The 92,548-nt window shown below is 64.3% G+C and carries 91 protein-coding genes, 4 tRNA genes and 2 pseudogenes (1 of these 97 only partly in view); 27 read left to right on the top strand and 70 right to left on the bottom strand.

Annotated features, from left to right (window positions below; all coding sequences use genetic code 11):
- The 15 genes from nuoL to tpiA form a co-directional block, all read right to left on the bottom strand.
- Positions 1-347, bottom strand: partial view of an NADH-quinone oxidoreductase subunit L gene (gene nuoL, locus CR105_RS14610; protein ID WP_099789254.1) — the start only. Its footprint begins 1,729 nt before the window's first position; the window shows 347 of its 2,076 coding nt (coding positions 1-347); it begins with the start codon at positions 345-347; its stop codon lies off the left edge, out of view.
- Between the two features lie 51 nt (positions 348-398).
- Positions 399-707, bottom strand: coding sequence for an NADH-quinone oxidoreductase subunit NuoK (gene nuoK / locus CR105_RS14615; RefSeq protein ID WP_099789256.1), 309 nt, complete (start codon positions 705-707; stop codon positions 399-401).
- A complete protein-coding gene (locus CR105_RS14620; RefSeq protein ID WP_099789258.1) occupies positions 704-1,390 on the bottom strand; it encodes an NADH-quinone oxidoreductase subunit J in 687 nt (228 codons plus the stop codon). Before CR105_RS14620 ends, nuoK begins: the two co-directional genes overlap by 4 nt.
- Positions 1,391-1,414: 24 nt before the next feature.
- Entirely contained in the window at positions 1,415-1,903 is a 489-nt protein-coding gene (gene nuoI, locus CR105_RS14625) for an NADH-quinone oxidoreductase subunit NuoI (RefSeq protein ID WP_099789260.1), read from the bottom strand.
- Positions 1,904-1,913: 10 nt separating this feature from the next.
- Positions 1,914-2,990: an NADH-quinone oxidoreductase subunit NuoH gene (gene nuoH / locus CR105_RS14630; RefSeq protein WP_099789262.1), complete on the bottom strand. Its 1,077-nt coding sequence runs from the start codon at positions 2,988-2,990 to the stop codon at positions 1,914-1,916.
- Positions 2,990-5,326 (bottom strand): NADH-quinone oxidoreductase subunit NuoG, encoded by a 2,337-nt coding sequence (nuoG, locus tag CR105_RS14635; RefSeq protein WP_099789264.1) that lies wholly within the window; start codon positions 5,324-5,326, stop codon positions 2,990-2,992. Before nuoG ends, nuoH begins: the two co-directional genes overlap by 1 nt.
- A 15-nt stretch (positions 5,327-5,341) precedes the next feature.
- Complete coding sequence (gene nuoF, locus CR105_RS14640; RefSeq protein WP_099789266.1) at positions 5,342-6,637, bottom strand: NADH-quinone oxidoreductase subunit NuoF; 1,296 nt, start codon at positions 6,635-6,637, stop codon at positions 5,342-5,344.
- The gene (nuoE, locus tag CR105_RS14645) at positions 6,634-7,113 is read right to left on the bottom strand and encodes an NADH-quinone oxidoreductase subunit NuoE (RefSeq protein WP_099789268.1); all 480 of its coding nucleotides are present in this window, start codon (positions 7,111-7,113) and stop codon (positions 6,634-6,636) included. The genes nuoF and nuoE overlap by 4 nt, the downstream gene beginning before the upstream one ends.
- Positions 7,114-7,138: 25 nt before the next feature.
- Positions 7,139-8,395, bottom strand: a complete 1,257-nt coding sequence (locus CR105_RS14650; protein WP_099789270.1) for an NADH-quinone oxidoreductase subunit D — start codon at positions 8,393-8,395, stop codon at positions 7,139-7,141.
- Positions 8,395-8,988, bottom strand: a complete 594-nt coding sequence (locus tag CR105_RS14655) for an NADH-quinone oxidoreductase subunit C (RefSeq protein ID WP_099789272.1) — start codon at positions 8,986-8,988, stop codon at positions 8,395-8,397. The genes CR105_RS14650 and CR105_RS14655 overlap by 1 nt, the downstream gene beginning before the upstream one ends.
- A 3-nt stretch (positions 8,989-8,991) precedes the next feature.
- Complete coding sequence (locus tag CR105_RS28355; protein ID WP_131021719.1) at positions 8,992-9,468, bottom strand: NuoB/complex I 20 kDa subunit family protein; 477 nt, start codon at positions 9,466-9,468, stop codon at positions 8,992-8,994.
- Between the two features lie 3 nt (positions 9,469-9,471).
- Positions 9,472-9,831 (bottom strand): NADH-quinone oxidoreductase subunit A, encoded by a 360-nt coding sequence (locus tag CR105_RS28360; protein ID WP_131021724.1) that lies wholly within the window; start codon positions 9,829-9,831, stop codon positions 9,472-9,474.
- 160 nt (positions 9,832-9,991) lie between these two features.
- Positions 9,992-10,078, bottom strand: a tRNA-Leu gene (locus CR105_RS14665).
- Between the two features lie 143 nt (positions 10,079-10,221).
- The gene (gene secG / locus CR105_RS14670) at positions 10,222-10,647 is read right to left on the bottom strand and encodes a preprotein translocase subunit SecG (RefSeq protein ID WP_099789274.1); all 426 of its coding nucleotides are present in this window, start codon (positions 10,645-10,647) and stop codon (positions 10,222-10,224) included.
- A 52-nt stretch (positions 10,648-10,699) separates the two neighbouring features.
- A complete protein-coding gene (gene tpiA, locus CR105_RS14675) occupies positions 10,700-11,449 on the bottom strand; it encodes a triose-phosphate isomerase (protein ID WP_099789276.1) in 750 nt (249 codons plus the stop codon).
- Between the two features lie 242 nt (positions 11,450-11,691).
- On the opposite strand from tpiA, the gene CR105_RS14680 reads away from it, so the two are divergent.
- Positions 11,692-13,035: an SGNH/GDSL hydrolase family protein gene (locus CR105_RS14680; RefSeq protein ID WP_099789278.1), complete on the top strand. Its 1,344-nt coding sequence runs from the start codon at positions 11,692-11,694 to the stop codon at positions 13,033-13,035.
- Positions 13,036-13,047: 12 nt separating this feature from the next.
- Here the strand turns inward: CR105_RS14680 and CR105_RS14685 are convergent, their stop codons facing one another.
- Complete coding sequence (locus CR105_RS14685) at positions 13,048-13,662, bottom strand: tetratricopeptide repeat protein (RefSeq protein ID WP_099789280.1); 615 nt, start codon at positions 13,660-13,662, stop codon at positions 13,048-13,050.
- A gap of 84 nt (positions 13,663-13,746) precedes the next feature.
- The gene (locus CR105_RS14690; RefSeq protein ID WP_099789282.1) at positions 13,747-14,514 is read right to left on the bottom strand and encodes a GIN domain-containing protein; all 768 of its coding nucleotides are present in this window, start codon (positions 14,512-14,514) and stop codon (positions 13,747-13,749) included.
- A gap of 324 nt (positions 14,515-14,838) precedes the next feature.
- On the opposite strand from CR105_RS14690, the gene CR105_RS14695 reads away from it, so the two are divergent.
- Positions 14,839-15,303: a GyrI-like domain-containing protein gene (locus CR105_RS14695; protein WP_099789284.1), complete on the top strand. Its 465-nt coding sequence runs from the start codon at positions 14,839-14,841 to the stop codon at positions 15,301-15,303.
- Between the two features lie 19 nt (positions 15,304-15,322).
- Here CR105_RS14695 and CR105_RS14700 read toward each other — a convergent pair whose 3' ends face one another.
- Positions 15,323-16,012: a methyl-accepting chemotaxis protein gene (locus tag CR105_RS14700; RefSeq protein WP_099789286.1), complete on the bottom strand. Its 690-nt coding sequence runs from the start codon at positions 16,010-16,012 to the stop codon at positions 15,323-15,325.
- Between the two features lie 42 nt (positions 16,013-16,054).
- Between CR105_RS14700 and CR105_RS27820 the strand changes: the two genes are divergently transcribed.
- On the top strand, positions 16,055-16,243 hold the full coding sequence (locus CR105_RS27820; protein WP_131021718.1) for a hypothetical protein: 189 nt from the start codon (positions 16,055-16,057) through the stop codon (positions 16,241-16,243).
- Between the two features lie 55 nt (positions 16,244-16,298).
- On the top strand, positions 16,299-17,588 hold the full coding sequence (locus CR105_RS14705) for a GMC family oxidoreductase N-terminal domain-containing protein (RefSeq protein ID WP_099789288.1): 1,290 nt from the start codon (positions 16,299-16,301) through the stop codon (positions 17,586-17,588).
- 631 nt (positions 17,589-18,219) lie between these two features.
- Here the strand turns inward: CR105_RS14705 and pnp are convergent.
- Positions 18,220-20,346 carry a polyribonucleotide nucleotidyltransferase gene (gene pnp / locus CR105_RS14720; protein WP_099789290.1) on the bottom strand — a complete coding sequence of 709 codons (2,127 nt, stop codon included), beginning with the start codon at positions 20,344-20,346 and terminating at the stop codon, positions 18,220-18,222.
- 177 nt (positions 20,347-20,523) lie between these two features.
- Positions 20,524-20,793, bottom strand: coding sequence for a 30S ribosomal protein S15 (gene rpsO / locus CR105_RS14725; protein WP_099789292.1), 270 nt, complete (start codon positions 20,791-20,793; stop codon positions 20,524-20,526).
- Between the two features lie 179 nt (positions 20,794-20,972).
- On the opposite strand from rpsO, the gene CR105_RS14730 reads away from it, so the two are divergent.
- Complete coding sequence (locus CR105_RS14730; RefSeq protein WP_099789294.1) at positions 20,973-21,464, top strand: hypothetical protein; 492 nt, start codon at positions 20,973-20,975, stop codon at positions 21,462-21,464.
- A gap of 54 nt (positions 21,465-21,518) precedes the next feature.
- On the opposite strand, the gene pssA is transcribed toward CR105_RS14730, so the two are convergent.
- From pssA to CR105_RS14760, 6 genes are all read right to left on the bottom strand, one after another.
- Positions 21,519-22,373: a CDP-diacylglycerol--serine O-phosphatidyltransferase gene (gene pssA, locus CR105_RS14735; RefSeq protein ID WP_099789296.1), complete on the bottom strand. Its 855-nt coding sequence runs from the start codon at positions 22,371-22,373 to the stop codon at positions 21,519-21,521.
- A 79-nt stretch (positions 22,374-22,452) separates the two neighbouring features.
- Complete coding sequence (locus CR105_RS14740; RefSeq protein ID WP_099789298.1) at positions 22,453-23,196, bottom strand: SIMPL domain-containing protein; 744 nt, start codon at positions 23,194-23,196, stop codon at positions 22,453-22,455.
- 78 nt (positions 23,197-23,274) lie between these two features.
- Positions 23,275-24,003: an SIMPL domain-containing protein gene (locus CR105_RS14745; protein WP_099789300.1), complete on the bottom strand. Its 729-nt coding sequence runs from the start codon at positions 24,001-24,003 to the stop codon at positions 23,275-23,277.
- Between the two features lie 176 nt (positions 24,004-24,179).
- Complete coding sequence (ilvC, locus tag CR105_RS14750; protein WP_099789302.1) at positions 24,180-25,196, bottom strand: ketol-acid reductoisomerase; 1,017 nt, start codon at positions 25,194-25,196, stop codon at positions 24,180-24,182.
- 37 nt (positions 25,197-25,233) lie between these two features.
- Complete coding sequence (ilvN, locus tag CR105_RS14755; RefSeq protein ID WP_099789304.1) at positions 25,234-25,725, bottom strand: acetolactate synthase small subunit; 492 nt, start codon at positions 25,723-25,725, stop codon at positions 25,234-25,236.
- Between the two features lies 1 nt (position 25,726).
- Positions 25,727-27,454, bottom strand: a complete 1,728-nt coding sequence (locus CR105_RS14760) for an acetolactate synthase 3 catalytic subunit (protein ID WP_099789306.1) — start codon at positions 27,452-27,454, stop codon at positions 25,727-25,729.
- A gap of 479 nt (positions 27,455-27,933) precedes the next feature.
- On the opposite strand from CR105_RS14760, the gene CR105_RS14765 reads away from it, so the two are divergent.
- The 5 genes from CR105_RS14765 to CR105_RS14785 are packed head-to-tail and all read left to right on the top strand — an operon-like array spanning position 27,934 to position 30,404.
- Positions 27,934-28,503 carry an RNA polymerase sigma factor gene (locus CR105_RS14765; protein ID WP_099789308.1) on the top strand — a complete coding sequence of 190 codons (570 nt, stop codon included), beginning with the start codon at positions 27,934-27,936 and terminating at the stop codon, positions 28,501-28,503.
- Positions 28,500-28,892, top strand: coding sequence for a DUF3619 family protein (locus tag CR105_RS14770; RefSeq protein WP_099789310.1), 393 nt, complete (start codon positions 28,500-28,502; stop codon positions 28,890-28,892). The genes CR105_RS14765 and CR105_RS14770 overlap by 4 nt, the downstream gene beginning before the upstream one ends.
- Positions 28,864-29,601, top strand: a complete 738-nt coding sequence (locus tag CR105_RS14775) for a DUF3106 domain-containing protein (RefSeq protein WP_229413949.1) — start codon at positions 28,864-28,866, stop codon at positions 29,599-29,601. Before CR105_RS14770 ends, CR105_RS14775 begins: the two co-directional genes overlap by 29 nt.
- Before the next feature lie 7 nt (positions 29,602-29,608).
- Complete coding sequence (locus tag CR105_RS14780) at positions 29,609-30,121, top strand: RDD family protein (protein ID WP_229413950.1); 513 nt, start codon at positions 29,609-29,611, stop codon at positions 30,119-30,121.
- 31 nt (positions 30,122-30,152) lie between these two features.
- Positions 30,153-30,404: a hypothetical protein gene (locus CR105_RS14785; RefSeq protein ID WP_099789316.1), complete on the top strand. Its 252-nt coding sequence runs from the start codon at positions 30,153-30,155 to the stop codon at positions 30,402-30,404.
- On the opposite strand, the gene CR105_RS14790 is transcribed toward CR105_RS14785, so the two are convergent.
- From CR105_RS14790 to CR105_RS14845, 12 genes are all read right to left on the bottom strand, one after another.
- Positions 30,401-31,135: an rRNA pseudouridine synthase gene (locus tag CR105_RS14790; RefSeq protein ID WP_099789318.1), complete on the bottom strand. Its 735-nt coding sequence runs from the start codon at positions 31,133-31,135 to the stop codon at positions 30,401-30,403. The two genes, CR105_RS14785 and CR105_RS14790, sit on opposite strands and share 4 nt — an antisense overlap.
- The gene (gene ltaE / locus CR105_RS14795) at positions 31,125-32,153 is read right to left on the bottom strand and encodes a low-specificity L-threonine aldolase (protein WP_099789320.1); all 1,029 of its coding nucleotides are present in this window, start codon (positions 32,151-32,153) and stop codon (positions 31,125-31,127) included. Before ltaE ends, CR105_RS14790 begins: the two co-directional genes overlap by 11 nt.
- The gene (locus CR105_RS14800; RefSeq protein WP_099789323.1) at positions 32,150-33,037 is read right to left on the bottom strand and encodes a class I SAM-dependent methyltransferase; all 888 of its coding nucleotides are present in this window, start codon (positions 33,035-33,037) and stop codon (positions 32,150-32,152) included. Before CR105_RS14800 ends, ltaE begins: the two co-directional genes overlap by 4 nt.
- Positions 33,024-33,218 carry a Fe-S cluster assembly protein IscX gene (gene iscX / locus CR105_RS14805; RefSeq protein WP_099789326.1) on the bottom strand — a complete coding sequence of 65 codons (195 nt, stop codon included), beginning with the start codon at positions 33,216-33,218 and terminating at the stop codon, positions 33,024-33,026. The genes CR105_RS14800 and iscX overlap by 14 nt, the downstream gene beginning before the upstream one ends.
- 11 nt (positions 33,219-33,229) lie before the next feature.
- Positions 33,230-33,571 (bottom strand): ISC system 2Fe-2S type ferredoxin, encoded by a 342-nt coding sequence (gene fdx, locus CR105_RS14810; RefSeq protein WP_099789328.1) that lies wholly within the window; start codon positions 33,569-33,571, stop codon positions 33,230-33,232.
- A gap of 27 nt (positions 33,572-33,598) precedes the next feature.
- A complete protein-coding gene (gene hscA, locus CR105_RS14815) occupies positions 33,599-35,488 on the bottom strand; it encodes a Fe-S protein assembly chaperone HscA (protein ID WP_099789330.1) in 1,890 nt (629 codons plus the stop codon).
- A gap of 88 nt (positions 35,489-35,576) precedes the next feature.
- On the bottom strand, positions 35,577-36,092 hold the full coding sequence (gene hscB / locus CR105_RS14820; RefSeq protein ID WP_099789332.1) for a Fe-S protein assembly co-chaperone HscB: 516 nt from the start codon (positions 36,090-36,092) through the stop codon (positions 35,577-35,579).
- Between the two features lie 3 nt (positions 36,093-36,095).
- Entirely contained in the window at positions 36,096-36,419 is a 324-nt protein-coding gene (gene iscA / locus CR105_RS14825) for an iron-sulfur cluster assembly protein IscA (protein WP_099789334.1), read from the bottom strand.
- Positions 36,420-36,437: 18 nt separating this feature from the next.
- On the bottom strand, positions 36,438-36,827 hold the full coding sequence (gene iscU / locus CR105_RS14830) for a Fe-S cluster assembly scaffold IscU (RefSeq protein WP_099789337.1): 390 nt from the start codon (positions 36,825-36,827) through the stop codon (positions 36,438-36,440).
- A gap of 21 nt (positions 36,828-36,848) precedes the next feature.
- On the bottom strand, positions 36,849-38,105 hold the full coding sequence (locus CR105_RS14835; RefSeq protein ID WP_099789340.1) for an IscS subfamily cysteine desulfurase: 1,257 nt from the start codon (positions 38,103-38,105) through the stop codon (positions 36,849-36,851).
- Positions 38,106-38,124: 19 nt separating this feature from the next.
- A complete protein-coding gene (iscR, locus tag CR105_RS14840; protein ID WP_099789343.1) occupies positions 38,125-38,607 on the bottom strand; it encodes a Fe-S cluster assembly transcriptional regulator IscR in 483 nt (160 codons plus the stop codon).
- 162 nt (positions 38,608-38,769) lie between these two features.
- Positions 38,770-39,534: a uracil-DNA glycosylase family protein gene (locus tag CR105_RS14845; protein WP_099789484.1), complete on the bottom strand. Its 765-nt coding sequence runs from the start codon at positions 39,532-39,534 to the stop codon at positions 38,770-38,772.
- 157 nt (positions 39,535-39,691) lie between these two features.
- Between CR105_RS14845 and CR105_RS14850 the strand changes: the two genes are divergently transcribed.
- The gene (locus CR105_RS14850) at positions 39,692-40,123 is read left to right on the top strand and encodes a CBS domain-containing protein (RefSeq protein ID WP_180288201.1); all 432 of its coding nucleotides are present in this window, start codon (positions 39,692-39,694) and stop codon (positions 40,121-40,123) included.
- A 108-nt stretch (positions 40,124-40,231) separates the two neighbouring features.
- Here the strand turns inward: CR105_RS14850 and CR105_RS14855 are convergent, their stop codons facing one another.
- From CR105_RS14855 to CR105_RS14870, 4 genes are all read right to left on the bottom strand, one after another.
- Entirely contained in the window at positions 40,232-41,023 is a 792-nt protein-coding gene (locus CR105_RS14855; RefSeq protein WP_099789348.1) for a hypothetical protein, read from the bottom strand.
- A gap of 29 nt (positions 41,024-41,052) precedes the next feature.
- On the bottom strand, positions 41,053-41,712 hold the full coding sequence (locus tag CR105_RS14860) for a hypothetical protein (protein WP_099789351.1): 660 nt from the start codon (positions 41,710-41,712) through the stop codon (positions 41,053-41,055).
- A 79-nt stretch (positions 41,713-41,791) separates the two neighbouring features.
- On the bottom strand, positions 41,792-42,436 hold the full coding sequence (gene maiA / locus CR105_RS14865; protein WP_099789353.1) for a maleylacetoacetate isomerase: 645 nt from the start codon (positions 42,434-42,436) through the stop codon (positions 41,792-41,794).
- The gene (locus CR105_RS14870; RefSeq protein ID WP_099789355.1) at positions 42,433-43,458 is read right to left on the bottom strand and encodes a fumarylacetoacetate hydrolase family protein; all 1,026 of its coding nucleotides are present in this window, start codon (positions 43,456-43,458) and stop codon (positions 42,433-42,435) included. The genes maiA and CR105_RS14870 overlap by 4 nt, the downstream gene beginning before the upstream one ends.
- Before the next feature lie 213 nt (positions 43,459-43,671).
- Here CR105_RS14870 and CR105_RS14875 point away from each other — a divergent pair, with 213 nt between their 5' ends.
- On the top strand, positions 43,672-44,232 hold the full coding sequence (locus CR105_RS14875) for a gamma-glutamylcyclotransferase (protein ID WP_099789358.1): 561 nt from the start codon (positions 43,672-43,674) through the stop codon (positions 44,230-44,232).
- 10 nt (positions 44,233-44,242) lie between these two features.
- Here the strand turns inward: CR105_RS14875 and CR105_RS14880 are convergent, their stop codons facing one another.
- From CR105_RS14880 to CR105_RS14895, 4 genes are all read right to left on the bottom strand, one after another.
- The gene (locus CR105_RS14880) at positions 44,243-45,373 is read right to left on the bottom strand and encodes a PA0069 family radical SAM protein (protein WP_099789486.1); all 1,131 of its coding nucleotides are present in this window, start codon (positions 45,371-45,373) and stop codon (positions 44,243-44,245) included.
- Between the two features lie 153 nt (positions 45,374-45,526).
- Positions 45,527-46,687 (bottom strand): trypsin-like serine protease, encoded by a 1,161-nt coding sequence (locus tag CR105_RS14885; protein WP_099789361.1) that lies wholly within the window; start codon positions 46,685-46,687, stop codon positions 45,527-45,529.
- 63 nt (positions 46,688-46,750) lie between these two features.
- Positions 46,751-47,362, bottom strand: coding sequence for a tRNA-uridine aminocarboxypropyltransferase (locus tag CR105_RS14890; protein ID WP_099789489.1), 612 nt, complete (start codon positions 47,360-47,362; stop codon positions 46,751-46,753).
- 177 nt (positions 47,363-47,539) lie between these two features.
- Complete coding sequence (locus tag CR105_RS14895) at positions 47,540-49,228, bottom strand: methyl-accepting chemotaxis protein (protein ID WP_099789364.1); 1,689 nt, start codon at positions 49,226-49,228, stop codon at positions 47,540-47,542.
- A 322-nt stretch (positions 49,229-49,550) separates the two neighbouring features.
- Between CR105_RS14895 and CR105_RS14900 the strand changes: the two genes are divergently transcribed.
- Positions 49,551-50,792 (top strand): dienelactone hydrolase family protein, encoded by a 1,242-nt coding sequence (locus tag CR105_RS14900; RefSeq protein ID WP_099789367.1) that lies wholly within the window; start codon positions 49,551-49,553, stop codon positions 50,790-50,792.
- 80 nt (positions 50,793-50,872) lie between these two features.
- Positions 50,873-52,156 (top strand): esterase/lipase family protein, encoded by a 1,284-nt coding sequence (locus tag CR105_RS14905; protein WP_099789370.1) that lies wholly within the window; start codon positions 50,873-50,875, stop codon positions 52,154-52,156.
- Here CR105_RS14905 and CR105_RS14910 read toward each other — a convergent pair.
- On the bottom strand, positions 52,140-53,054 hold the full coding sequence (locus CR105_RS14910; protein WP_099789372.1) for a pyridoxal-phosphate dependent enzyme: 915 nt from the start codon (positions 53,052-53,054) through the stop codon (positions 52,140-52,142). The two genes, CR105_RS14905 and CR105_RS14910, sit on opposite strands and share 17 nt — an antisense overlap.
- Before the next feature lie 15 nt (positions 53,055-53,069).
- Positions 53,070-53,501, bottom strand: a complete 432-nt coding sequence (locus CR105_RS14915; RefSeq protein ID WP_180288202.1) for a hypothetical protein — start codon at positions 53,499-53,501, stop codon at positions 53,070-53,072.
- Between the two features lie 153 nt (positions 53,502-53,654).
- Between CR105_RS14915 and CR105_RS14920 the strand changes: the two genes are divergently transcribed.
- Positions 53,655-55,004 carry a phenylacetate--CoA ligase family protein gene (locus tag CR105_RS14920; RefSeq protein WP_099789374.1) on the top strand — a complete coding sequence of 450 codons (1,350 nt, stop codon included), beginning with the start codon at positions 53,655-53,657 and terminating at the stop codon, positions 55,002-55,004.
- A 2-nt stretch (positions 55,005-55,006) separates the two neighbouring features.
- On the opposite strand, the gene CR105_RS14925 is transcribed toward CR105_RS14920, so the two are convergent.
- Positions 55,007-55,543: a CHRD domain-containing protein gene (locus CR105_RS14925; RefSeq protein ID WP_180288203.1), complete on the bottom strand. Its 537-nt coding sequence runs from the start codon at positions 55,541-55,543 to the stop codon at positions 55,007-55,009.
- A 183-nt stretch (positions 55,544-55,726) separates the two neighbouring features.
- Here CR105_RS14925 and CR105_RS14930 point away from each other — a divergent pair.
- The 3 genes and pseudogenes from CR105_RS14930 to CR105_RS14940 all read left to right on the top strand — a co-directional run bounded on the left by CR105_RS14930 (position 55,727) and on the right by CR105_RS14940 (position 59,766).
- Positions 55,727-57,188, top strand: a pseudogene (locus tag CR105_RS14930) (ABC transporter ATP-binding protein).
- 188 nt (positions 57,189-57,376) lie between these two features.
- On the top strand, positions 57,377-58,570 hold the full coding sequence (locus tag CR105_RS14935) for a glycosyltransferase family 2 protein (protein ID WP_180288204.1): 1,194 nt from the start codon (positions 57,377-57,379) through the stop codon (positions 58,568-58,570).
- Positions 58,571-58,656: 86 nt separating this feature from the next.
- On the top strand, positions 58,657-59,766 hold the full coding sequence (locus tag CR105_RS14940) for a GNAT family N-acetyltransferase (RefSeq protein ID WP_099789382.1): 1,110 nt from the start codon (positions 58,657-58,659) through the stop codon (positions 59,764-59,766).
- Between the two features lie 22 nt (positions 59,767-59,788).
- Here CR105_RS14940 and CR105_RS14945 read toward each other — a convergent pair whose 3' ends face one another.
- From CR105_RS14945 to CR105_RS14955, 3 genes are all read right to left on the bottom strand, one after another.
- Positions 59,789-62,059: a polysaccharide biosynthesis tyrosine autokinase gene (locus CR105_RS14945; RefSeq protein WP_180288205.1), complete on the bottom strand. Its 2,271-nt coding sequence runs from the start codon at positions 62,057-62,059 to the stop codon at positions 59,789-59,791.
- Positions 62,060-62,208: 149 nt separating this feature from the next.
- Positions 62,209-62,946, bottom strand: coding sequence for an SDR family oxidoreductase (locus CR105_RS14950; protein WP_099789388.1), 738 nt, complete (start codon positions 62,944-62,946; stop codon positions 62,209-62,211).
- A 54-nt stretch (positions 62,947-63,000) separates the two neighbouring features.
- Positions 63,001-63,396 (bottom strand): YybH family protein, encoded by a 396-nt coding sequence (locus CR105_RS14955; protein ID WP_099789391.1) that lies wholly within the window; start codon positions 63,394-63,396, stop codon positions 63,001-63,003.
- 164 nt (positions 63,397-63,560) lie between these two features.
- Here CR105_RS14955 and CR105_RS14960 point away from each other — a divergent pair, with 164 nt between their 5' ends.
- Positions 63,561-63,944 carry a DUF5335 domain-containing protein gene (locus CR105_RS14960; RefSeq protein WP_099789494.1) on the top strand — a complete coding sequence of 128 codons (384 nt, stop codon included), beginning with the start codon at positions 63,561-63,563 and terminating at the stop codon, positions 63,942-63,944.
- A gap of 11 nt (positions 63,945-63,955) precedes the next feature.
- On the opposite strand, the gene CR105_RS14965 is transcribed toward CR105_RS14960, so the two are convergent.
- The gene (locus CR105_RS14965) at positions 63,956-64,789 is read right to left on the bottom strand and encodes a metallophosphoesterase (RefSeq protein ID WP_099789393.1); all 834 of its coding nucleotides are present in this window, start codon (positions 64,787-64,789) and stop codon (positions 63,956-63,958) included.
- Between the two features lie 231 nt (positions 64,790-65,020).
- Here CR105_RS14965 and purT point away from each other — a divergent pair, with 231 nt between their 5' ends.
- Positions 65,021-66,235 (top strand): formate-dependent phosphoribosylglycinamide formyltransferase, encoded by a 1,215-nt coding sequence (gene purT / locus CR105_RS14970; protein WP_099789396.1) that lies wholly within the window; start codon positions 65,021-65,023, stop codon positions 66,233-66,235.
- Positions 66,236-66,238: 3 nt separating this feature from the next.
- On the opposite strand, the gene CR105_RS14975 is transcribed toward purT, so the two are convergent.
- The 4 genes and pseudogenes from CR105_RS14975 to CR105_RS14990 form a co-directional block, all read right to left on the bottom strand.
- The gene (locus tag CR105_RS14975) at positions 66,239-66,943 is read right to left on the bottom strand and encodes a toll/interleukin-1 receptor domain-containing protein (protein WP_099789399.1); all 705 of its coding nucleotides are present in this window, start codon (positions 66,941-66,943) and stop codon (positions 66,239-66,241) included.
- 200 nt (positions 66,944-67,143) lie between these two features.
- On the bottom strand, positions 67,144-68,505 hold the full coding sequence (locus CR105_RS14980; RefSeq protein ID WP_099789402.1) for a hypothetical protein: 1,362 nt from the start codon (positions 68,503-68,505) through the stop codon (positions 67,144-67,146).
- 39 nt (positions 68,506-68,544) lie between these two features.
- Positions 68,545-70,573 (bottom strand): annotated as a pseudogene (locus CR105_RS14985) (copper-transporting P-type ATPase).
- 143 nt (positions 70,574-70,716) lie between these two features.
- Positions 70,717-71,067 (bottom strand): DUF5710 domain-containing protein, encoded by a 351-nt coding sequence (locus CR105_RS14990; protein ID WP_099789405.1) that lies wholly within the window; start codon positions 71,065-71,067, stop codon positions 70,717-70,719.
- Positions 71,068-71,522: 455 nt separating this feature from the next.
- On the opposite strand from CR105_RS14990, the gene CR105_RS14995 reads away from it, so the two are divergent.
- Both CR105_RS14995 and CR105_RS15000 read left to right on the top strand, forming a co-directional pair.
- The gene (locus CR105_RS14995; protein WP_229413953.1) at positions 71,523-72,545 is read left to right on the top strand and encodes a metallophosphoesterase; all 1,023 of its coding nucleotides are present in this window, start codon (positions 71,523-71,525) and stop codon (positions 72,543-72,545) included.
- A gap of 121 nt (positions 72,546-72,666) precedes the next feature.
- Positions 72,667-73,152, top strand: a complete 486-nt coding sequence (locus tag CR105_RS15000; protein ID WP_099789411.1) for a Dps family protein — start codon at positions 72,667-72,669, stop codon at positions 73,150-73,152.
- Between the two features lie 56 nt (positions 73,153-73,208).
- On the opposite strand, the gene CR105_RS28365 is transcribed toward CR105_RS15000, so the two are convergent.
- The 7 genes from CR105_RS28365 to CR105_RS15030 form a co-directional block, all read right to left on the bottom strand.
- Positions 73,209-73,294: transfer RNA gene (locus tag CR105_RS28365), tRNA-OTHER, on the bottom strand.
- A complete protein-coding gene (locus tag CR105_RS15005) occupies positions 73,262-73,549 on the bottom strand; it encodes a hypothetical protein (protein ID WP_099789413.1) in 288 nt (95 codons plus the stop codon). The genes CR105_RS28365 and CR105_RS15005 overlap by 33 nt, the downstream gene beginning before the upstream one ends.
- 66 nt (positions 73,550-73,615) lie before the next feature.
- Positions 73,616-73,691 (bottom strand) — tRNA-Asn (locus tag CR105_RS15010).
- Positions 73,692-73,744: 53 nt separating this feature from the next.
- Positions 73,745-74,629: a hypothetical protein gene (locus CR105_RS15015; protein ID WP_099789416.1), complete on the bottom strand. Its 885-nt coding sequence runs from the start codon at positions 74,627-74,629 to the stop codon at positions 73,745-73,747.
- Between the two features lie 190 nt (positions 74,630-74,819).
- On the bottom strand, positions 74,820-75,182 hold the full coding sequence (locus CR105_RS15020) for a hypothetical protein (RefSeq protein WP_131021717.1): 363 nt from the start codon (positions 75,180-75,182) through the stop codon (positions 74,820-74,822).
- Between the two features lie 118 nt (positions 75,183-75,300).
- Positions 75,301-75,376: transfer RNA gene (locus tag CR105_RS15025), tRNA-Asn, on the bottom strand.
- Between the two features lie 127 nt (positions 75,377-75,503).
- A complete protein-coding gene (locus tag CR105_RS15030; RefSeq protein ID WP_180288206.1) occupies positions 75,504-76,718 on the bottom strand; it encodes an amino acid aminotransferase in 1,215 nt (404 codons plus the stop codon).
- Between the two features lie 110 nt (positions 76,719-76,828).
- Between CR105_RS15030 and uvrB the strand changes: the two genes are divergently transcribed.
- Positions 76,829-78,916 carry an excinuclease ABC subunit UvrB gene (uvrB, locus tag CR105_RS15035; protein ID WP_099789422.1) on the top strand — a complete coding sequence of 696 codons (2,088 nt, stop codon included), beginning with the start codon at positions 76,829-76,831 and terminating at the stop codon, positions 78,914-78,916.
- Between the two features lie 33 nt (positions 78,917-78,949).
- Here the strand turns inward: uvrB and CR105_RS15040 are convergent, their stop codons facing one another.
- The 3 genes from CR105_RS15040 to CR105_RS15050 form a co-directional block, all read right to left on the bottom strand.
- Entirely contained in the window at positions 78,950-81,106 is a 2,157-nt protein-coding gene (locus CR105_RS15040) for a PEP-CTERM sorting domain-containing protein (protein WP_180288207.1), read from the bottom strand.
- 142 nt (positions 81,107-81,248) lie between these two features.
- On the bottom strand, positions 81,249-84,536 hold the full coding sequence (locus CR105_RS15045; protein ID WP_099789428.1) for an efflux RND transporter permease subunit: 3,288 nt from the start codon (positions 84,534-84,536) through the stop codon (positions 81,249-81,251).
- Between the two features lie 6 nt (positions 84,537-84,542).
- Complete coding sequence (locus CR105_RS15050; RefSeq protein ID WP_099789431.1) at positions 84,543-85,742, bottom strand: efflux RND transporter periplasmic adaptor subunit; 1,200 nt, start codon at positions 85,740-85,742, stop codon at positions 84,543-84,545.
- A gap of 154 nt (positions 85,743-85,896) precedes the next feature.
- Here CR105_RS15050 and CR105_RS15055 point away from each other — a divergent pair, with 154 nt between their 5' ends.
- From CR105_RS15055 to CR105_RS15070, 4 genes are all read left to right on the top strand, one after another.
- Entirely contained in the window at positions 85,897-86,532 is a 636-nt protein-coding gene (locus CR105_RS15055) for a dioxygenase family protein (RefSeq protein ID WP_218968702.1), read from the top strand.
- 283 nt (positions 86,533-86,815) lie between these two features.
- A complete protein-coding gene (locus CR105_RS15060; protein ID WP_099789434.1) occupies positions 86,816-87,253 on the top strand; it encodes a hypothetical protein in 438 nt (145 codons plus the stop codon).
- Positions 87,254-87,423: 170 nt separating this feature from the next.
- Complete coding sequence (locus CR105_RS15065; protein ID WP_099789437.1) at positions 87,424-89,490, top strand: S9 family peptidase; 2,067 nt, start codon at positions 87,424-87,426, stop codon at positions 89,488-89,490.
- A 167-nt stretch (positions 89,491-89,657) separates the two neighbouring features.
- Positions 89,658-90,134 (top strand): hypothetical protein, encoded by a 477-nt coding sequence (locus CR105_RS15070; RefSeq protein ID WP_131021716.1) that lies wholly within the window; start codon positions 89,658-89,660, stop codon positions 90,132-90,134.
- Between the two features lie 92 nt (positions 90,135-90,226).
- Here CR105_RS15070 and CR105_RS15075 read toward each other — a convergent pair whose 3' ends face one another.
- The 3 genes from CR105_RS15075 to CR105_RS15085 form a co-directional block, all read right to left on the bottom strand.
- Positions 90,227-90,514 (bottom strand): type II toxin-antitoxin system Phd/YefM family antitoxin, encoded by a 288-nt coding sequence (locus CR105_RS15075; RefSeq protein WP_099789443.1) that lies wholly within the window; start codon positions 90,512-90,514, stop codon positions 90,227-90,229.
- A 15-nt stretch (positions 90,515-90,529) separates the two neighbouring features.
- On the bottom strand, positions 90,530-91,597 hold the full coding sequence (locus CR105_RS15080; RefSeq protein WP_099789445.1) for an SDR family oxidoreductase: 1,068 nt from the start codon (positions 91,595-91,597) through the stop codon (positions 90,530-90,532).
- 170 nt (positions 91,598-91,767) lie between these two features.
- Complete coding sequence (locus tag CR105_RS15085; RefSeq protein WP_099789448.1) at positions 91,768-92,364, bottom strand: MarC family protein; 597 nt, start codon at positions 92,362-92,364, stop codon at positions 91,768-91,770.
- Between the last annotated feature and the right edge of the window lie 184 nt (positions 92,365-92,548).

The following is a 92,548-nucleotide window of genomic DNA, read 5'->3' on the forward strand; positions in this document are numbered from 1 at the left end:
TAGCCGATCGTGTAGATGTGCACCATCAGCGACACGAACGTGACCACGCACATCATCATCGCCGACAGCGAGTCGATCTGGAAGCCGACTTCCATCTTCAAGCTGCCGACCGTCATCCAGTTGTAGATGGTGCCGTTGAAGCTGGCGCCGTCCAACACCGCCAGCAAGGTCTGCACCGACAGGATCAGCGCGACCAGCACGCCAAGGATGCAGGCCGCGGTCGAAATCTTGCGGCCGACCACGTTGCCGAGAAATTTGGTGCCGAGCAAACCGGCGATCGCCGCGCCGGCCAGCGGTGCGAGAGGAACCGCCAGAAGGAGGTTAGGGTTGAGAATTTGCCCCGCCATGTTGAACCTTAATCGTTATTTATTTAAGTGTTGAATCTGAACCTGAAAGGCTTAGCCCTTCAGGCTGTCCAGGTCTTCCACATTGATCGTATCTACATTTCGGAACAGAACCACCAGGATCGCGAGGCCGATTGCCGATTCGGCGGCCGCCACGGTCAGGATGAAGAACACGAAGATCTGCCCTGCCGCGTCGCCCAGGTAATGCGAGAAGGCGATGAAGTTCAGGTTCACCGCCAGCAGCATCAGTTCGATGGCCATCAGCAGGATGATGATGTTCTTGCGGTTCAGGAAGATGCCGACGATCGAGATCGCGAACAGGATCGCGCCCAGGACCAGGTAGTGTGCGAGCGATAAAGTCATTTTGTCTCCTTGGCGGCGTCAGGGGCGACGACAGCGGCGGCTTCGGCAGCCTTCAGTGCGGCCGCGGTCGATGCGGCGTCCAGCGCCGGCTGGTCGATCGATGCCATCTTGACGATGCGCAGGCGGTCGTTACGCTTGACGCGCACGGCGTCGCCCGGGTCGAACGCCTTGGTGTCCTTGCGCTTGCGCAGGGTCAGGGCAACGGCGGCGATGATCGCCACCAGCAGGATCACGGCGGCAATCTCGAAGCCGTAGATGTACCTGGTGTAGATCAACAGACCCAGTTCCTTGGTGCCGCCGATGTTGGCCCCAAGCGCGGCAGGCTGCTGCTCGAACGTCAGGAAACCGCGCCACAGCACGGCGGCCATCTCGAGCACGATCAGCGCGCCGATGCCGGACGCCAGCGGCAGATAGCCCCAGAATCCTTCGCGCATGCGGTCGACGTTAATGTCGAGCATCATGACGACGAACAGGAACAGCACCATCACGGCGCCGACATAGACGAGCACCAGCACGATGGCGAGGAACTCGGCCTTGAGCAACATCCAGATGCCGGCGGCGTTGAAGAACGCCAGCACCAGGAACAGCGCCGCGTGCACCGGATTGCGGGCGGTAATGACGCGTGTGGCGGCGATGATCATGATCACCGAGAACGCGTAGAACAAGAAAGTTTTAAAATCCATGGCTAACCCAAAGTCCTACGGTTATCAGCGGTACGGCGCATCGGCGGCGCGAGCGGCGGCGATGTCGTTTTCATAGCGGTCGCCGACCGCCAGCAGCATTTCTTTCGTGTAGTACAAGTCGCCGCGCTTTTCGCCGTGGTATTCCAGCACGTGGGTCTCGACGATCGAATCGACCGGGCACGACTCTTCGCAGAAACCGCAGAAGATGCACTTGGTCAGGTCGATATCGTAGCGCGTCGTGCGGCGCGAACCGTCGTCGCGCATTTCCGACTCGATCGTGATCGCCATCGCCGGGCACACCGCTTCGCACAGCTTGCAGGCGATGCAGCGCTCTTCGCCGTTCGGGTAGCGGCGCAGTGCGTGCAGGCCGCGAAAACGCGGCGACATCGGCGTCTTCTCTTCCGGATACTGCACCGTGATCTTACGAGAAAACATGTACTTGCCGGTCAGGGCCATGCCCTTGATCAGCTCGGTCAGCATCATGCTGCCAAAAAAATCTTTAACGCGATCCATTACTTTTTCCTTACTTCCAAATGTTCCAGGACGTCTGCATCCAGCCTGCGACCAGGACCAGCCAGACCAGGGTCAGCGGAATGAAAATCTTCCAGCCGAGGCGCATGATCTGGTCATACCGGTAACGCGGGAATGTGCCGCGCACCCAGACGAACAGGGAAACGATGAAGAACGTCTTGGCGAACAGCCAGAAAAAGCCGCCAAACGCGCCCCAGAATTCGAGGAACCTGAATGGCGCCGCCCAGCCGCCGAGGAACATGATCGCTGCCAGGCAGCCGATCAGGATCATGTTGGCGTATTCGGCCAGCATGAACATGGCGTACGACATGCCCGAGTATTCGACCATGTGGCCGGCAACGATTTCCGATTCGCCTTCGACGACGTCGAACGGGTGGCGGTTGCACTCGGCAAGACCGGACGTCAGGTAGACCACCAGCAGCGGCAGCAGCGGCAGCCAGTTCCACGACATGAAGTTGACGCCATGCTCGACAAACATGCCGCGGCTCTGGCCGGCAACGATGTCGGAGAAATTCAGGCTGCCCGACACCATCAGCACGACGACCAGCACGAAGCCCATCGGGATTTCGTAGGAAATCATCTGGGCCGAGGCGCGCATCGCGCCCATGAACGAGTACTTCGAGTTCGACGCCCAGCCGGCGATGATGATGCCGTACACTTCCAGCGACGTGATCGCCATCAGCAGCAACAGGCCGGCGTTGACGTTGGCCAGCGCGATCTCGGGACCGAACGGGATCACCGACCAGGCCGCCAGCGCCGGCATGATCGTCATGATCGGGCCGATGATGAACAGGCTGGTGGTGGCCTTGGTCGGCACGACGATTTCCTTGAACAGCAGTTTCAAGGCGTCGGCGATCGGCTGCAAGAGGCCCATCGGACCGACCCGGTTCGGGCCGATACGGATCTGGATCCAGCCGATCAGCTTGCGCTCCCACAAGGTCGCGTAGGCAACCAGGCCCATCAATGGCAGCAGCACGCACATGATCTTGATCATGGTCCATGCCAGCGGCCATACGCCGCCGAGGTAGTTGACGCCGTACGTATTGAGGCTAACGATAAAGTCGTTCATTACGCGCCCTTCCCTGCTTTTTCAACCTGGATTGCACCGAACATCGCGCCCAGCATGCTGGTGCTCGGGTGCGCCGCGGCGACCCGCACGGCATTCGCCGGCAAGGTCTTGTCGATGGCGGCAACCAGCAGCGCCGAACCGGTGCCCTGCGTGACCTTGACGGTATCGCCGGCAACCACGCCCAGCTGCGCGGCCAGCGCGGCCGGCAGGTGCGCCAGCGGCGCTTGCGCGTCGGCGGTGCGTTGCAGCGGCTCGGAGCGGCGCGCGATGGCGTCGGCAAAATAGATCGGCACGTCGGTGACGCGCTCGAGCGCGCTGCCGTCGCCGAACGTTGCGGCGGTGGCGGCAATGGTCGACACGTTCGACAGCTTCGCCGAAAGATCGGTCACGCCCTTGCCGAGCACTTCGTCGCGGATCGCTTCGGACGTGTCGTAGTCGAAACCGGTCAGGCCGAGCAGGTTGCCCAGCACGCGCAGCACCTTCCAGGCCGGACGGGCTTCGCCGAGCGGCTTGACGGTGCCGTTGAAACTTTGCGCGCGGCCTTCGCAGTTGACGAAGGTGCCGGCGGTCTCGCTGAACGGCGCGATCGGCAGCAGCACGTCGGCGTAGTCCATGCCGTGCTTGAAAGCGCTCATGACGACGACCATCTCGGCGGCGTCGAGCGCGGCGCGGGCTTGCTGCGGGTTGGCGCAGTCGAGCTCCGGCTCGGCGTTGAGCAGCACGTAGGCTTTCTTCGGCTCGGCAAACACCGGCTTGGCATTCTTGGCCGCCGCGCCGGCGAGATAACCGCCGACGGTGTTGGCGGCGTCGACCAGGTAGCCGAGCTTGGCGCCGGTCAGTTCAGCGATCAGCTGGGCGGCGGCGTGGATGGCGGACGCCTGCGGATGCTGCACGGCGGCGTTGCCGAGCAGGATCACGGACGGCAGCTTGGCCTCGCCGGTGAACAGGCTGGCGGCCATTTTGGTGGCGGACTCGGACGGCTTGACCTGGTCGTACGCCGGCACGGACGCGCCGGCCGCCTTGGCCACCGCGGCGGCCAGGTCGCTCAATGCGGCCAGCCAGTCGGACGGCGCGGCGATCATCTTGTTCGCCACCGGCATCAACAGCTCTTCATCGGCGCCGTGCAGCACCGACAGCTTGGCGCCGCTCTTGACCGCGGCGCGCAGGCGCGTGGCGACCAGCGGATGGTCCTTGCGCAGGAACGAGCCGATGACCAGCGCGCGCTTGACGTTCGACAGGTCGGCAATCGGCATGCCGAGCCAAGGCGTGACCTGGCCGTCGTTGGCGAAGTCGGTCTGGCGCAGGCGGAATTCGACGTTCTCGGAACCGAGGCCGCGCATGGCTTTCGCCAGCAGGTGCAGTTCTTCGGTCGTCGAGTGCGGCGTGGCGACGGCGGCGATCGCGTCGGCGCCGTGTTCATGCTTGATGTTGCGCAGGCCATGGGCGATGTATTCGAGCGCGGTCTGCCAGTCGGTCTGGGCCCACTGGCCGCCCTGCTTGATCATCGGCGACGTCAGGCGGTCGGCGTTGTCGAGGCCTTCGTACGAAAAGCGGTCCTTGTCGGACAGCCAGCATTCGTTGATCGCGTCGTTTTCCAGCGGCAGCACGCGCATGACCTTGCCGGCCTTGACCTGAACGATCAGGTTCGAGCCGAGCGAATCGTGCGGGCTGACCGACTTGCGGCGCGACAGTTCCCAGGTACGGGCCTGGTAGCGGAACGGCTTGCTGGTCAGCGCGCCGACCGGGCACAGGTCGATCATGTTGCCCGAAACTTCCGAGTCGACGGTCTTGCCGACGAACGAGGTGATTTCGGCGTGTTCGCCGCGGCCAAGCATGCCAAGTTCCATCTGGCCGGCTACTTCCTGGCCGAAACGCACGCAGCGGGTGCAGTGGATGCAGCGGGTCATCTCGGCCATCGAGATCAGCGGGCCGGCGTCTTTCGGCGGCACGACGCGTTTTTCTTCGGCGTAGCGCGAATCGGACTTGCCGTAACCGACCGCCAGGTCCTGGAGCTGGCATTCGCCGCCCTGGTCGCAGATCGGGCAATCGAGCGGGTGGTTAATGAGCAGGAATTCCATCACGGACTTCTGCGCCTGCACCGCTTTTTCGCTGTTCGAGCGCACGATCATGCCGGCCGAGACCGGCGTGGCGCAAGCCGGCAAAGGCTTCGGCGCCTTCTCGACTTCGACCAGGCACATGCGGCAGTTGGCCGCAATCGACAATTTCTTGTGATAGCAGAAGTGCGGGATGTAGGTCCCGAGCTTGTTGGCAGCATCCATCACCATGGAACCTGGTGGGACTTCTACCTTCTTACCGTCAATTTCAATTTCAACCATGAGATTTCTCTGGCCTTAAATATATGCGGGCACGAGGCAATGCTTGTGCTCGATGTGGTATTCGAATTCTTCGCGGAAGTTCTTGATCATCGCCTGCACCGGCATCGCGGCCGCATCGCCGAGCGCGCAGATGGTGCGGCCCTTGATGTTGTCGGCGATCTGGTTCAGCAAATCCATGTCTTCCGGACGGCCCTGGCCGTGCTCGATGCGGTGCACCATGCGGTACATCCAGCCGGTGCCTTCGCGGCACGGCGTGCACTGGCCGCACGATTCCTCGTAGTAGAAGTACGACAGGCGCAGCAGCGACTTGACCATGCAGCGCGTCTCGTCCATGACGATCACGGCGCCCGAGCCGAGCATCGAGCCGGCCTTGGCGATCGAATCGTAGTCGAGATCGGTCTCCATCATGAGCTCGCCGCGCACCACCGGCGCGGACGAGCCGCCAGGAATGACAGCCTTGATCTTTTTGCCGCCGCGCATGCCGCCGGCCAGCTCCATCAGGGTCGCGAACGGCGTGCCCATCGGAACTTCGTAATTGCCCGGCAGGTTGACGTCGCCGGAGATCGAGAAGATCTTCGAGCCGCCATTGTTCGGCTTGCCCAGCGCCAGGTAGTTCTCCGCGCCCATGTTCAGCAGAAACGGTACCGCGGCGAAGGTCTCGGTGTTGTTGATCGTCGTCGGCTTGCCGTACAGGCCGAACGAGGCCGGGAACGGCGGCTTGAAGCGCGGCTGGCCCTTCTTGCCTTCGAGCGACTCGAGCAGCGCGGTTTCTTCGCCGCAGATGTAGGCGCCGTAACCGTGCGCGGCGTGCAGCTGGAAGTTGAACTCGCTGCCCATGATCTTGTCGCCGAGGAAACCGGCGGCGCGCGCCTCTTCCAGCGCTTCTTCGAACAACTCGTACTCGGCCCAGATTTCACCGTGGATGTAGTTGTAGCCGACCGTGATGCCCATCGCGTAGGCGCCGATGGCCATGCCTTCGATCAGCGCATGCGGATTGTAGCGAATGATGTCGCGGTCCTTGAACGTGCCCGGCTCGCCTTCGTCGGTATTGCAGACGAGGTATTTCTGGCCCGGGAACTGGCGCGGCATGAAGCTCCACTTCAGGCCGGTCGGGAAACCGGCGCCGCCGCGCCCGCGCAGGCCCGACGCCTTCAGGTCGGCGATGATCTGTTCCGGCGTGATCTTTTCGTCGAGGATGCGGCGCAGCGCGCTGTAGCCGCCGCGCTTGACGTAGTCGTTCAGGTGCCAGTTGGCGCCGTCCAGGTCTTTCAGGATCAGCGGCTTGATGTGTCGGTCGTGCAGGCTGGTCATTTGTTCAGTTCCTCTACCAGGGCGTCGATCTTGTCGTCGCTCATGAACGAATGCATGTGGTGATTGTTGACGATCATGACCGGCGCGTCGCCGCAGGCGCCCATGCACTCGCCTTCGACCAGGGTGAATTTGCCGTCGGCGGTGGTTTCGCGGAAACCGATGCCGAGCTTGGCCTGCAGGCGCTTGGCGGCGTCGACGCCACCCGACAGCGCGCATGGCAGGTTGGTGCAGACGGAAATCTTGTGCTTGCCGACCGGCTTGACGTTGTACATGTTGTAGAACGTGGCCACTTCCTGCACGGCGATGGCCGGCATGCCGATGTAGTCGGCAATTTCCTGCATGGTGTCCGGCGCCAGCCAGCCCAGTTCGACCTGGGCGTGGGCCAGCGCGGCCATCACGGCCGACTGCCGCTGGTCGGCCGGGTACTTGGCCAGCTCGCGGTCAATTTTTTTGTAGCAATGCTCAGATAACAACATGGTTCTGCCCTAAATGTGCAACCGCTTAGCGATCGATACTGCCGAATACGATGTCTTGCGTTCCGATGATGGTGACGGCGTCGGCGATCATGTGGCCGCGCGCCATCTCGTCCAGGCTCTGCAGGTGCGCGTAGTCCGGGGCGCGGATCTTCAGGCGGTACGGCTTGTTGGCGCCGTCCGAGACGATGTAGATGCCGAACTCGCCCTTCGGGTGCTCGACCGCGGCGTAGGCTTCGCCGGACGGCACGTGCATGCCTTCGGTAAACAGCTTGAAGTGGTGAATCAGCGATTCCATGTTCGACTTCATGTCGACGCGCGACGGCGGCGCGATCTTGTGGTTGTCGATCATCACCGGCAGGCCCGGGTTGGCGCGCAGCCAGGCCGACGCTTGCTTGATGATGCGGTTCGACTGGCGCATCTCTTCCACGCGCACCAGGTAGCGGTCATAGCAGTCGCCGTTGGTGCCGACCGGGATGTCGAATTCCATCTTGTCGTACACCGCGTACGGCTGGGTCTTGCGCAGATCCCACTCGACGCCGGAGCCGCGCAGCATGGCGCCGGTAAAGCCCATGGCCTTGGCCGCTTCGGGCGACACCACGCCAATGCCGACGGTGCGCTGCTTCCAGATGCGGTTGTCGGTCAGCAGGGTTTCGTATTCGTCGACGTAAGTGACAAAACGCTTCGAGAAATCGTCGATGAAGTCGAGCAGCGAGCCCTGGCGCGCTTCGTTGAGCGCGTCGATGGCCTTGGCGCTGCGGATGATCGAGGCCTTGTGCTTCGGCATCGCGTCCGGCAGGTCGCGGTAGACGCCGCCAGGGCGGTAGTAGGCCGCGTGCATGCGCGCGCCCGACACCGCTTCGTAGACGTCGAACAAGTCTTCGCGGTCGCGGAAGGCGTACAGGAACGGGCCCATGGCGCCGACGTCGAGCGCGTGCGCCCCTAACCACATCAGGTGGTTCAGCAAGCGCGTGATCTCGTCGAACATGACGCGGATGTACTGGGCGCGGATCGGCGCTTCGACGCCGAGCAACTTTTCGATCGCCAGCACGTAGGCGTGCTCGTTGGCCATCATCGACACATAGTCGAGGCGGTCCATGTACGGCACCGACTGCAGGTAGGTGCGCGTCTCGGCCAGCTTCTCGGTGGCGCGGTGCAGCAGGCCAATGTGCGGGTCGGCGCGCTGGATCACTTCGCCGTCGAGTTCGAGCACCAGGCGCAGCACGCCGTGCGCTGCCGGGTGCTGGGGTCCGAAGTTCAGCGTGTAATTTTTAAGTTCAGCCATTATTTCATCCCGTAGGAGTCTTCGCGGATCACGCGCGGAATGATTTCGCGCGGCTCGATCGTCACGGGTTGGTAGATCACACGTTTCTGCTCGGGGTCGTAACGCATCTCGACGTAGCCGGTGACCGGGAAGTCCTTGCGGAACGGATGGCCGATGAAACCGTAGTCGGTGAGGATGCGGCGCAGGTCGTTGTGGCCTTCGAACAGGATGCCGAACAGGTCGAACGCTTCGCGCTCGTACCAGTTGGCGGCGCGCCAGATGCCGACCACCGAGGCCAGCACCGGCATGTCGTCGTCTTGAGCGAACACGCGCACGCGCACGCGCCAGTTGTGCTCGAGCGACAGCAGGTGCGACGTCGCGGCAAAACGCAGGCCGTCCCACGCGCCTTCGCCATAGGTCGAATAGTCGACGCCGCACAGGTCGAGCAGCTGCTCGAACCTGAGCGCGGGATCGTCGCGCAGCGCCAGCATCGTTTCGAGGTAGTCGGCAGCCTTGACCACCAGCGTCACTTCGCCGAGCGCGGTCGTCAGGCTGACGCGCTCGCCCAGCACGGAGGCCAGGGTCGAGGCGAGTTTTTCAAGTTTGGTCGTCATGTTTTAGCGGGCGATGGTGTTGGTGCGCTTGATCTTGTTCTGCAGCTGCAGGATCCCGTACAGCAGCGCCTCGGCGGTCGGCGGGCAGCCCGGGACGTAGACGTCGACCGGGACGATGCGGTCGCATCCGCGCACCACCGAGTAGGAGTAGTGATAGTAGCCGCCGCCGTTGGCGCAGGAACCCATCGAGATGACCCAGCGCGGCTCGGGCATCTGGTCGTAGACCTTGCGCAGCGCCGGCGCCATCTTGTTGCACAGCGTGCCAGCAACGATCATGACGTCGGACTGGCGCGGCGACGGCCGGAACACGACGCCGAAGCGGTCCATGTCGTAGCGGGCGGCGCCGGTGTGCATCATTTCGACGGCGCAGCAAGCCAGGCCGAACGTCATCGGAAACATCGATCCGGTGCGGGCCCAGTTGATCAGCTTGTCGGCTGTGGTGGTAATGAAACCTTCGTTAAAAACGCCTTCAATAGACATGGCTCACTCCCAATCAAGGGCACCTTTCTTCCAGATATACCAAAACCCGACCACGAATTCGGCGATGAAGACCATCATCGTGACAAACCCGGACCAGCCGAGCTCCTTCATCGAGACGCCCCATGGAAAGAAGAATGCCGTTTCCAGGTCAAATAAAATGAACAGAATCGCGACCAGATAGTACCGGACGTCGAATTTCATGCGTGCGTCTTCGAACGCTTCGAAGCCGCACTCGTACGGCGACAATTTGGCCGCGTCAGGCTTGTTCGGACCAAGCAGGTAGCCGAGCACCTGCGGCACCACGCCGACGGCGATGCCGACCAGGATGAACATCAATACGGGGAAATAATTTTCGAGGTTCACGGTTGATGAGCCTATGTTGAATGATCGGTTAATGAACCACTGCTGCTGCAGCGCCCTATCGCGCGACCCTGGCTTGAAGCCTACCACCAGGATCGTCGACGACTGATCCTCGTAAAAAAGCCAGCTCAGGCGCACAGCCCTTGCTGGCTTCTAAATTTCTTGGTGCCGACGGCGAGACTCGAACTCGCACAGGATTGCTCCCACTACCCCCTCAAGATAGCGTGTCTACCAATTTCACCACGTCGGCATCTCTGAGACCGCTATTCTAACCCGCCGTAGCACTATTTTTCAATGCTAAAGTTGCGCTTGAACAGGGAAACACGGGTAAATCTGTAAATCTTTTATTACACGGCCAAACATTGCGCCGCTACTGCTGAAACTATGTGCAGATTACTTCGGAATCTGGTTCACCGGCGCCGCTGGTGCCGGCGCAGCCGCAGGCACACCGGTGCTAGCTGGCGCTGGCGCCTGCGCTGCCGGGGCAGGCGCGGTGGTCACCGGCACGCCCGAGCTGGTCACTGGGGCTTTGGCAGGAACGGTGGCGCGCTCCATCACGCCGCCGCCGGTATCGACGACGCGGTTGGAGCCGAAGTACGCCAGCGCCAGGGTCGAGGCAAAAAAGATCGCCGCAGCCACGCCGGTCGACTTCGACATGAAGTTCGACGAGCCGGTGGCGCCGAACAGGCTGCCCGACGCGCCCGAGCCGAAGGCGGCGCCCATGTCGGCGCCCTTACCGTGCTGCAGCAGCACCAGGGCGATGATGATCAGGGCTGACAGAACCTGTACGACGACGACCAGATTGAACAAGGTGTTCATTGCTATTCCATTCCAAGTTTGATTTACGGACTAAAGACTACTATTTGCTAATTCAGTTGGCGGCGTTGACGATGGCCAGGAAATCGGCCGCCTTCAGTGCTGCCCCGCCGATCAGGCCGCCGTCGATATCTGGCTGGGCCATCAATTCGCTGGCGTTGTCGGGCTTCATGCTGCCGCCGTACAAGATCTGTACTGTGACGGCGGCCACTTCATTCTTTTGCTTCAGTTGCGCACGCAGCTGCGCGTGCACTTCCTGGGCCATTGCCGGCGTTGCCGTCTTGCCGGTGCCGATCGCCCATACCGGCTCGTAGGCCAGCACGATGCGCGCGATGTCGGCGTCGCCCAGCAAGGCCAGCACGGCGCCGAGCTGGCCCGACACGACGGCGGCAGTCTGGCCGGCTTCGCGTTCGGCCAGCGTTTCGCCAACGCAAACGATCGGCGTCAGGCCTGCCACCAGTGCTGCGACAGCCTTCTGGGCCACAAGTTCACTGGTCTCGGCGTGATAGGCGCGGCGCTCGGAGTGGCCGACGATGACGTAGCTGCAGGCAAAATCGGCCAGCATTGCCGCCGACACTTCGCCGGTGTAGGCGCCGCCGGCATGCGCCGACACGTCCTGCGCGCCCCACGCTAGCGCGCCGCCGGCCAGGGCTGCTTCGCACTGCGCCAGGTACGGCGCCGGCGCGCACACCGCGCAGGCCGCTTGTGCGCCCGTGACGCCCGCGGAAATACCGGAGAGCAGCGCGGCGTTCGACGCCTTGCTGCCATTCATTTTCCAATTGCCGACGACGAGTTTGCGACGCATAGTAGCCCAGATTTGATTAACCCGCTATTTTAACCGTCGTTCCCATACTGGTCAAACAATGGCAGGGCCTGCCCGGAAAACTGCGCGAATATTACGCCCGCACATCTATATGTCCGGCCGGCAGCCGATTCCCGCCCATCCTTAGACCTACCGCAAGCTCCCCGGCGGTGCCATCTTGATCGGCCTACATCAGCGACGTAAATTCGACCCAGGAGTGACGATTCAACCAACGGGGGCTGATCATGACGGGGCTTTTGCGGTGGACGCGCGGCAGCGCGCTGGTAGCGGCGGCGGCCATCGCGGCCATGCTTTGCTTGGTACAGGCGCCGGCCGGCGCGCAGGACGCGCAGGAGGCGGGGGCGTGGCGTGGCGAACGGTGGGTGGGCACCTTCGGCAAGGCGCCGGCCGGCCCGCCGCAGGACGTCGACACCCAGGTGCTGACCAACCAGACGGTGCGGCTGGTGGCGCACACCAGCGTCGGCGGCAACCGCGTGCGGATCCGGCTGTCCAACGAAATGGGCACGACCGCGCTGCAGATCGGCGCGGCCAGTGTGGCGCTGCGCCAAGGCAGCACCGGCTACCAGATCGTCGCCGGCAGCAACCGCGCGCTGACGTTCGGCGGCGCCGCCTCCGTGACAATTCCGCCCGGCGCGCCAGTGCTCAGCGACCCGGTCAACCTCAGCTTTTCGGCGCTGGCGGACCTGGCCATCAGCATCCACCTGCCGGCGTCGACGCGCCTGACCACGGTGCACCCGAACGCCCTGCAGACGGTCTACATCTCGACGGCGGGCAACTACACCGGCGGCGGCGCTTTTCCGCTGTCGCGCGCGACGTGGTGGTGGCCGTTCCTGACCGAGGTGCAGGTGGCGGGGACCGGCGCGGCCATCGTCGCCCTCGGCGACTCGATCACCGACGGCAGCCGCGGCACCAACGACAGCAACAACCGCTGGCCCGACTGGCTGGCGCGGCGGCTGCAGGGCACGCCCGACAGCGGCGGCATCAACGCCACGCTTGGCGTCGTCAACCGCGGCATTTCCGGCAACCGCCTGTTTACCAGCACGACGCTCGGTTCGCTGGCCGGGCGCAGCGGCCTCGAGCGTTTCGACCGCGATGTGCTGGCGACCGGCGGCGTGCGCTACCTGATCATGGCGCTCGGCATCAACGACATCGGCTACGCGTCGTCGTCGTCGCCGATGACGGCGGCCACCTTCATCAGCGGCTACCGCCAGGTGATCGCGCGCGCGCATGCGCGCGGCATCGCGGTGATCGGCGCCACGCTGGGGCCGTTCCAGGGGTCGGGCTATTATTCGGCGTCGAAGGATACGGTGCGCCAGGCCATCAACAACTGGATTCGCACCACGACCGAGCTCGACGGCGTGATCGACTTCGACCGTGCGTTGCAGAATCCGTCCAATCCGCTCGCGCTGCGCCCCGGCTACGACAGCGGCGACCGGCTCCATCCGAACAATTACGGCTACCAGGCGATGGGCAATGCGATTTCACTGGAGTTGTTCCGCTCGCACCTGAACGTGACGGCGGCGGCGAACGACGCGGCCCCTGCCCCGGCCGCGGCGCTGGCGCAGTAGCGCTTGACCGGCTCAGGAGGTGCTGGCGCCGGTACGCGACCTGGTCGGCAGCGGCGTGCCGACGCGCCAGGCGCGCGCCATCGCCTGCGCTTCTTCGATCTGCTCCTGGGTCATGCGGCGGGCGATGGCGGCGCGCTGCTCGGCGGCGTTGGTGTTGCCGCTGGCCGAGGCGAGGTTCCACAGCATGTAGGCCAGCACCACGTCCTGCGGCATGCCGGCCTGGTGGTAGCGGTACATCAGGCCGATGGCGTACTGGGCGTCGGCGTGGCCCTGCTCGGCCGCCTTGCGAAACCACGACACCGCCAGCTTATGGTCGAGCGGTACCGAGTTGCCGGTGTAGTACATCGCGCCGACCACGTACTGCGCGTCGGCCTTGCCCTGCATGGCCGCCTTGCGGTGCCACTGCATCGCCTGCTTGTAGTCGCGTTCGACGCCCTGGCCCATGTAATACATCAGCCCGAGCAAGTGCTGGGCGTCCCGGTGGCCGGCCTTGGCGAGCGGCGTGACTTCGTTCAACGCCTGCGCATAATTGCGCGCGTTGTACGCGTTCGCCCCTTCGGCAAAGCCGGCCATCGCGCTGGCGTGCACGCCGAGCGCGAATGAAATCGCAACAAATATTTTTTTCATGTCTCTTGGTGAAACCCAGGTTCCCAATTTCTTATTATTCGACGCTTCTGTGTATTTTCCGTGTGCTTTGTGCTCGTCGGCCGACTATTTCCAGCTCACCTTGCCAAGGCCGTCGACGCTGACGCTGCGGTGCTGCGGCTTGCCGTACACCGTCACCGAACCGAGGCCAGACACGCTCAGTGTCGCGCTCTGGCGCGCGGTGATTTTCGCGTTGCCAAGCCCGCTTAGCTCCAGCGTCACCGCCTCGACCTCGAACTGCCTGGCGTCGAGCCCACCCAGTCCGCCCATGTTCGCCTTCATCCACTTGCTGCGCCCTGCCAATGTGACGTAGCCGGCGCCGCGCAAGTTCAAGTCAAGGCCGTCGCTGTTGACGCCCTGAATGTTCATGCTGCCGACGCCGCCGAGCGTGGCGTTGACGACCTTGAAGTCGCCCACCACCTTCATCGAGCCGGCGCCGTCGAGCGTGAGGTCCAGTTCGTCGCCGGTGAAGCCAGCCACCTCGGTCGAGCCGACGCTTTCGGACGACACTTCGCGCAGCTTCGGCAAGGTCAGTTCGGCGCGCAGGCGCGAGCGGCTGAACTTGAAGTCGTGGCTTTCGGTATCGATGACGAGGGTGTCGCCGCTTTGGATAGTGGTCGTCCTGGCCAGGTGGCGGCTGTCGCCGCTGAGCACCAGCAGCGCCACCGGGCCTTGCTTGAGCCTGACGTCGATGACGCCGTCGATCTTGACGCGCACCACGCGCGCATCGATGGCGCGCGTCTCGCTGACGTGTTCGTCCGCCGCCAGCGCCGTCGTCGAGACCAGCGCGCAAAACGCCGCGCCGCACATGCCCAAGTTGAGAATCCGGTTCATTACACTCTACAATATGTTGTTATTATTTGATTCTCAGCCTGCTGGCGAGTCGCCGTAACACTACCAGCAACTTGCTCGTTAATCCAGATATTGCCATGGTGTGACTATAACTACAGCGCCCTGTCCGCTCCAGCAAATTGCGATGAAATGCATATTTGGCTACCTGGGCTACACAAAAGCAGGAATAGCGGGCCAATCGCGCTGTAAGTGAATTGCCCGTTACATTTCGCGTATATTCGCGCCCAGCTCGTGCTGTACGCTGAGGCATAGCATGACCAGAGATCCCAGACGCGATCCGCGCCCAACACCAATAGGAGAGCAAGCATGATCGACACCCCGCAGATCGTCCAATGGGACCGGCAGCTTACCGCCGCGGTCCACCTCACCATTCCGCGCAACGGGATCCAGCAAGCGTTCGGGCCGGCCGTCGCCGAACTGCTCGGCGTGCTGGGCGCGCAAGGGCAGGCGCCGGCCGGCCCTTTGCTCAGCTACCACGTCAACATGCCACGCGAGGTGTTCGACTTCGACATCGCGTTTCCAGTCGCGCAGGAAATTGAGCCGAGCGGGCGCGTCGTCGGCAGCGAAGTGCCTGCGTTCAAGGTTGCGCGCGCGGTGTATCGCGGCCCGATGGAGGGCCTCGGTTCGGCATGGGGTGAGTTGCGCGAATGGGTAGCGGCGAACGGCCACGCGGCGCAACACCAGATGTTCGAACGCTACCTGGTCGGACCGGGCGACACGCCCGACCCGGCGGCTTGGCAGACCGAGCTGAACTGGCCTGTTGAAGACTAGCTTCTGACAGCCCGGCGCCTCAGTGCGCCAGCGAGCTGCTCAGCGCCTCTTGCACCAGCTTGTCGATTTCGGACGTGACGTTGGTCATCGTGCTGGCGACCACGGCGAATTCGCGGCCGGCCGTGCCGGCGCGCGCGGCGACGATCTGCGCGTTGAAGGCGACCATGCGGGCATGCCTGGCGATGGTTTTAATATCGCCCATCAACTCCTGCAGCTGGCGCTTCTGGGCGTGGGCATGGCGCTTCGATTGCTCTTCGTAGACCAGCGTCAATCCGTTGAGAACGCTCAGCAGCGGCGTCGCGCCGCGCACCAGTTCGTCGAGCAGGCCCGGCGCGCCGCGGCCGTTGCCGACGATCGCATCGAGCGTGGCCTCGGCCAGTGCAATGAAGTCGCGGATCACCTTGTCGCCTTGCAAGGTGCCGAAATAGGCGTCGCGCAGCTGGCTGCAGAACACGCCAGGCAAGGCGCCCCTGCCTTCGATCAGCACGGTGTGGGCATCGCTGAACAAGGCCAGCGTCTCGCGCGCAGTGGCGACCGCGCCGTGATGGCCCATCGAGGCGAGCACGGCGTACAGCACCACGCGCTGCGACGTGAAGCGGCGCCGGCCGGACAGGTTGATCAGGGCGCCGAACACATCCCCTGACAAATGCACGTCGGCGGTTGCTGTCTCGGCGTTCGGTGCAATGGAAATACTAAGCTGGGCTGTCATGGTGGGCTCCGTCCGGGGATGCAGGGATACAAGAGTTAACGCATGTTCCGTGCCAGCAAATACAGCCGCTTTAGCGGCGCCGCCTCACCAAGTTGGCGCACGATCTACCGGCGCGGCACCGAATCGGACCGGGCGTGCCCGAAAACGGCGGTGTTGCATGATCACTTCAACACTTCGCGTATTTCCAGTTGCGTCGCTTCGGTCTTCACGTCTTCCAGCTTGATTTTTTGACGGCGCCGACGGCAGCGCGGATACTGTCGGACATTGCCGCCCTCTCCCCTTTTCCATGACTGCAGCGCTTTTCCCTTCGTACGACGCGATCATTGTCGGCAGCGGCCCCGGCGGCGCTAGCGTTGCGCGCCAGCTCGCGCGCGGGGGCTGGCGCGTGCTGGTGCTCGAACAAGGCAGCGCCGCGCCGCTGGCCGGCACGCTGGGCCAGATGGCGAAGATGGCGGCGGTGCCCGGCAAAGGCGTGTTCATACAGCGCGACGCGTCGCTGCTGGTGCAGGGCGTCACCGCCGGCGGCAGTTCGGCCATCAATTTCGCCACCGCCGCCGATCCGCCGCTGGCGATGTTCGCCGACTACGGCATCGACCTGGCGCCGGCGCTGCGCCGCCTGCGCGCCGAGCTGCCGATCGGGCCGCTTCCGGACAAGCTGGTCGGTCCGATGGCGTCGCGCATCATGACGGGCGCGCGCGCGATCGGGCTCAACTGGCAAAAGCTCGACAAAATGATCCGGCCGCAGATTTGCCGGGCCGGCTGCTGGCGTTGCGCGTATGGCTGCCCGTTCGGCGCCAAATGGAGCGCGCGCGATTTTCTCGACGAAGCCGGCCAGCACGGCGCACAGTTGCTCGACCGCGCCAGGGTGCTGAAGGTGCTGATCAAAGAAGGCCGCGCCACCGGCGTCGAGTTCGTGCGCGGCGGCGAAGTGCAACAGGTCAAGGCGCCGGTCGTCGTGCTGGCTGGCGGCGGCGTCGGCAGTGCGCGGCTGCTGCACAGTTCAGGATTGCGATCGCGCGAGAGCAGCTTCTTCAACGATCCGGTCATCGCCGTGATGGGCACGGTCGACGACATCGACGGCGGTGCCGAAGTGCCGATGGCGGCCGGCGCGCGCTGGGATGACGACGGCATCACGCTGGCCGACATGACCTTGCCGGCGCCGATGTACCAGGGCTTCACGGCCCAGGTCGGCCGGCTCGACCGGCTGCTGGCGCATCGCCGCACGCTCAGCATCATGGTCAAGATCCGCGACGAGATCGGCGGCGCGGTCGGCCCGCGCTGGGCCAGCAAGGGTCTGCAGCCATCGGACCGCAAGAAGTTCGATACCGGCGTGGGCCTGGCGCGCGACGTGCTGGCCGCCGCCGGCGCGACGCATGTATTCCAGAGCCACCACTTCGCCGCACACCCGGGCGGCAGCGTGCGAATCGGCGACGGCGTCGACGCCAATCTGGAAGCCGGCGCGGCGAATCTGTTTGTCTGCGACGCGTCCGTCATTCCGCGCGCCTGGGGACTTCCGCCAACACTGACGCTCTTGTCACTCGGCGTGCGGCTCGGCGATCACCTACTCGCTCGGTGAACGCTCACCGGGCAGCTGCGCGCTCGCCAGATGATTCAGACTGATCCCATGCTCAGCGGGTTGAAACAGCCGGCGGCTGCAGCACCTCTTCGCCACTTGCCTGCATATCCGCGACTGCTTCCGAGACGATCCGCCGGATCCCGCTGAAAGCCTCCTCCTGTGTCGGCGCGAGCCAAGACAAAGATGGGAATTCTACGCACAACCCAACATGCTCGCCGTCCTCGTCTGACCAGGCCAACGGTATGTGTAATGATCATTTTCCATTGTATGCCCCTTCAGCTTTCGATCGCGAGTAGCACTTGCTTTACCTGGTAAGCCTTGGCTCGCCCTCGATTGCTCTGAATATTCACGCGGATCACCAGGCCACGGTGTCTTGAAAAAGAGCGTGACTGGTGCCAGACTGGCGCGGTGGCCCAAAATATTCTACGCAGATTCTTAACAAGTCGGAAAAGCGTACATTCGCCGGCGCGCGAGACATTTGTTCAAGAATTTTTGCAGAGCGCGCCATCGGAAGATCGTACGTAATAATGGTAGCAACAGCGGCACTACCGGTCAAATTCGCGTCGAAAAAAAACCGCCAGGGCTTGCGCGCTGGCGGTTTTTCATTCGGCCGAAGCCGAAGCGATGCGAATTACGCTGCAGGTGCTGCGGCGCCTTCGGCACCTTCAGCTGCCTTCATCGACAGCTTCAAACGGCCGCGGTCATCGGTCTCGAGGACCTTGACGCGCACTGCCTGGCCTTCTTTCAGGTAGTCGGCAACGGCGTTGACACGCTCGTTGGCGATCTGCGAGATGTGCAGCAGGCCGTCCTTGCCTGGCATGACCTGGACGATCGCGCCGAAGTCGAGCAGCTTGAGCACGACGCCGTCGTAGGTCTTGCCCACTTCGACCGATGCGGTCAGCTCTTCGATGCGGCGCTTGGCTTCCTGGCCGGCAGCAGCGTCGACCGAAGCGATGGTGACTACGCCTTCGTCGCTGATGTCGATCTGTGTGCCGGTCTCTTCGGTCAGCGCGCGGATGACGGCGCCGCCCTTGCCGATGACGTCACGGATCTTCTCCGGGTTGATCTTGATGGTGATCAGGCGCGGTGCGAAGTCCGACAGTTCGGTCTTCACGTGCGGCATCGCCTTCTGCATCTCGCCGAGGATGTGGTGGCGCGCTTCCTTGGCTTGCGCCAGTGCCACTTGCATGATCTCTTTGGTGATGCCCATGATCTTGATGTCCATCTGCAGCGCGGTAATGCCTTCAGGCGTACCGGCTACCTTGAAGTCCATGTCGCCGAGGTGGTCTTCGTCGCCGAGGATGTCGGTCAGCACGGCGAACTTGCCGCCTTCCTTGATCAGGCCCATCGCGATGCCGGCGACGTGCGCCTTCATCGGCACGCCGGCGTCCATCAGTGCCAGGCAACCGCCGCACACCGATGCCATCGACGAGGAACCGTTCGATTCGGTAATTTCCGATACCAGACGCACCGAGTAGCTGAAGTCTTCCGGGTTAGGCAACGCTGCCAGCAGCGCGCGTTTGGCCAGGCGGCCGTGGCCGATCTCGCGGCGCTTCGGCGTACCGACGCGGCCGGTTTCGCCGGTGGCGAACGGAGGCATGTTGTAATGCAGCATGAAGGAGTCGGTGTACTCGCCCATCAGCGCATCGATCTTCTGGCTGTCGCGCGCGGTGCCGAGCGTGGCAACGACGAGCGCCTGCGTTTCGCCGCGGGTGAACAGGGCCGAACCGTGGGTGCGTGGCAGCACGCTGGTACGGATCTCGATCGGACGCACGGTGCGGGTGTCGCGGCCGTCGATGCGTGGCTCGCCGTTCAGGATCTGCGAACGCACGACCGACGCTTCGATGTCGAACAGGATATTGCCGACTTCCGAGCTGTCGATGTCGCCCAGGTTGTTGGCGGCCGATTCAGCCGTCAGGGCGGCGACCACTTCCGAGAACGCCGACTTCAGCTTGGCGGTACGCGCCTGCTTGTCCTTGGTCTGGTAGGCATCGTTGATCTTGGCGTCGGCGAAGCCCTTGACGCGGGCGATCAGCGCTTCGTTCTTGGCAGGCGGAGTCCACTCGACTTCCGGCTTGCCGCCGTCGCGCACCAGTTCATGGATCGCGTCGATGACCGCTTTCATCTGGTCGTGGCCGAAGACGACGGCGCCGAGCATGATTTCTTCGGACAGCTGCTGCGCTTCGGACTCGACCATCAGGACGGCCGTTTCGGTACCGGCGACGACCAGATCCATCTGGCTCGTCTTGAGCTGGGTGGTGGTCGGGTTCAGGATGTACTGGCCATTGGCGTAACCGACGCGGGCGGCGCCGATCGGGCCGGAGAACGGCACGCCGGAGACGCACAGCGCGGCCGATGCGCCGATCATGGCGGCGATGTCCGGGTCGATCTCAGGATTGACCGACAGCACGTGGATGATGATCTGGACTTCGTTCAGGTAGCCTTCCGGGAACAGCGGACGGATCGGACGGTCGATCAGGCGCGACGTCAGCGTTTCCTTTTCCGAAGGACGGCCTTCGCGCTTGAAGAAGCCGCCCGGGATCTTGCCGGCAGCGTAGGTCTTCTCGACGTAGTCAACGGTCAGCGGGAAAAAGTCCTGGCCTGGCTTGGCGTCCTTGCGCGCGACGACAGTCGCCAGCACGACGGTGTCGTCGATCGACACCAGCACCGCGCCGGATGCCTGGCGAGCGATCTCGCCGGTCTCCAGGGTGACCGTGTGCTGACCGTACTGGAACGTTTTCGTAACTTTGTTAAACATGGGTAATCCCTTTCTATTTGCCGACAGATTTTCAGGGGCTGTCGTTCACCTCACCACAGGCAAGTGCAACCTTGCCTTTACTGCTTTAATGCAACTTTAATACTATTCAGAAATGCAAAATGCCCGCGACAGTCAGACTGACGCAGGCATTTTCGTTTAAATCGGGAGCGGCAAAAATTACTTGCGCAGGCCGAGTTTAGCGATCAGATCGCGATAACGGGCAGCGTCTTTGCTTTTCAGGTAGGACAGCAGGCTCTTACGACGGTTGACCATCATGATCAGGCCGCGGCGCGAGTGGTGATCTTTCGCGTGGGCTTTGAAGTGGCCGTTCAGTTCGTTGATGCGCGCGGTCAGCAGTGCGACCTGGACTTCTGGCGAACCGGTGTCGTTTTGAGCACGGGCGTTGTCCGCGATAATCGCGGCTTTGTTGATGTTTTCTACGGTCATGATATTACCTTTCACATGCGGTGCAAGAGTCGCAACCCAGCGCACCGTGAACTTCGATTGACAAGCTGGTCCAAACGACCAGACCCGCTAGTATATGCGAAAACTGTTCGTGCAGCCAGTGCTCAATGCGCCTGAGTCGGGCATGATAGGATTTTTGCAGCTTTTTGGGGTAAGTCACCATGCGAAACCTGATACAAGCATCCATTTTGACCGCGCTGCTCGCCGGCTGCGCCAGCCTGTCCGGCCCGCCCTTGCTGCCGGGCGACTCGATCGACACCGTCAAGCTCAAGCTGGGCGAACCGACGTCGTCGTATTCGGCCGGCCCTGAGCAGCTGCTCGAATACGCCAAGGGGCCGATGGGCCAGACCACGTGGATGGCGCACATCGGCGCCGACGGCCGGCTCACGCGCCTGGAACAGGTGCTGACGGGTGAAAAATTCGCCACCATCAAAGTCGGTTCGGCAAGGCACGAGGACGTGCTGCGCGCCGTCGGCCGGCCGGCCGAGAAATCGTACCTGGCGCTGCGCGACTTCGAGGTCTGGTCGTACCGCTACAAGGAGGCCGGCGTGTGGAATTCGATGATGCACGTGCACTTCGACCGCGCCGGCGTGGTGCAGATGATGCAAAACGGCCCGGATCCGATGTACGAGGAAAGGCGCTTTTTCCGCTAGCGGTGCGTCGAGCGTCAACGTCAGTACACGTCACCGCACCCCGACGTAGCGTCCTTAGCTGCGATCGCTCGGGTCGATCGGCTCGGCGTCGGTCTGCACGATGCTTACCGGCTTGCCCTTTGCCAGGCGCCACAGGTACACCGCGTAGCCGGATAAACCGTAGGCGACGAAAATCGGCCACAGCACTTTCGGCGGATCGATCGACACCAGCGCGAACGCCAGCGCAATCAGGAACACCGCGATGAACGGCACCGATTTGCGGAAATTGACGTCCTTGAAGCTGTAGAAAGGCACGTTGGTGACCATCGTCAGGCCGGCGAACAGCGCGATGCCGAACGAGATCCACGACATCTGCATGCCGCTTACTTCGAGGTCCGTCATCATCAAGATGAAGCCGGCGACGATGGCCGCCGCGGCAGGGCTTGGCAAGCCCTGGAAGTAGCGCTTGTCGACCACTTCGATGTTGGTGTTGAAGCGCGCCAGCCGGCACGCGGCGCCGGCGCAATAGACAAAGGCGGCGATCCAGCCGAGCTTGCCGAGCCCGCGCAGCGACCACTCGTAGATCACCAGCGCCGGCGCGGCGCCGAACGACACCATGTCGGACAGGCTGTCGTACTGGGCGCCGAATTCGGACTGGGTGTTGGTCAGGCGCGCGACGCGACCGTCGAGGGCGTCGAGCACCATGGCCACAAAAATGGCCCAGGTGGCATGCTCGAAACGCTGGTTCATCGCCATCACGATGGCGTAGAAGCCGCAGAACAGCGCCGCGGTGGTGAACGCGTTGGGCAACAGGTAAATCCCGCGCCGGCGCACCGGATTGCCGCTGGCGTCAAATTTTTGCCGGCCGATTTTGCCGAAGCGCGACAGTTTTTTGGCGCCGGGTTTCCGGCGGCGGGGGAATGTGGGCATAAGTTTCCGTTTCTAGTGTAGGCGCGTCGTTACCACCCTATTATAGTAGGCTAACGAAATACATAGCGAACCGTTACTATTACCTGAACTTAAGCTTGCCGACGAGGCGCATCTGCAGCGTCGTTTCGCCCGGCTCGAACGTCGGTTCGGCCACTTCCGCCGCGTCCATCTTTGCCATCGCACGCGAGCCCATCACGCTCACTTCCTGCTGGGCATAGCGCCCGGAGCCTTCGAAGTCGATCGTGTCGATGACGGCGTCGGCCGGCCGCCGGCCCATTGCCGCGGCAATCGAGGCGATGCGCTCATTCAGGTTCAGGTAGGTGGCGGCAATGCGGCGGTCGTCGAGCTGCTTGAGCGTGGCAGGCGCCAGGCCGAAGCGCAGGTTATTGAGCGACATGACTTTTTGCGCTGCGGCGGTGGTTTTCGGCAAGGCGGCCAGGTTCGTCGTCTTGACCTCGAGGTACTGGCCGACGCGCCAGCCGACCGGCACCGCTTTCGGCATGCCAGCGCCCTGCACTGGCCGCGGCTCCGGATAAATCGGATATGTGTAGTAACCCTGCGTTTTCAGGCTGGCCTGCGGATCTTCGCGGCGGATGATCTCGGTGCCCTGCTTCATCTTCTGATTGACGCGCGAGGCAGCCGCCGCCTTGTCCTTGTCGTGCTCCTCGACCGCGAACGTCGCGGTGGCCTGGTCGTTGGCGTGCGTGACTTCGCCGAACGCCGGCACGATGACCAGCGCACCGGAAGTCGAGGACGCAGTTTGGGCGTTGGCCTGCGCGGCGATGACCAGCGCGGCGGCAATGAACAGTTTTGGTAGCGACATGTCTTTCTCTCCGGGTTGACTTGATCAACTGACAAGATACCCGGAAAGCGAAAACTAATGCGCTACGGACACAAAGAGTTACTTGAACTTGACCTTGCCCACCAGGCGCATCTGCAAGGTGGTTTCGCCTGGTTCGAAGGTCGGCTCGCTGACCTCGCCGGAATCCTTGGCCATGCGTGACATTGCCATCGGCGCCGCGGCAGCTTCGCCCTGCGCCGCATAGTTGCCGGAGCCTTCGAAGTCGACCGTGTCGAGCACGGCGTCAGTGGTGTTGCGGCCCATCGCCTTGGCGATCGAGGCGATGCGTTCGGTCAGGTTGCGGTAAGTCGCGCCGATGCGCTGGTCGTCCAGCTTCTTCAGGGTGGCAGGGGTCAGGCCGAAACTGAGGTTGTTCAGGCCCAGCACCTTCTGGGCGGCGGCCGTTGTTTTCGCCAGGCCGGCAAGGCTGGTGGTTTTCATTTCGACGTAGTTACCGACGCGCCATCCCGTCGCGACTGGTTTCGGCATGGTGCCGTTCGGCAGCGGGCGTTGCTCCGGGTAGATCGGATAGGTGTAGTAGCCCTGCGTCTTCAAGACCGCTTGCGGGTCTTCCTTGCGCAGGATGTCGAGGCCCTGCTTCATTTTCTGGTTGACGCGCGAGGCGGCGGCCGCTTTGTCCTTGTCCTGTTCTTCGACGAGGAAGGTGGCGGTAGCCTGGTCATTCGGATGCGTCACTTCGCCAAAAGCGGGGACGATGACGAGAGTTTGGGCATGGACTTGCGATGCCAGCACGAGCGTGGCGGCGATGAGGAGTTTGGGTAACGACATGTGGCTCTTTCAGGTTGTTGTTCTTAGCCTGAACGATAACCGGAAATCGAGGCGCAGCGGGGGCCGGACACCATTCGTTGCAATTCATTACTGTTTACATACAAAGTTCACGGGCAAATAAAAACCGTCACTCCCGCGAAAAGCAGGAATGACGGTCTTGAGAGTTGCGGTGCTGCTTAGTTCTTCGACTGGTCGACCAGCTTGTTCTTCGCGATCCACGGCATCATCGCGCGCAGCTTCTCGCCGACGACTTCGATCTGGTGCTCCGAATTGAGGCGGCGGCGCGAGATCAGGGTCGGTGCGCCGGCCTTGTTCTCAAGGATGAAGCTCTTGGCGTACTCGCCGGTCTGGATGTCCTTCAGGCACTGGCGCATTGCATCCTTGGTTGCCGACGTGACGATCTTCGGGCCGGTGACGTATTCGCCGTACTCTGCATTGTTCGAGATCGAGTAGTTCATGTTGGCGATGCCGCCTTCATAGATCAGGTCGACGATCAGCTTGAGTTCGTGCAGGCACTCGAAGTACGCCATTTCCGGCGCGTAGCCGGCTTCGGTCAGCGTTTCGAAGCCAGCCTTGATCAGCTCGACGGCGCCACCACACAGCACTGCCTGCTCGCCGAACAGGTCGGTTTCGGTTTCTTCGCGGAAGTTCGTTTCGATGATGCCGGCGCGGCCGCCGCCGTTGGCCATCGCGTACGACAAGGCGATGTCGCGCGCCGAGCCGGACTTGTCCTGGTAGACGGCGATCAGGTGCGGCACGCCGCCGCCTTGGGCGTAGGTGCCGCGCACGGTGTGGCCTGGCGCCTTAGGCGCGATCATGATGACGTCGAGGTCGGCGCGCGGCACGACCTGGCCGTAGTGCACGTTGAAGCCGTGGGCGAAGGCCAGCACGGCGCCCTGCTTGGCGTGCGGCGCGACGTTTTCGTTGTAGACCTGGGCGATGTTCTCGTCCGGCAGCAGGATCATGATGATGTCGGCGGCCTTGATGGCGTCGTTGACTTCAGCTACTTTCAGGCCGGCCTGTTCGACCTTGTTCCACGAGGCGCCGCCCTTGCGCAGGCCAACGGTGACGTTGACGCCCGAATCGTTCAGGTTCTGTGCGTGGGCGTGGCCCTGCGAGCCATAGCCGATGATGGCAACGTTCTTGCCTTTGACGAGGGAGAGGTCGCAATCTTTGTCGTAGAAAACGTTCATGATATTTTTCCTGTAATTTTAAGTTGTGGGGAAATGCTTAGACTTTGAGGATGCGTTCGCCGCGGCCGATGCCCGAGCCGCCGGTGCGGACCGTTTCGAGGATCGAGGCGCGGTCGATCGAATCGATGAACGCGTCGAGCTTGCTCTTGGCGCCGGTCAGTTCGATCGTGTAGGTCTTCTCGGTGACGTCGATGACGCGGCCGCGGAAGATGTCGGCGGTGCGCTTCATCTCTTCGCGCTCCTTGCCGACCGCGCGCACCTTGATGAGCATCAGCTCACGCTCGATGTGCGAGCCTTCGGTCAGGTCGACCACCTTGACCACCTCGATCAGGCGGTTCAGGTGCTTGGTGATCTGCTCGATAATGTCGTCCGAGCCGCTGGTGACGATCGTCATCCGCGACAAGGTGGCGTCTTCGGTCGGCGCCACGGTCAGGGTCTCGATGTTGTAACCGCGGGCCGAGAACAGGCCGACCACGCGCGACAAGGCGCCGGCTTCGTTTTCCAGCAGGACAGAAATAATATGGCGCATGTTAGAGGTCCTCCGAGCCAAGCAGCATTTCGGACAGGCCCTTGCCGGCTTTCACCATCGGCCACACGTTTTCCGACTGGTCGGTAATGAAGTTCATGAACACCAGGCGGTCCTTCATGCCGAACGCTTCTTTCAAGGCGCCGTCGACGTCGCCCGGCTTTTCGATCTTCATGGCGACGTGGCCGAACGATTCGGCCAGCATCGAGAAGTCCGGCAGCGAATCCATGTACGACTCCGAATAGCGCCCGCCGTAGTCGATCTGCTGCCACTGGCGCACCATGCCGAGGGCGCGGTTGTTGAGCAGGATGATCTTCGGCGTCAGGTGGTATTGCTTGCAGGTAGCCAGTTCCTGGATGTTCATCTGGATCGAGCCTTCGCCGGTGATGCAGGCAACGGTCGAGCCGGGATTGGCCATCTGCACGCCCATCGCATACGGCAAGCCGACGCCCATCGTGCCAAGACCGCCGGAGTTGATCCAGCGGCGCGGCTTGTCGAACGGATAGTACTGGGCCGCCCACATCTGGTGCTGGCCGACGTCCGAGGTGATGAAGGCGTCGCCGCCGGTCACTTCCCACACTTTTTGCACGACCGACTGCGGCTTGATGATGGTATCCGAATCCTGGAACTTCAGGCAGTCGCGGCCGCGCCATTCGCCGATCTGCTTCCACCAGTCCTTCAGCGGCGCCGCATTGACTTTCGCGTCGGCCGCGTCGAGCTGCGACAGCAACTCGACCAGCACGTCCTTGACGTTGCCGACGATCGGAATGTCGACCTTGACGCGCTTCGAGATGGACGACGGGTCAATGTCGATGTGAATGATCTTGCGCGGGTGCGAGGCAAAATGCTTCGGGTTGCCGATCACGCGGTCGTCGAAACGGGCGCCGATGGCGATCAGGACGTCGCAGTGCTGCATCGCCATGTTCGCTTCGTAGGTGCCGTGCATGCCCGGCATGCCGACCCACTTGTCGGACGACGAGCGGTAGCCGCCCAGGCCCATCAGCGTGTTGGTGCACGGGAAGCCGAGGCGGTCGACCAGCTTGTTCAGCTCGGGCGCGGCATTGGCCAGGATGACGCCGCCGCCGGCATAGATCATCGGCCGCTCGGCCTGCAACAGCAGTTGCACCGCCTTGCGGATCTGGCCCGAGTGACCCTTGTCGACCGGCTTGTACGAGCGCATTTCGATTTCCTTCGGATAATCGAAATGGCAGGTGTGCATGCTGATGTCTTTGGGGATATCGACCAGCACCGGACCGGGACGACCGGTGCGGGCGATGAAGAATGCTTTCTTGATCGTTGCCGCCAGGTCGCGCACGTCCTTGACGAGGAAATTGTGCTTGACGACGGGGCGGGTGATGCCGACCGTGTCGCACTCCTGGAACGCGTCCTGGCCGATGGCGTGGCTCGGCACCTGGCCGGAGATGACGACCATCGGCACCGAGTCCATGTAGGCGGTCGACAAGCCGGTGACGGCATTGGTGACGCCCGGACCGGACGTGACGAGGGCGACCCCGACCGTATTCGAACTGCGCGAATAGGCGTCGGCGGCGTGGATGGCGGCCTGTTCATGGCGCACCAGTACGTGCTGGAATTTGTCCTGCTTGAAGATGGCGTCGTAGATATACAGCACCGCGCCGCCAGGATAACCAAAGACGTGCTTGACGCCCTCTTCGGCCAGACAGCGGACGACAATCTCAGCGCCCGTGATGGGAGCCGTTGTTTCGTTGTTCATGATACATTCCTTTCAAGACCCATTGGGAGGTGATCGGATGCTCTTTCCTAACGAAATTCGTGTGGCGCGACAGTGCTCAGGCTTCCCTTCTTTCTGCGGTCACGGCGATCTTTCACGTACCCATAGATACGTTACGAACCGGCGCTAAGCGCAACTCGTTTGGCGTGAGTTTCTGTAGCGGTTACGCGAACCTCTCGTGCTTGTGGCACGGGTTAGAGCAAACTGCCTACATATGAAAGCGCGTCATGTCGATGTTGGCCTTGTGTGCCGGTCACGACCTGACCATACAGCTTCGGGGTTGCAAAGCGTGGCTTACCTTACTGCGTTGCACCATTTTGGTCAAGGTAAAAGATGGTCGCATGATCCGCAGCGGTGCGTTTCGCGTAAAAATCGCGCAAAATGGCCCGTTTTTTGCTAGGATGCGTCAATTTTGCAGTTCAGCACTATTGGCGTAATGACGTCCCCCTCTCCTTCCGCGCATGGCCACAGACAAAGAATTATCCGATTTCCTCGAGCATGTCGAGCGGCGCGCCTTCAAGCAGGCGGTGTACGCCGTGCGCAAGGACGAGTCCGCTCTTGATATCGTGCAGGACGCGATGATCAAGCTTGCCGAAAAATACGGTGACAAGCCGGCTGCCGAACTGCCGATGCTGTTTCAGCGTATCCTGCAAAACACCATCCTCGATTACTTCCGACGCGAAAAAGTGCGAAATACGTGGGTCAGCCTGTTCTCTTCGATGGGCAAACGCGATGGCGGCGACGACGACTTTGATATACTCGACTCGTACGAAGCGGAAGAAGGTTCCGCCCGGGCTGAATCAAGTGCCGACCAGGTCGAGCGGATGCAGACCCTGGCGGTGATCGAAGCGGAGGTACAAAAACTGCCGTCGCGTCAACGGGAAGCGTTCCTGATGCGTTATTGGCAGGATATGGACGTGGCTGAAACAGCGGAAGCAATGGGGTGTTCAGAAGGTAGCGTCAAGACACACTGTTCACGGGCGACCCATACCCTCGCCGAAGCGCTGAAAGCCAAGGGATTAAAATTATGAACACCGAAGACATCAACCTGGCGTACAAAGTGCGTCACGCGCTCGACGCGAACCTCGACAATTTGCCGGTTTCAACCGTCGAACGGCTCGCTTCGGCGCGCAAGATGGCCGTATCGCGCAAGAAGGCGCACGCCCCCGCCCAGGTCGCGCAGCGCGCCCTCGCCGGCAACTTCGGCAGCTTCTTTTCATTCTCTTCGCTCGGGCGCGCCGGCGCCATCATCCCGCTGCTGGCCCTGGTTGCCGGCCTGGCCGGTGTTTACCAGTACGAGCAGCAGCAACGCATCGCCGAACTCGCCGAGCTCGACGCGGCGGTCCTGTCCGACGAACTCCCCCTGACCGCCTACCTCGATCATGGTTTTAATGCCTACCTGGCGCAGCGCGGTCAATAAGGTGACCGGCGCGCATTTGTCGTTCTTGTTCAACGCGGTCGTAACGGCGCTGGCGTTCGCTGGCCTGGCCGGCGCCGCCGGCGCGCAGGCGCCAGTTGTGGCAGCAACCAGGCCGCACGTCCAGAATGCCGCGGAAAAGCCGCTGTGGAGCACGCTGACGCGCACGCAGCAGATCGCGCTCGAGCCGCTGGCCGGCGAGTGGGATCGCATGGATGCGATGCGCAAGCAGAAATGGCTCGAGATCGCCAACCGCTATTCGTCGATGAAGCCCGACGAGCAGGTGCGGGTGCACGAACGCATGCGCGACTGGCTCAAATTGACGCCGGAAGAGCGCCGCGTGGTCCGTGAAAACTACACGCGCACCAAGAAAATCGACCCAGGCCATAAATCCGAGGAATGGGAAAAGTACCAGCAGTTGCCGGAAGAGCAAAAGAAGAAGCTTGCCGCCGATGCCGCCGCACGCGGCAAGAAGCAAGTGGCCAACCTGCCGTCGGCCGCGCAATCGAGCGTCAAGACGGTCGAGCCCCTCAAGCGCACGCCGCCGCGGGTGGCAGCCTGCCCTGCCGGCACCGTGAAAAATGCCGCGGCGCCGACGCCGGCCTGCGTGATGGTGCCTGCCGCCGCGCCCGCCGCCGTCGCTCCCGTTGTTCCTACTACAGTCACGCCAACACCGGTCGCCCCGGCAGCTCCCGTCCCAAATGCAAAATAGTAAGTCTGTGATCGCAACGCCCACCGTCAAACGCCGCCTGATCAGCATGGTTTATGAAGCCTTCCTGTTCATCTCGGTCGAGGCGCTGGCAATGTTCCTCTACCTGTTTCTCACCCAGAACCTGCATTCGCCGCTGATTGAACACGGCCGCAACGCCGTATTCTTCCTCGTCGGCGCCTTGTATTTCATTCATGCCTGGGGCGGCAGCGGGCATACGCTGGCGATGAAGACGTGGCGGATCAAGGTCGTCAAGCTGGGCTGCAAGACGGTGCCGCACCGCGCCGCCGCCGTGCGCTACCTGATGGCGTGGGGCTGGTTCCTGCCGGCGATCGTGGCGTGCTATGCGTTTGGATGGAGAAGCGCCGGCCAGGTCAGCGCCGCGGTGGCGGTGGGGATTGCGGCGTGGGCGGCGACCGCGCTGCTCGACAAGGACAGGCAGTTCCTGCATGACCGGATTGCCGGCACGCGGTTGATATCGCTGCCGAAGCCGGAGAAGAAGGTTAAAGCGGCTAAAGTTTGAGTCGTCACTACCATGCCTGCAAAGACACGCGATGATCGAATGTAACCGCACGATGGAACAGGCGAAGCGCGACTTCGCGGCCGGCCGGCTGACCGGCGCCATGCTGATCCGCGTGCCGATGACCGCGTCCGACTGGGCCATCCGCCTGTCCGGCGTCAAGGGCGACGCCGGCATGCTGCTCGACGTGCAAACGCTCGAACCCCACTGCTTCGCCAGCGTCGACAAAGCCGTCACGGCGCTCGACCAGATCGGCTTCTCGTTCTCGCAGCTGAAGGTAGCCTAGAAGCGCTCGTACTCGTGCAGGTAGCGCCACTGCCCCACCGGCAGGCTGGCCATCGGCACGCGGCCGACGCGAATGCGCTTGGTCGACACCGGCGTCAGCCCCACCATCCGCAGCATGTGCACCAGCTGCCCCGGCTTCGGGTTCTTGACCGCGAAACGCAGGCGTGTTTCGTTCTGCCAGCTGACCTTCATCGGCGGGATCTCCTTGCCGTTGAACGGCAGGCCATGATTGAGCAGCGCCAGGCCGCCTTCGCGGATCGTGCCGGCCACTTCGATGATGAACTCCTGCTCGACCCGCTGGCCTTCGTCGACCAGCTTGCGGGCAACGCGGAAGTCCTGCGTGTAGACCAGCAGCCCGCTCGCCTTGGTCTCCAGCGGCGAGGCCAGCGTGAGGTTCGACAGGTGGCGCTTGAGGAAGCGCTGGTTGCCGTGATCGGGCAGCACCAGCGTCTCCTGCGTCAGGCAGCTGGTGGCAGCCTCGCCGTCGATGTCGAAGCCGGCGTTCAAGCCGGCCGGCTTGTGCAGCAGGATCGTCACCGGCGCCAGGTCGACCAGCGTGGCGTCGGGATGGAGCGTCACTTCCTGGTCGTCGGCCACGCGGGCGCCGGCCTCCTCGACCCCCTGGCCGTCGACGCTGACCCAGCCGCCGGCGATGTACTTGTCGGCCTCGGCGCGCGAGCATGGCATCATTTCGGCCACGCGCTTGGCGAGCCGGATGGTGTTATCGGTCATTGTGCTCTTTGAAAAATGCGGTGAAGACGGCGATGACGCGCTCGACGTCGGCCGTGCTGACGTCGAGGTGCGTTACGAGCCGCGTATGCGGGCCGACGGTGGCGCGGATGCGCTCGCGCGCCAGCGTGGCACGCAGCGCGTCGCACGCGGCCGGCGGCACGTCGACGTAGAAGATGTTGGTCTGCGGCGTGGCGACCTGCAGGCCCTCTATGGCGCGCAGGCCGGCCGACAGCCTCGCTGCGTTGGCATGGTCGTCGGCGAGGCGCTCGACGTTGTGTTCGAGCGCGTACAGGCCGGCCGCGGCCAGCACGCCGGCCTGGCGCATGCCGCCGCCGAGCATCTTGCGCCAGCGCTTGCCCTGTTCGATGAACGCCTTCGGCCCGCACAGCACCGAGCCGACCGGCGCGCCCAGCCCTTTCGACAGGCATACCGACACCGAGTCGAAGCCGGCCACCGCGGCGCGCAGGCTGATGCCCTGCTTGACGGCGGCGTTGCAGATGCGGGCGCCGTCAAGGTGCGTGGCCAGGCCACGCGACTTCGCCAGCGCCGTTGCCTGCGCCATGTAATCGGCGCCGAGCACCTTGCCGCCGATGGTGTTCTCCAGCGCCAGCAGGCGCGTGCGTGCGAAGTGCATGTCGTCCGGCTTGATGTAGTGCTCGATGTCGGCCAGCGCCAGGCTGCCGTCGGGCTGGTTGGCGATCGGCTGCGGCTGGATGCTGCCCAGTACCGCTGCGCCGCCGCCTTCGTACTTGTAGGTGTGCGCGTCCTGGCCGACCAGGTACTCGTCGCCGCGGCCGCAATGGAGCATCAGCGCGATCAAGTTGCTCTGGGTGCCGGACGGCGCAAACAACGCCGCCTCGTAGCCGAACAAGTCGGCCGTCACTTCCTGCAGGCGGTTGACGGTCGGGTCGTCGCCGTAGACGTCGTCGCCGACGGGGGCTGCCGCCATTGCGGCGCGCATCGCCTCAGACGGTTGGGTGACGGTGTCGCTGCGCAGGTCAATCCAGTGTTCGCTCATGATTGTGCGGTGCTTAATTGTTCAGTGTAGAAGCGCTGGCCCATTTCTTCGAGGCCCAGCGTGGTCAGTACTTCCTGCAGCCGCTCGCTCGGGCGCTTGCGCGGCAGGTTCTTGTAGCTGGCGATGATCAGCTCATTTTTCATCGAGTGCTCCCAGCCTACCAGCTCGGTGACGTTGACCTGGTAGCCGTGCGCTTCCAACTGCAGGCAGCGCAGCACGTTGGTGACCTGGCTGCCGAATTCGCGCGTGTGCAGCGGGTGGCGCCAGATCTCGGTCAGCGCGCTCTTACCCAGGTCCTTGCCCTTGTTCTTCTTCAGGACAGTGGCCACTTCGGCCTGGCAGCAAGGCACCAGCACCATGAACTTGGCCTTCTTCTTCAGCGCGAAATCGATGGCGTCGTCGGTGGCGGTGTTGCAGGCGTGGAGCGCGGTGACGATGTCGATTTGCGCCGGCAGCTTGTTCGACGTGGTCGATTCGGCCACCGACAGCGGTAAGAACGACATGCCGGGGAACTCGAGGCGCTTGGCCAGCTCGGTCGACTTCTGCACGAGTTCCTCGCGCGTTTCGATGCCGTAGATGTGCGAGCCGTCGTCCTTGTTCTTGAAGAACAGGTCGTACAGGATGAAGCCGAGGTAGGACTTGCCGGCGCCGTGGTCGACCAGCGAAATGGCCGGATGGTCCTGCTGGATTTCGTTCAGCAGCGGCTCAATGAACTGCACCAGGTGGTACACCTGCTTGAGTTTGCGGCGGCTGTCCTGATTGAGCTTGCCGTCGCGCGTGAGAATGTGCAGTTCCTGCAGCAGCGCGACCGACTGGCCGGGGCGGATTTCAGGGGCGAGCTCCCGGGGTGCGGCAACCTTGCCGCCGGCGTCAGCGCGCTTCATCGATCCACGCTGCCTGGATCGCTTCCAGTACCTTTTCGCCGCCGCGGGTGCGGTCGTCGTTGAAGCCGTCAAGCGCGACGACCCAGTTGTGCAGGTCGACGAAGCGCACCGCGGCCGGGTCGGCGTCAGGGAATTTTTCGTACAGGGCTTCGGCAATGGCCGTAATGTCGCTCCACTTCATGACTTTCCCGTTCAATGATTTTTTTCGGCGGCGTGGTTGATCGTGTACTTCGGAATCTCCACCACCAGGTCGGTGTCGTCGACGATCGCCTGGCACGACAGGCGCGACACCGCTTCCAGGCCCCACGCCTTGTCGAGCATGTCTTCTTCTTTTTCTTCCGGCTCGTTGAGGCTGTCGTAACCTTCGCGCACCAGCACGTGGCAGGTGGTGCAGGCGCACACGCGGTCGCATGCGTGTTCGATGTCGATGTCGTTGTCGAGCATGACGTCGCAGACGGATTTGCCTTTCGGCGCCTCCAGCACAGCGCCTTCAGGACAGAACACGGGATGGGGCAGGATGACAATTTGCGGCACTGGGATTACCTCTTCAATTTTGTAAGTTCAGACTTCGTCGAGCGTTTTGCCGGCCAGCGCGCTGCGAACGCTCTGGTCCATGCGGCGCGAGGCGAATTCCTCGGTGCCTTGCGCCAGCGCTTCGACGGCGGCGTGCAGCGCCGCCTGCGCGGCCGGCACGTCGGCCGGCTCGCCTGCGGTGGCGGCAACCGCGTCGCGCACCTTCGCCATCAGGGCGTCGATGGCGCTGCGCTCGTCAGGCGACAGCAAGGCGGCGTCGCCGTCGAGCGCGGACTGGGTGGCCAGCAGGATGCGCTCGGCCTCGACCTGTTCTTCGCGCAGCGCGCGCAGCACCATGTCGACCTGGGCCGAGGTGTAGGAGTCCTGCAGCATGCGCGCCACGTCGTCGTCGGCCAGGCCATACGACGGCTTGACGGTGATGTGCGCTTCGACGCCGGAGCGCGTTTCGCGCGCCGACACCGACAGCAGGCCGTCGGCGTCGACCTGGTAGGTAATGCGGATGCGCGCGGCGCCGGCGACCATCGGCGGAATGCCGCGCAGCTCGAAGCGCGCCAGCGAACGGCAATCCGACACCAGTTCGCGCTCGCCCTGCAGCACGTGCACCGCCAGCGCGGTCTGGCCGTCCTTGAAGGTGGTGAACTCCTGGGCGCGGGCGCACGGGATGGTCGAATTGCGCGGGATGATCTTCTCGACCAGGCCGCCCATCGTCTCGATGCCGAGCGAGAGCGGAATGACGTCGAGCAGCAGCCAGTCGTCGCCGGCGGCGCGGTTACCGGCCAGCAGGTTGGCCTGGATGGCGGCGCCGAGGGCGACCACCTTGTCCGGGTCGATGTTCGCGTGCGGGATCGTCTTGAAAAACTCGGTGACCGCGCGCCGCACGTGCGGCATTCGAGTGGCGCCGCCGACCATCACCACGCCGTCGACGTCGTCGACCGACACGGACGCGTCGCGCATGGCTTTTTTAATCGCCGTCATGGTCTTGGCCACCAGGTGTTTCGTCATCTCGCAGAACTCTTCGGCGGTGACGCGCAGGTGCACGATTTCGCCCGAGTTGAGGATGGCGTCGATGGTGGTGACGGCGTTGTTGGACAGCTGCTCCTTGGCCTGGCGCGCCTTGACCATCAAGGTGGCGGTGTCTTCGTCCGACAGCGGCGCCAGCTTGGCGTGTTCCGAGATGTAGCAGAACAGGCGGTGGTCGAAGTCGTCGCCGCCGAGCGCCGAATCGCCGCCGGTGGAGAGCACTTCGAACACGCCCTTGGACAACTTGAGGATCGAGATGTCGAAGGTGCCGCCGCCGAGGTCATAGACGGCGTAGACGCCTTCGGAGCCGTGATCGAGGCCGTAGGCGATCGCCGCGGCGGTTGGCTCCGACAGCAGGCGCAGCACGTTTAGACCCGCCAGCTGGGCGGCGTCCTTGGTGGCCTGGCGCTGGGCGTCGTCGAAGTAGGCCGGCACGGTGATGACGGCGCCGACCAGGTCGTCGCCGAGCGAATCTTCGGCGCGCTGGCGCAAGGTGGCGAGGATCTGCGCCGAGATCTCGACCGGGCTCTTGACGCCGGCGACGGTGCGAATCTGCACCATCCCGGGAGAATCCTGGAAATCGTAGGGCAGGTTTTCGGCGTGGGCGATGTCGGCCAGGCCGCGGCCCATGAAGCGCTTGACCGACACCACGGTGTTTTTCGGGTCGGTGGTCTGGTGCGCCTGCGCCTTGTAGCCGATGTGGGCATGGCCGTTGGGCAGGTAGCGCACGATCGACGGCAGCAGCAGGCGGCCGTCTTCGTCGCTGAGCACTTCGGGAATGCCGCTGCGCACGGTGGCGACCAGCGAGTTGGTGGTGCCAAGGTCGATGCCCACCGCCAGCCGGTGCTGGTGCGGGGCGGTCGACATGCCGGGTTCGGAGATTTGGAGTAAGGCCATGGTTGTTTGATCTGTCTTGTTTTTATTTGGTGGTGCGGCGGCCAGGTCTGGGGTCTGACCCGATGGGGTCAGACCCCGGTTGTTCACCTCAAGCCTCGGCGGCCTCGAAGGCGTGGTGGACTTCTTCACCGAATTTGTCGAGGAACATCAAGGCGCGCACGCCCTGCGCCGCCGCTTCAAAGTCGCCGGCGTCGAGCTCCCGTCCCACCTGCTCGAGCCGCGACTTGCGCTCGCCCTTGACCTGCTCGTCGAGCGCTTCGAGCGCGGCGACGTCCTTGTCGGCCCTTGCCTCGCCGAGCGCCTCGCGCCATTCCATCTGCTGCATCAGGAAGTCCATCGGCATGGCCGTGTTCGATTCCGTCTGCAAATCCACGCCATTCAGCTCGCACAGGTAGCGCGCGCGCTTCTGCGGATTTTTCAGCGTCTGGTAGGCCTCGTTGGCGCGCGTCGCCCATTGCATCGCGACACGCTTTTCAGCGTCGGTTGCGTTGACGAAACGGTCGGGGTGCACCTGCCCCTGCACGTCGCGATAGGCCGCGTCGAGCGCGGCCGGGTCGATCGTGTAGCGGGCCGGCAGCTGGAACAGGTCGAAGTGATTCTGCATGAGCTAGATGCGGAAGCTTTCTCCACAACCGCACTCATCCTTGACGTGCGGATTGTTGAAGCGGAAGCCCTCGTTGAGGCCTTCGCGCGTGAAGTCGAGCTCGGTACCGTCGATGTACGGCAGGCTTTTCGGATCAACGAAGACCTTGACGCCGTGCGACTCGAAGATCTGGTCTTCGGCGGCGGCCTCGTCGACATACTCGAGCTTGTAGGCAAGCCCGGAGCAGCCCGTCGTGCGCACCCCAAAACGCAAGCCGACACCCTTGCCGCGACGTTCGATGTAGCGGTTGATGTGCTTGGCTGCTTTTTCGGTCAGTGTGATTGCCATGTGGTTCTCCGCAAACTTTTAAGCGGCCGCCGGATGCTTGGTCTTGTAGTCCAGCACGGCTGCCTTGATGGCGTCTTCGGCCAGGATCGAGCAGTGAATCTTGACCGGCGGCAGCGCCAGCTCTTCCGCGATCTGGGTGTTCTTGATCGACAGCGCCTGGTCGAGCGTCTTGCCCTTGACCCATTCGGTCACCAGCGAACTCGACGCGATGGCCGAACCGCAGCCGTAGGTCTTGAATTTTGCGTCTTCGATCAGGCCATCGGCGCCGACCTTGATCTGCAGTTTCATGACGTCGCCGCAGGCCGGCGCGCCGACCATGCCGGTGCCGATCGTCTCGTCGCCCTTGTCGAAGGCGCCGACGTTACGCGGGTTTTCGTAATGGTCCAACACTTTGTCCGAATATGCCATGGTGATACTCCTTGAAAACGATTAGTGGGCTGCCCATTGGATCGACGCGATGTCGATGCCGTCTTTGAACATATCCCACAGGGGCGACAGTTCGCGTAATTTGTGAACCTTCGATTTCAGCAGGTCAACCGCGAAATCGATGTCGGCTTCGGTCGTGAAGCGGCCGATGGTAAAGCGGATCGAGCTGTGCGCCAGTTCGTCGCTGCGGCCCAAGGCGCGCAGCACGTAGGACGGCTCCAGGCTGGCCGAGGTGCAGGCCGAACCGGACGACACCGCCAGGCCCTTGATCGCCATGATCAAGGATTCGCCTTCGACGTAGTTGAAACTGACGTTCAGGTTGTGCGGCACGCGGTGCTCCATGTCGCCGTTGATGTAGGTCTCTTCGATTTCCTGCAGGCCTTTGGCGAGGCGGTCGCGCAGCGCCTTGACGCGGACGATTTCGCTGTCCATCTCTTCGCGTGCGATGCGGAATGCTTCGCCCATGCCGACGATCTGGTGGGTCGGCAAGGTGCCCGAGCGCAGGCCGCGCTCGTGGCCGCCGCCGTGCATCTGCGCTTCGAGGCGCACGCGCGGCTTGCGGCGAACGTACAAGGCGCCGATGCCTTTCGGGCCGTAGGTCTTGTGCGCGGTGAAGGTCATCAGGTCGACCTTGCTGTTGGCCAGGTCGATGACGACCTTGCCGGTTGCCTGGGCGGCGTCGCAATGGAAGATGATGCCCTTCGAGCGGCACAGCGCGGCAAGTTCTTCGACCGGCTGGATGACGCCGATCTCGTTGTTGACGAGCATGACCGACACCAGGATCGTGTCTGGCTGGATGGCGTCGTTGAGCTGCTCGACCGTGATCAAGCCATTGTCTTGCGGTTCGAGGTAGGTCGCGGTGAAGCCGACGCGCTCGAGTTCGCGGACCGTGTCGAGCACGGCCTTGTGTTCGGTCTTGACGGTGATGATGTGCTTGCCCTTGGTCTTGTAGAACTGGGCAGCGCCCTTCAGCGCGAGGTTGTTGCTTTCGGTGGCGCCCGACGTCCAGATGATTTCACGCGGGTCGGCGCCGACCAGCTTGGCCACTTCGGCGCGCGCTTCTTCGACGGCCGCTTCAGCCGTCCAGCCGTACATGTGGCTGCGCGAGGCGGGATTGCCGAACTGCTCGCGCAGGTACGGAATCATCTTGTCGGCGACGCGCGGGTCGATCGGCGTGGTCGCCGAATAATCCATGTAAATCGGAAAATGCGGGGCGGTCACGAAAGTGTGCTCGAGGTTCTTGTCCAAAGGCGCGTTCATCAAATCACTCCAATATGCTTTAATTTTGTCCGACGGCGGCGTGGTTGCGGTGCATCACGACGACGGCTTGTTCCGAATTCTTTTGCTTCTGCTGATCGACCAGGTCTTGCAGGGAGACCGAATCGAGGTAATCGACCATCTTCTCGTTGAGCGTGGCCCACAGCTCGTGCGTCATGCAGCGCGTGCCGGTGGCGGCGTCGGCGCCGTGGCAATTTTCCTTGCTGCCGCACTGGGTGGCGTCGATCGGCTCGTCGACGGCGATGATGATGTCGGCCACCGTCACCTTGTCGGCCTTGCGCGCCAGGCTGTAGCCGCCGCCCGGTCCGCGGATCGATTCGACGATCTCGTGGCGGCGCAGCTTGCCAAAGAGCTGCTCGAGGTAAGACAGCGAGATGGCCTGGCGCTGGCTGATGCCCGACAGCGTGACAGGTCCCTTGCCTTGGCGCAGGGCAAGATCGATCATCGCAGTAACAGCAAAACGGCCTTTAGTGGTCAGACGCATCACAACCCCGGTCAATGTTAGAATATTGCACCCACCCAACTGACCATGTCGTGCTTCGAAAGATTCGATGCCCTGATTAGTTGAACGATTTAGTCAAGTATAGCAAATTCCCACCCGCTTGTCTTGGAGCGCCCCATTCCGCCAGGGAGTGCCGGCCGGGGTTCAGTGCGCCCGCAACAGCCGCATCGGCCCGAACAATTGTTGCATGCCAGCATGCGTGATGAAGGACAGGTTGTAGGGATGTTCGGCGCAGAGCTGTTCGAGGCCGGCGCACTCGGGCAGCTTCTTTAGCTGCTCGGCGATTTTGCCCCACAGCACCAGCTTGGCGCCGGTACCGGCCAGCGACGCCAGCACCACCTGCAGGAACGGCAGCCAGGCGCGCGCCTCGATGACCGGCGGCACGTGGGGGCGAAACACCAGCGCCGCGTTCAGCAGCAGGAAGCCGTGGCGCGTCAGGTTTTGCTGCAACTGCGCCAAGGTCTGGATCGAGCCGTTGCCGCGGGCGTTGGCCGCCACCGGCGCCATCGCCGCGCCGCCGGTGTCGCCGGCGCTGAGCTGGCCGTCGGCCACCAGCAGCATCTTCATGAAGTTGCGCAGCGACGTGGCGCGGTTGACCGGCTTCGACAAGCCGGCTTCGCTCCACAGGTCGCCGACGGCGCCGTCCATGAAGCACACGCCGGTGGCGCTCTCTGCGCGCGGATACGGTCCCTCCCCCACCAGTACGTAGCGCACCGCCGGCAGCGGCAGGGCGAAGGCGGCGAACAGGCGCTGCCCGGTGGGAAGGTAATTGTCGGCCGCAAGGGCCGGCAAGTAGCCGGGGTTGGCTGCGGCGACCGCGGCCAGGCCTTCGAGCAGGATCGGGCGCCAGCTGGCGTCGGCCAGGTCGAGCGCGTCGAGGATGGTTGGGGGGATGGTGTTGGCAGGCATGTGGGAGCGGCGCGGAAAGAGGCGATTGTAGCGCAGCGGCACATCGGCGATGCGCCCGGATAATGCAGTTTCAACCATGCGGCTGATTTCTTGAAATAAGTGCATCATTCGGGCTCCCCCTTTGGGGTTCAACCAATTATTCCGTACGGAGGTTCACATGCAAACGATTCAAGACGTAATGACCCGCAATGTAAAAAGCATCTCGCCAGAAGACACCGTGCGCCGCGCCGCCGAATTGATGAAGGAACTCGATGTCGGCGCCGTTCCGGTCGTCGACGGCGCCAAGCTCGTTGGCATGCTGACCGACCGCGACATTACGATCCGCTCCACCGCTGCCGGGCAAGATCCGAGCAAGACCCGCGCCGGCGACGTCATGAGCACCGACGTGCGTACCTGCTTCGCCACCCAGACGGTGGAAGAAGTGCTGGCCGAAATGGGCGACGTGCAGATCCGCCGCGTGGTCGTTGTCGACCAGGCATCGCACTCGCTGGTCGGCATCGTTTCGCTGGGCGACATGGCCACCAAGCACTCCGCCAGCACCGACCAGGCGCTGGGCGAAATCTCGCAGCCAAGCGACAGCAAGGCTTAATAGCTGGTGGGCCCGCGCCGCATCGCGCGCGCGGGCTCGGCTCGGCGGTCTTTAAGTTTACGCAGGCCCGAAAAAAATCGTGCTCTGCGTTCGCGAGGATGACTGACGCTACCAGCGAATCTTGCCGTCGGGGTCGAAGTCTTCGATGAGCTCGGGGCGGCGGATACGATATTTGCCTTCGGGGGCGATCGCCGTATCGCCGAGCGCGTCGAGCGTCAACGCTTCCAACGCGCCGCTGAAATTGATGACGGCATCCGTGTTGGCCTTGTCGGCATCAAACTTGAGCAGCCAGCAACTTCCGTGCGCCACCGCGCCGGAGGCAGTCCGGTCCACCAGAATCGCCCCTTCCCCGTTGGCAAAGCAGGCGCGCAAGGCGTTTGGCCGATGTTCGCGGATCTGGCGCAGCGCCAGCTCTCCGACGCCAATCCTGCGCCGCACCAGCTCGTATTCGCTGATGGCGCGCGCAAAGTCGCGGTACGGCAGCAGGTTGCCTTGCGCGCGCACGGTCCAGACGGCCGACAGGGTTTTCTTCTTGGTCTGCGTGTTGAACATCAACGTGCCATCCTCGTCCGCGGCAACCGGCACCTCGGGCAGCAGGAAATAGCCGCCCCGCGCTACCGGGACCACCTGCTCGAACGTCTGCCCGACAATCGCCACCGCCCAGCTCGCCGGCAGGAAGTCATCCTGTTCGGATTGCGTCAGGCTGGTAAACAGCACGCGCATGCGGATGTCGCTGACGCGCGGCTCGGGCGGCAGCAAGGACAGCAGGCGCTGCTGGATCTTGTAGGCCGACAGGTAAGGCATGTCGCCGGCATTTTTCTTCGAGCGAATTTCCACTGCCGGCACCACCGTATCGACGGCATCCTGAGCGAGCGCCGGGGCGCCGCAGAAGGCGGCCACTGTCAATGCCAGAAGGCGCGCTCCCGGCATCAATTGGGCCTCGGCACCCAATTATCCATGCTGCTGAGGATATTGACCCTGGCGTCGACGAACGGCACCAGCACCTTGAGGCGGAAGTCGGAGCGTTCGGGCACGCTGCCGGCAACCTTATGCGGCACGTAGCTGGTCGCCATGAACATGTCGAACATGAGCGTGCCGCGCAGCTTCGACTCGACGTGGTGGGCCACGCCGGTGACCGGATCGACCCAGAGGCGTACCGAAACATTCACCGGCCCCTTCGACTCGGCGACGTCGAACATGGTCCAGCTCTTGCCATGCAACACCTGGCCGTCGGTGCGCCTGACCGGCGCGTTCATCCGCATCAGTTCATCGGTCATATTGTTGGCGTCGTTCATCTCGGTTTGCCCTTTGGCGGACTTGCCGGGCTCAGGCTTGGGTTCGATCTGGACCGTGTCGTAGACCGGCTTGCCGTTGTCCCAGCCCTTCAGGCGCGCCCTGACCTTGACGCGCTCGTTCTTGTCGTCGCCACTGGCGTCGATGCGCGTGGTTTTCTCTTGCGGCGCCCACTTCTTGACCAGTGCGGAGTGCGCCAGCGTTTTAGTCCAGAGTGGATCGACGGTCTGCGCTTGCAACGGAAGTGCAAGCGACAGTGCGGCGGTGGCGAAGGCGGCAAGCTTGAAAGATTTCATAAAATGCACCGAAGAGAAAAAAACAATTGTATGAGCAGTTTCGGTGCTCGTGGGGAGTATTTGGTATGTATAGGGTGCTTTACTCCGCGTCGGGCTGTTGCGCAGGGTGGGCGGCGAAAAAGGCCGGCAATTCGGCGCAGGCATCGTTGATGCGGGCGATGTTGGGGTACGCCTCCACGTCGATGTTGAAGCGCTGCGCGTTGTACGCCTGCGGCACCAGGAAGCAGTCGGCGAAGGTTGGCGCGTCGCCATGGCAGAAGCGGCCCGGCGCGGGATCGGCCGCCAGGTGTGCTTCGAGCGCGGCGAAGCCTTCGCCGATCCAGTGGCGGTACCACTCGTTCTTGGCGTCGTCGCTGATGCCAAGCGTCCTGACGAGGTAGCGCAGGATGCGCAGGTTGTTGACCGGGTGGATGTCGCAGGCGACGATCTGCGCCAGCGCACGCACGCGGGCGCGCTCGCGCGGCGCCGCCGGCAGCAGCGGCACCGCGGGATGGGTCTCTTCGAGGTATTCGAGGATCGCCATCGACTGCGTCAGCATGGCGCCGTCATCGTCGAAGGTCGGCACCAGCGCGCTCGGATTCATCGCGCGGTAATCGTCCCGCAGATGTTCGCCGCCCTGCTTGACCAGGTGCACCGGCACCGCCTCGTACGCCAGCCCTTTCAGGTTCAGCGCGATGCGCACGCGGTACGCCGCGGAACTGCGGAAGTAGGTGTATAGCTTCATTTGGTCGGCCCGTGGTAGTGCGCCACTTCCTGGTCGATGGCGCCGAAGATGCTGGCGCCGTCGGCATCGAGCATCTCGATGCGGACGTTGTCGCCAAACTTGAGATACGGCGTGGTGGGCATGCCCTTTTCGATGGTTTCGTACATGCGCAATTCGGCCAGGCAGCAATAGCCGACGCCGCCATGCTCGATGCTCGAGCCGTGCAGGCCGCCCTGCTTGTTCGATACGGTGCCGGAGCCGATGATGGTGCCGGCGGCCAGCTCACGCGTGGCGGCGGCGTGCGCCACCAGCTGGGCGAAATTGAAGGTCATGTCCTGGCCGGCGTTCGGTTTGCCGAACGGCAGTTCGTTGAGCGTGACCGTCAGCGGCAGGCACAGTTTGCTGTCCTGCCAGGCCGCCTGCAGTTCGTCGGGCGTGACCGCCACCGGGGAAAACGCGCTGGCGGCCTTGGACTGGAAGAAGCCGAAGCCCTTGGCCAGTTCATTGGGAATCAGGTTGCGCAGCGAGACGTCGTTGACCAGCATGACGAGCCTGATCGCCGCGGCGCTGTCGGCGACGCTGGCGCCCATGGCGACGTCGCCGGTGATGACCGCCACTTCCGCTTCGAGGTCGATGCCCCACTCCTCGGACAGCGCGAAGATCGGATCCCACGGGCCGACGAACGAGTCGGAGCCGCCCTGGTACATCAGCGGATCGGTGTAGAACGAGGCCGGCACATCGGCGTTGCGCGCCTTGCGCACCAGCTCGACGTGGTTGATGTAGGCCGAGCCGTCGGCCCACTGGTAGGCGCGCGGCAGCGGGGAATGGCACAGCGACTCGACGAACGGTTCGGCCGCCAAAGCAGTGCCGTCGTTGAGGTCGCTGTAGACGTTGCGCAGGCGCGGCGCGACGGCGTCCCAGTTGTCGAGCGCGAACTGCAAGGTTGCGGCAATCTTGGGCACGCGCTGGCAGGTGACGAGGTCGCGGCTGACGACGATCAGCACGCCGTCGCGGCCCGCGCTCTTCAAGGTGGCGAGCTTCATGCTTGCTCCTGCTTATCGGCGCGGCAAGCGGCGTGATGGTTTTTTTTGAATTGCATTGCGTGCTCCTCTATAGATGTCATCATTAGAGTGCAAAACTGGCAATCATACAAATGTTTTTCCACACCGCGCGGCGATTCAACCTGGTGCGGCGTCGCGCTGCGAAGGTGTGACAGCACGGCTATAATTATTGTCCGCAATTGTGGAAACGCGCACATGTCACACAACACCATCGCGATCAACCAGCGCATGGACAAATTCGACGGCCACCATCGCGTGTGGCTGTTCGGCTATGGCTCGCTCATTTTCAAGGCGGACTTCCCCTTCATTGAACGGCGTCTTGCCAGCATCGAAGGCTGGTCGCGGCGCTTCTGGCAGGGCTCGCACGACCATCGCGGCACGGAAACGGCGCCGGGCCGCGTACTGACGTTGACACCCGACCCTGGCGCCGTCTGCGCCGGCATGGCCTACCTGATCACGCCGGAAGTATTCGCCCACCTCGACCACCGCGAAAAGAATGGCTACCTGCGCCTGGCCGTCAACATCAACTTCGACGACGGCGACAGCGAGGAAGGCCTGGTCTACATTGCCACCGACGACAACGCCGCCTATCTGGGCGAAGCGCCGGAGCGCGACATCGCGCGCCAGATCGCCGCTTCCGCCGGACCGAGCGGCCCTAACCGCGACTACCTGACCAATCTTGCCGACGCGCTGCGTTCCCTCGGCAAGGACGATCCACACGTGTTTGCCGTCGAACGGCACCTTGCGGAATTCTAGCCAGGTAGGTTTAGAACAGGTCCAGCTGGCCGGCGATGTTGCCGCCTTTCTTGCCCGGGGCCGGCGGCACCACAAGCGGCTTGCGAAAGCGCGAGAAATCGAGCTTGGCGAAGCGGCTGCCGTTACTGCCCATGCCGAGCCGCTCGACGGTCTTGCTGAAGCGCTGACGGATCAGGTCGGCCCAGACGCCCTCGCCGTGCATGCGCATGGAAAAGTCGCTGTCGTAGTCTTTGCCGCCGCGCATTTCGCGCACGCGGTTCATCACGCGCTGCGCACGGTCGGGAAAGTGGGCCTGCAGCCATTCCTGGAACAGCGGGTTCACTTCCCACGGCAGCCGCAGCACGACATAGTGCGCGCCGATGGCGCCGGCATCGTGCGCCGCTTCGAGTACTTTTTCGATTTCGGGCTCGGTGACGAACGGGATGATCGGCGCGACGCTAACGCTGACGGGAATGCCGGCGTCGGTCAGGCGGCGGATGGTGCGCAGGCGCCGCGCCGGCGCCGCGGCGCGCGGTTCGAGCGTGCGCGAGATTTCGGGATCGAGCGTGGTAATGGTGATCGACGCGCAGGCCTGGCGGCGCGCGGCCATCGCGCCGATGATGTCGATGTCGCGCTCGATCAGCGACGACTTGGTGATGAGGCCGACCGGGTGCTCGCATTCATTGAGCACCTCGAGCACGCGGCGGGTGATGCCGAACTGGCGCTCGCACGGCTGGTATGCGTCGGTATTGACGCCAAGGGCGATCGATTCGGGCACGTAGGCGGGCTTGGCCAGTTCGCGCCGCAACAGCTCGGGTGCGTTGACCTTGGCGAACAGGCGGCTTTCGAAATCGAGCCCCGGCGACAGGCCCAGGTAACTATGCGTGGGCCGCGCAAAGCAGTAGATGCAGCCGTGCTCGCAACCGCGGTAAGGATTGAGCGAAACGTTAAACGGGATGTCGGGGGAGGCGTTTCGGCTGAGGATGGTCTTGGCGTGCTCGTCGGTGACGTGGGTCTTGAAGGCGGCCGGGCCGCTCTCCTCGTCGTCATCGTGCACCCAGCCGTCGTCAAAGTCTTCGCGGCCATTGACCTCGTAGCGCCCTTGCACGTTCGATACCGCCCCGCGTCCCTTCCTGGGCGCAAGCGGCTTGGGCGGCAGCATGACCTGCCCTTCAAAGTCGTTATCGCTGTCAGTCACGGCGGGGTCCTCGATACTGTATGGGCATACAGTATAGTACCATCGCGCCGCGGCCTGTTCAAGCGGAGCGCGTGCGTGCGGCGTCGCCGTTGCGCCGGCGCCTCAGAAATTACCGCACTAGTTACAGTTGCCGCTGGAGGCGCAGATCGCTTTCCACAACTGGATCCAGAGGTTGTCCGGCACCGAGGACCCCTGGGCTTTTTCGACCTGGTCGTTGTAGATGTAAGAGGTGACGCCGACCAGCACATTGGGCACGGCGTCGATGCCGCTGGCGCCGCCCAGCGAAACTTGTTCCAGATTTTGTATCCATGGGCCGCCGCTGGAACCTTCGCGCGCGTCGGAGCCGTATTCGACGGTGTTCGACTCGGTGGCGCGCAGGCTGGCGCTCATGACGTTCTGCATTTTTTCGCAGTCGTCGAGATTGCATGGATAGCCGATCTTGGAGGTGTGGTTGGGGTACAGGCTGCCGGTCTGCCAGCCGAACCAGCCGGTGACGTCGCCGAGCCGGGACAGTGGCGCATCAGGCTCGAGGCGCTGGTCGCGAAAGCTGATCATCGCGTAATCGGCGGGGTTGGGCACCATGCCGCCGCTGCTGGCCCACGCCGGCGCGACGATCACGGTGCTCCAGGTCCAGGCGCCGAAAGGCGCCACGCCGTCGCGATAGGCCGGCACGAACAGGAAGTTTTCGTAAAAATCGTTCGGCGAGCCGCTGTGCACGCAATGGCCGGCGGTGGCGACCACGCGGCGCTGGATCACCGCGGCCGAGCAGGTGAAGGGCGCGCCGTTGGCCGTGAAAAACAACTTGCCGACCGCGCGGTACGGAAAGACGCGGTCGGCCGAATACTCGGCCGCTTCGCCGTTGAACATTGGGAAAACCCGGGTGCTGGTGAAGTAGGCGCCGAGAGTGCCCGCCGCGCTGGGGCGCACCGGCGCATCGGCCGGCGCGACGGCGGGCCTTTTCTCGGGCGTGAACAGGCGTCGCTCGCGCGGGGCGACCTGCAAGGTGGGCCCGCTGCCCTGGTTGCGGACCGGCGCGACGGCGCCAAGCGCCGATGGCGGGGCAGCCGACACCATGCCTTGCCGCGCCTGCGGCACAGGCAAAGGCTTGGCTGATTTTAATCGGTCAGGCGTCCAGAACTGGCCGGTTGCATTTGCCGGGCCGACATTGGCCTTTGCGAGCGGACCGGTGTGGACGGGAGTGGCGGTTTGGGACTGGGCCACACTGGCGATGACGAGTGCCACGGCTGTGACCGATATGTTATTGGACATTTTGTTCATGGAATCCTCGCCAGCGCGGACGGTGCGCCGTCTTCATTCGACTGGCGTACGGCGGGAAAATTCCTATGCTGGCGATGCGCGGCCAGCGTAAGCGGCCTGCTGGGCAACGAAGCCGTCGAAGGCGGCCAGCAGCGGCGCGAAGCCGGCCTCGCCGCCGTCGAGTCGCATCAGCGCGTAGGCGGCCGCTTCGAGCGTCGACAGCTGGTCGGGCGCGTGGGCCTTGCGGATGCGGTAATGGGAGGCTGGCATGCCCTGCAGCGCCAGCCGCGGCAAGCCCTGCAGTAGCGGATTAAGATGCAGCATCTTGCGGCTCTTGCGCCAGGTGCCGTCGAGCATGACGAGGCGCAGCGCGGCGGGATCGGCGAGGCTGACGGTATCGACCGCCGCCGCGGCGCTATCGTCCGGGTACAGCAGCAGCGGCGTACGGCCATCGGCGTGCAGCAGGGCCGACAGGTCGGCAGGATCGAACAGCTCGCCGGCCAGCAGCACGCTGCCGGGCACGCTCAGGTGCAGCAGGCGGGCGCTGCCCTTGGCGTTAGCGACTTCGAGCGGATGCTGCAGGATCAGCAGCTCGACACTGGTCGAGACCGGCGCGATCCATTGGCAGATACAAGTGGCAACGGGGCGCAGGCAGGTGGCGCAGATCGGACGGCGGGGATGGGACGAGTTGCTCATGGCCGCCAGCATAAGCGTCGGCGGCGCTTGCTGGCAACAGCGACGCAGCAATAAAAAAGCTGGGGTCAGGTCTGACATTCGGACATTTCAATATCGAAATGTCCGAATGTCAGACCTGACCCCAGCGTTTCCCGTTCGAAATGTCCGAATGTCAGACCTGACCCCAGTGTTTTGGGGTTAGAACTCTTCCCACTCGTCCTTGGTGGCGGCGAGCGCGACGGCGGGTTTGCGCACGGCCGGCGCCGGTGCCGGGGCGGCCTGGCGCAATGCCGGCGTCGCACGCGCAGCGACCGAGGGGCGCGGCGCGGCCGCGCGCGGCGGCGCCAGCTGGTTCAGCTTGAACACGCCGACCACTTCGGACAGGCGCGCGGCCTGCTCCTGCATCGACGCGGCAGCAGCAGCAGCCTCCTCAACGAGCGCGGCGTTCTGCTGGGTGACCGAATCCATTTGCGTGATGGCCATGTTGACCTGCTCGATGCCGTCGCGCTGCTCGTCGCTGGCGGTGGTGATGTCGTTCATGATGCTGGTCACGCGGGCAATGCTGGCAACGACTTCGGCCATCGTCTTGCCGGCCTCGTCGACCAGACGCGAGCCGGTGTCGACCTTGGCCACCGAGTCGCCGATCAGGGCCTTGATTTCCTTGGCGGCGGCCGCCGAACGCTGCGCCAGGTTGCGCACTTCGGAGGCGACCACGGCAAAGCCGCGGCCCTGCTCGCCGGCACGCGCGGCCTCGACCGCGGCGTTGAGCGCGAGAATGTTGGTCTGGAAGGCGATGCCGTCGATCACGCTGATGATGTCGACGATCTTGCGCGACGAGTCGTTGATCGAGCCCATCGTGGCGACCACTTCCGACACCACGGCGCCGCCCTGGGTGGCCACCTGCGAGGCGGTGATCGCCAATTGGTTGGCCTGGCGGGCGTTGTCGGCGTTGAACTTGACGGTCGAGGTCAGCTCTTCCATCGACGATGCGGTCTCTTCCAGCGAACTGGCTTGCTCTTCGGTACGCGAGGACAGGTCGAGGTTGCCGCTGGCGATCTCGGCCGACGCGGTGCCGATGGTGTCGGTGCCGCTGCGCACCTGGCCGACGATGCCGACCAGGCTGTCGTTCATTGCCTTGAGCGCCGCCATCAGCTGGCCGGTCTCGTCGGTGCTGTTGACGACGATGTCGCTGGTCAGGTCGCCTGCCGACACGGTTTCGGCAACCCGCACCGCTTCGCGGATCGGGCCGGTGATCGAGCGGGTGATCAGGTAAGCGAAGATGGCGCCGATCAGGATCGCCGCCGCGCCGAGCGCGATCGTCATGTTGCGGCCGTTGGCGTACTGCGCCGCAATCTCGTTGCCGGTCTGGTCGAGCAAGGCGCGCTGCGACAGCGACAATTTCTCAAGCGCATCGAGGTAGGCGGTGCGGGTGGTAACCATGTCCTTGTCGTAGATTGCCCTGGCGCCTTCGAGGTCGGCGGCGGCCTTGCCCTTGAATACGCTGGCGCGCGCCGCGGTGAACGCGGCGCGGGTGGTCAGGACGTTGGCCAGCAGGCCTTTGGCGACGGGTTCCTGCAGCAACTTGACCAGGGTGTCCTGCACCACCGTGGCCCGCGCCGACGACGCTTTCATCATGTCCTCGACCGCTTTCTGGTCGACCGCATCGACCGCTAGCCAGGCGGCGGTGGTGCGCGCCGCATTGACGTGGATGATCTGCGCCCACTCGGTGATGAGGCGCTCGTTGCGGACCTTTTGCTCGACCAGGTGCTCGGTGACGGCGCTGGCCGACTGCATTCGCCATAGCGCGGTGGCGCTGATGGCGACGAGCAGCAGAAGGACGATGGCGAAGCCAAGCGCGAGACGGACACCGATGTTCAGATTTTTCATGACGAGACGCAATGCAAGAGACGGAAATTGATGCTAACAGGAATTTTCCTTATTCCCCAAAACGGTGCAAATGCACCAAGGTTTTTTTGCAACAGAAAAACTAATATTTCGTTGTAGAAATTAAAACGATCGTTATGCGAAGTGTATCGGCACGGATCCCCAGTCGCCGTGTGCTGCGCTCGATAGGGATTGCTGTTCTGGTACTACGGAAAAAATTACCCGGCGAACTTAACAGTTGGGTATTGCTCTGGAAATTTAAGGTGCCTAGAATCAAAATATTCCAACCGGAAATTTCCATCCAGCCCAACTGCCCTCCACCGCCATGGCTCGAGCCCTCCCTTCCGTCCGCAACATCACCTTGGCGATCATCGTCGGCCTGGCATCGCTGCCTTCCTTATCAGTTGAGCAAGAGCTGCATCTCGACTACCGGCTCAACGAACACCTCGTCCTGATACCGGCCGGCAACGGCCGTTCGATGATGGAGACGACGGTCTTCCAGCCAAATGGTCCCGGACCGTATCCGCTGCTGATCATCAACCATGGCAAGGAAGCCGGCCCTCCCAGCGCGCAGCAGCGCGACCGCTTCATCTTCATGGCCACCGCCTTCGTCAAGCGCGGCTATGCGGTCATGGTGCCGATGCGCCAGGGCTTTGCCAATTCGACCGGGCGCTACAAGGATTACGGCTGCAACATGACGGCCAACGGCTATTCGCAGGCCAACGACGTGCGCGCCGCGCTCAATTATGCGCGCCAGCAGGACTGGATCGACAGCGACCGCATCGTGGTGGCCGGGCAATCCTACGGCGGCATGGCAACGATGGCGCTCGGCACCGAAGAGCTGCCTGGGGTGCGCGGCCTGATCAACTTTGCCGGCGGCCTGCGCGACGACGCCAACAGCTGCGACTGGCGCGGACAACTGGTGAAAGCGTTCGGCAACTATGGCGCGGCCAACAAGGTCGTCAGCCTGTGGATGTATGGCTCCAACGATTCGCTGTTCGGCCCGGAACTGGTACGCCGCATGCACGGCGCCTTCGTGCACGCCGGCGGCCAGGCCCGCCTGGTCGAGTTCGGTGCGTTCAAGCGCGATGCCCACGGCATGATCGCCAGCCGCGACGGTGAAAAAATCTGGTGGCACGAGACCGAGCAGTTTCTCAAGCAGATCGACATGCCGACGGTGGTGCGCTATAAGGTGGTGCCGCAGCCGACGTTGCCAAAAAGCGACTTTGCCGAGATCGACGACGTCGACGCGGTACCCTACATGGGCGAGCGCGGCCGCGCCGCTTACCGCGAATACCTGTCCAAGATGAGTCCGCGCGCGTTCGCGCTGTCGCCAAGTGGCGCCTGGTGCTGGGCCGAGGAAGGCGAAGACCCGGACGCGCGCGCGCTGGCGACGTGCGAAAAGAAAGGCGGCCAGCCGTGCAAGCTGTACTCGGTCGACGAGAATGTCGTGTGGCACGCTGCTCCATCGCCGTTGCCGGACGGTACCGCGATCGCCGGCCGGGTGTCGCCACCGGCCGCCGGCGCGGTGGGCGGCACCACCTCCTCCACCTCCTCCACCAACTGAACCGACCACCGAACTGCACCAGCGCAAGCCGGACCTGTCGCGCCGGCCCGACAATGAACGTTTGATCATTGGAGGAGCGCATGTTGCGACTTCGTTCACGCCTGGCAGGCTTGCTGCTGGCAATAGCCATCGCCGCGCTGGCCGGCGCCGCGCCGGTGCAGGCCGGCAACAACCATCCCGTGGTGCTGGTGCCCGGGTTCCTTGGCTTCGGCCCGGACCAGTTCAACGGCAGCGGCTTCCTGTACTGGGGCGGCTTCGGCGACATTGCCGAGCGCATGCGTGCCGGCGGCGCGCACCGGGTGCTGGCGGCGGCGGTCTCGCCGATCGCCGTCAACTGGGACCGGGCGGCCGAGCTGTACTACCAGATCAAGGGCGGCTGCGTCGATTACGGCAGCGAGCACACCACGCGCCACGCGCACGGCGACGGCGTAGCGAAGCCGGCCGGCAAATGCTGGGCGGCCGATCCGGCCAACAATCCGCACCGCTACCCGCTGGCGTTCCACCCGGCGTGGGACGCCGCGCATCCGATCCACCTGGTCGGCCACAGCCAGGGCGGCACCACCATCCGCGCGCTGATCGAGCTGCTCGAACACGGCTCGCCGAACGGCGATGAAGGCGGCGGCGAACTGTACCGAGGCGGCAAAGTTGGCTGGGTGACCAGCGTGACCACCATTTCGGCGCCGCACAACGGCACCACGCTGCGCGACGCGGTGCAGGATTTCGCGTCGCTGCTGGCGGCGTGGGCGACGATGGTCGACAACTTCGTGCTGCTGGCGGCCGGGCCGCCGAATCCGTGGGTGGCGACGCCGCCGGGCATCGCCAGGTCATCGATGAGCGGCGACTTCGACACCTCGCAGCTGGAAATGGCGCCGGACGGCGCACGCGCATTCAACAAATGGGCGCGCACGTCGCCGCATGTCTATTATTTTTCGATCGGCACGCGCGCCACCGAAGCGGGCAGCGCCTGCTGCAACGACACCGACCGCTTCGTCGCGCCCTTCCAGTGGCCCTCGTACCAGTACGCGCGCAGCGACATGATCTATTTTTGCAGGGCGAGCGCGGGCGAGCTGATCGCGCCGATGCGCCTCCAGCGCGGCATCGGCTCCTACACGCAATCGGCGCCGGAGCGGGTGCTGGTGGACCGCAGCTGGTTCGCCAACGACGGCGTCGTCAACACCAGCAGCATGAAGGGGCCGGCCGGCCATCCGCAGCGCAACTACACCGGCAGCGCGCAGCGCGGCACGTGGAATTACCTGCGCACTTATGAGGGTTACGACCACTTCGACATTCTCGGCTGGTCAGGCGGGCCGGCGCCGGTCTATTCGGTGTACGACCGGATCGGTGCCCTCATCTACGCTCTGTAGCCCAGGCTTGCAGCTGGCCTACCGTGGCGGTGACGCCGCCGCACACGACTACCAGCACATTGCGGCAGGCGCCGAGCGCGGCGCGGTCGTAGGCGACGGCGAGCGACGCTCCGCACGCGGGCTCGACCACCACGCGGTGGTCGTCGATGAAGCGCATGCAGGCCGCCACCGCGGCGCTGTCGGGCACGACGACGCTGTGCACCGGATGCTGCCGGGTCCACTCGAACGCCTGTTCGGCGACCTTGCGCGCGCCCAGCGACGTGGCCAGGCTGCTGATGCGCGGCAGCTCGATGCGCTCGCCGGCGGCGACCGATTGCGCCAGCGAATCGGCGCCGACGGTTTCGACGGCGATCACCGGCACGCCGGCCATGCCGTTGCGGCGCAGGCCGGCCACCACGCCGCACAGCAGGCCGCCGCCGCCGACCGACAGCAGCACCGCGTCAGGGGTCAAGCCGGCGCGGGCGACCTCGTCGATCATGCTGGCGTGGCCTTGCCACAGCAAGGGATCGTCGAACGGGTGGATAAAGGCGTCGGTCGACAGCAGCATCGACTGGGCCAGCGCGTTTGCTTCCTGGAACGATGCACCGTGCACGATGACCTCGGCCTGCTCGCGGCGGATCAGTTCCATGGCGCGCGCGCTGGTCGTTTCCGGTACCACCACCACGACCGGGATCGACAGGCGCCGGCCGGCGTAGGCGGCGGCAATGCCGGCGTTGCCGCCGGAAGACGAGACGAAGCGGCGGGCGCCGCGGCGGGCGTATTCCTCGCAGGCGAAGCCGATGCCGCGGATCTTGAAGGAGCCAGGCGGCTGCAAGGCGTCCATCTTGAGCCAGACCGACTGGGCAGGGGTGGACATGGCGGCGGATTCAAGCAGCGGGGTTTCGATGTGCAGGGGCATGGTGTTCGGTGATTGTTATTGGTTGGTGTTGTTTCCGCCCTGCCCCATGCCGAACAGATCGTAGGAGTCGAGGATGGCGAAGGCGATCTCGGGATGCTGGTCGAGGCAGCGCCGCACCGCCGCCGGAATCGACTGGCGCGTCTTGCGGCACAGGCCCGGCAACTCGGCAAGCTCGATGTTGAAGCCGCGCACAGTGCGCACTTCGTTGGCGCTGGGCGTGATGCTGATCGCGATGCCGAGCAGCTGCCGCATTTTCTGCTCCATCTTCAGCAGGTCGTCGTAGCTGGCGATGGCTTCGATGCGGGCCAGCAATTTCTTTTCTTCGTCGCGCGTCAGCTTCAGGATCCGCAGGTCGGCGCCCGGCTCGGCCAGCAGGCGCTCGCGGTCGCAGACGCACGCCCCAGGCGGGCATTCGGTGCGAATCGGAAAGTCGACTGGTTGCAACATCGTGGCGAGCCATTCGTGGACGGGGAAAAAATTCTACCACCGATGCCGGCAAATGCGTCCGCTTTGCGTCCGGCGGCTCGCCGCGCCTCGATTCGGGAGTACAGTCAAATGTGGCTTCGCGCCCGCAAACTCCGCTGAAAACACCAACTCGACATGAGCGCGCAACTTCGCAACGAACTGCTGTTCGGCACGCGCGCTCTGTTGCGCGACAACCCTTTGAGCCAATGGCGGCTGCGCGCCCTGCAGCGCAACGAGTCGCTCGACCGCGCGCAACTGGAACAGTTGCAGGCGGCGCTGCTGCACCGGACGATGCAGACCGCCATCGCGCGGCTGCCGATGTACAAGCACCTCCCGCGCGATTTTCCGGTGGCCGCGGCGCCAGAGGTGCTGCGCACGATGTTTCCGATCATCGCCAAGGACATGCTGTTTGTCCAGCGCGGCGCGCTGTATCCGAACCGCGGCCAGCGGCAGCCGTGGCAGGCGCCGGGCAAGAGCAGCGGCACCACCGGGGCGCCGGTGACGCTGTTTCGCAGCCTGGCGTCGCTGCTGATGGAGCAGGCCTTCGTCAAGCGTCACTGGGCCTGGGCCGGCTACCACGACGGCATGGTGCGCGCCACCCTGCGCGGCGAACTGGTCGCCGGGTTCGGCCAGGCCGGGCCGCCGTTCTGGTTCTGGAACCGCTACAATTGCCAGCTGCTGGTGTCGTCGCGCCACCTGGTCGACGCCCATGCCGATGCCATCATCGACCGCCTGGAGCAGCTGGCGCCGGCGATGCTGCAAGCGTACCCATCGACCGCATTCACGCTGGCCGGCCTGCTGCAACGGCGCCAGAGGCGCCTAGGCATTCCGTTCGTCTTCACGTCGTCGGAGCCGCTGTACCCGCACCAGCGCGCGCTGGTCGAGCAGTGGTTTGGCGGCAAGGTGATGGACATGTACGGCATGGCCGAACGGGTGGCCTTCGCCGGCGAGTGCGAACACGGCCAGTTGCACATCAATCCGGATTATTCGTACGTAGAAATTGTCGACGAGGACGGCTGTCCGACCGACGACTACGGCAGCGTGGTCGGCACCACGTTCCACAACCACGCGATGCCGCTGGTGCGCTACCGGCTCAGCGACCACACCCGCTGGCGGCGCGGACTATGCGCGTGCGGCCGGGCGTGGCCGATGATCGAAGTTGTCAGCGGCAAGTTCGAGGACTGCATTACCGGCGGCAACGGCGAACCGGTCAGCTCATCGGTGCTGACCTTCGCCTTCAAGAACATGAACGGCATCTGCAAGTCGCAAGTCGCGCAGGTCGGCCCCGCGCGCTGGGAAGTGCGGGTGGTGCCGTTGCAGGGATTTACCGCGACCGACCAGCAGAAACTGGTCGACAACATCCACCAGCTGGTCGATCCGCACGTGGCTGTCACGGTCGTGCTGCGTGACGACATCCCCAGCACCGCCGCCGGCAAATTTCGCTGGGTGGTCAACGAATTCGATCCACCCCGCAATGCCGCCTGACCTTATTTGCCCGGCAGCTGCACCCGCACTTCGCCGCCCGGATAGGCTGCGCTGTGGACGTTGATGTAGAGCTTGCCCTGCAGATAGCTGGCGTATTGGCCGGCGGTCAGCCTGGCGCCAGGGGCCGGCGCGAAGGTGTTCTCGCCGGTCCTGGCAAACGGCAGGATCACCGCACCGTTGTTGCCCGGCGCCGCTTCGTGGATGTGCGCCATGGTCGGCGTCATGCCCATCACCTGCACGGTGCCGGTGACCACCATGTCGGGGCCGACCGCGATCGTGCTCTTGCCGGTAGCGCTCGACGGGTTCGGCGGCACTTCCTGGGCGGCGCTCAGGGTCAGCGCGGCAGCGGCAGTGACGGCGGCAGGTGAGGCGGCAGATGCGGCGGCAGATGCGGCGGCAGGCGGCGGGGTCGGATTGATGGCAGTCGGCGTCGCTTTCGCCGGCGCCGTTTCGCTCTGCGAGGCGCATCCGGACAGCAGCAACAGTGCGGCCGCGCTGGCCGCACATATTAAGCGGACGTCTTTTGTTGAAGTCTTCATTCGTCGTTCTCCTGTGGTCATGGCGACAGCTCGGATGCGCACATGCGCGCATCGCACCAACTGCTCGATAGCAATGTTACAGGAGCACGCCATTGGCGGGCGCGCCGTTACCGGGTCAGGCTGAGCGCCGGTTCGCGGCGATCGTTGTTAAGATTAACTATCCAACAACGACGGCCGACTTCAATGCACATCCGCTGGACCTATCTGCGGCCGCACTGGCGGCTCGCCGCGCTGGCGCTGCTGCTGGCCGGCATCAGCCAAGTGCTGGCGCTGGTCGACCCGATCATTTTCGGCATCATCATCGACGAGTTCGCGCTGGGGCGCGCCGGCAAGAGCGAAGAGCAGCTGGTGTCGGGCGTGCTGCGCCTGCTGGCGCTGGCGGTGCTGGTGGCCGTGCTGTCGCGGTTGGCGAAGGCGATGCAGGAATACATCACGCGGCTGGTGGTGCAGAAACTGGGCACCAGCATCTTAATTCGGGCTTCATCACCGAGTCGCTGCGCAACATCGAGCTGATCAAAAGCCTCGGCCTGACGTTTGCCGAGATCCGCCGGCTGCGCGCGCAGACCGACCACATCTTTTCGCTGGAGATGCAAAGGTCAAGCGCATCCGCGTGCTGTCGTTCCTGCAGGGCACCACGCTGAGCTTGCTGCGGCTGGCGATCCTGTTCGCCCTGCTGTGGCTCATTTTCCGCAACGTGCTGAGCACGGGTGAACTGATCGCGATGCAGTTCATCTCGGTGGCGATTTTTGCGCCGCTGCAGGAGATCGGCAACATCATCCTGGCGTGGCGCGAAGCCGAGGCGTCGTTGCTCAATTTTGCGGCGCTGATGGAAAAGCCGATCGAGCGGCGCCCGGACGATCCGGTCGACATCGGCGCCGTCACGCACGTGCGCTTTGCCGGCGTGCGCTTTCGCCACAAGAATGCCAGCGACGACGCCTTGCAGGACGTGTCGTTTGCCGCCGGGCTGGGCGAGACGATCGCCTTTGTCGGGCCGTCCGGCTCGGGCAAGTCGACGCTGGTCAGGCTGCTGGTCGGCCTGTACTCGCCGGCCGGCGGCGCAGTGCTGTACAACGACATTTCGACGCGCGAACTGCGCTTTAACCTGGCGCGGCGGCAGATCGGCCTGGTGACGCAGGAGACGCACCTGTTTGCCGGCACGCTGCGCGAGAACATCCGTTTCGCCAAGCCGGATGCTACCGACGCCGAGATCACCGCCGCCATGGAGCAGGCATCGTGCGCGTACCTGCTGGCCAAGTCCGGCGACGGGCTCGACACGCTGATCGGCGAGATGGGCATGAAGCTGTCGGGCGGCGAGCGGCAGCGCCTGTCGATCGCGCGCGCGTTGATCCGCAAGCCGCCGCTGCTCATTTTCGACGAGGCCACCTCCGCGCTCGATTCGCTGACCGAGGAGCAGATCACCAACACCGTGCGCACGCTGTCGGCGCACGGCCAGCGCATCACGATTCTGATCGCGCACCGGCTGTCGACGGTGATGCATGCCGACACCATCTCCGTGCTCGAGAAAGGACGCATCGTCGAAAGCGGCCGGCACGACGCGCCGCTCGAGCAGAAAGGCCTGTACTACGCGATGTGGCGCCAGCAGATCGGCGAACGGCCACCGGCCGCCGTGGCGGCGTTCGCCTAGGCGCAGCACCACGAAGCATGCTCGGCATGGGTCGCCGCTGCGCGAGGATGGCGTTGTTGCGTTGCGGAGACCGACCGTTTCGGCGGCCGGCAGTGCGCGCGCCACGCTAGAGCGACGTCAATCGGCAGCGCCTGGCCACCCCTATGATCGTGTCCAAGCCCCCGCCGTGCAACCGGGCCGGAGGAACGATGATGGCATTGCTGCTGGTCGCGTTGCAGGCCGTGTTCGTGGTGCTGGTGCTGGTGCTGACGCTGGCGGCGTGCGCGCTGGCATTGCAGCTGATCGCCGCGCCGCGCACGCCTGCGCGCCACGCGCTGCCGGCGTGCGAGCGGCCGTCGGTCGCCGTGCTGGTGCCGGCGCACGACGAAGCGGCGCGCATCGGCGCCACGCTGGCATCGGTGCGCGCGCAGCTGCACGGCGGCGACCGCCTGCTGGTGGTGGCCGACAACTGCCGCGACGACACCGCGCTGGCTGCCTGTCTCGCCGGCGCCGAGGTGCTGGTGCACAGCGACGCCAGCCGGCCCGGTAAAGGTTACGCGCTGGCCGCCGGCGTGCACCACCTGGCGCAAGCGCCGCCGCAAGTGGTGCTGGCGATCGATGCCGGCTGCCTGCTCGAAGCGGACGCGATCGACTGGCTGGCCAACACCTGCGCGGCGACGCGCCGTCCGGTGCAGGCAGCATGCCTGCCGCGTCCGCGCGACGGCGACGGCGCCGCCCACCAGCTGGCGCACTGGGCGTCGCTCACCGAGCACTGGCTGCGTCCGCTCGGCTGGCGCCGGCTCGGCATGGGCTGCACGCTGGCCGGCAGCGGCGTGGCGCTGCCGTGGCCGCTGGCGAGCACGTGGCCACTGGCCAATCCGCACTGCGCGCTCGACCTCGCGCTCGGCCTCGACTTCGCGCTGGCCGGCGCGGCGCCGCTGTTTTGCGCCGACGCCGTCGTCACCACCGCCTGGCCCGACGACGACGCCGTGCTGCGCCACACCCGCCGCGAGCTGGCCCAGCTGGCGCTGATCGTCCACTACGGACCGCGCCTGCTGCAGCGCGCGCTGCTGCGGCGCGACGTGTCGCTGCTGACGCTGGCCGCCGACCTGTGCGTGCCGTCAGTGTGCCTGCTGCTGATGCTGGCGCTGCTCGCGCTGGGCGCCGGCCCGCTGGCCTGGGTGTCCAGCGGCGCGGCGCTGCCGTGGGCGCTGGCCGCTATGCCGGCGCTGCCGCTGGCCGCGGCTTTGTTGTCCGCGTGGCGCAAAGCCGGCGTGACGATCTTGCCGGCGCAGCGGCTCGGCCACGCGGTGCCGTACGTGCTGAACAAGATTGCGCTGTATGTCCGCGCGCTGCTGGGCGCACGGCCGGCGCCGGCCGCACGCGCGCGCGACGCGCCGTGACGTCCTCGATCGCTTTGCGGACGCACAGCGCCGCGCGCCGCGCCACGCCTAAAATGGATGTCCAAGCACAGCGGGGAAGCGCCATCATGACGAGCTGGGTAGAGGCAAGCTATTCCTGCGCCGACGAGCCGCCCGCATTCCTCGAACCGGAACTCGACCGCCTGTACGGCACCCGGCTGTCATGCCTGCCGCGCTTCAGGCTGCACGGCAGCTGGGACGGTGTGCGCGCCTACGTGGCCAGGCGCGCCGGCGTGGCCGAAGCGGTGTTCCTGTACCGCTTCGAGGGCGGCCGCGCGGTGGTGCTCAACGAAGGCATGACAGTTAGCGACGCGATCGCCAACCGCTTCGCCAGCTACCTGTTTCGCAACCACGACGGCGTGTCGCTCGTCGCGTTTCACTTTGTCGAAACCGGCGCAAGGCAGTTCGCCTTTCCGTCCGTGCGCGCCGCCTGTGGCGAAGACACCGTGCTGGCACTGCCGGCCAGCGTGGCCGCCTACCGCGCGGGCCTGGCCCCAAGCATCCAACGCAGCCTGGACCATCGTCTGCACCGCATCGAGCGCGCCCTGCCCGGCTTTACCTTCACCGTGCTGGAAAAGCAGGACGTGCCGGTGCGCCAGGTGCGCGCACTGATCCGCCTGCACCGGCTCAACATGGCGGCCAAGGGCATGGCGGCGCGCATCGACGACGAGGAGGAACAGCGCATCATTGCGTACGTCGCGCTGTGCGGCTTCGTGTCGATCGCATCGAGCAACGGCAAGGTCTGCGCCGGCGCCATCACGTACCGGCTGGGCAGCAATTTCACGACGCGCATCCTGGCGCACGACCCGGCCCATGCCGGCCTGCGGCTCGGTTTTTCCTGCGCCTACCTGACGATCTGCGAATGCATCGCCGCCGGCAACAGCCGCTACTTCCACTTCGGCTGGGGGCAGCGCGACTACAAGCGCCAGCTCGGCGGCCGCGAGCGCGCCCTGGTCCACCTGTCGCTGTTCCGCTCGCGCCTGCACGTCGCGCGCAACGCCGGCGCCGCCCTCGGCCCATTGCTCGGCGGCTGCGTCTTTCATCTGCGCCGCTCGCTGCTGCTGGCGTCGCATCACGACGGCTGGCTGGTCGCGCGCCTGGCCGATGCGCTGATTGCCGTCGGACGCCGGTTGCGCACCTTGCGCAAGCGTGCGCCCGCGCGCCGCGGCCTGCCTTGATGTGAGGCTCCACGCCGGCGCGTCAGCCGCTGTACTCAAGCCGTTCGAGGTTGCCGTAGCCGTATTTGTAGCCGTAGCCGGACAGGCGCGGCTGGACGTCGTTGAAGACGATGCCGAACGGCGCCACGCCGGCCTGGTTCAGGCGCTTGATCGATTCGGTAATCTCGCGCTCGGTCGAGACGCCGGCGCGCGCCACCAGGAACACCGCGCCGGCGTGGCTGCCGAGCACCAGGGCGTCGGCCAGCGCCAGGATCGGCGGCGAATCGACCAGCACCACGTCGTACTGTGCGCTCACCGACGCCAGCAGCGCGCCGACGCCGGCGTGCATGAAGACGTCCGGGTTGCCGGCCGGCGGGCAGCCGGTCGGGATGAAGTCGAGGTTGGCCAGCACATCGTGGCGGATCGCCTGGCTGATCGGCAAGGCGCCGCCGACCGCTTCGCACAGGCCGCGCTCGCGGGTGGCGCCGAAGTACTGGTGCAGGCGGCCATTGCGCACATCGGCGTCGATCAGCAGCACCCGTTTGCCGCCGGCGGCCATGACGGCGGCAAAGTTGGCCGACACGAACGACTTGCCCAGGCTCGACGTCGGCCCGGCGAACATGATGACGTTGCTGTCGAACTGCGGCATCGAGAACTGCAGCGACGCGCGAAAGCTGCGCAGCGCTTCGACGGCGCCATCGGTGGGCCGCTCCAGCGCCAGCAGCAGCTGGCGGCCGTTGACGGCGCCGCGTTTGTTGAGCTTGGCCTGGGCGTCGCTGTGCGGAATGCTGGCAAATACCACGCGCGAGCCGAGCAGCTGCTCGATGCGCACGGGATCGTCGACTCCGCCACCGAGGTGGCGCCGCAGGACCGCCGCCGCCACGCCGAGCAGCAAGCCGGCGGCCAGGCCGGTGAGCACGATCAGCGCGCGCTGGGGGCGCACCGGCTCGTCGACGACCATCGGCGCGTCGACCATCCGCACATTGCTCGCCTTGCCCACCGAAACGATGCGCAGCTGCTGCGCCGTGTTCGCCAATGCCGTGTACAAGTCAGTATTGACCTTGACCTCGCGGCGCAGGCGCACCGCGTCTTGTTCCAGCAGCGGCAAGGTCTTGATGTGGCGGGCGACGTCGGCCAGTTCGCGGTCGACTTCGCCAAGCTGTCCGCTGACGGCCGCCACCACCGGATGGCGCGCCGTGAAGCGGGTCAGCAGCTCGGTTCGTTTTTGCAGCAGCTCGGAGCGGCGCGCCTTGGCGGCGGCCGCCTGCTGCAGGCTCAGCTTCGCTTCCTCGGCGAAGTCGACGCTGCCGTTGGCCTTGCGAAAGGCGTTGTACTCGCCCTCGGCCTGTTCGACGCGCGCCTTCAGCTTGGGCAGCTGCTGGTCGAGGAAGGCGAGCGACTGGTCCGCCTCTTCGCTCTTGCGCGCCACGTTCTGGCGCATGTACTGGCGGCCGATTTCGAGCAGCAGCTCGTTGACCAGCTCGGCGCTGCCGCCCTCGAGCCTGACGACGATCACGCTGGACTGTTTGCCCTGCTCGGCGATAGCGAGGGAGCGCTGCAGCTGGCGGATGCTCGACATGGCCGAGTTGCGGGTCAGATTGAAGCGGGCGCCGGGCAGGCCGTCGAGGCGCGCCACCAAGAGTTCGAGCGGCCCTTCCGGCGCGGCGGCGCGGATCGCCGTGCCGACCTTGCCGTAGACGACGATGTTGCTGACCGCGTCGTACAGGCTGAAGCGTTCTTCGCCGAGGCTGGTGACGACGAACTTGCGCCGGTACATGGCCGGCGGAACGTTGAACCACGGCACCTCGATCCGTTCGGCGCCCCATACCTTGCCGCCGATGCCGAACAAGCCTGGCTGCGACAACTGCCCCGGGCGCAGGTCGGCCAGCATGCGCCCGACCAGCGGAAAGTGGTCCGGCGCGGCCTCGATGTACAGCTTGAGGCGCTCGACGGCCGAGCCGACCACGGTGCGCGAGCGCAGCAGCTCCATCTCGGCGGTTGCCGCCTTTTTGGTCTCGAACATGGCCGCCGCCTCGGTCAGCGCGTTTTTTGCCGCCGCCGGCGTCGCTTCCTCCACATGGATCAGCATGCTCGCTTCGTACACCGGCCGCGCCAGCAGCGCGTAGGCGCCGGCGGCGAACGTGACCGCCAGCGTGATGGCGACGATCAGGCGCAAGTGGTCGCGCAGCAGTTGCAGCCAGCTGGCCAGTTCGGGCTCGTCGTCCTCCGGCACGGGTGGCGGCATGGCGATGTGCCGGCTGATGGCGCGGCGCCGCGGCAGGCGCATGCGGTAGGAATCGGTCTGGCTTGTCATGGTCGAGCTCGCAACGGTGGGGGCGCGACAGCGCCACATGCCCACGCTAAGGGAGCAGGCCCAACCCCGTTTGTGCTGAGTCAATCGGGCGCGCCCGGTTGAGCGATTAGCGCGTTTGCGCCGCCCCGTGGTTGCGGCGTGCGCGGCCCTTATGCGCCGCTGTTGCGCAGGTCGTCGACCGGCGAATTGCCGAAGCGATCGGCGAGCAGGTAGTCGACCAGCGCGGCGGCGCAGCGGGCCGGCGCGGCCAGCTCGCCGTTGCGCTTGAGTTCGTCGAAACGCTGGCGCAGCGGGAACCGTTCGAGCGCGGTGGCGCGGATTTCGGCTTGCATGCCGGTGTCGATGACGCCTGGCGCCAGGCTGCAGATGCGCAGCTTGCGATTCTGGTCGAGCGCCACCGCGCGCGCGTGCTGGTCGAGCGCGGCCTTGGTGGTGCAGTAGACGCTCCAGCCCGGATAGGCGCTGCGGCCGGCGCCGCTCGACACGTGCAGGATGCGGCAGGCCGCGCGCGGCGCGCAGGCGCCAGCGACGGCGGCAGCGAGCATCATCGGCGCGGCGACGTTGACGGCGATGGCGCGCGCGACGACGCCGGCGTCCTGCAGCGCCAGCGGGCCAACCGGCTGCACGGTGCCGGCATTATTGATCAGCAGGACAGTGTCGCAACCGGCCAGCGACGCCGCCAGCGCCGGGCCGGCCAGCCAGGCGCCGAGGGCGGCGCTGTCGGCCAGGTCGAGTTCGGTTTGCTGCAACAGGTCGGGATAGCGCGCCGCCAGTTGCGCCGCCGCGCCGCGCGCGATGCCGTGCACGGCGACGCCGCGCGCCAGCAGGTCGGCGGCGATGGCGGCGCCGAGACCCTTGCTGTGGCCGGTAAGGATCGCCTTCATCATGGTGGATTTTCCGGTGGTGAGTGAGCGTCAAGTCTACCCCGGAATGCGTGCCGCTTACTGCGCCGGGATCGGCCGGTAGCGGTTGAACATGTCGCGCGCGATGCGCCAGGCGCCGTCGATCTTGCGCCAGGCGATGAAGTAGCGGCCGTCGTCGATGCATTCGCGCTCACCGTTGGGCAGTGCGGCGAACAACTCGTAGCGCCCCACTTCGAGCGCCTGCTGGTCGTCGCCGTCCGCTTCCTGGGTGGTAAAGCGCGCCTCGACGATGCCCTGTTCGATGGCGCCGCCGAAGAACTGGCCGATCGCGGCGCGGCCGTGAAAGGTCGGCAAGCCGTCCGGCATCAGGCAGGCGTCGTCGGTGTAGAGTGCCGCAGCGCGCATCGCATCGCCGGCGCCGAAGGCGGCGGCCAGGCCGTTTTGCGCGCTTTGCAACTCATCTTTCAGGCTCATGGAATTCCCTCGTCAAAAAAGGTCAATCGTTTGGTCCGTCACAGCGTTGCCGATACTACACTAATTTTATTCTTGGCAACATTTATTTCGAGCCGCATTGGCGTGGAATTCACGCGCCGCGCAACGGTCTAACGCCAAGTTGGCTGACGCGAAGGGAGCAAATGATGACCATGACCAAACTCGAGAAATCAACCTGGCAGGCGTATTTCGACAATGTGTCGAAAATCCTCGGCGGCAAGGAGGCCGAAGTCGAGATTTCGTCGCTGAACATCGGCAACCAGATCGAAGCGGAGTGGCTGCCGCTGATGGGCCTGGTGTACGACCCGAAAAGCGATGTCGTCGAGGTCCTGATGGAAGGGCTCGACCACCTGATCCACAAGCCGAGCGAGATCTACATCGATCACGACGCGGTCCGGCTGGTCAGCCTGGAAGTGATCGACGGCGACGGCGTGCGCCAGATCATCAGGCTGCGCGATCCGCTGATGCTGCCGTACTCGGGCGCGATGGGCGGCGCCCAAGCGAGCGGCGCCGGCAACGCGCCGCCCTGACCTGCACCTGGTTAAACGTCGATGACCAGATTGGGGCGGAACGCTTCCTGCTCGCCTTTGCTCGAATAGCCGAGCGGGTTGGCGACGACCCGGCACGCCCAGGCATTGCCGCCGTTGTCGCCTTTGACAACATAGTCGTTCATGCAGTGCAGGTGGCCGTGCATCCAGACCTTGACGAAGGGCAGCAGGTCGTCGAGCGCGTTGCAAAATCCCGCCGTGCCGGCCGTAAGGCCGTAACGCGGGTCCGCGCTCAGCAAGCTGGGGGCGAAATGGGTCACCGCCACGGTGGCGCCGTCGAACGGCGCCGACAGCGCTTCGCGCAGCCAGGCCCGGCATTCCAGCGACATCGCGCGCAGCCCTTCGGCCAGCACCTGCTCGCCGTCCTTCAAGGTGGTGTTCTTGGACAGATAATAGTTAGCGGCGCGAAAGGCCTTCGTCAGCGTCTGCATCTGTTTGGTCATGCTGGCGTCGCGGTCGACCAGCGCCTCGAAATCGGTCCACAGCGTGGTGCCGACGAAACGCACGCCGTCGTGCACGACGACTTCGCGGTCGAGCCAGGTGATGCCGAGGCGCTCGCAGGTGGCGCGCAGGCGGGCGTAGGTGGCGTCGAAGTCGAGCGCGTCGAATTCGTGGTTGCCGGGAACGTACATCACCTTGGCGTCGCCAGCGCCCGGGCGCAGCGGCGAAAAGCGTTCGAGGCCGAAGTCGTCCGACTTCAGGCGCGAGCCGGCCTGGTAGGAGCCGATGTCGCCAGCCAGCACGATGACGTCGACGCCGGCGGCGACATGGGGCTGAAAGTCCGGGTAACGTTCGAGGTGGAGATCCGAGAAAAGCTGTATGCGCATCGACGCAGTATATAAGAGTTAGCCCGAAGAGTTAGCCGCAGGGGCCTGGCCGCAGGGGTCTGACCCGGTTTTAGGGTCAGACCCCGGAGTCCTCGGCGCTTGCGAATCCGGGGTCCGACCCCAACGCCGGGTCAGACCCCTGCTGCCGGTTTTCTGCAAGCGGCCGGGCTCTTTGCTATAGTCTCAGGTCTGCTGGCCACCCCGGCGCCGGCCGCTCAACACTCAAAACCCATGACCACTTCCCGCACGCTCGGTACCCCGCTGTCCCCTTCCGCCACCAAAGTCATGCTGCTCGGCTCCGGTGAACTCGGCAAGGAGGTCATCATCTCGCTGCAGCGGCTCGGCGTCGAAGTCATCGCCGTCGACCGCTATCCGAACGCACCGGGGCACCAGGTGGCGCACCGCGCGCATGTCATCGACATGACCGACGGCGCCGCCCTGGCTGCGCTGATCGAACTGGAACAGCCGGACCTGGTGGTGCCGGAGATCGAGGCGATCGCCACCGGCATGCTGGCAGAACTGGAAGCGGCCGGCAAGATCACCTGCATCCCGACCGCGCGCGCGGCGCTGCTGACGATGAACCGCGAAGGCATCCGCCGCCTCGCCGCCGAAGAACTGGGACTGGCGACGTCGCCGTATCACTTCGCCAGCAGCCTGGCCGAACTGGAACAGGGCTGCGCCGACGTCGGCTTTCCGTGCGTGATCAAGCCGGTCATGTCGTCGTCCGGCAAGGGCCAGTCGAAGGTCGACGGGCCGAGCGAGGTGGCGGCAGCGTGGGCCTACGCCGCAGCCGGCAGCCGGGTCGACGCCGGCCGCGTCATCGTCGAAGGCTTCATCGACTTCGACTACGAAATCACGCTGCTGACGGTGCGCGCGATCGGCGCCGGCGGCCAGGTCGAAACCCAGTTCTGCGAGCCGATCGGCCACCTGCAGGTGCACGGCGACTATGTCGAATCGTGGCAGCCTCAGCCAATGCACCCGGCGGCGCTGCAGCGCGCCCGCGACATCGCCGAGAAGGTCACCGGCAACCTGGGCGGACTCGGTGTGTTCGGCGTGGAACTGTTCGTCAAGGACGACATGGTGTGGTTCTCGGAAGTGAGCCCGCGCCCGCACGACACCGGCATGGTGACGATGTCCACCCAGGTGCAGAGCGAATTCGAGATTCACGCCAAGGCAGTGCTGGGTCTGCCGATCACGGTGGCGATGCGCTCGCCTGGCGCGTCGGCGGTCATTTATGGCCAGCACGACGCCAAGGGCATCGCGTTCGAAGGCGTGGCCGAGGCGCTCAGCGTTCCGGGCACCGACATCCGCCTGTTCGGCAAGCCGGAATCGTTCACCCGCCGGCGCATGGGCGTGGCGCTGGCAACGGCCGACGATGTCGATACCGCGCGCACGCTCGCCAAGGCAGCGGCGGCGAAGGTCAAGCCGGTCGTTCCGCAAGCCTGACCGTCACTCCTCCTTGTGCGCGCATTCGGCCGCGACCAGGTAGCGGCGCATGCGATTCCACCAATCGGCAAGGTTCACCGCAGGCTGATCGTCGGCGCCTGATCCTGCCTCGTCGCTCGCGGCCTGGTTCGCCTTGGCCGGCGTGGCTGCGATGGAGCGCGCGCCGGCGCTGACCGAGGCCAGTCGCCTTCGTCTCGGACGGGTGCGGTCAAGCGCGACGACGCGCATTGCCAGCTCGGTCAACCTGGTTTGAAACAGGCGCATGCCGGGCGGACGGCCGCGCAAGGCGCGCAGGTCAAAGTAGTTGCGCTCGGCGATCAACTTGACCAGGGGATCGCCGCTGGACGCCGGGCTGTCGTCGAGAATCGGACAGGTGATGTAGTGCACCGGCAAGATCAGGTCGTTGCGGCCCAGCTCGGACTCTTTGGCGGCGAACCGTTCGAGTTCATGGCGGCACGCGGCGCTGGTGAAAAAACTCGGCGTGATGATCGGCATGAACAGGGCGCATTCGTCGATTCCAGCGCTGATGCGCCCCCGCCATTCTTGCCCGAACGCGATGTCGGACGTGTCCTGGAAAATGTCGAACTGCCGGCCCAGCAGCGCGCGCACCTCGCCGCTGAGCAGCTTTCGAAACTTCGTCAGCTGTCCACCGTTGTGCTCGTCATCGAAACGGGCGTAGCTCATGAAAGCCGCAGAAGACGTGTCCATGCCAAGGATCCCTCCAATCAATGTCGCAACGGTGTTGCACAGCCGTCAGCTCATCGGCGCAGGCTGCGGGCGCATTAATGATGAGTAACAGTTGGACAAAGCGGACGCGCAAACATTGCGTGCACCGGCGGGCTATATCGTGGGCAAATGATCTTGGTCAACAACGCGGGGACCAGCGCCCTGCCCCGCGGCAGGCGTCATCAGCCTTCGGCAATGCGCTCGATTTGCCTGACCACCGCGTCGTCCGGCAAGCTGTAGACTGGGGCGAAACCGCCGCCGGGCGTACGGAAGTTGGTGGTCTGCCCCTGGTAGACCCGGGCCGAGGTCCATTGCACCTGGCCGGCGTACACGTAGCTGCGGATGTCGAACTTGAGCGAGGTCGCATCGGCGCGTTCGCCGCCGGCGCGCTCGCCGGGCCGCACCAGTGCCTGCGCGATGTAGTCGCCGGCGACGATGTCGCTCCACACGCCCTTGGTCAGCTTGTCGCCGCGGTAGGCGGCGCGCCCGCCGTAGCCGGCCAGCGGCTTGAAGAACAGCTGGCGGCGCTGCGTCCACAGCCGGCCGGCATTTTCTTGCGTCACAAGCTCGGTGGCAGGAATGTTAGCGATGAGCACATCCTGAACGGCCTGCGGGACGCCCAGCGCCTGCAACTGCGCCGCACTCGTCAGTATCGACAGGTTGCGTTTGTTGGCGTACAGCGCGTGGGCCTGCGGGTGCGGGGTCAGCACGACAGCATTGGCCAGGTATGCCGCACGCAACGATGCCGAGGCCGGCAGTTCCAGCAGAAAATCGGTCAGGCGGTTGTACACCAGGTCGATCGCGTTGTCGTCGCACCACAGCGCGCCGTCGCGAAATTCGAACGCGGCGGGGTCGGCGATGACCGCTTTCAACCCGTGGCGCTCAAACAATTGTTGGAACAGCAGGAACTCAGGATAAAGATACTGGTCCTCGGGATGCGCATCGACGATCGCGACCGTGGCGAGCGCCTTGCCGCGGTGCGACGCCGCCCACTCGGCGCGAAACATCGCCACGATGGCGTCTTCGAGCCCGGCACCCGACTCCACCGACGCGGCCATCTGCGCGTCGGTGGAGCAGCATGCACGGTGTGCCTTGGCCATCGCCGCGTTGAGCATGGCGCCGCCCGCATTGGTGTTTATTTCGATCAAGCCCACCGAGTCGTCGCGCAAGTGAAAGTCGTAGCCGAAGAACACGCCCCTGGCGCCGCCGGGGTCGTGTCTGGCAATCTGCGGCGCATGTTCGAGCACGAACTGGCGATAAGCCGGCATGGCGATCACCGATTCGATCGCGTCGATGACGTCGGCGATGCGCCTGGTTTGGGTCTCGGCGATAAACACCGGCCGCGACGAGAACAGAAAGGGGCAGCGCTCGGTGACGAGCTCGAACACTTTTGCGTCGCCAAGTTCGGTCGACAAGGCGGCGCGCAGCGCGCCAACATCGAGACTGCTGCAAAAACATCCACTATTGAGCTGCTCGGCGAGCACCAGTCCGGAAGCGCCTTGTCCGCCGGAGGGAACGCCACACCTGCTGTCGAAATTTTTCACGTACTGTCCATATTCTGGCTGAAGTACCCTCATCCTGCCCTATTTTTTCGTTCCGCGCAGGCGCAGCGCGTTGCCGATGACCGATACCGAGCTCAGGCTCATCGCCAGCGCCGCGCCAATCGGCGACAGCAGCTGGCCGTTGATGGGATAGAGCACGCCGGCGGCAAGCGGAATGCCTAGTGCGTTATAGATGAACGCGAAGCCCAGGTTCTGCCACATGTTCTTCACGGTGGCGACCGAGATGCGGTGCGCCACCGCGATACCGCGCAAGTCGCCTTTCACCAAGGTCAGGTGGGCGCTGTGGATGGCCACATCGGTGCCGGTGCCCATGGCGATGCCGACATTGGCCTTGGCCAGGGCCGGCGCATCGTTGATGCCGTCGCCCGCCATGGCGACAATTTTTCCCTGCTGCTGCAGTTTCTCCACCAGCGCAAGCTTGTCGTGCGGCTTGACCTCGCCGTAATACTCGTCGATGCCCAGTTTGGCAGCCACCGACCTGGCCGTCGTCACGCCATCCCCGGTGGCCATCACTACCGAAATTCCCATCGCCCTCAGTTCGGCCAGCGCCTCGCCGGTGGTCGCCTTGATGGGATCGGAAACGGCCAGCAGCCCCACCAGGCGGCCGTCAGAGGACAGATACATGACGCTGGCGCCTTCCGCGCGCAAGGGCTCAGCCTGCTGTTCCAGCGGCCGCCAGTCGACTCCCTCGGACTCCATCAGCGCCGTGTTGCCGAGCGCGACACTGGCGCCGCCAACCACGCCACGCACGCCGATGCCGCTGGCCGACTCGAAGCGCTCCGGCCGGGTCAACGCCAGGCCCTGCTGGTTGGCCGCGTCGACGATCGCGCGCGCCAGTGGATGCTCGCTGCCCTGGTCGATGCTGGCGGCAAGCTGCAATACAGCTTCGTCGCTGCAGCCGGGCGCCGCGGCGACACTGCTGATAGGCCGGCCGGCCTTCGGTCAGCGTGCCGGTCTTGTCGACGATCAGCGTATCGATCTTGCGCAAGTCCTCGATGGCGGCGGCATCGCGAAACAGCACGCCCGAGGTGGCGGCGCGTCCGGTGGCCGCCATCACCGACATCGGCGTGGCAAGCCCGAGGGCGCAGGGGCAGGCAATGATCAGCACGGCGACCGCGTTGACGAAGCCAAACACCCAGCTTGGCTGCGGCCCGTAGAAGCCCCATGCAAGCAAGGTCAGCAGCGCGATGGCGGCAACCGCCACGACGAAATAGCCGGCCACCACGTCGGCCAGGCGCTGCATCGGCGCGCGCGAGCGCTGCGCCTGGGCGACCAGCTGCACGATCTGCGACAGCACGGTGTCGGCGCCGATCAGGCGCTCGCCGGCGCGCTTGGTGACCGGGAGCGGCTCGCCCGTCAGCATCGATTCGTCGACCGCGCTTTCGCCCTCCGTGACGACGCCGTCGACCGGCACTTTCTCGCCAGGGCGCACGCGCAGCGCATCGCCGATGTGAACGTGGGCCAGCGCTATGTCCTCTTCGACGCCGTCCGCGCCGATGCGGCGCGCCGTCTTGGGGGCAAGCCCGAGCAGCGATTTGATCGCGGCCGACGTCTGCGACCTGGCGCGCAGCTCGAGTATCTGGCCCAGCAGCGTGAGCGAAACGATGACCGCGGCAGCTTCGAAATACACGCCGACCCGGCCGTTGGTGGCGAAGGTGGGCGGGCACCAGCCGGGCGCCAGGACGGCGGCCACGCTATATCCGTACGCGGCGAGGACGCCCGAGCCAATCAAGGTCCACATGTTGGGGCTGAGCCGGACGATGGAGTGCGCCCAGCGCACCAGGAACGGCCAGCCTGCCCGGATGACGACAGGCGTGCTGAGGGCAAGTTCTATCCAGTTTTGCCCGGGAATGCCTTGGTGAAAAAGCAGGTGGCCAAACATTGCCAGCGCAAACAGGAGCGCCGTCATCGGCAGCGTCCACCAGAAGCGCCGGCGGAAATCGATCAGTTCGGGATTCTCTTCTTCTTCCAGCGATGGCATCTCGGGCTCGAGCGCCATGCCGCATATCGGGCAGCTTCCAGGCGCCGGCTGCCGGATCTGCGGATGCATCGGGCACGTGTACATCGTGCCCTCCGCCGGCGCCGCGGCCGGGGGTGCGGCGCCGCCAGTTGGGTGCGAACGGGGCGCGCTCGTGGTGCTGGTGGAGGTGGTGCTCGGCCTCGCGCGGTTTCACAAGAGATCCTCCCAGGTCGCTATAACGCTGCGATCACCAGCTTCACCGCGTCATGCGCCGCCGCCCATCCGGACGTCACCAGCGCGGGGCGGCACTGAGCGCACTCGACGAAAGGGTTGCAGTCGTGCTCGAGTATGAAGTAGTGCGCGCCGACGGTTGGTTTGCCGACATACGAATCGACCTTGCCTGTTGTCGTCTTGCCGGCGCCGGCCACCGGTGCGGGTACGGCAGCGTCATCGGCCCACCATTGTTCGAACGGCGCGGCGTCCGCACCGTCGGGCACGTACCATGCCTTGCGCTGGGCGTTCCAGCGTGCGCCCAGCGATTTCGCCTGATCCTTTTCCGCATACGGCACTTTCAACATCTTCATTTGCTTCACTCCGTTTGTCGATGTCACGCAGTCTAGCGCACGTCCCACAGAATTGTTGGCTGAACGCAGCCGCTGGCCCGATCTTTGGCGAATCGATCATGCCTGTAACGGAAGAATGGCGAAAGGGAAACGCGTCATACCCATTAATCCGGGTGCCCTGCGCAAGGGCTGGGAATGCGTTACTATCGCACGCTCAGCCTTACCCTTGCTCGACGATGCCGTGCCCTGCACGCGCGCAACTCGCCCGCCGGAGGATTCGCTCCTCTGCGCCGCTCCTTGCAATCCAATCTATCTGACGAAGCCCTTGCGGGCGCTTTTACATGTTTTCGATCATCCTGAATGTTATCGGTTCACTGCTTCACCTTTATGTAGCAAGCAGGCTTTACAAAATCGGCCCGATCCGCGACCGCGTTTCACTAAGCGCGTGGTGGCTTGGGGCCGGTGCGATCTGGCTGTTGTATATCGCCGGCATCCAGCTCGGCGACGAAGCGCTCGACTGGCGCTGGTGGCCGGGGCAGTTCGCGATGACGTGGATCGGCATCCAGTTCGTGATGACGCTGTGCCTGCTCGTGGCCGATATTGTCACCGGCTTCGGACTGTGGTGGCGCACCCTGGCGCCGCGTCTTATCGCTGTCGCCGCCGCTGCCGGTGTCATCCTGAGTGGCTTCGGCATCTACCAGGCCATGCGCGCGCCCGGCGTTGTCGAACACGAGCTGGTGCTCAAGGATCTGCCGGCCGCGCTCGATGGCACGGTGCTCGTCGCCATCACCGACCTTCACCTCGGCGCCCAGCGCCGTTCTGGGTGGATGCAGCAGCGGGTCGAACAGATCAACGAGATCGCGCCGGCCGCCGTCCTCATGGTCGGCGACCAGGTCGAGGACAATCCGATTGGCGACGCCCAGCTCGCGGCCGTGCTGCTAGGTTTCAAGGCGCCGATGGGCGTGTGGGCGGTGACCGGCAATCACGAGTTCTACGGTGCTGTCGACACCACGATCGCCGAGTTCGAGGCCGGCGGCGTGCGCTGGCTGCGCGACAAAAAGGTGGAACTGGCACCGGGCCTGGTGCTCGCGGGGCTCGAGGACATTGGCAGCACCATGCGCCGTGACGGTAACTATATGGGCGGACTCGACGCGCTGCTGCCGGGGCCGCCGACGAACACGGCCACCATTCTGATGTCGCATATTCCGGCCCCTCCGCTGGTCGACAACGCTGCGGCAAAGGGTGTCGACCTGATGCTGTCCGGGCACACGCACGGCGGCCAGATCTGGCCATTCGGTTACCTGGTCAAGCGTCAATTTCCTCTGCTGGTAGGGGCGCACAAGGTCGCCGACATGACGCTGGTGATCAGCCGCGGCGCCGGCAGCTGGGGGCCACGCATGCGCCTGTGGCAACCGGGAGAAATTCTGACGCTGACGCTGCGCTCGGCCCAGTTCACTGGACGAGGCGCTTCGCAAGTCGCTAGCGTTGCAAAGCAATGAACCAGGCCTCATCGACAAACTACCCGTTGTAGCACTCCCTGGCTGGCCCGTGGGCAAGCTAACGCGCACCGACCGATGCGATTACAATGAAAGACCCAAGTCTTCCCGAAGGAGTTACACCATGGATGAGAAAGGCTTCAAGATCGACATCGGCCTATCCGATGAAAGTCGCGCCAGCATTGCCGCCGGCCTGTCCGGCTTGCTCGCTGACAGCTATACCCTTTACCTGATGACCCACAATTTCCACTGGAACGTCAAAGGGCCGATGTTCAACAGCCTGCACCAGATGTTCATGACGCAGTACACCGAACAATGGACTGCGTTAGACCTGATCGCAGAACGTATTCGTGCGCTGGGCTATCCCGCGCCGGGAACCTATTCCGAATTCGTCAAGCTGGCGACGATCAAGGAAGTCGAGGGAGTGCCAAAGGCCATGGAGATGGTGCGGCACCTGGTCACCGCCCAAGAGGCGACCGCCCGAACTGCACGCAAGCTGTTGCCTTTGGTCAATGATGCAGACGACCAACCGACCGCCGACTTGTTGGCGCAGCGCCTGGACGTGCACGAAAAAACCGCCTGGATGCTGCGCAGCCTGCTGGAAGAGTAAAAGTTCAAACGACGGGACGAAAAAAACCACGATTGTCTCGTGGTTTTTTTGTGTTCTGGCGCCGCGACCTGGAGTCGAACCAGGGACGCGCGGAATAACAGTCAGATTTTCAGCTCATCAGCCCGAGACGGCTGCGCGCGGCGGCCAGCAGGGCCGCATCGTAGGGATGCAGGTTTTCGAGGAACAGCATCTCGGCCTGTGCCGGGTCGTCCAGGCACATTTCGAGCATCACTGGGCCATCGTCCTCGACGCCGAGAAACTCCTTGCTCCAGCGGTTTTTGCGATGGGTGCGCAACACTTCGCAGCCCAGCTCCGCCAGCGGCACTGCAACGCCGGCGGCCACTGCCGCCAACTGCCATTCATCCCAGAATTCCACTTTTTTCGCGAGATCGTTCATCGTCGTCCATATCAATAATACTGCAAAAGAAAAAAGGGCCACATCTCGCGACGTAGCCCTGTATTCTGGCTCCCCGACCTGGACTCGAACCAGGGACCTGCGGATTAACAGTCCGTCGCTCTACCAACTGAGCTATCAGGGAAAAGAGCGCGCATTATAGCTTGCCGGCGCGGCGAATGACTAGCCCTCGTGCAATCAGGCGGCCGCGCTGTGTGTGCGTGCCGCAAGTGCGCGTACGACCGCATCGACGAACACGGCGGGCTGGTCCACGTACAGCGCGATGCGCCGCTTGCTGATGTCGCGCGGCGAGCCGAACGCCGTGACGGCGAGCGCCGTCTCGCCCGTCAGCTCGATCAGCACGTTCGGCCGCTCGCCGGGCGAGATTGTCCACAACTGCGCATCGGCAACCTGATCGACGCCACCGCCGAGCACGCTGCAGCGCGCGATGTCGGCGAGCGCAACCGCGCCGGAGCCACGCATGCCGGCGTCGAGGATCAACTGCCCCTCGTCGATACGGTGGCCGCCCTCCTTCAGCCGGCGGCGCCAGCCGAAGATCCAGATTTCAGCGTACAGCAGCGCAAAGCCGGCGCCGCCGAACCACAGCAGGCGCGGCCAGAAACCGCTGATCCACGTTGGCAGGAACGTGACGGCCACAGCGGCCAACATGGCCACCAGCATCAGCGCTGCCATCCACACGACGGCGCTGTGCGGCCCGCCGGCCACGGAAAACTCGCCGCCCGGCACCAGCGGCCTGGCGGTGATGGTTCGCCAGGCACCGCGGTAGGCCAGCTTCTCCATCTGATAGAAGCCGCGGCTCCACGGTGGCATTGATGCCGTCGTCAGCTGGTCGAGAGTTTTGATGTTCACGCCGCTCTGCGGGTGCGTGCGAACGTTCGCGTAGCCGCGCTTGATCGCCATCGCCAGGCGCAGCACCACCCACGCGGTCAGCAGCCACCCGGCCGCGTCCCACACCGTTGCGCCGCCGGTCTCGGCCACCTTGTGGCGCACCAGATAGCCGAGGCCGACGACAACAACTGCCTGGATGACGTTCCTGACGATGCGCGCCTTCTTTGATTTCATATATTTCCGATGGACAATGAAACACCCATCTGGGGCGCGATAGCAATTAGGCAAGTAGGCAGGCGAAAAAAAGCCACGATCGTCTCGTGGCCGCTGTTGAACTTGCTGGGGTCAGGTCTGACATTCGGACATTTTCGGATCGAAATGTCCGAATGTCAGACCTGACCCCAGCGTTTTTAGGCGTTGCGGATCAGGGGTTGCTCGGCGGCGCCATGTCGGACGGTTCGTGGTTGCCGCCCGTTTCGGGCACGCCCAGGCCGGTCTTGCCGGCACTGCCCTGCTGGCCGTGGGTGTCGATCGGGCCGCGCGTCGTGGTCGTGGCCGCCGTGCCGGCGCCTTCAGCCGCTTCGTCGCGGTCCCTGTCCTCGGCGTGCGGCGATGGGGCGTCGCTGTTGGTGTCTTCCAGGCTGCGCGTCATATGGGCGCCGCCGCTGCCGCCACTGTCGCGTTGCGAGCCGTCGTGTTGCTGCGGCATGCCCTGGCTATCATTTTCGGGGCCGACCCCGACCGAGGCGTCACCAGGGTGACCTCCTGCTGCATTGTGCGTTCCCATGGCGATTCCTTTCACATTGTCGATGCACGGCGTGCAAGTGTGGAAGAAGGCTAACAGGAATGGGAAATAAACGGCGGACGAAAAAAAACCACGATTTCTCGTGGTTCTTTCTGTGTTCTGGCTCCCCGACCTGGACTCGAACCAGGGACCTGCGGATTAACAGTCCGTCGCTCTACCAACTGAGCTATCAGGGAAAAGAGGCAACATTATATATTCCCGAAACCGCCCTGTCAAACTTCTGACTACTCCGCGACGACTACTGCAATATGGCTCTGCTGCTCTTTCGAATCGCTGTTTCCGGCGATCCGAAGAAGCAAGATCTTAAAGGACTTTCGCAATCGCGTCAATGACGAGATCAATATTTTTGGAGTTCAGCGCAGCGACGCAAATGCGGCCGGTGTCGACCGCGTAGATCGATTCGTCGCGCAGTTTGCCGACCTGCTCCTTGGTCAGGCCCGAGTACGAAAACATGCCGACCTGCTCGCGGACGAATTCGAAATCGCGCCCTGGCGCCTTTTCCTTCAGCTTGCGCACCAGCTCGCCGCGCATCTCCTTGATGCGCACGCGCATTCCGGCCAGCTCGTCTTCCCACAGCTGGCGCAGTTCCGGCGTGCCGAGCACGGTGGCGACGACCTTGCCGCCATGCAGCGGCGGGTTCGAGTAGTTGGTGCGCACCACGCGCTTGAGCTGCGACATCACGCGGCCGGCCTCTTCGGCACTGGCAGCGACGACGCTGAGGGCGCCGACGCGCTCGCCGTACAGCGAGAACGACTTCGAGAACGAGTTCGACACCAGCAGCGCGCCGCCGGCCGCGGCGAAGCGGCGCACCACGCCGCCGTCTTCGGCAATGCCGGCGCCAAAGCCCTGATAGGCCATGTCGAGGAAGGGAATCAGGCCGCCGGCGATGACCGCCTCGATAACCTGGTCCCATTGCGCGGAAGTGATGTCGGCGCCGGTCGGATTGTGGCAGCAGGCGTGCAGCACGACGATCGAGCTGGCCGGCATGGCCTTGAGCGACGCGAGCATGCCGTCGAAATCGACGCCGTGGGTGGCTGCGTCGTAGTATTTGTAGTTACCGACCGTGAAACCGGCGCTTTCGAACAGGGCGCGGTGGTTTTCCCAGCTTGGGTCGCTGATGAATACCTGCGCGCCTTCGGGGGCGAAACGCTTGAGGAAATCGGCGCCGATCTTCAGCGCGCCGGTACCGCCCACCGCCTGCACCGTCACCGCGCGCTTCTCTTGAATAATGGCGCTGTCGGCCCCAAATACGAGCTCCTGCACCGCCTTGTCGTACGCGGCCAAACCTTCGATCGGCAGATAGGTGCGCGGCGACTGCTGTTCTATCATCAGGGCCTCGGCCTTGCGCACACACGCCAGCAGCGGAACCTTGCCGTTGTCGTCATAATAGACGCCGACGCCGAGGTTGATTTTCGCTGGATTGGTATCGGCATTGAAGGCTTCGGTAATCCCCAGGATCGGATCGCGCGGGGCCATGGCAATGGTACTGAAGATACTGGCGGGTGCTGTAGAAGTCATCGTGGTTTAAACTTGATAATCGGCTGGTTCGCAGCAGGGTTGTATAGACAGCGCCCCAGTGAACTGCGGGGGTCGCAAGCGGACTCCCATTCTAACAAAGGTCTGAAAGTATGGCAGAACTATCCCTCGCAAATGACCCGGCGCCGACCGTGATCACCTTCCCCGATTCGCCATTCAAGCTGCATCAGCCGTTTGCGCCGGCCGGCGATCAGCCGACCGCGATCGCCGGCCTGGTCGAAGGCATCAACGATGGCTTGTCGTTCCAGACCCTGCTCGGGGTGACCGGATCGGGCAAGACATACACGATGGCGAACGTGATCGCGCAGTGCGGCCGGCCGGCGATCGTATTCGCGCCGAACAAGACGCTGGCGGCGCAGCTGTATGCGGAATTTCGCGAGTTCTTCCCGCAGAACGCCGTCGAGTATTTCGTCAGTTACTACGATTACTATCAGCCGGAAGCGTACGTGCCGCAGCGCGATCTGTTCATCGAAAAGGACTCGTCGATCAACGAGCATATCGAGCAGATGCGCCTGTCGTGCACCAAGTCGCTGATGGAGCGGCGCGACGTGATTATCGTCGCCACCGTGTCGGCCATTTACGGTATCGGTAATCCGAGCGAATATCACCAGATGATTCTGACCTTGCGCGCCAAAGACAAGGTCGCGCAGCGCGACGTGATCGCGCGCCTGATCCAGATGCAGTACACGCGCAATGAAGTCGACTTCGGCCGCGGCACCTTCCGCGTGCGCGGCGACACCATCGACATCTTCCCGGCCGAGCATGCCGAGCTGGCCATCCGCGTCGAGATGTTCGACGACGAGATTGAGTCGCTGCAGCTGTTCGACCCGCTGACCGGGCGCGTGCGCCAGAAGATTCCGCGCTTTACGGTGTACCCGGGCTCGCACTACGTCACCCCGCGCAGCACCGTGCTGCGGGCAATCGAATCGATCAAGCTGGAACTGCGCGACCGGCTCGAGTATTTCCGCAAGGAGAACAAGCTGATCGAAGAGCAGCGCCTCGAGCAGCGCACCCGCTTCGACCTCGAGATGATGGCCGAGATCGGCTTTACCAAGGGCATCGAGAACTATTCGCGCCACCTGTCCGGCGCCATGCCGGGCGAGCCGCCGCCGACGCTGGTCGACTACCTGCCGAAGGACGCGCTGATGTTCCTCGACGAGTCGCACGTGCTGGTCGGCCAGCTCAACGCGATGTACAACGGCGACCGTTCGCGCAAGACCAACCTGGTCGACTACGGCTTCCGCCTGCCGTCGGCACTGGATAACCGGCCGCTCAAGTTCGAGGAATTCGAGGGCAAGCTGCGCCAGACCGTGTTCGTCTCGGCCACGCCGGCCGACTATGAAAAAACGCACGCCGACAATGTTGTCGAGCAGGTGGTGCGGCCGACCGGCCTGGTCGACCCGCAGATCATCGTGCGGCCGGCGATGACGCAGGTCGACGACCTGATGTCGGAAATTCAGGACCGCGTCAAGAAGGACGAGCGGGTGCTGGTGACGACCCTGACCAAGCGCATGGCCGAGCAGCTGACCGAATATCTGTCCGACCATGGCATCAAGGTGCGCTACCTGCACAGCGACATCGAGACGGTGGAGCGGGTCGAGATTCTGCGCGACCTGCGGCTGGGCACCTTCGACGTGCTGGTCGGCATCAACCTGCTGCGCGAGGGCCTCGACTTGCCGGAGGTGTCGCTGGTGGCCATTCTCGATGCCGACAAGGAAGGCTTCCTGCGCTCGGAGCGCAGCCTGATCCAGACGATCGGGCGCGCCGCGCGTAACCTCAACGGTGTGGCGATCCTGTATGGCGACAAGGTGACCGACTCGATGCGCCTGGCGATCGACGAAACCGAACGCCGGCGCACCAAGCAGATCGCCTACAACCTCGAGCGCGGCATCACGCCGATCGGCATCAAGAAGGCGATCCGCGACATGATCGACGGCGTGTACAGCCCTCAGCAGGCGCGCGAGACGCTCGGCGCCGAGGCCGAGACCGCCAAGATCGAGTCGATGAGCGAGAAACAGATCAGCAAGGAAATCAAGCGGCTCGAGAAGCTGATGGTCGATCACGCGCGCAATCTGGAGTTCGAGAAAGCGGCGCAGGTGCGCGATCAGTTGCACGTACTCAAGCAGCAGGCGTTCGGCGCGCCGGGTACCGACAACGTCGTGTCGATGCTGGGCAAGTAAGCCTGCGCGCCGGTACTTTCTGCAAACGCAACGCTACACGGTAAACTTCTCCGACCAGCGTGGGCCGCGCCGGCGCCGGCTGCCCAACAGCGCTAGCCCAGCCACGACCATCATCCATGCATGCGGCTCCGGCACGGCCAAGGCGATCGGATCGAGCAGGACATTGGTGCACAGCCCGTCCCTGCAGGCCAGCGCCAGGATCTGGTCAGCATCATTGATGTCTTTTGCCGACACGATCGTCCAACCCAGCGCCGGGTCGATCAAGGTGTTGATGTCCACCATGCCGGCGCTGCCGTACAGGAATCCATGCGAGTCGAAGGGCAAGTCGAAGTTCCATTCCGATGCGCCGACCACGATGCCGTCATTGTTCAGCCCTAGCGCGCTGGCGCGGATGCCGGTGCCGAGAAAGCCGAGGTCGGCCATCACGACGCCATCAAACAGGAAGGCATGCCCCTCGCCGGATTTGAAATCGGCCGTTGTCTCCGCCATGCCGACCACCTGGCCGACCTCGTTGATGTCGTACGCTTCGCTGATCAAGCCGCCAAGGCCGCCAAGATCGCGCAGCTCCCCGTCCTGAAAGACGATCGCGGTCCTGGTCGGATTGATGAAGTCGGTCGAATCGATGGTGGCGATACCGGCCGCCTGGCCCTGGTTGTTGATCGCCGAGGCGCGGCTCCAGTCGCCACCCAGCGTCGGTATGATGCGCACGATGCCATCGCTGTAGACGAAGCCGCGCGCTCTTTCGCCGGGCCCATAGAAAGCATTGCCGGTTGCCTGGCCGGCATCGTTGAGCGCGGAAACGTAGTTGAAGTCCCAGATCCCGAGCCGGCCGATATTGCGCAGCGCGTCGGATGAATAGAGATAGCCATCGCCTTCCCAGCCCAGGCCGATGTGACCGCGGTTGTTGATCGCCGTGCCGAAGCTGCCGGGCGCCAGCGCACTGATGTCGCGCGTGCCAGCCGTTGTCCAGATCGCGGCGGCGTTGTTGAACGTGCCGACTACCTGGCCGGCGTTGTTGATATTGACCGCCTGGAAATCGGCCGGCAAGAAGCGCAGCGTGTAGACCGGATCGGCCAACGCGGCCAGCGGGCTGGCCAGCAAGGCCAGCAGCAGCGGACGGGCTGCTTGCCTGCGCTTGCGCCATGCCAGCAGGCCCAGACCGGCGATCAGCATTGCCCAGGCGCCAGGTTCGGGCACCGGCGGCATCAGGTCGAGCCGCACGGCGCGGCACTCGAAAGTGTCGCCCAGGCACGCCCTGCCCAGGATCTGGCGCTGGTCGTTGATGTCGGTAGCCGACACGATGCGCCAGCCGGACGCCGGATCGATCAGCGCGTTCAGGTCGACCATCGCGCCGTCGTCGTACAGGAAGGCGTGGTAGTCGAAACCGGCGCCGCTGCTGACATCGGACATGCCGACCGCCGCGCCCGCATTGTTCAGGCCGAAAGCGCGGCCGGAACTGCCGCCAAGCGAGCCAAGGTTGACCATGCCGGCGCCGTCGGTAAACAGGAAGGGCCGCTCCTCGCCGGCGCTGGTGGTACTCGACCAGCCGGCAACCTGGTCGCCCTCGTTGATGTCATTGCCTTCGCTGACTGGCCCGCCCAATGTGCCAAGGCTGCGCACCGTGCCGAGGAAATCGTAGATGAATGCATGACGCGGCGGGTCGCTCAAGTCGCCACCACCGAACAGTACGCTGGCGAAACCGGTGACCTGCCCGGCGTTGTTGATGGCGTTGCCGAAATCCTGATAACCGCCGAAGGCGAGAATCGGGGCGAAGCCGCCGTCGACGTAGACGAACGCGCGCGTCTCGGCGCCTCCGAACAGGCGCACCGTTCCCGACACACGCCGGCTGTCGCTGATGCCGGTGGCCCAATTGCGCCCGTTGGACGCGTCGATCGGCTCGAGCACGCCGGCCGAATAGATGAACCCCTGGGTGCCGAGGCGGCCCGCCACGTCGCCGTGGTTGTTGATGGCCAGCCCCTCGGCGCCGGGCAGGAAGTAGGCAACCGAGGTCGGGCTCCACACCGCCGCGCCGCCGCCGGCGCTGCCGACCACCTGGCCGGCGTTGTTGATGGCGGACGCGTAAAAGCCGTCGGGCAGCAACGTCAGCGTGTAGATGGGGTCGGCAACTGCCGCCAGCGGTGCGGCCAGCAGCGGCAGCAGCAGCTTGCGTAAAAGGTTTCGGATAGACATGAGGTTCCCCGTCGATGGCAGATATCCAATCATGTTGGAACTGCCACGCCGGAGTGTGCGCTAGGTCAGCCGTGTTCAAGAAGCTTTGAAAACTGCTGGCCGCGCACGGCAAGGCCCGCTGACGACCGTCCGGCGCCACGCCTTAGCGACGGTCGGGGTCCGGCAGCGGATCCTCGCCCGGATGGTAGGGGCCCGCGCAGGCGTCGATTTCGGCGCGCTGCTGCGCCGCGCGGGCGCGCCGGCGCGCCGTAAAGCCGCGCAGCAGGACATAGAACACGGGCGTGAGGAAGATGCCGAAGGCGGTCACGCCGAGCATGCCGGAAAACACGGCGATGCCCATCGCGCGGCGCATCTCGGCGCCGGCGCCGCTGCTGACGATCAGCGGCGTGACGCCGGCGCAAAACGCGATCGACGTCATCAGGATCGGCCGCAGCCGCAGTCGCGCCGCCTCCACCGTCGCTGCCAGCGTCTCCCTGCCCTGCTCTTCCAGGTCTTTGGCAAACTCGACAATCAGGATGGCGTTCTTGCAGGCCAACCCGACCAGCACCACCAGCGCGACCTGGGTGAAGATGTTCAGGTCGCCCGGCTGGTGGAACCACGGCAGGCTCGAAATCCACACCCCCAGCAGCGCCGACAAGATGCACATCGGCACGATCAGCACGATGGCCAGCGGCAAGGTCCAGCTTTCGTACTGCGCCGCCAGCACCAGGATCACCAGCACCAGGGACAAAATGAGCACCGCCGCCAGGGTCGGGATGGCGATGTTGGCGCCCGGAATGTGGACGTCGCGCGTCAGGCGGTCCTGGTACGTCAGCTCGGTCCACTCGTAGCTCATGCCGCGCGGCAGCGTGCCGGCCAGCAGGCGCTCGATCTCGGCTTCGGCCTGGCCGCTCGAAAAGCCCGGCTTGGCCGCGCCGTTGATGTCGGCCGACGGGATGCCGTTGTAGCGCGTCACGCGGGTCGGGCCGAAGGTGTCCTCGACCTTCATCAGCGCGCCCAGCGGCACCATCTGGCCGGCGCTGTTGCGCGTCTCGATCCTGGTGATGGCGGCGGCGTCGGCGCGAAACGGCGCATCGGCCTGCACGATGACCTGGTAAGTCTTGCCGAAGCGCGAAAAGTCGTTGACGTACAGCGAACCGAGGTTGATCTGCATGGCGTCGTAGATGTCGCCCAGCGCCACCCCCATCTGCTTGGCCTTGGTGCGGTCGATGTCGGCCAGCAGCTGCGGCACATTGATGTCGTAGGACGAATACGGCGTGACGATCGGCGATTTTGGATTGGCGTAAATCTGCCCGAGCGCGCCCCACACGGCGCCGTACAGCGCCTGCTCGCCGAGGCCGGCGCGGTCCTGCACCTGCAGCTTGAAGCCGCCGGCGGTGCCGACTCCTTCGACCGGCGGCGGCGGCACGACGAACATGCGCGCGCCCTCGATCTGCTGGATGGCGCCATTGACCTTGCCGAGGATCGCCTCCTTGCTCAGGTCGGCGCTGGTGCGCTCCTCGAACGGCGCCAGGCCGAAAAACACCAGGCCCTCGTTGGGCGCGGCCGAAAAACCGGCGATCGACAGGCCCGGAAAGGCCACCGCATCGATGATGCCTGGCACCTTCAAGGCGATGTCGCCCATGCGCCGGATCACCGCGTCGGTGCGCTGCAGCGAGGCGCCGGCCGGCAGCTGGGCAATGCCGATCAGGTACTGCTTGTCCGGCGACGGCACGAAGCCGGACGGCGTGCGGGCGAACATGAAGGCGGTCGCCGCCAGCAGCAGCACATACAGCAGCAGCACCGGCGCCTTGCGCGCGAGCATGTGCACGACGCCGCGCTGGTAGCTGTCGCTGGCGTGGTGAAACTTGTGGTTGAACCAGTTGAAGAAGCGGCCGAACACGCGGTCGAGTCCGCGCGTGAAGCGGTCCTTCGGCGCGTCGTGCGGCCGCAGCAGGATGGCCGACAGCGCCGGCGACAAGGTCAGCGAATTGAACGCCGAGATCAAGGTCGAAATCGTGATCGTCACCGCGAACTGGCGGTAGAACTGGCCCGACAGCCCCGGCACGAACGACAGCGGCACGAACACCGCGCACAGCACCAGGGCGATGGCGATGATCGGCCCGCTCACTTCCTGCATCGCCTTGACGGTGGCGGCGCGCGGGGTCAGGCCGTTTTCAATATTGCGTTCGACGTTTTCCACCACCACGATGGCGTCGTCGACGACGATGCCGATCGCCAGCACCATGCCGAACAAGGTCAGCGTGTTGATCGAAAAACCAAGCGCGAGCAGCACGCCGAAGGTGCCGACGATCGACACGGGCACCGCGAGCAGCGGAATGATCGACGCGCGCCAGGTCTGCAGGAACAGAATCACCACCAGCACCACCAGCAGCACCGCCTCGAGCAAGGTGGCCACCACCTTCTCGATCGACGTCTGCACGAAGCGGGTCGGATCGTAGACGATGTCGTAGGTGACGCCCTGCGGGAAGTTCTTGCTGACGCGCGCCATGACTTCGCGCACGTCGGCCGACAGCGCCAGCGCGTTGCTGCCGGGCGCCTGGAAGATGGCGATGGCGGCCGCTTCCTTGTTGTTGAGCAGGCTGCGCAGCGCATATGTGCTGGCGCTCATTTCGACGCGGCCGACGTCCTTGATGCGCACCACCGACCCGCTGGCCGGATCGGCGCGCACGATGATGTCGGCAAATTCCTCCACCGTCGACAAGCGCCCCTTGGTGTTGATCGGCAGCTGGAATTCGCTGCCGGTGGGCGCCGGCGGCGCGCCGACCACGCCGGCGGCGACCTGGGCGTTCTGTTCGCGGATGGCGGCGACGACCTCGTTGGCCGACATGCGGCGCGCCGCCAGCTGCTGCGGATTGAGCCAGATGCGCATCGCGTAGTCGCCGGCGCCGAACAGCAGCACGCTGCCCATGCCGGTAATGCGCTGCAGCTCGTCGCGCACCTGCAGCTGGCCGTAGTTGCGCAGGTAGAGCGCATCGTGACTGTTGTCGGGGCTGAGCAGGTGCACCACCATCGTCAGGTTCGGCGCCTGCTTCTCGGTGGTGACGCCGATCTGGCGGACGATGTCGGGCAGGCGCGGCAGCGCGCGGCTGATGCGGTTCTGCACCGACGTTTCGGCCACCTCCGGATCGGTGCCGATGCGGAAGGTGACGGTCAGGTTCATGCCGCCGTCGGACGTCGACTGGCTTTCGAAGTACAGCAGGTTGTCGATGCCACTGATTTGTTCTTCGAGCGGGGTGGCGACGGTTTCGGAAATGACGCGCGGATTGGCGCCGGGGAACTGTGCGCGCACCACTACCTGCGGCGGCGCGACGTCGGGATATTCGGATACGGGCAGTATGAAGATCGACATCGCGCCGACGATGAAGATGAAGATCGAAATCACCGTTGCAAAGCGCGGCCGGTCGATGAACTTGCTGGCGATATCCATCGGCGCCTACCCTTTCGCCGGCAAGGCCGCGGTGGCCGGCGCGCCGCCCGGCGGCATCAAGGGCTTGCCGTCGCCGTCGAGCTGCACCAGTTGCGGCTTGACCGGCATGCCGGGGATGGCGCGCTGCAAGCCGTCGACGATGATGTTCTCGCCCGGCTTGACGCCGTCGACCACGCGCATCGCGCCGATCAGTGCGCCCATCTTGACCTCGCGCTGTTCGACGACGCCCTTGGGGCCGACCACCAGCACGACGCGGCGCGTCTGGTCGGTGGTGATGGCGCGGTCGGGCACCAGGTTCGCCTCGTACGGCTTGCCGGCGCTGACCTTGACGTGCGCCGACAGGCCGGGCGTGAAGCGGCCGTCCTTGTTGTCGAACACGGCGCGCAGCTGCATGCTGCCGGTGGCCTGGTTGAGGCGGTTGTCGACGAAGTCCATCCTGCCTTTGTGGGGATAGCCCTGCTCGTTGAACAGGCCCATCTGCACCACCGGCGCCTCATTGGGGTTGGTCGCGGTCAGGCCGTACTTGAGGAAGGCGGCCTCGCTGGCGTCGAAGTAAGCGTAGACGCGGTCGGTGGAGACGATGGTGGTGAGCACCGGCTCGTTGACGCCGACGAGGTTGCCGGCAGTGACGGCGGTGCGCGAGGCGCGCCCGGCGATAGGCGCCGTGATGCGGGTGAAGCCCAGATTCAGGCTTGCCGCGTTGAGCGAGGCCTGGGCGGCGTTGACCGCGGCGGCGGCGTTCTGGGCGGCGGCGCGGAACTGGTCGGCCTCCTGCTCGGAGATGGCGCGCAACGGCAGCAGCTTTTCGGCGCGGGTGGCCTGCAGCTGTGCCAGGCTGGCCTGGCTGCGGGCGGATGCCAGCGTTGCGGTCAGGCGCGCCACCTCGGCGGCGAACGGGCGCGGATCGATGGTAAACAGCAGTGTGCCCTTGCGCACATCCTGGCCGTCGCGGAAGTGGACGCGCTCGAGCGTGCCGGCCACGCGCGCGCGCACGTCGACCTGGTTGACCGCGGCGACGCGCGCGCTGAATTCGTCGAACTCTTCTACCTGGCGGCGGGTGACTGGAGCGACCGACACGGGTGGCGGGCCGGCGCCGCCGGCGCCTGGCCCTTGGCCCTGCTCCTGCTTGGGGCCGCAGCCACTAAGCAACGCCGCGAGTGCGGAGAGCATTCCCATCAGCAGAATGCGCGAGAATCCAACGAACATCTCTTCCTCCGGCATGGAAAAATGTGATGCAACGACTCGGCAGTAAACGCTTAGTCTTTGTTGGAGTTGAACGGTGGACGTTGGTTCGCCGCGAATGGCAGTCCGTTGCGATGGATTCGCTATACTTGTCGAAGAGTGAATACAGGAGATGCAAATGGAACGCCGCACCTTGCTGAAAACCTTGCTGGCCGGCGCGCTCGCTTCAAGCGCACGTCGGGCGTGGGCCCAGCGCCTGGTGGCGACCCAGCGCCAGACCGAAGGTCCGTTCTATCCGGACAAGCTGCCGCTCGACCAGGACAATAACCTGGTGAATATTTCCGGGCGCCGTGGGTCCGCGGCCGGTGAGGTGACCGATCTGACCGGCCGCATTCTTGACCTGGACGGCAAGCCGCTGCGCGGCGTGACAATCGAAATCTGGCAGGTCGACAACAACGGCCGCTACATCCATTCCGGCGATGCGGGCGCCAGCAACGATCCGAATTTCCAAGGATTCGGCCGCTTCGAAACTGGCGAAAGCGGCCAATACCGGTTCCGGACGATCAAGCCGGTACCTTATCCGGGACGGGCGCCGCATATCCACGTCAAACTGAGCAAGGGCGGCAAGGAATTGCTGACCACTCAACTGTACGTACAGGGTCACCGGCTAAACGAGCGCGATGGTGTGTTACGCGGGGTCCGCGATCCCAGTCAGCGCGCTGCGCTCATGGCGCCGTTCCTGCCTAGTATTGAGCGTCCCGCCGAACTATCCGCTCGTTTCGACATTGTGCTGGGTGCGGCGCCGCCGTCATAAAAGACTATCTCACCGAGTTTTCAAGCTTTCTTACCGACCCGCGCTCTTTTGGATACTCTTGAAGCCATCGATGCCCCGCCGGGATCTTGGTACGATGTCCGCTCAACCACTTATCTTGATTCGCCTTGTCTACTGATTACTGGTCCTTCATGTTTCCGATTCCGACAACGACGAGCCTGGCGCAGCCAAGAACCGTCGCAGAACTCGACTCCCTCTTTAACCGCGACGAAGTCGTGACGACGCACTGATACTCGTCGCCCGCAACGACGCGACACTGAACGCATTGTTAGCGATCAGCGCTGTGACAGCGACGAGAGATCTCGACTTCCTCCAAAGCCGTTTCGCCTTGCTCGATCCTCCTGCGATTGCTGCGGCGTCGGCATCGATTACCAGACTGCTCTCGCGTCTCGAGGCAGCCCCGCAGTTGGCGCTGCACCCGTTCCTGGTCAGGTATGTGGATGGCACCGACCACCAGCCTTACGAGGCCGGCCAAGTCTTGGAGGCGATCAATTCCTCGGTCGTTGTCACGCCACCAAACTGCATCTCCTCTGAAGACTGCTGGTTCTTGTATGACGTGTTCTCGTATCTAAAATCGGTGCGTCAGGTGCTGAAGGTCGCCAACGAGAACAGTCACCGGATCGTATTCGCCCGCTTCACTGAGTTGTATGAATCGGCCCTTGCCGCCGATGCTGTCGCCGAGGCTCATGGCACGGCCATGTGAATGGGCAACTGCTTCTTGCCGAGCCACTGGCCCGTCACTTGCTAACGGCAGCAGCGTGGTCCAGACAATAGATCTCGAGCATGCCTATGCCGTCATGTCCAACAGGAATTGGTATGATGTCCGGCTACCGGCCACGAGCCGGAATTTTTTCACTTCATCGGAGACACCGCATGAGATTTCGTTTGCTGGTTTTAGGAGCCGCCATGGTGGCGGGCGGAGCGCTCGCCGCGCCGCGCGGATTTACCGTGGAAGACATGGTCAACATGGAGCGCGTCGGCAGCCCGGTGCTCTCGCCGGACGCCACGCGCCTGGTCTACACGGTGCGCCGCACCGACATGGGCAAGAACCGCGGCCAGACCGACCTGTGGATGCTGGACCTGCGCACGCCAAAAGCGGCGCCGCAGCGCCTGACGCAGGCCGACTCCAGCAGCAGCGATCCCGAATGGTCGCCAAATGGAGACGCCATCTATTTCCTGTCGGGCCGCTCGGGCAGCTCGCAGGTGTGGCGCCTGCCGCTCGGCGGCGGCGAAGCCGGCCGGGTTACCGATTTGCCGCTGGACGTCGACAACTTCCGGCTGTCGCCGCAGGGCGACCGCATCGCGCTGAGCCTGGCCGTGTTCCGCGATTGCGCCGACCTCGCCTGCACCACCAAGCGGCTGGCCGACCAGGTCAAGGGCAAGTCGAGCGGGCGCGTGTACGACCGCCTGTTCGTGCGCCACTGGGACACCTGGGGCGACCAGCGCAATGCGGTGCTGTACTCGGCGCCGATCGACAGCAGCGGGCGCGTGACCGCGGTGCCGGTCAGCCTGTCCGGCTCGCTCGACGGCGACGTGCCGTCGAAGCCGTTCGGCGACAAGGAAGAATATCGCTTCAGCCCGGACGGCAAGACGGTCGTGTTCGCCGCGCGCATCGCCGGCAAGACCGAGTCGTGGTCGACCAACTTCGACGTGTTCGAGGTGCCCGCTGCCGGCGGCACGCCGCTTAATTTATCGGCGGACAATCCGGCCTGGGATTCGAAGCCGACCTATTCGCCGGACGGACGCACCCTCGCCTACCTGGCGATGAAGCGCCCGGGCTTCGAGGCCGACCGCTTCCAGCTGGTGCTACGCGACGTGGCCACCGGCAAGAAGCGCATGCTGGCCGACAGCTGGGACCGCTCGATCGCGGACTTCCGCTGGACGCCGGACGGCAAGACGCTGCTGGCGACGGCCGACGACATCGGCCAGCACCGGCTGTTTGCCATCGACGCGCAAAGCGGCAAGGTCACGCCGATGAGCGGCAACGGCTACGTCGGCGCATTCGACGTGCAGCGCGACACCATCGTGATGACGCAGGCAAACCTGTCGTCGGGCGCGCAGCTGTTCAAGCGTTCGGCCAAGATTGGCGCGGAATCGATGACGCAACTGACGACGCTCAATTCGGCTGCGTTAGCCGACGTGCGGATGGGAGAGGCCGAGCAGTTCTCGTTTGCGGGCGCCAAAGGCGAAACAGTCTATGGCCACGTCATGAAGCCATGGAACGCCGTGCCGGGTGTGAAGTATCCGGTGGCGTTCATCGTGCATGGCGGGCCGCAGGGCAGCTTCGGCAACAGCTGGAGCTACCGCTGGAATCCGCAAGTGTATGCGGGCGCCGGCTATGCTACCGTGTTCATCGATTTCCACGGTTCGACCGGCTATGGCCAGGCCTTCACCGATTCGATCAGTGGCGACTGGGGCGGCGCCCCGCTGGAGGACTTGAAGAAAGGCCTTGCCGCGGCCGGCGCCAAGTATCCGTGGCTGGACACATCGAAGAGCTGCGCGCTGGGCGCATCGTACGGCGGCTACATGATGAACTGGATCCAGGGGAATTGGACCGACGGCTTCAAGTGCATCGTCAACCATGACGGCGTGTTCGATAACCGCTCGATGTATTACGGGACCGAGGAGCTGTGGTTCAACGAGTGGGAAAATGGCGGCAGCTATTTCGCCGTGCCGGAGAAGCATGAGAAATTCAATCCCGTGCATCACGTGACGAAGTGGAAAACGCCGATGCTGGTGATCCATGGCGAGAAGGATTATCGGATTCCTGTGAGCCAGGGGATCGGCGCATTCACCGCGCTGCAGCGCCAGGGTGTCGAGAGCAAGCTGCTGGTGTTCCCGGATGAGAATCATTGGGTGCTGAAACCGGCTAACTCGGTGCTTTGGCATCGCACGGTGATTGATTGGCTCGATGGGTATTTGAAGCCGGCCGCGAAGTAATCGCGCTGCGCAAAAAGCCGCGCCCCGGTCTAGTGTCCGCGGCGCGGTTTTTTGCGTCCAAACGCGCATCTGATTGCGAACCACCGCCGCTGGCACGTTATCGTCGCGCACGCGGGGATCCCATTTCGTTGTATTGTTGCTGCATTGATTTGCAGATCGGAGGCTACATGAGCATTGTTCGTTTGCTGATTCCGACCGGATTTCTACTGGCCGCGTCCTACTCTCAGGTTTATGCACAAACCCTACCGGCTCCGTCACGATTGATCTACAAGTGCGAAGTGGCCGGAAAAATCTCTTACACAGACGAGCCATGCCTCGGCGCCAAAAGAATGGATATCGAACCATCTCTTGGGCTCGACAAATTTTCAGGCAAGAAGATGACAGGCGCGGACGTCGCGACCGAGAAACGTCGTGAACAGCTGGCTGATGCGATCGGGCCGGCCACCGGAATCAATCGACAGCAATTTTCGACAGAGGTACGCCGCCACAATCACAATAGTTCGACAAAGGCGGAATGTCGACAGCTCGATCAAGACCTTTTGGACGCTGAAGCGATGGAAGCCGCAACTCCGCGTGAAAATTTGCGCACAATCCAGCAGGACCTACTATTGTTGCGAAAGCAATTTAAGGAGCTGCGCTGCTGAGCTTGACGGGGCATACAGATGTGCGGCGCTATAGCTTCGTATTACCTTCGGTTCGCCGATAGAGGGAATCGTGCCGTGCTGGATCCGCAAACTTAGCGGCCGGTATTTGAATGGTCGTCCACGTCAGGCGTCTCAACCAGGTCCCGCTGGTGCGAACGGCCGGCCCGCGCTTGTTGGATCGATTCTCCCAAATGCGCTGCATTGGCCGGAGAGCTCAGTAAGTAAACGGTTTCCATCAAGCTGCTGTAATAGTCGAGCGACATGACCACTGCATCCGGTGCGTCGCGCCGCGAAATTACCGTAACGTCTACATCGGCTACCACCCGGTCGAGCAACTCGCCCAAGCTACTACTCGCCTCGGGAAAATTTACAGTTTTCATCGTCGAACCTCGATATCACGGGATAAGCCGCTCCGAACGCAACTGCTCGAACAGGTCGTAGAACGATTCCTCAGTCGACTGGTAGCCGGCGAAGCCGAGCTTGCGGCTGCGCGCCATGTCGGTCATTACCTCGATAGGCCGGCCGAGGTCGAGGTCTGTATGCCATGCGGACGCCAGTCGTCCCAGGTCCGGCTCGGCCAGGCCATGCCGCTGGGCCATTTCGCGCCACAGGTCGGCGTCGCCGGCGATCGCTGCCTCGAGCGGGCGAATGGTGCCATCGAAACCTGCCGCTTCCACGCCGAACCAGTTCGCCAGCCGGCCCCACAACCACTGCCAGCGGAATACATCGCCGTTGACGATATTGAAAGCGGTGTCGTAGGCAGATTCGGTGTCGGCGGCCCACACTAGCTGCCTGGCCAATTGGCGCGCGTCGGTGACGTCGGAGATGCCCTGCCACTGCGCCTGCGAACCCGGCCATTGGAACTTGCGCCCGGTCTCCTTGCAGATCGACGCGTACACGGCCAAGGTGGTGCCCATGTTCATCGCATTGCCGACCGCCTTGCCGATCAAGGTGTGTGGGCGATGCACGCTCCAGTTAAAGCCGTCGCGCGCGGCGGCGGCGTAGACTTCATCTTCCTGCGCATAGTAGAAGTTTTCGATTGGCAGGCGCGGCTGTTCTTCGCGCAGCGGCGTCTCGGGCAAGGTGCCGGCTTTGGCGTAGGCTTCGAACGGCCCGAGGTAGTGCTTCAAGCCGGTCACCAGCGCAACGTGGCGCACCGATTTTTTCGGCGACAGCGCGGCCAGTACGTTGCGGACCATGCCGGCATTGACGCGGATGTTCTCTGCTTCGGTGTCCTGGCGCAGCCAGGCGGTGATGAAGACATTGGTCGGCGCGACGTCGGACAGTGCGGCTTGCAGGCTGGCGGGGTCGAGCAGGTCTGCGGCGATCGGCCGCAGGCCCGGCAAGTCAGTTTGCGGAGTGCGCGCCAGGCCGTAGACGTCCCAACCTTTGTCGAGAAGTTCGATTGCGAGGTTGCTGCCGGCGATGCCGCTGGCGCCGACTACCAAGGCTGTTTTTGTCATGATGTCCTCGAGGCTGATTTGGAATCATCCAGTCTAGCGCCATCCGGGATTGTGCGTAGCGTGCAGCCGATTAATTGACGCGCCGCCGTCTGCCGGGTAAGTGTCAGGGATTCCCGCCTTCGCGGGAATGACAATTTTATGGGTAGAGGCAGCGGGATTACAGGCGATAGCTACAAGGTCTTCACAAACGCGCGTACGCCGCCCAGCAGCATCTCGACCGCCATCGCCGTCAGGATCAGCCCCATCAGGCGTTCGAACGCCGTCATCACCTGCGGGCCGAGCGCCTTCTGCAGCCGTTCGGCGCCGAGGAAGACCACCAGCCACACCACCGCCACGGCGGCGAGCGCGGCGACGTTGAGCATCACTTCTCCCCTCGTCTCGTGCGATAGCAGCAGCACGGTGGCCAGCGCCGACGGCCCGGCCAGCGCTGGTATCGCCAGCGGCACGATGAACGGTTCGCCGCCGTCGGTCTTGCCAAGCACGCCGTCCGGATGCGGGAACACCATGCGAATCGCAATCAACAGCAAGATCACGCTGCCGCCGATGCGCAGCGAGACTTCTGACAGCTGCAGCGCCGTCAGCAGGTGCCGGCCGAAAAACATGAACACGAGCAGCACGACGAACGCGATCGCGCATTCGCGCAGCACGATGCGCGGGCGGCGCGCGCGCTCGACCGGCGCCAGCGCGGTGACGAAGATCGGCACGTTGCCGAACGGGTCGGTCACGAGCAGCAGCAGGATGAAGGTCTGGAGGAAGCTTTGGGTCATATTATTGTTAGTGACTTGACGGATTAAAAAACCAACGCTGGGGTCAGGTCTGACATTCGATGGTTGTCAAGCTAGTTGTCGTGTCAGCAGCCGCTAAGCCGCCTTTTTAAACGCTGGCATATTCGACGCCGGCATTGTTGCTTCGTTGATCGACACGTCAGGATTGAGGTGTACTTCTTTGACC

Source organism: Massilia eurypsychrophila, from assembly GCF_002760655.1.
In the GTDB taxonomy this organism is placed as follows: Bacteria; Pseudomonadota; Gammaproteobacteria; order Burkholderiales; family Burkholderiaceae_D; genus JAFCUW01.

What these genes read in the sequence shown, in the direction of transcription:
- CR105_RS14895 (WP_099789364.1), bottom strand. Translation starts at nt 49,228, where the DNA reads ATGAAAAATCTGAACATCGGTGTCCGTCTCGCGCTTGGCTTCGCCATC.
- CR105_RS14945 (WP_180288205.1), bottom strand. Translation starts at nt 62,059, where the DNA reads ATGACAAGCCAGACCGATTCCTACCGCATGCGCCTGCCGCGGCGCCGC.
- CR105_RS14850 (WP_180288201.1), top strand. Translation starts at nt 39,692, where the DNA reads ATGCAAACGATTCAAGACGTAATGACCCGCAATGTAAAAAGCATCTCG.
- CR105_RS14845 (WP_099789484.1), bottom strand. Translation starts at nt 39,534, where the DNA reads ATGCCTGCCAACACCATCCCCCCAACCATCCTCGACGCGCTCGACCTG.
- CR105_RS15045 (WP_099789428.1), bottom strand. Translation starts at nt 84,536, where the DNA reads ATGGATATCGCCAGCAAGTTCATCGACCGGCCGCGCTTTGCAACGGTG.
- CR105_RS14910 (WP_099789372.1), bottom strand. Translation starts at nt 53,054, where the DNA reads ATGCCCCTGCACATCGAAACCCCGCTGCTTGAATCCGCCGCCATGTCC.
- CR105_RS14940 (WP_099789382.1), top strand. Translation starts at nt 58,657, where the DNA reads ATGACGAGCTGGGTAGAGGCAAGCTATTCCTGCGCCGACGAGCCGCCC.
- CR105_RS15075 (WP_099789443.1), bottom strand. Translation starts at nt 90,514, where the DNA reads ATGAAAACTGTAAATTTTCCCGAGGCGAGTAGTAGCTTGGGCGAGTTG.
- CR105_RS15055 (WP_218968702.1), top strand. Translation starts at nt 85,897, where the DNA reads ATGGAACGCCGCACCTTGCTGAAAACCTTGCTGGCCGGCGCGCTCGCT.
- CR105_RS14935 (WP_180288204.1), top strand. Translation starts at nt 57,377, where the DNA reads ATGATGGCATTGCTGCTGGTCGCGTTGCAGGCCGTGTTCGTGGTGCTG.
- CR105_RS14925 (WP_180288203.1), bottom strand. Translation starts at nt 55,543, where the DNA reads ATGAAGACTTCAACAAAAGACGTCCGCTTAATATGTGCGGCCAGCGCG.
- CR105_RS15015 (WP_099789416.1), bottom strand. Translation starts at nt 74,629, where the DNA reads ATGAAATCAAAGAAGGCGCGCATCGTCAGGAACGTCATCCAGGCAGTT.
- pnp (WP_099789290.1), bottom strand. Translation starts at nt 20,346, where the DNA reads ATGTTTAACAAAGTTACGAAAACGTTCCAGTACGGTCAGCACACGGTC.
- CR105_RS15050 (WP_099789431.1), bottom strand. Translation starts at nt 85,742, where the DNA reads ATGTTCGTTGGATTCTCGCGCATTCTGCTGATGGGAATGCTCTCCGCA.
- CR105_RS14760 (WP_099789306.1), bottom strand. Translation starts at nt 27,454, where the DNA reads ATGAACAACGAAACAACGGCTCCCATCACGGGCGCTGAGATTGTCGTC.
- nuoG (WP_099789264.1), bottom strand. Translation starts at nt 5,326, where the DNA reads ATGGTTGAAATTGAAATTGACGGTAAGAAGGTAGAAGTCCCACCAGGT.
- CR105_RS14650 (WP_099789270.1), bottom strand. Translation starts at nt 8,395, where the DNA reads ATGGCTGAACTTAAAAATTACACGCTGAACTTCGGACCCCAGCACCCG.
- iscA (WP_099789334.1), bottom strand. Translation starts at nt 36,419, where the DNA reads ATGGCAATCACACTGACCGAAAAAGCAGCCAAGCACATCAACCGCTAC.
- CR105_RS14890 (WP_099789489.1), bottom strand. Translation starts at nt 47,362, where the DNA reads ATGAGCAACTCGTCCCATCCCCGCCGTCCGATCTGCGCCACCTGCCTG.
- CR105_RS15040 (WP_180288207.1), bottom strand. Translation starts at nt 81,106, where the DNA reads ATGTCTATCCGAAACCTTTTACGCAAGCTGCTGCTGCCGCTGCTGGCC.
- CR105_RS14875 (WP_099789358.1), top strand. Translation starts at nt 43,672, where the DNA reads ATGTCACACAACACCATCGCGATCAACCAGCGCATGGACAAATTCGAC.
- CR105_RS14785 (WP_099789316.1), top strand. Translation starts at nt 30,153, where the DNA reads ATGATCGAATGTAACCGCACGATGGAACAGGCGAAGCGCGACTTCGCG.
- CR105_RS14880 (WP_099789486.1), bottom strand. Translation starts at nt 45,373, where the DNA reads ATGCTGCCGCCCAAGCCGCTTGCGCCCAGGAAGGGACGCGGGGCGGTA.
- ltaE (WP_099789320.1), bottom strand. Translation starts at nt 32,153, where the DNA reads ATGAGCGAACACTGGATTGACCTGCGCAGCGACACCGTCACCCAACCG.
- CR105_RS14920 (WP_099789374.1), top strand. Translation starts at nt 53,655, where the DNA reads ATGAGCGCGCAACTTCGCAACGAACTGCTGTTCGGCACGCGCGCTCTG.
- CR105_RS14965 (WP_099789393.1), bottom strand. Translation starts at nt 64,789, where the DNA reads ATGCGCATACAGCTTTTCTCGGATCTCCACCTCGAACGTTACCCGGAC.
- CR105_RS14655 (WP_099789272.1), bottom strand. Translation starts at nt 8,988, where the DNA reads ATGACGACCAAACTTGAAAAACTCGCCTCGACCCTGGCCTCCGTGCTG.
- nuoF (WP_099789266.1), bottom strand. Translation starts at nt 6,637, where the DNA reads ATGACCAGCCTGCACGACCGACACATCAAGCCGCTGATCCTGAAAGAC.
- nuoE (WP_099789268.1), bottom strand. Translation starts at nt 7,113, where the DNA reads ATGTTGTTATCTGAGCATTGCTACAAAAAAATTGACCGCGAGCTGGCC.
- CR105_RS14950 (WP_099789388.1), bottom strand. Translation starts at nt 62,946, where the DNA reads ATGATGAAGGCGATCCTTACCGGCCACAGCAAGGGTCTCGGCGCCGCC.
- rpsO (WP_099789292.1), bottom strand. Translation starts at nt 20,793, where the DNA reads ATGACCGTAGAAAACATCAACAAAGCCGCGATTATCGCGGACAACGCC.
- CR105_RS14915 (WP_180288202.1), bottom strand. Translation starts at nt 53,501, where the DNA reads ATGTTGCAACCAGTCGACTTTCCGATTCGCACCGAATGCCCGCCTGGG.
- CR105_RS28355 (WP_131021719.1), bottom strand. Translation starts at nt 9,468, where the DNA reads ATGTCTATTGAAGGCGTTTTTAACGAAGGTTTCATTACCACCACAGCC.
- CR105_RS14765 (WP_099789308.1), top strand. Translation starts at nt 27,934, where the DNA reads ATGGCCACAGACAAAGAATTATCCGATTTCCTCGAGCATGTCGAGCGG.
- hscA (WP_099789330.1), bottom strand. Translation starts at nt 35,488, where the DNA reads ATGGCCTTACTCCAAATCTCCGAACCCGGCATGTCGACCGCCCCGCAC.
- CR105_RS14620 (WP_099789258.1), bottom strand. Translation starts at nt 1,390, where the DNA reads ATGGATTTTAAAACTTTCTTGTTCTACGCGTTCTCGGTGATCATGATC.
- iscR (WP_099789343.1), bottom strand. Translation starts at nt 38,607, where the DNA reads ATGCGTCTGACCACTAAAGGCCGTTTTGCTGTTACTGCGATGATCGAT.
- hscB (WP_099789332.1), bottom strand. Translation starts at nt 36,092, where the DNA reads ATGCAGAATCACTTCGACCTGTTCCAGCTGCCGGCCCGCTACACGATC.
- CR105_RS14775 (WP_229413949.1), top strand. Translation starts at nt 28,864, where the DNA reads ATGCCTACCTGGCGCAGCGCGGTCAATAAGGTGACCGGCGCGCATTTG.
- iscU (WP_099789337.1), bottom strand. Translation starts at nt 36,827, where the DNA reads ATGGCATATTCGGACAAAGTGTTGGACCATTACGAAAACCCGCGTAAC.
- CR105_RS15085 (WP_099789448.1), bottom strand. Translation starts at nt 92,364, where the DNA reads ATGACCCAAAGCTTCCTCCAGACCTTCATCCTGCTGCTGCTCGTGACC.
- ilvC (WP_099789302.1), bottom strand. Translation starts at nt 25,196, where the DNA reads ATGAACGTTTTCTACGACAAAGATTGCGACCTCTCCCTCGTCAAAGGC.
- CR105_RS14860 (WP_099789351.1), bottom strand. Translation starts at nt 41,712, where the DNA reads ATGAAATCTTTCAAGCTTGCCGCCTTCGCCACCGCCGCACTGTCGCTT.
- CR105_RS15030 (WP_180288206.1), bottom strand. Translation starts at nt 76,718, where the DNA reads ATGACTTCTACAGCACCCGCCAGTATCTTCAGTACCATTGCCATGGCC.
- CR105_RS15005 (WP_099789413.1), bottom strand. Translation starts at nt 73,549, where the DNA reads ATGAACGATCTCGCGAAAAAAGTGGAATTCTGGGATGAATGGCAGTTG.
- CR105_RS14700 (WP_099789286.1), bottom strand. Translation starts at nt 16,012, where the DNA reads ATGACAGCCCAGCTTAGTATTTCCATTGCACCGAACGCCGAGACAGCA.
- CR105_RS14955 (WP_099789391.1), bottom strand. Translation starts at nt 63,396, where the DNA reads ATGAGCCTGAAAGATGAGTTGCAAAGCGCGCAAAACGGCCTGGCCGCC.
- secG (WP_099789274.1), bottom strand. Translation starts at nt 10,647, where the DNA reads ATGAACACCTTGTTCAATCTGGTCGTCGTCGTACAGGTTCTGTCAGCC.
- nuoK (WP_099789256.1), bottom strand. Translation starts at nt 707, where the DNA reads ATGACTTTATCGCTCGCACACTACCTGGTCCTGGGCGCGATCCTGTTC.
- tpiA (WP_099789276.1), bottom strand. Translation starts at nt 11,449, where the DNA reads ATGCGTCGCAAACTCGTCGTCGGCAATTGGAAAATGAATGGCAGCAAG.
- CR105_RS14885 (WP_099789361.1), bottom strand. Translation starts at nt 46,687, where the DNA reads ATGAACAAAATGTCCAATAACATATCGGTCACAGCCGTGGCACTCGTC.
- CR105_RS14740 (WP_099789298.1), bottom strand. Translation starts at nt 23,196, where the DNA reads ATGTCGCTACCAAAACTGTTCATTGCCGCCGCGCTGGTCATCGCCGCG.
- CR105_RS14835 (WP_099789340.1), bottom strand. Translation starts at nt 38,105, where the DNA reads ATGAACGCGCCTTTGGACAAGAACCTCGAGCACACTTTCGTGACCGCC.
- pssA (WP_099789296.1), bottom strand. Translation starts at nt 22,373, where the DNA reads ATGCCCACATTCCCCCGCCGCCGGAAACCCGGCGCCAAAAAACTGTCG.
- CR105_RS14745 (WP_099789300.1), bottom strand. Translation starts at nt 24,003, where the DNA reads ATGTCGTTACCCAAACTCCTCATCGCCGCCACGCTCGTGCTGGCATCG.
- ilvN (WP_099789304.1), bottom strand. Translation starts at nt 25,725, where the DNA reads ATGCGCCATATTATTTCTGTCCTGCTGGAAAACGAAGCCGGCGCCTTG.
- maiA (WP_099789353.1), bottom strand. Translation starts at nt 42,436, where the DNA reads ATGAAGCTATACACCTACTTCCGCAGTTCCGCGGCGTACCGCGTGCGC.
- CR105_RS15080 (WP_099789445.1), bottom strand. Translation starts at nt 91,597, where the DNA reads ATGACAAAAACAGCCTTGGTAGTCGGCGCCAGCGGCATCGCCGGCAGC.
- CR105_RS14695 (WP_099789284.1), top strand. Translation starts at nt 14,839, where the DNA reads ATGATCGACACCCCGCAGATCGTCCAATGGGACCGGCAGCTTACCGCC.
- CR105_RS14705 (WP_099789288.1), top strand. Translation starts at nt 16,299, where the DNA reads ATGACTGCAGCGCTTTTCCCTTCGTACGACGCGATCATTGTCGGCAGC.
- purT (WP_099789396.1), top strand. Translation starts at nt 65,021, where the DNA reads ATGACCACTTCCCGCACGCTCGGTACCCCGCTGTCCCCTTCCGCCACC.
- CR105_RS15020 (WP_131021717.1), bottom strand. Translation starts at nt 75,182, where the DNA reads ATGGGAACGCACAATGCAGCAGGAGGTCACCCTGGTGACGCCTCGGTC.
- nuoI (WP_099789260.1), bottom strand. Translation starts at nt 1,903, where the DNA reads ATGGATCGCGTTAAAGATTTTTTTGGCAGCATGATGCTGACCGAGCTG.
- CR105_RS14900 (WP_099789367.1), top strand. Translation starts at nt 49,551, where the DNA reads ATGGCTCGAGCCCTCCCTTCCGTCCGCAACATCACCTTGGCGATCATC.
- CR105_RS15070 (WP_131021716.1), top strand. Translation starts at nt 89,658, where the DNA reads ATGAGCATTGTTCGTTTGCTGATTCCGACCGGATTTCTACTGGCCGCG.
- CR105_RS14975 (WP_099789399.1), bottom strand. Translation starts at nt 66,943, where the DNA reads ATGGACACGTCTTCTGCGGCTTTCATGAGCTACGCCCGTTTCGATGAC.
- CR105_RS14680 (WP_099789278.1), top strand. Translation starts at nt 11,692, where the DNA reads ATGACGGGGCTTTTGCGGTGGACGCGCGGCAGCGCGCTGGTAGCGGCG.
- CR105_RS14960 (WP_099789494.1), top strand. Translation starts at nt 63,561, where the DNA reads ATGACCATGACCAAACTCGAGAAATCAACCTGGCAGGCGTATTTCGAC.
- iscX (WP_099789326.1), bottom strand. Translation starts at nt 33,218, where the DNA reads ATGAAGTGGAGCGACATTACGGCCATTGCCGAAGCCCTGTACGAAAAA.
- CR105_RS14730 (WP_099789294.1), top strand. Translation starts at nt 20,973, where the DNA reads ATGCGAAACCTGATACAAGCATCCATTTTGACCGCGCTGCTCGCCGGC.
- CR105_RS14905 (WP_099789370.1), top strand. Translation starts at nt 50,873, where the DNA reads ATGTTGCGACTTCGTTCACGCCTGGCAGGCTTGCTGCTGGCAATAGCC.
- CR105_RS14790 (WP_099789318.1), bottom strand. Translation starts at nt 31,135, where the DNA reads ATGACCGATAACACCATCCGGCTCGCCAAGCGCGTGGCCGAAATGATG.
- CR105_RS14690 (WP_099789282.1), bottom strand. Translation starts at nt 14,514, where the DNA reads ATGAACCGGATTCTCAACTTGGGCATGTGCGGCGCGGCGTTTTGCGCG.
- CR105_RS15000 (WP_099789411.1), top strand. Translation starts at nt 72,667, where the DNA reads ATGGATGAGAAAGGCTTCAAGATCGACATCGGCCTATCCGATGAAAGT.
- CR105_RS14800 (WP_099789323.1), bottom strand. Translation starts at nt 33,037, where the DNA reads ATGAAGCGCGCTGACGCCGGCGGCAAGGTTGCCGCACCCCGGGAGCTC.
- CR105_RS15065 (WP_099789437.1), top strand. Translation starts at nt 87,424, where the DNA reads ATGAGATTTCGTTTGCTGGTTTTAGGAGCCGCCATGGTGGCGGGCGGA.
- CR105_RS27820 (WP_131021718.1), top strand. Translation starts at nt 16,055, where the DNA reads ATGTTCCGTGCCAGCAAATACAGCCGCTTTAGCGGCGCCGCCTCACCA.
- CR105_RS14990 (WP_099789405.1), bottom strand. Translation starts at nt 71,067, where the DNA reads ATGAAGATGTTGAAAGTGCCGTATGCGGAAAAGGATCAGGCGAAATCG.
- uvrB (WP_099789422.1), top strand. Translation starts at nt 76,829, where the DNA reads ATGGCAGAACTATCCCTCGCAAATGACCCGGCGCCGACCGTGATCACC.
- nuoH (WP_099789262.1), bottom strand. Translation starts at nt 2,990, where the DNA reads ATGAACGACTTTATCGTTAGCCTCAATACGTACGGCGTCAACTACCTC.
- CR105_RS14870 (WP_099789355.1), bottom strand. Translation starts at nt 43,458, where the DNA reads ATGAAGCTCGCCACCTTGAAGAGCGCGGGCCGCGACGGCGTGCTGATC.
- CR105_RS14770 (WP_099789310.1), top strand. Translation starts at nt 28,500, where the DNA reads ATGAACACCGAAGACATCAACCTGGCGTACAAAGTGCGTCACGCGCTC.
- CR105_RS14685 (WP_099789280.1), bottom strand. Translation starts at nt 13,662, where the DNA reads ATGAAAAAAATATTTGTTGCGATTTCATTCGCGCTCGGCGTGCACGCC.